Consider the following 102,024-nt stretch of genomic DNA (forward strand, 5'->3'; position numbering starts at 1 on the left):
GTAAGCGTTCCATAAACCCCACCGATTTGAAGTGGGCGGCGCAGTCAGCTAGATGACGACGGCGAACAGTTCCATGGCAGTAGGGCCTCGTAATCCTCAACCGAGGACGCTGTTGGCAAGCGCTCAAGCGCGTGGCGCAGCCACGCATAAGGCTCTTGGCCGTTGGCTTTGGCTGTCTCGACCAAGCTATAAAGCTGAGCGCTGGCCTTCGCGCCTCTAGGCGTGTCGCTAAAAAGCCAGTTCTTTCTTCCGATCACGAAGGGGCGGATGGCTCGTTCGGCCCCGTTGTTGTCGATAGGCAGGTAGCCTTCCTCGACATACCGTTCAAGCTTGTCCCAGTTGTTTGCCAGGTAGGTAACTGCTTTGCCAAGTGCATTCTGCGTAGTCACATAGGGCAGCGTTTTGTGCAGCCACTCTCTGAGTTGTCCCATTACGTGGCAGCTCAAGTCCTGGCGAGCTTTTTTGCGCGCCTCATCGCTTTTCTCTTTGTAAGCGATTTCGATACCGTACAGTTTGCTGATCAGTTTCAACGCGACATCTGCCCGTCCCGTCTTGCCTTTGGGTTGCACTTTTTGTGCCTCAACGAACTTGCGACGAGCATGGGCCCAGCATCCCAGGCGCTCAATGCCAGGTTGAGCACCTAGCGCGTTGTAACCGGCGTAATCATCGGTCATGAGATAGCCACGATAGCCATCAAGCAGACGTGCAGGTACATCCTGCGCTCGGCTGGTGGAGTAGTCGAAAAGAATCACAGGCTTATCGGGCGGGCCGCCGGTTTGAACCCACATCCATGACTGGCTGCTCGGCTCTCGGTCAGGCTCTTTCAGCACCTGCACACGAGTTTCATCGCAGTGGATGACACGGCTGGCCAACAGGTTGTCGCGCATTAAATTCAGGAGTGGCTGGAAGTGCTCGCCGCACTGGATAACCCAGCGTGCCAAGGTCTGACGAGGGATATCGATGCCATGGCGACCCAGTACATTTTCAAAGCGGTGAAGTGGCAAGCCGTCCACGTATTTGGTGGTCAGCAGCATCGCCAGAACGCTTGGACTGGCCATGCTTTTTTCAATCAACTGGGCTGGTTTATCCGCAGTGACCGGCGCCGTTTCGCAGTCGCGACAGCCGTAGACTTTACGAACGTGTTTGATGACCCGAATCTGCATCGGCACGATTTCAAGTTGCTCGCTGACTTCTTCGCCAATCGCGTGTTTACGGCAGCCGCAGACGCAGCTCAGTTCATGCTCGGGAAGTTCGTGGATGACTTCGATACGTGGCAGGTCAGCAGGCAGCGGCTTGCGTTTACCCCGACGTTTGATGGGTGAGACGACCTCTTCATCAGCATCTTCGCCGGCAGGTTCGGCAACGCTTTCCGCTTCGTTGAAAAAGGCCATCTGTGGCGTAGCAGGGTCGGCCGCTTGCTCGGACTTGCGGCCAAACAAACGCTGACGTAGCAGCGCATTTTCCTCCTCCAACAAACCGACCCGCGACTGCATCTGCGCAAGCATTTGCTTGAGCAATTGGGGATCGTCGGGGAGGTTTTCGGGCATGGAGTGCATGCCCTGGATTATACCGAATCAGGCCACAAATCGCGGCGTCAAAACCTGATGAGGGCGGTTACGCCAGAGGTCAAAGCCGTCGAGCATCCAGTTGAGTTCCTGAACAGTCAGGACAATCGCCGCGTCGGTGGCATCTGGCGAAGTTTTGAATCGCTCGGACTCCAAGCGTTTTAGCCAAAGGCAGAAGCCGTTGCGCTCCCAGTACAAAATTTTCACTCGATTACGTGGCTTATTGAGGAAGACGAAGAGCACCGGGTCGAAAACGGCGACCTTGATGTCCAGCTCAACCAAGGCAGCCAGGCCGTCGATGGATTTTCGGAAGTCGACCGGCTTGGGGTACAGATACACTTTTTCGACTTTGGCGTCGGGTCGCATCATGGCGAACGGGCTCCTGAGAGAATCGGGAGCACAGCATCCGACATCAGCTTAGCGCTTTGAATGTGGGGTTCATGGAGCGCTTACATACGAAGAGCATGGCGGGGATGGTTTCAACGATGTTGGGGGTTTCGTTAAGAAAAGAATACAGTCGCCCCTTTGGGTGACGAATATAAAAAACAAAACTGGGAATCCAATGCAAAGCCTAAATGCACATTAGCATGCTGATTCAGCGCAACTCGAGACACCTTTCCTTGAAGAGATAGAACATTCATACTGACGACCACAAAGCACATTCAATACAAAAAACCAGGAACGTTCATGTCACAATCCTCCGAGCTTAGGGGTGGCGCTGGCTTCAGCTACGAAGGGCTTGTAGCCTCAACCTTTTTAGCTGCGCTATTGACCAGGGCGGGACAACGACCGCTGAATATAAGCATTAACACCGTTAAGCTTCAACAATCACCTTTTGGCTCACCGCTTGACGACATAATCATTGTTTACGACGAACCCAACGCAACGGAAATGCACATCCAAGTGAAACGCTCCTTAAGAATTAGTGCGGCAAAAACCAACAAGGACTTTCGCGAGATCATAGTAAACTCTTGGAAAACCTTTAAAGCACCAAGCAACCGAGATGGACATGACCACTACGGCGGCGCAACTGATACCATCTCAAGATCAAGTATAAGAAAATTAAGAAAAGTAACTCAAGCGGCACAACACAGCCATGACGAAGCAGTGTTTTTCTCCAGAAACAAAGAAAATGACACTGCCAGCAAAGACTTCGACGCAACAATAAAAATCATAACAACCATACTAAGCGAAGCCAAAATAAAACACACAAATCTTGAATTATTTACATTTTTGAAAAAGCTAGTCATCTTGGAATTCGATGTAATGGTTCCAGAATCGAATATCCCGTCAAATACTATAAATGAGCTCCGCCACGTTCTACAGTCCCCCGATCGCGCCCCCGACCTATGGCACCATCTAAACAGCATAGCCCGAGCCGGTGGAGGGCAATCTGCAACCTATAGCCAGGCATCTCTTAAAGCACTCCTGCATCCCTTGTTCACGTTTAAAGATCTCTCCCCCGCCGCCGCATTGGCAACGAGTAACTCTCTGGTACAAAACTTGGCGCCAGACCTAAAACCTACAACTTGCGACATCGCCATCTCATATACAAAGACACAGCACACAAGAGTAGCATTAATCGCACTAATTACTACTAATGATCCGACCGGCCTCGCACAAGAAATAAAATCTTGGAAATACAAAATAGAGAGAAGTCCATTTCTTAACTCGCAACAGAAAGCGTCAACAAAGGCTATGTCTTTGACGCAACTATTCGAAAGGCCAGAGTTAGCCAATATCGTCCTCCACGATCTCGCTACAACCAGCTTCTCCGCATACATCTATTATGGAAAAGTTTCGGAGGGAACCGAGTCGGAACCCGACATACTTAAGAACAAACTTCTGGCCACATCCTTACTTCATAGACTCAGTAAAAAAAGCGAGACGACTGAACTCATCCATTCGGAGATAGAGCGCATCCACTCATTAGTGGAGACTGCTAAAAATGACATCCAGAAAAAATATCATCGAGCACTTGACGCGCAAATTTCGAAAAACCACAACATAAATCGAAAAGAGTTAATTGAACTTGCTGACTTAACGGCCAGCATAGTCGCCGACCATCTCAACAATGAAGACCCAACATCCCCCCAAGGGTACATAGGATATATCAAATCAAGAATCCGATACGGGGAAAATATAATATCCGGAGAGAAGCATAAAAGAGATAGAAACCCTCTCGCTTAAGCCTAATTAATCATAGACCAAATTTTCTTGGCAAACTGAGGCTCAATTGAATAAGCGTAAGCCACGAGCCCTTCTAGCTGAGTTCTCGTTGGCGCTATAGAGCTACTATCCGCAGAGAATTCAAAATGCTCGTCTCCGTATTTTTTTACAAAATGAGCGATAAGTCTGAGTTTTTTCTTCATCTGCTTTGGGAGCCTTGGCCTTTCATCATCCACTACTGAAAGGCCGGTCACGAATTGGCGAGCCCCGCGATGCTGTGTATAGCAGCCTTTACCTTGCAATTCAAAACCACAACCTTTCACTACCGCTTCTATATTAGACGAGCTCGGAGGCTTATCACCGGAAAAAGTTATATTATCAGCATATCTAGTATAAACAGAGGAAGTTACGCGAGCCACCTCTAACATCTGTAGATCTAAATTTCTACACACGATATTGGATACAGCAGGACTGCATCTTGTACCTTGTAATAGACGGCCATCTATTGTCGAAACTCTAGCCAATATATGAGCCACAGAAGAATGCCCCCCTATGGTCAAGAACGCCTGCTCTACCTGGCTCTCAGTTATCGCATTAAAAAAATTCTTAATATCAGCATGAACAATAATTTTTTTTAAAAGATGGTATTGTGCGTTAGTCAAGGTCGAGCGACCATACACGAACCCCTGAACATGTTGTCCGTGCTGTACGCTATTGGCAATAATCATCGCTATAGACCGATGAAGTTGAGCAAGCCAAAACTCTTTCGCCTTATATACCTCTCGGTACTCCCCCCTTCGTCCTTTTCCTCGTTTTGCTATCCTGATGATCTGATAGTAATCAGCTTGGCAAGGCGCGTGCACATACTGCTGAATAAGCTGAGCCTTCACCCCAACGACAAGTGAAAGGTCATCCAAGGTGTGAATATCATCAATTTTGGTAGCTGTCATAAGATGGGATACATAAGATGGTGGCTGGATGGAATATGTAAGACTTCAAGTGTCGAGTACGGACTCGTACCCACGGACATTAACCGCAGTCAGTCATCCAGCCACCACTTAGAAAAATACCACGAGCAAAGCGCAAAGGGGAAGATAGTATTCGGACGATTGCTGAGGAAATTTTGCTGTCTTAGCGTTCTGTAAGACAGACGACGAATCCGACTCGTCGTTGTTTTGATACCCGAACCAGCTACGAAAACCTGCACAGAGTATCCCTCTCAGCGTTGAGCAGATCTAATGACCCAAGTCGCAATGTAATACAGATTTGAGACGGGGGCACCTGCAACAACCCAGCTGGAGAGATTCTCTCTCAGGCGAAAAATCCGAAGCGAAGCAATGCAAAGCGAGGATCCAGGTGCTCCATCGCATCTACAGGAGTTAGTGATCAACACATCCAGTCTGAACTGGAGATCGTTCAGTTGGACTTACAGCAGCCATGGGGCGCTAGATCTGCAAATTGATTCAGTCCAGCTCGTAAGCCTTTGTAGGCTGCTCAGATGCCCTAAAAATGCCCTAAACCAAACGCCAAAACGACTAAGCCCCTGAAATGTTCAACCATTTCAGGGGCTTAGTCGTATTCAATAATGGCGGAGAGATAGGGATTTGAACCCTAGGTACTGTCGCCAGTACAACGGATTTCGAATCCGTCCCGTTCGGCCACTCCGGCATCTCTCCAGTGGCGCGCATCATACCAGCACATTTGCCGGAAGCGAACCCCCGAGCGAAATTTTTTCCGTGCTATCAGATGCTTGCGTCGATTACAGCGGTACACCCAGGCGCTGAGCGACTTCTTCGTAGGCTTCGATGACGTCACCGAGGCCCTGGCGGAAGCGGTCCTTGTCCATCTTCTTCTTGGTGTCCTTGTCCCACAGGCGGCAGCCGTCCGGGCTGAATTCGTCGCCCAGGACGATGGAGCCGTCGCTGAACACGCCGAACTCAAGCTTGAAGTCCACCAGCAACAGGCCGGCGTCGTCGAACAGCTTGGTCAGCACGTCATTGACCTTGAGGGACAATTCCTTCATGCGGGCCAGTTGCTCGGCGGTGCCCCAACCGAATGCCACGACGTGGGATTCGTTGATGAACGGGTCGCCCTTGGCGTCATCCTTCAGGAACAGCTCGAAGGTGTAGGGGTTGAGCTTCATGCCCTCTTCCACGCCCAGGCGCTTGACCAGGCTGCCGGCGGCGTAGTTACGCACGACGCATTCGACCGGGATCATGTCCAGCTTCTTGACCAGGCATTCGTTGTCGCCCAGCAGCTTGTCGAACTGGGTCGGCACGCCGGCGGCTTCGAGTTTTTGCATGATGAAGGCGTTGAACTTGTTGTTCACCATGCCCTTGCGGTCCAGCTGTTCGATGCGCTTGCCGTCGAACGCCGAAGTGTCGTTGCGAAACAGCAGGATCAAGCGGTCAGCGTCGTCGGTCTTGTAAACCGATTTGGCTTTGCCGCGGTAGAGTTCTTCACGTTTTTCCATGATGGGCTCCGCTTGCTAAGTAGTGGGCTAGGCGATATGTCGCCAGTCGAGCCCTGAATCTTGATCGGCCAGTTGCAGCCAGTCCGGGTCGCACCCGAGGGTGTCGACGAAACATTGCCGGGCCAGCTGCGGCAGGTTGTTCTTGCTGCTCAGATGGGCCAGGACCAGATGTTGCAGGCCTTGCCAGCCCAACTCGGCCACCAGGAACGCTGCCTGGTGGTTGTTCAAATGTCCGTGTTCCCCGCCAACCCGCTGCTTGAGGAAGTACGGGTAGTAACCACGGGCCAGCATGTCACGGCAGTGGTTGGACTCGATCATCAACGCATCGAGGTCCCGGTAACTGTCCATCACCCTGTCGCAATACGACCCCAGGTCGGTGAGCAGCCCGAAGCGCCGCTCGCCGTCGCTGAACACATATTGCGTCGGTTCCCGGGCATCGTGCGCCACGCTGACCACACTGATGTCCAGGCTACCGATACGCAGTGGCTCGCCACCGACCACGAAGCCGGCTGGCTCGATGGGTTTGCGCAGGCCAGCCAGTGTCCCACGACTCAGGTACACCGGCAGATTGTAGCGCCGAGACAGCAAACCCACGCCATGCACGTGATCGGCATGTTCGTGGGTTACGAGTATCGCGCTCAGTTGCGCCGGGTGCACACCCAGGCGCAACAGGCGCTTCTCGGTTTCCCGCAGGGAGAAACCACAATCGACCAACACGTACGTGCCAGCGCTGGCGACCAGCGTGCCGTTGCCCTGGCTACCGCTGCCGAGAACGGCGAAACGCATCGGATCAGCCCAGGTTATCCTGAATCACGCTCAATACCTTGCGGGCCACATCGGCCGGCGCCACGGTGTTGATGTTCTTCTCGACGGTGACCTGGACGCTTTCGCCGACCTTGCTCAGGCGAACCTGGTAACGCTCGGCGCGGGCTTCGATCTCTTCCTTGTCCGGCTTGCTGCCGAACAGGCCGCTGAAGAAGCCAGGCTTGTCGTCTTTCTTCTCGGCCTTCTCGGCGAGGTTGATGTAGTACAGGCCCAGGCTGCGGTTGATGTCCTCAACGCGCCACTCACCCTGTTCCAACGCACGACCAACACTCGACCAGGCACGGTCCAGGTCGGAGCCGACGTTGAGCACCGGGTTGCCGCTGCCGTCTTCGCTCAGGCTGACGCGGCTCGGCGCATCGAATTCCTTGGACGCCAGCATCGAGACCGAACCACCCTGCTCTGCCGTACGGCTCATGCTGGCGAGCATGTCGTCCACCAGCGCAGCGTCGAGGCCGGTGTTGACCGAACGGTTGGTGAAGGCCACGTCGGCGGTGCTGCCGGCAGGACGCTCGGCGCTGACCACATAGATTTCACTGGTGTTGCGCTGCACGCCCGGCTCGATACGCACCCGCACGCGGGTTTCGCTGTCAGCCGCGACACCGGCGGCGCTCAAGCGCTTGGCCATGGCGGCAGACAGTTCATCGGAACGCTGCCAGGTGGTGGTGAACTCGCCGGTCTGCGGGCGCTGTTCGTCCAGGCGGAAACCGTTGTCCTGGAAGAACTGGATCGCCACCGGCCAGACTTCGGCTGGCGGATGCTGGCCCATGACCCAGCTGGAATCGCCACTCTTCTGCAGGGTGTAGTCGCTGGCGTCGGCCACGGCCGACAGCGGCTGTGGACGAGGGACGACGTATTCGCCCTTGACGCTGTCGTCCGCGACGTTGCGCGGAATCGGCAGCAGCGGATCCAGGCGCTTGGCGACGTTGACGTCTTGCGGCAGTTGCATCGGTGCAGTCTGTTGCGCTTGCAGGTAATCGCTACCACGATCGCGGAAGTAACCTTCCGGCCCCCAGATCCATCCGCAGCCGCTGGTGCTGGAGATAATCAAGGCAAGTGCGGAAAGTCCGGCCATTCGCTTCATGCGTTGTACTTCCTCAATTAAACCAGGACGCCGGACTGGCGCAGGGCCTGCCGCAGCGGTTCGTGACAGGGAGTGCTCAGCCAGGTCAGTGGCAGGCGGATACCTTCGTGCATCAGGCCCATTTCGACCAAGGCCCATTTCACCGGAATCGGGTTGGCCTCGATGAACAGGTCCTTGTGCAGCGGCATCAGTTTTTCGTTGATGGCCCGAGCGGTCTCGGCGTCGCCCTTGAGCGCGGCCTCGCACAGGTCGGCCATTTCGCGCGGGGCAACGTTGGCGGTGACGGAGATGTTGCCCTTGCCACCCAGCAGGATCAGCTCGACCGCTGTCGGATCATCCCCGGACAGCACGATGAAGTCCTTGCTCACGCCATCGAGGATGGCCTTGGCGCGCTTCATGTCGCCGGTGGCTTCCTTGATGCCGATGATGTTCGGCACGGTGGACAGGCGGATCACGGTCTCGGCCTGCATGTCGCAGGAGGTGCGGCCGGGAACGTTGTAGAGAATCTGCGGGATGTCGACGGCTTCGGCGATGTGCTTGAAGTGCTGGTACAAGCCTTCCTGGGTTGGCTTGTTGTAGTACGGGACGACCAGCAGGCAGGCGTCGGCACCGGCTTCCTTGGCGTTGCGGGTCAGCTCGACGGCTTCGCGAGTCGAGTTGGCGCCAGTACCGGCGATGACGGGGATGCGACCGTTGACCTGCTTGACCACGGCGCGGATGACTTCGATGTGCTCATTGACGTCGAGGGTTGCCGACTCGCCGGTGGTACCGACGGCGACAATGGCATGGGTGCCGTTCTCAAGGTGGAAGTCCACGAGTTTGCTGAGGCTGGCCCAGTCAAGATGCCCTTGTGCATCCATGGGTGTGACCAGTGCCACCATACTGCCCGCAATCATGAAACCGCTCCTGCCGGAAAAAGAGAGCGGTAATGGTACTGGCGCCAAGATGCTTGTACAAGCGAACTACCATTCCCCTGGGCGATGGTTTTCGCTACCCTTCAGGCTTTGATCGGTACCGACAAGCTCATACGCCGGTTTCCAGCCTCCGTTTTCGACGCCACAAGCCCCGATCCCGGGTTTGTCCTGGTGCATTCCCGCTGTCGCGGAATGCAGCGCAACCCCGGGCACAAGGCTTGAGCCGTTCGTTTTCCCGGGCCGGGCGCTGTGTCGAGCGGCAAAGGTACCGACCGCTCATCGCTTTAGGAATGCTGCATGTCCACCCCCACAGTCCGCGAACAATTCCTTGTTATCAGTGCCCTTGGCGCCAACCCCATGGAGCTGACTAACGTCCTGTGCCGCGCCAGCCATGAAAATCGCTGCGCCGTCGTAACCTCACGCCTGACCCGCCATGGCGAATGCAGTGCACTCGTGCTCGAGATCTCCGGCAGCTGGGACGCCCTGGCGCGCCTGGAAGGCAGCCTGCCGGTACTGGCCAAGAAGCATGCCTTTACCGTCAACGTCGTGCGCAGCGCCGCCCTGGAGAACCGTCCCCAGGCCCTGCCCTATGTGGCCTACGTGAGCTCGGCCTACCGTCCGGACATCATCAATGAGCTGTGCCAGTTCTTCATGGACCACCACGTCGAGCTGGAGAACCTGACCTGCGACACCTATCAGGCCCCACAGACCGGCGGCACCATGCTCAACGCCACGTTCACCGTGACCCTGCCCGCCGGCACCCAGATCAGTTGGCTGCGCGATCAGTTCCTGGACTTCGCCGATGCGATGAACCTGGATGCGCTGATCGAACCGTGGCGCCCACAAAACCCAATGTAAGGAAGCATTCATGGCCGTTGCCGTCGACCAGCCGGTTACCGATTTCCAGGCGCCCGCCACCAGCGGACAGACCATCAGCCTCGCCGCCCTCAAGGGCAAGCAGGTGGTGATCTATTTCTACCCCAAGGACAGCACGCCCGGCTGCACCACCGAAGGCCAGGGCTTTCGCGATCAGTACGCGCAATTCCAGGCCGCCAACACCGAAGTGTTCGGCGTCTCCCGGGACAGCCTCAAGTCCCACGAGAATTTCAAGTGCAAGCAGGAGTTCCCGTTCGAACTGATCAGCGACAAGGACGAGGCGGTCTGCCAGCTGTTCGACGTGATCAAGCTGAAAAAGCTCTACGGCAAGGAATACCTGGGCGTTGACCGCAGCACCTTCCTGATCGACAAGAACGGCGTGCTGCGCCAGGAATGGCGTGGCGTGAAGGTGCCGGGGCATGTGGATGCGGTGTTGGCGGCGGCCCAGGCCCTCAACAAGGGCTGAAACTGTCGCTGGCTGTACTGGCGCTATCGCGAGCAAGCTCGCTCCCACAGCGGATTGGTGGTGTTAATCAATCCCGTGTGGGAGCGAGCTTGCTCGCGATGAGGCCATCCGCCTCACCCCATCGGTCAAAGCTACAACAACGGCGCGACAACCGGCTCCTTGCTCGGCCACGCATCCAGCACCGCCTTGAACAGCGTCGCCAGCGGAATCGCAAAGAACACCCCCCAGAATCCCCACAGCCCGCCAAACAGCAACACCGCACAGATGATCGCCACCGGATGCAGGTTCACCGCCTCGGAGAACAGCAGCGGCACCAGCACGTTGCCGTCCAGGGTCTGGATGATCCCGTAGACCGCCATCAGGTAAATGAACTGATCGCTCCAGCCCCACTGGAACAGCGCAATCAAGGCCACCGGCACGGTCACCACCACGGTACCGACGTAAGGCACCACCACCGAAATGCCCACCAGCAGCGCCAGCAGGGCGGCGTAATTGAGCCCCATGGTCACGAAACCGATATAGGTCACGCCGCCGCAGATGAAAATCTCAATGACTTTTCCGCGAATGTAATTGGCGATCTGCCGATTCATCTCCTGGGCCACTCGGGTGATCAGCGCCCGCTCACGAGGCAGGTAGCCACGCACCCAACGCCCGATCATTTCCCGGTCCTTGAGAAAGAAGAACACCAGGATCGGTACCAGCACCAGGTAGATCATGATGTTGACCAGAAGCGGCAGGCTGGACAGCGAGAACGTCAGCGCCCATTGGCCGAACTTGCCGATCTCGCCGCGCACCACTTCGATGGTCTGCAACACCTGCTCATCGGACACCAGGTGTGGATAACGCTCAGGCAGCAGCAATAGCAGGGACTGCCACTTGGCGAGCATCCCCGGCAACTCGTTGAACAAGGTCACCAACTGGTGCCAGAGCAACGGCACGATTACCACGATAAACACCACCAGCACGCCCATGAACAGGGCAAACACCAGCCCGACTGCCGCAGTGCCGGGCAGCCGCAAGCGCTCCAGCGTCGTGACCAGCCCCTGCATGAGATACGCCAGCACCATGCCCGCCAGCACCGGCGCCAGCATGCCGCCCAGGGTCAGCACGGCGGTAAACGCCAGGAACAACAGCACTGCCAGAACCACCGCCTCTTCATCGGAGAAGTAACGCTGAATCCAATCGCGTAACACTTTGAACATTAAAAATCCTTAAGAGACGCTATCGGTTTTTTCAGGCCTTTTTCAGCCAGTAACGGTAGACGCCATTTTCGTCTTCTTCACGCAGCAGCGTATGACCGGCCAATCGGGCGAAGGTGCGAAAGTCACGTTGCGAGCCTGCATCCGTGGCGATCACCTTGAGCACACTGCCGCTGGCCAGGCGATTGAGTTCCAGCTTGGCCTTGAGCAACGGCAACGGACAATTCAGGCCGCTGGCGTCCAGTTCGGCATCGTGGGCTACAGCATCAGTCATGGGTTCGCTCCGCGGCAGATCGTTGAGCGGCCTAGAATATCTGGTCCCGGGCCTGGTGTCCGGCTACAGTAGGGTCTTTGTCAACTAAGGCTTCGTGCATGACATTTCTGCGCCCCACCCTGCTGACGCTCGCTTGCCTGCTTGCCTCACCGGGCTTCGCCGACGACTTGCCGTCACTTGGCGATGCCAGTTCTGCCATCGTCTCGCCAGAACAGGAGCACCAACTGGGCCGCGCCTGGCTGGCCCTGCTGCGCAGCCAGGTTTCACAGCTCAACGATCCACAGCTCAAGGACTACGTCGAAACCAGCGTCTACAAGCTGGTGGAAACCAGCCAGGTCAACGACCGGCGCCTGGAGTTCATCCTGATCAACAGCCCGCAGCTCAACGCCTTCGCCGCACCGGGCGGGATCGTCGGGGTCAACGGCGGCCTGTTCCTCAACGCACAGACCGAAGGCGAATACGCCTCCGTCATGGCCCACGAACTGGCGCACTTGTCGCAGCGCCACTTCGCCCGCGGCGTCGAAGCCCAGCAACGCATGCAGGTACCGATGATGGCGGCGCTGCTGGCTGGCATCGTGATTGCCGCCGCCGGTGGCGGTGACGCCGGGATCGCGGCCATCGCCGGGACCCAGGCTGCCGCCATCCAGGAACAACGGCGCTTCTCGCGCCAGAACGAACAGGAAGCCGATCGCATCGGCATCCAGAACCTCGAGAAGGCCGGCTACGACCCGCGGTCCATGCCGACCATGTTCGAGCGCCTGATGCGCCAGTATCGGTTCGACGCCAGGCCGCCGGAATTCCTGCTGACTCACCCGGTGACCGAATCGCGGATCGCCGACACCCGCAACCGCGCCGAACAGGCCAAGCCCGGCGGCATCGAAGACAGCGTTCGCTATCAATTGATTCGCGCGCGAGTCCAGTTGATCTACGAAGAAACCCCGGGCCTGGGCGCCAAACGCTTCCGGGCGCAGCTGGATGAGAATCCGAAGAACGACGTGGCCCGCTATGGCCTGGCGATCGCGCAGATCAAGGGCGGGCAGTTGAATGACGCACGGGAGAATCTCAAGCCGTTGCTGGCCAAATCGCCCAACGAGATCATCTACAACCTCGCCCAGGTGGACCTGGACATCACCGGCAACAAACTGGCCGACGCTCAATCCCGCGTCGACCGGATGCTGAGCCAGTACCCGGGCAACTATCCGCTGAACCAGGTACGCGTCGACCTGCTGCTCAAGCAGAACCGCCCCGCCGATGCCGAGAAAGCCCTGGAAACCTTGCTCAAGTCGCGCCCGGACGATCCGGACGTCTGGTACATGGTGGCCGAGACCCGCGGGCTGTCAGGCAACATCATTGGCCTGCATCAGGCCCGTGCCGAGTACTTCGCCCTGGTGGGCGACTACCGTCAGGCCATCCAGCAACTGGACTTCGCCAAACGGCGCGCCGGCACCAATTTCCCCCTGTCGTCGCGCATCGATGCCCGCCAGCGGGAACTCATGGAGCAGGAACGCATGGTCAAGGACATGATGGGCTGAGCATTCGCCAGGCATAAAAAAACCGCCTCTTTCGAGGCGGTTTTTTTCAGCGGCTAACCGATCATTCGGCCAGCTTGAAGGTGATGAAGCTCGCACGCCCCTGACGCAGGACCCGCATCGACACCGAACGATTCTTCGGCAATGCCTTGGCAATGTCGGTGAATTCCTTGGCCGAACCGATGGCCTGGTTGTTCAGGTGCGTGATGATGTCGCCCGGCTGCAGACCGATCAACGCGGCAGGACCGTCCTGCACTTCCTTGATCACCACACCGCCCTGGAGCTCCAGGGTGCGCTTCTGCTCTTCGGTCAGCTCGGCCACGGCCACGCCCAGGCGGTTGCTGCTGCGCTCGACGCCGGACTTGGGCAGCGAATCCAGCTCCTTGCCCTCTTCAGGAATGGCCCCGACGGTCAACTCTACATTCTTGCGCTTGCCCTCGCGAATCACTTCCAGATTGGCCTTGGCGCCAGCCTTGAGGGCCCCCACCAAGTGTGGCAGGTCGGCGGACATGACGATCGGCTGACCATTCATGCTCAGGATCACGTCACCCACTTGCAGACCGCCCTTGGCAGCCGGGCCACCTTCCTGGATCTGCGCCACCAGCGCACCGGCGGGTTTATCCAGCCCGAACGACTCGGCCAGGTCCTTGTTCACTTCCTGGATCACCACGCCCAACCAGCCACGGCTGACCTTGCCTTCGCTCTTCAGTTGGTTGGAGACGTCCATGGCAACGTCGATCGGAATCGCGAAGGACACGCCCATGAAGCCGCCCGAACGGGTGTAGATCTGGGAATTGATGCCAACCACTTCACCGTTGAGGTTGAACAACGGGCCACCGGAGTTACCCGGGTTGATCGGCACGTCGGTCTGGATGAACGGCACGTAGTTTTCGTTCGGCAGGCTGCGACCGATGGCGCTGACAATACCCTGGGTCACGGTGTGGTCGAAGCCGAACGGCGAACCGATAGCCACGACCCATTGGCCGGCTTTCAGATCCTGGGATTTGCCCAGCTTGAGCACCGGCAGGTCCTTGCCTTCGATTTTCAACAGCGCCACGTCGGAACGTGGGTCGGTGCCGATCAGCTTGGCCTTGAGCTCGCTGCGGTCGGCCAGGCGTACCAGGATTTCGTCGGCATCGGCGATCACATGGTTGTTGGTCAGGATGTAGCCATCAGGTGAAATGATGAAGCCCGACCCCAGGGATTGGGCTTCACGCTGACGGCCACCGCCGGGCGAACGGGGCTGTTGTGGCATGCCACGTTCAAAGAACTCCCGCAGCATCGGCGGCAGGCCTTCCAGGTCCGGCATCTGCTGGTCCGATACACGGCGATCCGGCAGCTTCTGGGTCGTGCTGATGTTCACCACGGCGGGTGAAGCCTGCTCGACCAGTTGCGTGAAATCAGGCAATTCGACCGCCACGGCAGGAACGGCCTGGCCGAGCACAAGCACGGTGGCAAAAATGGAGAGATAGGTTTTCAAGCGTGGTATCGACATACGGCTCCCGTTACGACGAGCATGGTTAAGCGATATGGAGCAAGGAATACCAGGGAAAGATACGCCGGTATTTTTGTTCCGGGAACAGACAAGGCCAGAGCCGAGCGGCTCTGACCTATAGAAAAAAAGCTGATTTTTTGCAAATGAAAATGCTGACAGGAAGTTTCGGCATTTCGATCAAGCCCTGGCATCATCAGCCTCTCGCGCAATCGAACCACCCGCGCCGTCAGCCGGCTATTGAGTCGCGGTGACGTCGGAGCGCATGGAAAGCGCGATCCGTTCCGCCGTACCGATAGGAATCTCACCGACCACCGTGACCATCATTTCGCCCTGGGGCGTCGTGAGCCTGCGAGAGACGGCAGCCGTCGGACCGAGTTGAGTACGGGTATCGGTGGCGTTGGCACCGTTCAACGGCTCCAGGAACACCGAGAAGCGCGCCAGGCCATCGTCGTACATCAAGCTGCTGACCTGGACCTGGGTGTCCGGGTCCTTGCGCATGACACTGCTGGTCAGTTCAAAGCCGGGCGGTAACCAATCCGAGTGCCAGGCGGCTTTCACCGCAACGGCCTTGCCGGGATCCTGCGCGACAGCCTTGCATTCGGCGCTGGCTTGCAGGTCGCCGTCCGTGGGAGCGGCGACGTTCAAGCGGGTGAACTGGAAACGTTCGAGCAACTGGCCCTTGTCATTGAGCAACAAGGACTTGAGCGGCAGGCCGGTCTCTTTGTCCAGGTGCAGCTCGAAGCCATAACGATGCTGGTCCTTGGGCGTCAACGCCACGATGACCGCTTGACGGCCGGCCACGCGCGACTTGCCTATGACAGCAAGGTCATACCAATTCTTGAGTTTTTGCGGATCAAGCGCACGTGAAGTGCCGTCCGGCGTATTGCCCAACCCCGCGATCAAGGAGCCGCTGACGCATTGAGTATGCCCATCAATGCGCAGGACTTCCTGTGCCGAGCCGTCGAGCTGAAGTAACCGCTCGCGGACTTTGCCATCCTGGACGCGATGCCAGATGTTATGGGTAGAAAAACTACCGTTGCGCTCGTAAACGAAAGTGCCCTGGAAGCTCTGCTGTTGCTCGGCTTGACTCAGGCGGTTCAACCAGTCCTGAGCCTCATCGGCATGGGCTGGAATCGCACACCAGCCACCAAGCAGAAGCGTGAATAGAGGTATGGCGCGCAATGGTTTTCCTTATTAACGGTTTTCCAGGCTGGCGGCACGGGCGTAAGGCAGCGCGCTTTCGGTACCTTTGAGCGCAGCTTGCTGGGCATGCTGACGCAGGTAGTTGGGCAGACGCTGATCATGCCAGCCGGGCTGGCCTTGCAGAACACCGTTGACCATGGGGCCTGCGGTTTCCGAACCTTCGCTGTAACCGGCCAATACCGCTGGGCCCTTGACCTGTGGAGCGGCCAAGCCAGGCTGGTTGGACTGCTGCGCCATTTGCACGCCGGCAATCTCATCCTGGTTGTACAGGCGCACACCGGCCAGTACGGCAACGGTGACCGACGCGGCTACCGCCAGGCGACCCAGGCTGCGCCATGGTCCGCGTGAAGCTTTTGCCGGTACGGCTTCGTCAGCCAATGCAGCAGAAACGGCCGCGGCGATGTCCAGGCGTGGAAGCAGCAAATCCTTGTGCATGACAGCCCGGGCGATCTGGTAACGAGCCCAGGTCTCACGTGTTTCAACATCGTCGAAGGCATTCAATACCCGACGCAATTCAAGTTCGTCCGCTTCGTTGTCCATAACTGCGGACAGCGATTCCTGCAGGGCTTCACGACTCATGGCGTTCCTCTCTTGGCTGTCGCCGCTGTCTCTAGTTTTCCTGCAACAAAGGTTGCAGGGCTTTATCGATGGCCTCCCGAGCGCGGAAAATCCGGGAGCGCACGGTGCCCACAGGACATTGCATGACGCTCGCAATGTCTTCGTAACTCAGACCGTCGAACTCACGTAAAGTTAAAGCCGTACGCAAATCTTCAGGCAGTTGCTGGATGGTTCGATGGACGGTGCCTTCAATCTCATCCCGCAGCAACGCACGTTCCGGTGATTCGAGATCCTTGAGGCCATGATCGCCATCATAGAACTCGGCATCCTCAGAACTTACATCACTATCCGGCGGCCGGCGGCCGCGTGAAACCAGATAGTTTTTCGCCGTGTTGATGGCGATGCGGTAAAGCCACGTATAAAACGCGCTGTCCCCGCGGAAATTACCAAGTGCGCGGTAGGCCTTGATGAAGGCTTCCTGAGCGACATCCTGCGCTTCATGGGTGTCGTGCACGAAACGCACGATCAACCCGAGAATTTTGTGCTGGTATTTCAGCACTAGCAGATCGAAAGCTCGCTTGTCGCCGCGTTGGACCCGCTCGACCAGCTGCTGATCCTCTTCCTGGGTTAGCATGAACACTCCTCGATAAGCTCGAAGGAGGCTTGCATTACTAATTGACCGGGCTTGCAAACATAGACTCGGGCTTTTCGCAAAAGTTCTCCCCCTTCCAAGCAAGTTTCCGGCGCGCTCTGATCTCGGCACGCACGAAAAACGCAGCAGGAGATGCCCCGGCTGCGCGAATAATCTGTCATCGGGTCTGTCGGCAGCGATTTCAATCGAAATCTGGCACCAACCCGACGCTGCTCCCTTTTGCAGACAACCGTCTATTGAACGTAGGCGCTTGGCAAAAGTTCCCGCTATTTACATCGCCATCAACTGAATATCAGGCAACCATGACGTGATAAACAGCGTTCTGTCCTCGAAACGGACGCCTTTGTCGACTCAAAGCCAAGCGGATGATCCGACGAAGCGTGTCGCTTTTCTGTCACGCTGGTTTCACATTGCCATGAATGCCCGGCTATTGTGCCGATCCCCCCCTCTATATACTAGTGGGCTGCGTGGCTGCCCGACCCGTTGAAGCGGTGTCTGGCGCCAACCCCGACCCGGGTCGCCTTGAGCGGAAACCATTCGAATGAGCCAACAGTTTCAACACGATGTTCTGGTAATCGGCAGCGGAGCCGCCGGATTGAGCCTGGCGCTGACCTTGCCTGCGCATTTGCGCATCGCAGTGCTGAGCAAGGGCGACCTGGCCAACGGTTCGACCTTCTGGGCCCAGGGCGGTGTCGCCGCCGTGCTGGACGATACCGACACCATTGAATCCCATGTCGACGACACCCTCAACGCCGGCGGTGGCCTTTGCGATCCGCAAGCGGTGCGCTTCACCGTCGAGCACAGCCGGGAAGCCATCCAGTGGCTGATCGACCAGGGCGTGCCGTTTACCCGTGACGAACAATCGGGCACCGAAGACGGCGGTTTCGAGTTCCATCTGACCCGCGAAGGCGGCCATAGCCATCGGCGCATCATCCACGCGGCCGACGCCACGGGCGCGGCGATCTTCAAGACCCTGCTCGCCCAGGCGCGATTACGGCCGAACATCGAATTGCTGGAACAGCGCGTCGCGGTCGACCTGATCACCGAAAAACGCCTGGGCCTGGACGGTGACCGCTGCCTCGGCGCCTACGTGCTCAATCGCGGCACCGGCGAAGTCGACACCTACGGCGCGCGCTTCATCGTCCTGGCGTCCGGTGGCGCGGCGAAAGTCTACCTGTATACCAGCAACCCCGACGGCGCCTGCGGCGACGGCATCGCCATGGCCTGGCGTTCGGGTTGCCGGGTGGCGAACCTGGAGTTCAACCAGTTCCACCCTACCTGTCTCTATCACCCACAGGCCAAGAGCTTCCTGGTGACCGAGGCCCTGCGTGGCGAAGGAGCCCATTTGAAGCTCCCCAACGGCGAACGCTTCATGCAACGCTTCGATCCGCGTGCCGAACTGGCGCCCCGTGACATCGTCGCCCGGGCTATCGACCACGAAATGAAGCGCCTGGGTATCGATTGCGTCTACCTGGACATCAGCCACAAGCCCGAAGCGTTCATCAAGAGCCACTTCCCGACGGTGTACGAGCGCTGCCTGGAATTTTCCATAGACATCACCAAACAACCGATCCCGGTGGTGCCGGCGGCGCACTATACCTGCGGTGGCGTGATGGTCGACCAACACGGCCGCACCGACGTGCCGGGCCTGTATGCCATTGGCGAAACCAGCTTCACCGGCCTGCACGGCGCCAATCGCATGGCCAGCAATTCGCTGCTGGAATGTTTCGTCTACGCCCGCTCGGCGGCGGCTGACATTCTCGAGCAATTGCCGCAGATCGCCATTCCAACCGCCCTGCCCTCATGGGACGCCAGCCAGGTCACCGACTCGGACGAAGACGTGATCATTGCCCACAACTGGGATGAACTGCGGCGCTTCATGTGGGACTACGTGGGCATCGTGCGCACCAACAAGCGCCTGCAACGGGCACAGCACCGGGTGCGCTTGCTGCTGGATGAGATCGACGAGTTCTACAGCAACTACAAAGTCAGCCGCGACCTGATCGAGCTGCGCAACCTGGCCCAGGTGGCGGAACTGATGATTCGCTCGGCCATGGAGCGCAAGGAAAGCCGGGGGCTGCATTACACCCTCGACTACCCGAACCTGCTGCCCGAGGCGCTGGACACTATCCTGGTGCCGCCCACCTACGCCGACTGAACCTGAGCCGCACCCGCAGGCGCCGATGGACATCCGGCGCCAGCGCGTCGCGGAGCACGCACAGCGACCGGATACGCCGTTCACCCTGCAATCGGAAACGCAGCACGATGATCAGCGGCAGCGCCAGGCTATCGGGGCGCAACTGCACAGCCCGCCAGCCATCGGCCCGGCTCCAGAGCTGCCAGCCAGCGGCATTGCGACGCAGCCCCCAAAAGGCCTGGCGATGGGTCAGCACGACATGTCGAGGGATCACCCAGGCGCCATGGGCCAGGCACACGATAACGCCAAGCGCGGCACACCAGGACGCGATGGACAGCAGCAACAACGAACCCAGGGCGAACACCTGGGCCAGCAGATAGGCCGCCAGCAGTTGCCCAGAGGCCTGCCAGCGGCATTCGAAGTCATTACTTGGGTTGGACACGGTCCAGGATCATCCGGACCATGCGCTGCAACTCGGGGTCTTCGGATTCGCTACGCTCCATGAACCAGCCGAACATGTCCTGATCCTCGCATTCGAGCAGGCGGACGTAACACGCACGGTCCACTTCATTGAGATGGGGGTAAACCTCTTTCACGAACGGCACCAGCAACACGTCCAGCTCAAGCATGCCGCGGCGGCTGTGCCAGTAGAGGCGATTCAGTTCAACATCTTCGACCATGGAGCGCTCCTCAAATAGACCGCAAGTATACAGGCCTCGCCACAGCGCAACAGACGGCTTTGGTCAGGCACCACCGATCCTTTGTGAACTACCCATTTCAAGGGCGTCCCCTTATGATGTCCACCAGACTTTTTACCCTGCGATGACCCATGGCTGATTTCGCTTTTTTCTGCACCCTGTCCCACGAAGGCGTCCTTGCGGTCCGCGGCGTGGATGCCAGCAAATTCCTGCAAGGCCAATTGACCTGCAACCTCAATTACCTCAGCGACAACCGGGCCAGCCTCGGTGCCCGCTGCACGCAGAAAGGCCGGATGCAATCGAGCTTCCGCATCCTGCTCGAAGGCGACGGTGTGTTGATGGCCATGGCCACCGAACTGCTCGAACCGCAATTGGCGGACCTGAAAAAATACGCCGTGTTCTCCAAATCCAAGCTCACCGACGAAAGCGCCGCCTGGGTTCGCTTCGGCCTGGAAAATGCCGACAATGCCCTGGCTGGCCTGGGACTCGAACTGCCGAGCGACACCGACAGCGTGGTGCGCCATGAAGCCTTGATCGCCATCCGCGTTTCTCCCGGCCGCGCCGAGTTGTGGGCGCCCGCCGAACAGGCACAGGCACTGCGAACCCGCCTGGGCGCAGAACTGGCCGAGGCAGACCTGAACCCCTGGCTGCTGGGCCAGGTACGTGCCGGGATCGGCCAGGTCATGCCGACCACCCGCGAACTGTTCATCCCACAGATGCTCAACCTGCAAGCGGTCGGCGGTGTCAGCTTCAAGAAAGGCTGCTACACCGGCCAGGAAATCGTCGCCCGCATGCAATACCTGGGCAAGCTCAAGCGGCGCCTGTATCGCCTGCAACTGGACGCCAGCGAACTGCCGGAACCCGGCACGGCGCTGTTCTCCCCCACTCACGGCAGTTCCATCGGCGAAGTGGTGATTGCCGCCCGCGGCGAAGGAAACATTGAACTGCTGGCGGTATTACAGGCCGAAGCTGCAGAAGATGACAATCTGCACCTCGGTGCCTTGGAAGGCCCTCGCCTTCAATTGTTGGACCTGCCTTACGAACTGGACCGCGACCGCGAAATCCAGCGCTGATCGCAGCATTTGTGTCGCAATACCCTAGAGAACCGAAATGAGCGATTTGGCGGATAAGGTCCAACGGGATTTGGTGCAGGCCATCGATAACGATGACCTGGTTCTGCCAACATTACCGGAAGTGGCCATGCAGATTCGCCGGGCCGCCGAAGACCCGGAAATCAGCGTCAGCAACCTGAGCAAAGTGATCGGCCGCGACACGGCCCTTTCGGCACGCCTGATAAAAGTGGTCAACAGCCCGCTGCTGCGCGCCACCCAGGAAGTCACTGACCTGCACACGGCCATCACTCGACTGGGCGTCAACTACAGCAGCAACTTGGCCATTGGCCTGGTGATGGAGCAGATTTTCCACGCCCGTTCCGAGGTGGTGGAACTGAAGATGCGCGAAGTCTGGCGCAAAAGCCTGGAGATCGCCGGCGTCAGCTATGCGTTGTGTCGCGGCTACACCCAACTCAAGCCCGACCAGGCCGCATTGGGTGGGCTGGTGCATCAGATCGGCGTGCTGCCGATCCTTACCTATGCACAGGACAATAATGAACTGCTGTCGGACCCGGTCAGCCTCAACCATGTCATCGAAACGATTCACCCGGTGCTGGGGGACAAATTGCTCAGTGTCTGGGAATTTCCGGAGCGGTTGGTGAAGCTGCCGGGGCTGTACCTGGATTTCAACCGCGACTCCAAGCAAATCGATTATGTCGACCTGGTGCAGGTCGCTGCGCTGTATTGCTACAAGGACACCAACCATCCCCTGAGCAAGATTGATGTATTCGGCGTCCCAGCCTTCAAGAAACTGGGCATCGACCCGGAGAACAAGGCCCGGTGTGCGGATATCGAAGAAGCGCGGTCGATGTTCTATTAAGTCCCAGGCTGACAACCACGAAACCTGGATCTGACGCTGACCTGTGGCGAGGGGATTTATCCCCGCTGGGGCGCGAAGCGCCCCTCGCAGTCTGTTTGAACAGGCCGCAATCGCCAGTTGGGGCCGCTTCGCAGCCCAGCGGGGATAAATCCCCTCGCCACAATAGCGGGCTTAATCTGAACCAGGAATAAAGCTCACCCGCACCTTCAGCCCGCGTTCCTGCCCGTCATGCAAGGTGATCTGCGCCAGATGCGCACGGCAGATTTCGCCGACGATCGCCAACCCAAGTCCCGAGCCGGCCACTTGCTGGTTGCGCCGATAGAAGCGCTCGAACACCCGGTCCCGCTCATGCAGGGGAATACCTGGCCCATCGTCCTCGACTTCCAGGACCGCCGGTGCGGTGACCCGCAGGATCACGTTGCCGCCGGACGGCGTGTGGGCCAAGGCGTTGTCCACCAGATTGCTCAACAGCTCGTTCAACAAGGTCGGCTCGCCCCGCAGCCATACCGGCTCGTCGGCTTCCAGGGCCAACGCCACGCCTCGGGCATGGGCCAGCGGGGCCATGGCCATGCCCAGCTCACGGGCCAACTGGCTGAGATCGAGCAACTGTGCGCCGCCCTCGGCAATGGCCCGGGCGCCATTTTCCACTCGCGCCAGGGACAGCAACTGGTTGGCCAGGTGGGTCAATCGATCGGTCCCCTGAGCCGCGGTCTCCAGGGTTTCACGCCAGGTCGCCGGCTCACTGGCGCGCAACCCCAGCTCCAGGCGCGCCTTGAGCGCGGCCAGCGGCGTACGCAGTTCATGGGCGGCATCGGCGATGAACTGAGCCTGACGTTCGAACTGTCCGCGCAGGCGTTCGGTGAAATGGTTGAGGGCCCGCACCAGCGGCCATAATTCGTGCTGCACCTCCACCAACGGCAACGGCCGCAGATCGTCCGGCTGGCGCTCCTCCACTGCCGTGCGCAAGCGCTCCAATGGGCGCAACGCCGCACTGACCGCAAACCACACCAACAGCAGCGCGCCCACGGCCAGCATGCCCAGGCGCAACAGCGTGTCGGCCATCAGGCCACGGGCCATACTGACCCGCGCCTCTTCGGTCTCGGCCACACGAATTTCCGCCATGCCATTCATGTTCGGCTCGCTCACCGCCTTGAGCAGGCTCACCACCCGCACGCTCTGCCCCTGGTATTGGGCGTTATAGAAGCGCGCCAGGGCCGGGTAATCGTCCGTGCGGGGTGTTCCGGGCGGCGGACCGGGAAGGTTTTCGTAGCCGGAGATCAACTTCTTGTCGATGTCATTGACTTGGTAATAAATGCGCCCGGCACTGTCGTAGGCAAAGGTGTCCAGGGCCACGTAGGGCACATCCGCGCTGAGGCTGCCGTCGCGCTGGGACAGGCCCGCGGCGATGGTCCGGGCCGAGGCCAGAAGAGTCCGGTCATAGGCGGTGTCCGCCGCTTCGCGGCCGTTCCAGTAGGCGCTCAGGCCGCTGGCGAGCATCAGCACCACCAACAGCAACGCCAGGTTCCAGAGCAGCCGCCAGCGCAGGCTGTCGGGCTTATGCATTGCGGTTTTCCAGCAGGTAGCCCAAGCCGCGGAACGTTACGATCGCGACCGCATGGCCGTCGAGTTTCTTGCGCAGGCGATGGACGTAGATTTCGATGGCGTCCGGGCTGGCTTCTTCGTCCAGGCCGAACACCTGGGACGCCAGTTGCTCCTTGCTCATCACCCGCCCCGGCCGGGCAATCAACGCTTCCAGCACCGCTTGCTCACGGGATGTCAGGGTCAGCAATTCATCGTCGAGGGTAAAACGGCGGGTGTCCAGGTCATAGACCAGCCCGCCGCAGCGCTGCTGGCGTTCGCCGCCCAGTACGCTGCGGCGCAACAGGGCCTTGACCCGGGCCTCCAGTTCAGTGAGCTCGAATGGCTTGGCCAGGTAGTCGTCGGCACCGAGGTTGAGGCCGTGGACGCGGTCCTTGACGTCGCTGCGGGCGGTCAACATCAGCACTGGCAAAGTCTTGCCGCGAGCCCGCAGGCGCGCCAGCACCTCGAAACCGTCCATGCGCGGCAGCCCGACATCGAGCACCGCCACGGCGTATTCCTCACTGCTCAAGGCCAGGTCGGCCGCGACGCCGTCGTGCAGCACGTCCACGGTCAAACCGGTGCTCTTGAGCGCCTGGGCAACGCTTTCGGCGAGCTGCAGATGGTCTTCGACGAGCAGAACACGCATGGGTTATTCCTCGATTCAGGGATGGTCGACGCCATTCTTTGGCGCGGAGTTTACAGCCGCATCCGCCACTGTGAAGCCAAAAACACGTTGAAAGCTTTTGAAAGGTTAGCGAAAGGTTGGGCCGCTAGAGTCCTCCCACGGATGGTTTCGACTGACCGTCGCGACGCACATCGCGAACGAAAAACGCCTCGAAGCGTTTTCGCCAAATAAGAACAATAAAAGCGGAGTATTCACCATGCTGTCCCTACAGCTCCAGGCCACAATGCCTGCTCACCCTTCCCGCTTCAATCAGACCTGCGTGGCCGATGCCGCCGCTCTTCGGTCCAGCGTCTTCCTACGCCTTCAATCCCGAACTCCCTGGCAACAACCTGCGTCCGCTATCAGCGACGACCAGGCCGGGAACCCATCGACACCAAATTTGCACCACACACAACAACAACTCCTGTGGAGATAACGATGAACCTATCACTGCGTAAAGTAGCCTTGGCCGCCGGATGCCTGATGTTCGCCGGGCAGTTGCTCGCCGCTGATCCGTCCAAAGAACCCAAGCGCCCCGAATGCATCGCCCCGGCTTCCCCTGGCGGCGGCTTCGACCTGACGTGCAAGCTGGTGCAAAGCGCGCTGGTCAACCAGAAACTGCTGACCAAGCCAATGCGCGTCACCTACATGCCCGGCGGCGTCGGCGCGGTAGCCTACAACGCAGTGGTCGCCCAGCGTCCGGCCGACGCCGGCACATTAGTGGCCTGGTCCAGCGGCTCGTTGCTGAACCTGGCCCAGGGCAAGTTCGGTCGTTTCGATGAAAGCGCCGTGCGTTGGTTGGCCGCCGTCGGCACCAGCTATGGCGCCATCGCGGTGAAAAGCGATTCGCCCTACAAGAACCTCGACGATCTGGTACAGGCTCTGAAGAAAGATCCGGGCTCGGTGGTCATCGGTTCCGGCGGCACCGTCGGCAGCCAGGACTGGATGCAGACCGCCCTGATCGCCAAGGCCGCCGGCATCAACCCCCGCGACCTGCGTTACGTAGCCCTCGAAGGCGGCGGCGAGATCGCCACCGCGCTGCTCGGCGGCCACATCCAGGTCGGCAGTACCGACATTTCCGACTCCATGCCCCACATCCAGAGCGGCGACATGCGCCTGCTGGCGGTGTTTGCCGAGAAGCGCATCGACGAGCCGGAGATGAAAAACATCCCCACCGCCCGCGAGCAAGGCTATGACATTGTCTGGCCGGTGGTCCGCGGCTTCTACCTCGGGCCAAAAGTCAGCGATGAAGACTACGCCTGGTGGAAAGATGCATTCGACAAGCTGCTGGCTTCCGAAGAGTTCGCCAAGCTGCGCGACCAGCGTGAGCTGTTCCCGTTTGCCATGACCGGCCCGGAGCTGGACACCTACGTCAAGAAGCAAGTGGCTGATTACAAGGTGCTGGCCAAAGAGTTCGGCCTGATCCAGTAACCGTCTCTGTTCGCGTGGCGGCGCTGGCATCACCGGCGCCGCCCAGGAGTTAGTCATGCTCACCATCCAACGTATTTTTGCCGCGGTGCTGCTGCTGGTTTGCATCGGCCTCGCGCTGATGGCCTGGCCTTATCAGGCCGCCTTTTCCTACGAACCGGTCGGTCCGCGCGCCTTTCCCTTGCTGATGCTGGGGCTGATGGGCCTGGCGCTGTTGTACATGCTGTTTCGTCCGACCCCCATCGTGCACAGCGATGAAGACCCGCAACTGGACCGTGAAACCCTGCAGAAGATCGGCATCTGTGTGGCGCTGTTGCTGGTATTCGCCGGGACCTTCGAACCCCTGGGCTTCATTGTCGCCAGCATCCTGATCGGCGTGCCGATGGCGCGCCTGTATGGCGGGCGCTGGGTGCCGAGCGTGGTGATCATCAGCCTGATGGCCATCGGTCTTTATCTGTTGTTCGACAAGCTGATGGACGTGCCGCTGCCCCTGGGCCTGCTCGACGTCCTGGAGAATTGATATGGATACCCTGAATTATCTCGGCCAGGGTTTTGGCGTTGCACTGACCCCCTACAACCTCGTCACCGCCTTGACCGGTACGCTGATCGGCACGGTGGTCGGCCTGCTGCCGGGCCTGGGCCCGATCAACGGTGTAGCGCTGCTGATCCCGATCGCCTTCGCCCTGGGCCTGCCGCCGGAGTCGGCGCTGATCCTGTTGGCGGCGGTGTACCTGGGTTGCGAATACGGCGGGCGCATCAGCTCGATCCTGCTCAACATCCCGGGGGAAGCCTCCACCGTGATGACCACCCTCGACGGCTACCCGATGGCTCGCCAGGGCCTGGCCGGGGTGGCGTTATCGCTGTCGGCGTGGAGTTCGTTCATCGGCGCGTTCATCGCCACCTGCGGCATGGTGCTGTTCGCGCCGCTACTGGCCAAATGGGCAATTGCGTTCGGACCGGCGGAATATTTCGTCCTGATGGTGTTCGCCATTGTCTGCCTCGGCGGCATGGCCGGCGACCGACCGCTCAAGACGTTCATTGCGGCGCTGATCGGTCTGTTCCTGTCCAGTGTCGGGATCGATGCCAACAGCGGCGTCTACCGCTTCACCGGTGACAACATCCACCTGACCGACGGCATCCAGTTCGTCGTGCTGGTGCTGGGGTTGTTCTCCATCAGCGAAATCCTGTTGCTGCTGGAGAAAACCCATCGCGGCCAGGAAGCGGTGGAAGCCACTGGGCGGATGATGTTCAACTTCAAGGAAGCGGCGTCGGTCTTCGTCGTGAACCTGCGTTGCGGCGTGCTCGGCTTCATCATGGGCGTGTTGCCGGGTGCCGGGGCGACCCTGGCCAGTGCCGTGGCCTACATGACCGAGAAGCGCATCGCCGGTGCCAGTGGCAAGTTCGGCCAGGGTGACAAACGCGGCCTCGCTGCTCCGGAAACCGCCATTGGCGGCGCAGCCTGCGGGGCGCTGGTGCCGATGCTGACCCTCGGTGTTCCCGGCTCGGGCACCACGGCGGTGATGATCGGCGCACTGTCGCTGTACAACATCACGCCGGGGCCGCTGCTGTTCCAGCAACAGCCGGACATTGTCTGGGGCCTGATCGCCTCGTTGTTCGTCGCCAATATCATGTTGGTGATCCTCAATATCCCGATGATCCGCATCTTCACCCGCATCCTGGCCGTGCCGAACTGGGCATTGGTACCGGTCATCGCGATCATCACCGGCATCGGCGTCTATGCGGTGCATGCGACGACGTTCGACCTGTTCCTGATGATCGGCATTGGTATCTTCGGCTACATCCTGCGCAAGCTGGATTTCCCGCTGTCGCCGGTCCTGCTGGGCTTCATCCTCGGCGGCCTGATGGAGCAGAACCTGCGTCGTGCGCTGTCGATCTCCAACGGTGCGCTGGAAATCCTCTGGTCGAGCCCGATCACCTTCGGCTGCTGGATCCTGACGGCGATCATGCTGTTCATGCCATTGCTGCGGATCTGGCGTCGCCGCGCCGCACAACGTCGCGCCCTGGCCAATGTCTGAAGCGACTTTCAAACAATGGTGGGGAACACCGCTGGTCGGTCTGGCCGGCGGTTACCTGGCCAGCCTGATCGGCTGGCCTTTGCCCTGGATGGTCGGCTCGTTGCTGGCGATCATCCTGGTGCGCTGCCTGACGCCGTGGCAATTGGCGGAAATCCCCGGCGGCCGCAAATGCGGCCAATGGGTGGTGGGCATCGGAATCGGCCTGCACTTCACCCCTGTGGTGATGGAACAGGTCCTGAGCCACTTCGGACTGATTTTCTTCGGCGCGCTGATCACCAGCGTGTCCAGCGTGGTAAGTGTCTGGCTGATGCGTCGCACCGGCGAGGACCGTGCTACCGCGTTTTTCTCGAGCATGCCCGGCGGCTCCGGTGAAATGGTCAACCTCGGTGCCCGCAACGGCGCGGACCTGAGCCGTGTCGCCGCGGGCCAGAGCTTGCGGGTGCTGGTGGTGGTGCTGTGCGTGCCGGCGGCCTTCAAGTATCTGCTGGGCGAAGCCCCCCCGGCGCAGCATGCCACCACGGTGGACTGGCTGTGGCTGGCGCTCCTGTTTCCGGCGGGCGCCCTGCTCGCCTGGGTCTGGGAGCGCTTGCGCCAACCCAATCCCTGGTTGTTCGGGCCGTTACTGGTGAGCGCGGCGGTGAGCGTCGGTTGGGACCTGCACATCGGCCTGCCCAACGGCGCCAGCCAGGTCGGCCAATGGCTGATCGGCAGCGGGCTGGGTTGTCATTTCAACCGGCAGTTCTTTCGTCGAGCACCGTCGTTCATGGGCCGCACGTTGGTTGGCACGGTGTTGACGATGCTGATCGCCACGCTTGCAGCCCTAGGCTTGAGCACCTTGACCCATCTGGATCTGCGTTCGTTGACGCTGGGCATGATGCCCGGCGGCATCGCGGAAATGAGCCTGACGGCGGAGACATTGCAACTGTCGGTGCCATTGGTGACAGCGTTGCAGGTGATGCGGTTGCTGTTCGTGCTGTTTCTGGCGGAGCCGTTGTTCAGGTATTGGATGCGACGGCCATAACCCTGTAGGAGCTGCCGAAGGCTGCGACCCTTTGATCTTTCATTTGAGATTCAACTGGCAGTGAAAAGATCGCAGGCTGCGCCAGCTCCTACATGGGTCACCGGCCATTAAAGCGGCGGCAACCGCCAATCGATCGGCGTCTCGCCCTGCTGCTGGAGAAACTTGTTGGTCCGGCTGAAGTGCCCGCAGCCGATGAAACCTCGGTGGGCAGACAGCGGTGACGGGTGGACCGAAGTCAGCACCAAATGCTTGGTCGCATCGATCAGCTTCTGCTTGCTCTGGGCATGAGCCCCCCACAACAGGAACACCAAGTGCGGCTGGTGTTCGCTGACGACTTCAATGATCCTGTCGGTAAAGTGCTGCCAACCTTTTTTGGCGTGGGCGTTGGCGTTGGCGCGCTCCACGGTCAGGGTCGTGTTGAGCAGCAATACGCCCTGGTCGGCCCAGCTTTGCAGGTAGCCGTGATTCGGGATGTCGATGTTCAGGTCGCGCTTCAATTCCTTGTAGATGTTCACCAGGGACGGCGGTGTCGGCACGCCCGGCTGAACCGAGAAGCACAAGCCATGGGCCTGGCCTGGACCGTGGTAAGGATCCTGGCCGAGAATCACCACCTTGACCTTATCCAGCGGCGTGGAATTGAGGGCGTTGAAAATCAGTGGGGCCGGCGGATAGATCTCCTTGCCAGCGGCGTATTCACTGCGTAGGAACTCACGCAACTCCGCCATGTAGGGCTGGTCGAACTCGGCACGCAGTGCCTGCTTCCAGCTCGGTTCGAGTTTGATACGGTCGTCAGCAGTCATGGTTGCATCCGGTAAAAACAATGGGCGCACCCTAGGAAAGCCTACAGGGCTTGTCAATTGATCTGACGCAGAACCGGCACTTTCCTACATAGCGGTCATACTGAACATTCAAATTTCTGATCGAGGTCACGATGAATTTGCACTTCGAAGAGCTCACCGGCATCGACGGTGCCCGCATCGGCATCGCCACCCTGGATGCCGAAAAATCCCTGAACGCCCTGTCCTTGCCGATGATCAACGCGTTGCGTGATCGCCTCGATGCCTGGGCTCGGGAACCGCAGGTCGTTTGTGTGCTGTTGCGTGGCAATGGCGCCAAGGCCTTCTGCGCTGGCGGTGAAGTGCGCAGCCTGGTGGAGGCCTGCCGCGCTCATCCCGGCGAAGTACCGCCGTTGGCGGCACAATTCTTCGCGGCGGAATACCGCTTGGACTTCAACCTGCACACCTACCCCAAACCCTTGCTGTGCTGGGGCCACGGTTATGTACTGGGCGGCGGCATGGGGCTGCTGCAAGGCGCCAGTACCCGCATCGTCACGCCAAGCAGCCGCCTGGCCATGCCGGAAATCAGCATCGGCCTGTACCCGGATGTCGGCGCCAGTTGGTTCTTGTCACGCTTGCCCGGCAAGCTCGGGCTGTTTCTCGGCCTGACCGGCGCTCACATGAATGCCCGGGACGCCATCGACCTGGGCCTGGCCGACCGCTTCTTGCTGGATGAACAACAGGACGACCTGATCGAAGGCCTGCTGCAACTCAACTGGCAGGAGCAGACCGAAATGCAACTCAACAGCCTGCTCAAGGCCTTGCAGCAGGAAGCCGTCGCACAACTGCCCGAAGCCCAATGGCTGCCGCGGCGGCCGAAAATCGATGAGTGGCTGGATGTCAGCGATGTGCGCTGCGCCTGGAAAGCCCTCAGCCTGTTGGTGGAGCACCCTGATCCCCTGATCGCCCGGGCCGCCAAGACCATGACCGAAGGCTCGCCGTTGACCGCTCATCTGGTCTGGGAGCAGATCGCCCGGGCTCGGCATTTGTCCCTGGCCGGCGTGTTCCGGATGGAATACACCTTGAGCCTCAACTGCTGCCGTCATCCGGAATTCAGCGAAGGCGTGCGGGCGCGATTGATCGACAAGGATCACAAGCCGCGCTGGCATTGGCCGGACATCAACCATGTGCCTGAAGCGGCGGTCGAGGCGCACTTTCACAAGGCGTGGGAAGGGCGGCATCCGTTGGCGGATTTGTCCAACGAGTGAATGGCCTGAATGATCTCCTGTGGGAGCGGGCTTGCTCGCGAAAGCAATGGAGCAGCTTGCATCAATGTTGAATGTGCCGCCGCCTTCGCGGGCAAGCCCGCTCCCACAGGTCGTTTTATGGCAGGCACAAAAAAGCGGCGCTTTATGCGCCGCTTTCTGTTGCCTGGAATCAGCGGTGACCGCCCCTTCCGTCATGACCACCGCGTCCCCGATGGTCACGCCCGCCTCGACCCCGTCGGTCATCATTCCAACCGCCCCGGTCACGGCCGTCCCAGCCACCCCGATGTGGATAAGGCCGATACGCCGCTCGTGGTGGCGAGTAATAGCGTGGGCCTTGCTGGTAGTAGCGCGGCGGCGAGTAATAGCGTGGCGCCGGTTGGTAATACCGCGGGGCGTAATAACCACGCGGTGCCGAATAGTAGCTCCCGCCACCGTAGTAGACCGGTGCCGGTGAGGTGTAGACCTCGGAACGGTAGTAGCTCGAGTCTCCGTCGTAATAAGGCACGCATGCCGAAAGAGTCAAACCGAGAAACGCAATGAGGAGCAGTCGTCGATACATGGCGGCCTCCTGGACCGCGAATGAGCCACATCAGCGACGCTGAGGGGCGGCAGTCATCTATTGGGTGACTGACGATTAATCTGACAGCGAAATCGGAATCTGGTGCGACCTAGCAATAACTAGAAACATGTAGCGCTTTGCCCCCTTACAGTGCGCCGCGGCACCACAACCTGGCATAAATCCATACTCTCTCATCCCTTTCCACCCCCCGCCCTCTCTGGCCCGGGCCTTCAGCGGACTTGGCACGGCTCTCGCTTTAACAAACTCCGTGCAGGAGTCATCACAGGTTCGCGGCACCACAATTTGCAATGGCTGACTAGGGTTCCGGCTCGCTTCTGGCGAGTGGCTGGTCCGAGAGTTGGCGACCTCCAGTTGAGGTTACACGGCGGGACAAAAGCCCGGGAGACAAGCCACCGTTCGCGGTGCCGCGTTGCTCCTGTCCGCCCTTGATCAACTGGAGAACCACCATGCTCAAGCTTCGTCTGTCCGCCCTGATCCTCGCCGCCCTCTCGGCCCTCGTGAGCTTTTCATCCGCCGCCGCACAAAAAGACCACTTCAGCGTCTGCTGGACCATTTACGCCGGCTGGATGCCCTGGGAATACGCCGGCAGCCAAGGCATCGTCGACAAATGGGCGAAAAAATACGGCATCAAGATCGATATCGTGCAGCTCAACGATTACGTTGAATCCATCAATCAGTACACCGCCGGTCAGTTCGACGGCTGCACCATGACCAACATGGACGCCCTGACCATTCCCGCCGCCGGTGGCGTGGACAGCACCGCGCTGATCGTCAGCGATTTCTCCAACGGCAACGACGGCATCGTCCTCAAGGGTGAAGGCAAGAAAGTGGCCGACCTCAAGGGCATGGACGTCAATCTGGTGGAACTGTCGGTGTCCCATTACCTGCTGGCCCGCGCCCTGGATTCGGTAGGCCTCGCCGAAAAAGACCTGAAAGTCGTCAACACCTCCGACGCCGACATCTCCGCCGCGTTCAACACCGATCAGGTCAAGGCCGTCACCACGTGGAACCCGATGCTCTCGGACATCAAGGCCCAGCCCGGCGTGAGCGAAGTGTTCAACTCCAGCCAGGTCCCTGGCGAGATCATGGACATGATGGTGGTCAACACCCAGACCCTGCAGGACAACCCGGCCCTAGGCAAAGCGTTGACCGGCGCCTGGTTCGAAGTGGTGGCGCTGATGAATGCGAAAAACCCAGCCAGCCAGGCCGCGTTGGAACACATGGCCAAAGCCTCGGGCACCGACCTCAAAGGTTTCCAGTCGCAACTGGACACCACCAAGTTGTTCGCCACGCCCAAAGAAGCTCTCGGTTTCGCCACCAGCGAACAACTGCCCGCCACCATGGGCAAGGTGGCCGAATTCTCGTTCCAGCACGGCTTGCTGGGCGAAGGCGCCAAGGACGCCGACGCAGTCGGCATGGCCTTCGCCAATGGCGTGACCCGCGGCGACAAGGCCAATCTCAAGCTGCGCTTTGACCCGACCTACGTACAGCTGGCCGCCGACGCCAAGCTGTAAACCGGAGGACCTGGCATGCGCCTGATCAACCGCTACCCGGATCGTCCCAGCCGCTTGTTGCTGGTGATCCTGCCCTTCGCGCTGGTGTTGTTCGCCTACTTCATGGGCTCGGCCGAACGGTTGACGGACAACCCCAACGACAAGCTGCTGCCCAGCGCCGTGCAGATGGCCGATGCGGTCAAGCGCCTGGCCTTCACCGCTGACGCCCGCAGCGGTGAATACCTGCTCTGGCAGGACACCGCCTCAAGCCTGCGCCGGTTGGCCATCGGCCTGGGCATCAGCGCCCTGGCCGGACTGTGCCTGGGCATTGCCGCCGGCACGTTGCCGCTGTTGGGTGCGCCGTTATCGCCGCTGCTCACCGTGGTGTCGATGGTGCCACCGCTGGCTATCCTGCCGATCCTGTTCATTGTCTTCGGCCTGGGAGAGTTGTCGAAAGTGATGCTGATCGTCATCGGCATCACACCGTGCCTGGCCCGGGACCTGGAACAGCGCGCCCGGGAAATTCCGCCCGAGCTGCTGATCAAGGCCCAGACCCTCGGCGCTTCGACCTGGACCCTGATGCTGCGGGTGGTGCTGCCGCAACTGCTGCCGCGCCTGTTGATTTCCCTGCGACTGATGCTCGGTTCGGCCTGGCTGTTTCTGATCGCCGCCGAAGCCATCGCCTCTACCGATGGGCTGGGCTATCGGATTTTCCTGGTGCGCCGTTACCTGGCGATGGACGTGATCTTGCCGTACGTGGTGTGGATCACCCTGCTCGCCTGGCTGATGGACTGGGGCCTCAAGCGCCTGACCCGGCAAGCGTTCCCCTGGTATGAGGGAGCAAAGGCATGAGCTTCATTACTGTGAACAACGTCTGGCAGCAGTACGCCGATCAGGTGGTGCTTGAGCGCTTGAACCTGGAGGTCGCCGAGGGTGAGTTCTGCACCCTGGTGGGGGCGTCGGGTTGCGGCAAGTCGACCTTCCTGCGCTTGCTGCTGGGCCAGGAGCGCGCCAGTCGCGGACAGATTCTCCTGGACGGCGAACCCTTGGCCGGCGAGCCGGATGCCAGCCGGGGCGTGGTGTTCCAGCGTTACTCGGTGTTCCCGCACCTGACCGTGCTGGACAACGTGGCCCTGGGCCTGGAACTGCCGCGCTCGCCGCTGCTGGGCCGCCTGTTCGGCGGCGCCAAGCGCCAGGCCCGGGAAGAAGCCGCGCAACTGCTGGACAAGGTCGGCCTGGGCCATGCGCTGGATAAATACCCGGCGCAACTGTCCGGGGGTATGCAGCAGCGACTGGCCATCGCCCAGGCACTGATCATGAAGCCGCGGGTCCTGCTGCTGGACGAACCCTTCGGCGCCCTCGACCCGGGCATTCGAAAAGACATGCACGCCTTGTTGCTGGCGTTGTGGCGCGAAACCCGCCTGACGGTGTTCATGGTCACCCATGACCTGTCCGAAGGTTTCAGCCTCGGCACGCGCCTGCTGGTGTTCGACAAAGTCCGTGTCGATCCCCACGCCCCTGGCGCCTATGGCGCACGCATCACCTACGACATTCCATTGAACAGCGACCGCCGCACCGTCCGTGCCGCCGTCGACGCCCTGCCCGCCGAACTGGCCGGCACATTGCGTATCGCTTGAAAGGAGTTTTTCCATGCCCGACTCGACCCGCTTGTTTGCGCCCTTCGCCGAAGAACTGCTGCCCGGCGGCGGCCACCGCTCGTTCGTGCTCAAGCGCGGCCAGCTGCTGCGCCTGACCGATCTGCGCGGCGGGGCCAACGTGAGCCTGACGCTACTCAATGCCAACGAGAAAACCGAACGCCTGAACCTGCCTGATAGCCTCAAATGCCAACACACCGCCAAGCTCACCGCCGGCCACTGCCTCTACTCGGACATGGGCCGGGTGCTGGCGGCCATCACCGCCGACACCTGTGGCTGGAGCGACAGCCTGGGCGGCGTGCTCTGCGCCGAGGAAGTCGCGCAAAAATACGGTCAGGGCCGCTACCAGGAACTGCGCAACGGCTTCTTTCGCAACGGCACCGACAACCTGTTGGTGGAACTGGGCAAATGGGGCCTGGGCCTGTCCGACCTGCTGATGACCCTCAACCTGTTCAGCCGGGTCGATGTCGATGAGGCGGGAAGCTTTCACTTCGTGGAGGGCAATTCCCTGACCGGCGACTACATCGAGCTGTACGCGCCGATGGACACCCTGGTGGTGCTGACCGCGCTGCAACACCCGATGGACCCGAACCCGCAATACGCCCCGCAACCGATCAAGCTCAGCTGGATGAATGCCGACGCCAGCGTCGCCGAGCACTGCCGCCTTTCGCGCCCGGAAAACCAGCGCGGCTTTATCAACACCGACCGCCTGTTCGCCTGAGGATCGCTGCCATGTCACTCGCCATCGCCACCGCACACAAGCAACCCGATACCGCCGTCTACCGTGCCACGATTCCCGCCGGGGAACCCTGGCTGGTGGAGGTCAAGGCGGGCCAGACCTTGCGCATCCTCGACCTGGAAGGCAACCAGGCGGTCGATACGCTGTTCTACAGCCTGGCCAACCCCAAGGAACGCTACGACGTACAGCGCACACTGCGTCGGCAAAACAGCGTTTATTTGAGCACCGGCAGCGTGCTCTATTCGAACCTCGGCCACCCGATGCTGACCATCGTCGAAGACACCTGTGGACGCCACGACACCCTCGGCGGCGCCTGCGCCCAGGAAAGCAACACCGTGCGCTACGCCCTGGAAAAACGCTACATGCACAGCTGCCGTGACAATTACCTGCGGGCCTGCGCCCACGATGGTCGCCTGGGCAAGGGCGATATCGGGCCGAACATCAACTTCTTCATGAACGTGCCGGTCACCGCCGACGGCGGCCTGACCTTCGAAGACGGGATCTCGGCGCCAGGCAAATACGTCGACCTGCGGGCCGAGATGGACGTGATCGTGCTGATCTCCAACTGCCCGCAACTGAATAACCCCTGCAACGCCTATAACCCCACGCCTGCGGAGCTTTTGATATGGAACTGAAACTCATCCGCTTGCGTCGCTGGCTGTTTGCGTTGTGCCAGAGCCGGTCGGGGCAGTGCATCAAATAAACACAGATTCATGAACACCCTCAATGCCCTGTGGGAGCGGGCTTGCTCGCGAAAGCGGTGGGTCAGTTGGCGGCGATGTCGGATGTGCCGATGTCTTCGCGAGCAAGCCCGCTCCCACAGGTATCAATGGTGCTTTTGAACTTGATTATTTCGCCGCCTGGGACGACCCCGGCGGCCATCGAAAACTGCGGGACGGCCCGCATCCCAGTTCAGGCAGCACTCATGCCTGAGGGGGCAATGCCATGTTCGAAAAAATCCTCATCGCCAACCGTGGCGCCATCGCTTGCCGCATCCTGCGGACCTTGGGCGAACTGAAGGTCCACGGCGTGGCGGTGTATTCCCAAGCCGACGCCGCCAGCCTGCATATCCTGCAGGCCGACGAAGCCCACAGCCTGGGCGAAGGCGCGGCGGCCAATACGTATCTGGCGGTGGACAAGCTCCTGGCGATTGCCAAAAGCAGCGGCGCGACGGCGATTCATCCCGGCTACGGTTTTCTCTCGGAAAACGCAGCCTTCGCCGAAGCCTGCGAAGCGGCCGGGATCGCCTTCATTGGTCCGACGCCACAACAACTGCGCGTGTTCGGTCTCAAGCACACCGCCCGAGACTTGGCGCGCCGGCACGGCGTGCCCCTGCTCGAAGGCACCGAACTGCTCGACAGCCTCGACACCGCACTGTTGGCCGGAGCCCGGATTGGCTATCCGGTGATGCTCAAAAGCACAGCCGGCGGTGGCGGCATCGGCATGCGTGTGTGTCGCAGCGCCGCCGAGCTGAGCGAATCCTTCGAAGCGGTCAAGCGCCTGGGTCAGAACAACTTCAGCGACGCCGGCGTATTCATCGAGAAGTACATCGAACGCGCGCGGCATCTGGAGGTGCAGGTGTTCGGCGATGGCCAGGGCCAGGTGATCGCCCTGGGCGTGCGCGACTGCTCGGTGCAACGGCGCAACCAGAAAGTCATCGAGGAAACGCCGGCCCCCAACCTGCCCGAGGGCATGGCCGACGAACTCTGCGCAGCGGCGATCCAACTGGCCCGGGCGGTGAACTACCGCAGCGCCGGCACCGTGGAATTCGTGTTCGACAGCGACGCCGGGCGCTTCTATTTCCTGGAAGTGAACACCCGCCTGCAAGTGGAGCACGGTGTCACCGAACAGGTGTGGGGCGTGGACCTGGTGCGCTGGATGGTGCAACTGGCCGCAGGAGAACTGCCGCCACTGAACGAATTGAGCGAGGGTTTAAAAGCCGAGGGGCACGCGATCCAGGCCCGCTTGTATGCCGAGGATCCAGGCCGGGACTTCCAGCCAAGCCCTGGGCTTTTGACCGCCGTGAAATTCCCCGAGGCCGACGGCAAACAGTTGCGCATCGACACCTGGGTCGAGGCCGGTTGCCAGATCCCGCCCTACTTCGACCCGATGATCGCCAAGGTCATTCGCTGGGCGCCAACCCGCGAGCAGGCCCGCCTGGGCTTGCACCAAGCGCTGGACGAAAGCCTGCTGTACGGCGTCGAAACCAATCGCGACTACCTGCAACAGATTCTCCTCGATGCACCGTTTGCCAACGGCCAGCCCTGGACCCGCTGCCTGGACGCGTTGGTCTACCGTGCCCACACCGTTGAAGTGCTCAGCCCCGGCACCCAGACCAGTGTCCAGGACTATCCCGGCCGCCTCGGTTATTGGGCGGTGGGGGTGCCGCCGTCAGGACCGATGGACAGCCGTTCGTTGCGCCTGGGCAATCGCCTGCTGGGCAATGAAGAAGGTGCGGCGGCATTGGAGATCACCATGAACGGGCCGCTGCTGCGTTTCAACTGCGATGCCCGGGTGGCGGTGACCGGTGCGGTGATTGCCCTCACGCTCGACGGTGAAGCCGTACCGATGAACACCCCGTTGTCGATCGCTGCCGGCGCCACCCTCGCCATCGGCAATATTTCCGGTGCCGGGGCGCGCAGCTACCTGTGCCTGCAGGGTGGCGTACAAGTACCGGATTACCTGGGCAGCAAAAGCACGTTTACCCTCGGTCAGTTCGGCGGCCATGGCGGACGGGCATTGTGTACCGGCGACGTGTTGCATCTGGTGCCGCTGGATGAGCACACGACGCTGCCGCCAACGAGCGCACCGATCCTGGAACTGCCGAGCGTGCGCCTGATCCGCGTGATCTACGGCCCCCACGGCGCGCCCGAATACTTCACCGAGCGCTACATCCAGACGTTCTTCGACACCGCCTGGGAAGTGCACTTCAACTCCAGCCGCACCGGCGTCCGACTGATCGGGCCGAAACCTGAATGGGTTCGCGCCGACGGTGGCGAGGCCGGGCTGCATCCTTCCAACATCCATGACAACCCCTACGCCATCGGCGCCGTGGACTTCACCGGCGACATGCCCGTCATCCTCGGCCCCGACGGCCCGAGCCTGGGCGGTTTCGTCTGCCCGGTGACGGTGATCGAAGCGGATCTCTGGCAGTTGGGGCAACTCAAGGCTGGGGACAAGGTGCGGTTTGTGCCGGTGGACCTGAAGACAGCCCGCTCACTTGCCTTGGAATACGCTAACTGTGGGAGCGGGCTTGCTCGCGAAAGCGGTCTGTCTGATACATCAATGCTGAATGTGCCATCGCTTTCGCGAGCAAGCCCGCTCCCACAGGGGATGGTGTCGCCTGTGGTATTGGATATCGGCCAGGACGATACCCGGATGGTGGCGAGATTAGCCGGCGACACCCACCTGCTGCTGGAAATCGGCGCCCCCGAACTGGACTTGGTGCTGCGCTTTCGCGCCCATGCCTTGATGCAGGCTTTGGAACACAAACAATTGCACGGTGTGATCGACCTGACGCCGGGCATTCGCTCGCTGCAAGTGCACTATCAACCCGAACAACTGCCCCTGGCCGATCTACTGAGCATCGTCGCCGGCGAGTGGGACGCCGTGTGCGCCGCCCAGGACCTGCAAGTACCGTCGCGCATCGTCCACCTGCCGCTGTCCTGGGATGACCCGGCCTGTCAGCTGGCCATTGAAAAATACATGACCACCGTGCGCAAGGACGCGCCCTGGTGCCCGAGCAACCTGGAGTTCATTCGACGCATCAACGACCTGCCCAACCTCGACGAGGTGCAACGCACGGTGTTTGACGCCAGCTACCTGGTCATGGGCCTGGGGGACGTCTACCTCGGCGCGCCGGTCGCCACACCGCTCGACCCTCGCCATCGACTGGTGACCACCAAATACAACCCGGCCCGGACCTGGACCGCGGAAAACTCGGTGGGCATCGGCGGCGCCTACATGTGCGTGTACGGCATGGAAGGGCCTGGCGGCTATCAGTTCGTCGGGCGCACATTGCAGATGTGGAACCGTTATCGGGAGGTCGCCGCATTCGACGGCAAACCCTGGTTGCTGCGGTTCTTCGATCAGATCCGCTTCTACCCGGTCAGCGCCGATGAGTTGCTGCACATCCGCCGCGAATTCCCCCTGGGCCGCTTCGACCTGGAGATCGAGCATAGCCAGCTCAACCTCGCTGACTACCAGCGTTTCCTGGTGCAGGAAGCGAACAGCATCGCCGCGTTCCGCCGCCAGCAACAAAGTGCCTTCGAGGCCGAGCGCGAGCGTTGGATCGCCAGTGGCCAGGCACATTTCGACAGTGAAGAACCGGCCATCGCGCCGAGCGAAGATTCGCTGCTGACCGAAGGTCAACTGAGCGTCGACAGCCACATCGCTGGCAACCTCTGGCAAGTCCAGGTCGACGTTGGCACGCGGGTGGCCGCCGGTGATGTGCTGGTCATCCTGGAGTCGATGAAGATGGAAATTCCGCTGCTGGCACCCGTGGCCGGCGTGGTGCGCGAGGTGCGCGTCCAGGCCGGTTCGGCGGTGCGCGCCGGACAACGCGTCGTGGTGCTGGAACGTGACTGAACTCAATCAAAGGATTAACACCATGAACCTTTCGCTTCGCTTGGACGACCTGCGCAATGCCTACCGCAGCGGCGAACTGACGCCTCGGACATTGCTGTTGGAGCTGCGGGAAAAAGCCGCGGCGCTGAACCCGGACTATCACCTGTTCATCCACCTGCTGACGGTCGAGGAACTGGAGCCCTACCTGGCCGCGTTGGAAGGCCGCGACCTGGAGAGCCTCCCCTTGTACGGCGTACCTTTCGCCATCAAGGACAACATCGACCTGGCCGGCATTCCGACCACTGCAGCCTGCCCGGCGTTTGCCTATGTGCCGCCACGCTCGGCGACCATCGTCGAGCAGTTGCTGGCACTGGGCGCGATCCCCCTGGGCAAGACCAACCTCGACCAGTTCGCCACCGGGCTCAATGGCACTCGCTCGCCCTACGGCGCCTGCCGCAACAGCGTGTTGCCGGACTATCCGGCAGGCGGTTCGAGCGCCGGCTCGTCGCTGGCCGTGGCCTTGGGCGTGGCGAGTTTTGCCTTGGGCACCGATACCGCCGGATCCGGCCGGGTGCCCGCTGCACTGAATAATCTGGTGGGCATGAAGGCCACCCTGGGGTTGATCTCCACGGCAGGCGTGGTCCCGGCCTGTCGCACGCTGGACTGCGTCACGACCTTCACGGCGACGGCCAAGGAAGCCAGCCAGCTATTGGCGCTGACGGCCCGTCCAGACCCTCGTGACGACTACAGCCGCCACAACCCGCAGTGGAACGACGGCTCTGCGTTCGGCGCGCCTCGGCGCTTTCGCTTCGGCGTACCGCGCCAGCAGGACCTGGCGTTTTTCGGTTGTCCTGAAGGTCCGCACCTGTTTCTGGATGCCATCGAGCGACTCGAACGTCTGGGCGGCGAAGCCGTGGAACTGGACCTGTCGCCGTTCCTGGAAGCCGCACGACTGCTTTATGAGGGCCCTTGGGTGGCTGAACGCTACAGCGTTGCCGGCCCATTGATGGAGCGCGAGCCCGACGCCGTCCTACCCGTCATCCGCGCCGTATTGGCGAAAGCGCCTACGGTAGATGGCGTACAAACCTTCCGCGCCCGCTACCGTTTGCAAGCGCTCAAAGCTCAATGCGACCGGGCCATGGACGCGCTTGACTGCGTACTCACACCGACCATCGGCCGGCCAGTGACCCTCGCCGAACTGGCCGCCGAACCGGTGCTACGCAACTCGGAACTGGGTTACTACACCAATTTCATGAACCTGCTGGACTACGCCGCCGTCGCCGTTCCCAGCGCGCTCATGACCAACGGCTTGCCCTGGGGCGTGACGCTGTTCGGTCGAGCCTTCACCGATCAATACCTCTTGAGCCTGGCCGATGCCTTGCAGCGTCAACAGGACAAGACCTTGCCCGTGCCCGCCCACCCGGCGCGCCACGACCGAGCGCGGCTGGTCGTGTGCGGCGCACACCTGGACGGGTTGGCACTGAACTGGCAGCTCAAGCAACGCGGCGCCCGGCTGATCGAGGCCACCCAAAGCTCGCCGGACTACCGCCTCCACGCCTTGGCCGGCGGCCCACCCTTGCGACCCGGCATGGTTCGGGTTCGTGAAGGCGGCGTGGCGATCGAGGTCGAAGTCTGGGAGCTGCCGAGCAGTGAACTGGGCTCATTCCTGACGGGCATTCCCGCACCGTTGGGGCTGGGCAAGGTGCAACTGGCCGATGGGCGCTGGGAGAGCGGATTCATCTGTGATTCGTATGGTTTGGAGGGCGCTCAGGACATCAGCCATCTGGGAGGATGGCGGGCTTATCTAATTACCCTTGAGTAAACAGTACCTGTGGCGAGGGGATTTATCCCCGCTGGCTGCACAGCAGCCCCAAAACCTGTCAGCGTGGTGTATCAGACAGAGTGCATTGGGGCCGCTTCGCGGCCCAACGGGGATAAATCCCCTCGCCACAATCTTGCAAACCTGCAAATTCGACTGTCTTTTCCCACAAGGCCACTAAACTGACTCCATTGGGTCCTAGCCAAGGGAATCGCCATGTCGCTTCGTTCGCCGTTGTATTCCCAGCGCAAGCCGCTGCTGGTCGTGGTGGCGTTGCTTGGTACAAGCTTCCTGATCATTTCATTGTTGGGCTATTACGCCGCCCATACCTCGATACGCGATCACATTCTCAAGACGCTGTACGTGAACCTGCTGGTCGGCCTGCTCGTGACGCTGGCGGTCCTGGCCATTCTTTGTCGGCTGATCAACAACTACCAGCAACGCATCGACGCCCAGGCCACCCTCGACAGCCTGACCGAATTGCCGAACCGCCGTGGCTTCGACCTGCTGGCCGTGCAAGCCCTTCACGAAGCCCAGCGCGAGCCCAGACCCTTGACGGCGCTGCTGGTGGAACTGGACGACTTCAAGCGGCTGGACACCACCCACGGTCATATCGCCACCGATCAACTGTTGACCGGGTTCGCCCGCAGCCTGACTGAGAGCCTGCGGCATTCGGACATCGTCTGTCGCTGGAGCGCCGAAGCCTTTGTCGTCCTGCTCAAGGACACCGACGGCCAGACCGGTCTGAAAATCGCGGAGAAAATTCGTCAGCACATCGAAAAGCAGCGCTATTTCTGCAGCGGTAAACAATTGCTGGTCACCGTCAGCCTCGGCCTCACCACCTTGCAGGACGAAGATACCTTGCACAGCTTGCTGTCGCGGACCGATCATGCGTTGCAACGCGCCCGGCAGACCGGGGGCAACCGAACCTGCGTGGACATGCCTCACTCCAGTTATGAATAAACCCGACCTTTGCCCGGCCTGCGGCGGCACCAACGACTGCACCCTGGCCGACCCACGAACCGCCGACCGGGCCTGCTGGTGTTATGGCGTGAGCATCGACCCGGCCGTGCTTGAAGCATTGCCGGCCGAACTGCGTGATCAGTCCTGCCTGTGCCCACGCTGCGCCCAGGTCCAAGCCCAGTTGCGCGCCAAGCCCCAACCGATCGCGTAAGATACCCACCCTCCGCTGCCCTGCCTGAACTGCCCATGCGCGTCGACCGTTTCCTCAGTAATCTGCCGCGATTCAATCGCCAACAAGTGCGCCTGTTGCTGGTGGAGCGTCGGGTGCGAATCGACGGCCAGACCGTCAACGATCCCCATGCACCGGTACGAGAATTCAGTCGCGTCGAAGTCGACGACGAAGTGCTGCAAACCGGCCGACCGGCGCGCTACTTCATGCTGCACAAGCCGCCCGGCTGCGTCAGTGCCACTCGCGATCCGCAACACCCCACCGTCCTCGACTGGCTGGACGAACCGGACAAGGACGACCTGCACATCGCCGGGCGCCTGGATTTCAACACCACCGGGCTGATGCTGATCACCAATGACGGCAGCTGGTCGCGGCGCCTGACCCAACCGCAGACCAAGCTGCCCAAGGTCTACTACGTCGAAACCGAGCGAACCATCACGGCCGAATATGCCGACACCTTCGCCCGAGGCCTGTATTTCGCCTTCGAAGACCTCACCACCCAGCCGGCAGAACTGACGCTGCTGGGGGAAAAATCGGCGCGCTTGAGCATCGTTGAAGGGCGCTACCACCAGGTCAAACGCATGTTCGGCCACTTCGACAACAAGGTGCTGCGCCTGCACCGTGAATGCATGGGGCCACTGCTGCTGGACGCCAACCTTGAGCCCGGTCAGTACCGCGCCTTGACGCCTGAGGAGGTCAGCCTGATCTGAGTCGATGACCGTCGGGCAGAAGTGTCGAACAATTTTCCGACAGGTACTTGCGCAACGGTCGCCCCCCTGCTTGAATCAAACCGTCGGCCGAAATGTGACCGATGAGTCACCACATACTTCCAAGAAACTTTTTGCCGGCGGGAACCCTCAGGTTCCGCCTTGTCCGCCCGGCAAACTGCCCGCCTATAACAACACCCGTCGACCGTCTTCCTTGGATCGACATGGGCCTTATATTCCAGGCGTATGCCTACCTGTCACATTGCCCGTGCAATCTCATTGCGCGCATACCCGCTTGCCAGGAGTCTTATGACATGAGGCCAGAAATCGCTGTGCTGGATATACAGGGTCAGTATCGGGTTTACACGGAGTTCTATCGCGCAGACGCCGCACAAAAGACCATCATCCTGGTCAACGGCTCAATGGCCACCACTGCGTCGTTTGCTCAGACCGCCAAAAACCTCTACCCGCAATTCAATGTCGTGCTGTACGACCAGCCCTATGCGGGCAAGTCCAAGGCCCACAATCGCCACGAGAAAATGCTGACGAAGGAGATCGAAGGGCAGATCCTCCTGGAGCTGATCGACCATTTCGCCGCCGAGCACGTGCTGTCGTTTTCCTGGGGCGGCGCCGCCACGCTGAGCGCCCTGGCCCATCGGCCAAGGCGCATCGAAAAAGCAGTGATCAGCTCGTTCTCACCGGTGCTCAATGCGCCGATGCGCGACTACCTGGAACGCGGCGTGGATTACCTGGGCAGCCTGGACGGCGACCGTGTCGGGCACTTGGTCAACAGCACCATCGGCAAGCATCTGCCGCCGCTGTTCAAGCGCTTCAACTATCGCCATGTCAGCAGTTTGGCCGAGCATGAGTACGGGCAGATGCACTTCCACATCACCGACGTGCTCCACAGCGACCAGCAGTGCTACGTCAATGCGGCTAGGAAAATCAACGTGCCGGTACTGTTCCTGAATGGCGAATGGGACGAATACACCTCGGCCGTCGACGCCAGGCTGTTCGCCAACCACGTCGAGCACAGCACCTTCAGCACGCTGCAAGCCACCGGGCACTTCCTGGACATGGAACACAAAGCCGCCTGCCGCGACAGCCGCAACGCCTTGCTGGGTTTCCTCACACCGGAACACCACGAAAGCCGACCGCGCTACAGCTACGTGCAGGACTACCATGCACTGGCTATCTGAAACCGAGTCCTGGCGAGCAAGCCCCTTCCCCCATCAGCACAGGGGCTTGCCCGCCAACGACCGCTCTGGTTTGAGCCTTGCGTAGACGAGTGACCTCGCCGCACGTAAAGAAAAACTTCAAATCCGTGGCCACATCTGGTACAAAGTCAGCCGCTCTGAGCGGGTGTCGTATAATGGCATTACTCCAGCTTCCCAAGCTGATAACGAGGGTTCGATTCCCTTCACCCGCTCCAATCGAATTCTGGTCCCCCTGTCGTATGTTTTTTGACGGGGGGATTAAAAAACCGGCCCATGGTGGCCGGTTTTTTTATGGCTGATATTCGGGAAAGTGTGAGGTGATCTCCGAGCGTAGATAGATGGCTTCCCGTCTACGTCATACGTCAAAAATAAATACGTCCCCATTTCCACGGACATAGTAATGAGAAAAATGAGTCCCGTGGCGAGGGAGCTTGCTCCCGCTTGAGTGCGAAGCGCTCATGAGAGGGGGGCTGCTGCGCAGCCCAGCGGGAGCAAGCTCCCTCGCCACATATCGCATGGCCCGGAAGATTTGTAGGCAGAATCCGAAAACTGTGTAGGGGGTGCGCTTACCTTACTTTTCGGCGAGTTTTCGCCTTGTTGCCCTTGCCCTTCGATGGCTACTCTCCCAGACGTCGCTGCAAATTCAGCGACCGGGCCTAGGAACCCGTTGAATTCAAGGCGCACAGCGCCCCATAAAAATTGCAGGCGCTTTTTGTGTTTGCGATGATGTTTTATGGCGGCTGTGCGTGGGACACCCTCGGGTGTGCCGGGTGCCTTGATTCCCGGTTCCTAGCCCACGTACGGCCGCCACCCGAATCTAGGAAAGGATGGCGGCGGTTTCTCAAGTCAAGGAGTGAATCTATGCGAAACGTAATTCCATCCTATTTCCGCGCTTACCAAACCAAGCTTCAGCTTCGGGCCAACGACCTCCCAATCTTCGGAGGCAGGCCATGAACGAAGATACGACGCTCAAAACCATCGGCTACACCCCCTTCAACTATTCCGCTGATCGAGCACTGTTCCGTGTCAACGGCGGCGTTCCCATCCAAGAAGCATTGGAACGAGCATCGGATCTTTTGCATCTGGCTCACCGGCCTGCCGAAGACGCGGCGTTTGAGAAGAGCACCGACCGCTACGCCTGGGCTGCGCATTTTTTGTTGGAGATGAGCAAGGCGGTGATCGATGACGTTGTGAAAGTCATTACGCCTAGATCGGAAGTTGAAGTTAGAAAAAAAGCCGAGAAACAATAGATAGACCGTACGTTTGAGAATGGGAGCCGCAGACTCCCACCTAACGACAAACCAAAAAGCCCCGGCGTTTTTCGCAGCGGGGCTTTTTGTATCTTGGCTACCTACTTGTGTCGTTCATTGCTCAGCCGCCAGGCAAATGCCCCAACGGCAACGCCCCCGGCGTCTTCACCGTATGAATCGCAAAGTTGCTCCGGATGTCACTCACCCCCGGCAACTTCAGCAAGCGCCCGGTGAGGAATCGGTCGTAGGCCCGCAGATCCGGCACCACCACTTGCAACAGGAAATCCGATTCGCCTGAGACCAGGAACGCCGAGATCACCTCCGGCAATGCCGTGACCGCCTGGCGAAACGCTTCGGCTTGTTCGTCGTTATGCCGTTCAACCTTGACCCCGACAAAAATCGTCAGCCCAAGGCCCACTTCGTCGCGGTCGAGGACGGCTTGATAGCCGCGAATCACTCCGGCTTCTTCAAGCATCCGCACGCGGCGCAGGCATGGGGAGGCGGACAGGCCGATTTCTTCGGCCAGTTGCACGTTGCTCAGGCGACCATCGCGCTGCAGCGCGGCGAGGATTTTGCGGTCGAAGGCATCCAGTTTCATGAATTGGCATTTCCCGATGGAATGACGCGATTACATGGCAGGTTATGCCAATTTCAAAAGCTTTAGAAGCTGACTTCGCAACCACCTGCCCTGCCCCTCGGCCCTAGACTGACGCTACCGAATCGTCGATGAAGGGGGATGTGGCATGGCAGAGCTCTGGTTGTTCCTGATGGCCTTGATGGTGGTGTATGTGCTGCCTGGGCCGGACATGATCCTGCTGCTGCAAACCGGTGCCCGTCAGGGCAAGGGCACGGCACTGGCGACGGCGGTGGGCCTGGGCGTCGCCCGGGGATGTCATGTCGCGCTGGCCGCATTGGGGCTTTCGGCATTGTTCAAGACTGCGCCCTGGACCTTTGACGCGGTACGCCTGGCCGGGGCTGCCTATCTGTTATGGATCGGGTTTCAATGCCTGAGGACCACGTTGTTGCCGAGTTTTGAAGGAGCCGGTATCGAGGCCGGAAAGCGGCGTTGGTATCAGGCGATTCGGCGTGGGCTGCTGACCAATTTGCTCAACCCGAAGGCATTGCTGTTTTGCTCGGTGTTGTTGCCGCAGTTCATCGATCCACAGGGCGGACCGGTGCTGGAGCAGTTTGCGACCCTGGGCGTGGTGTTGGTCAGCGTGGGTTTGTTGTTTGATAGCGCCTACGCGCTGGTAGGTGTCGCGCTTGGGCGCTGGCTTCAACGCTCGCCTTCGGCCCAGCGTGTTCAGCAATGGTTGTTTGGGAGTCTTTTGATTGGATTTGCGGTGCGACTGACGTTTGTGCAGCAGGCCTAGTGCCTGTGGATAAGCTGGTCGGACGGGACCTGGAGCGAAGCGAACTGGGCTGAAACTTGGGCTGCTACGCAGCCCAGCGGGAGCAAGCTCCCTCTCCACGGTCATATTTTTTACCCTTCCTCACATCCCGAAATAACCCCACTCACCTAGCCGCTCCCCTTGCCGGGCGCGGCTTCTACACTTCTGTCCAATCAGCTCACCTACCCACCAGTGTCGCTCTTGGTGGTTATAGTGTTGATCATTAAAATTCAGTAGGTATAGTACCCACCAAGCACACCACACGGAGGTGTTGTGAATAGCCGATTCTTGATAAGCCAAATCATTGCAGACGGTTGGTATCTGGTGCGGGTTCGGGGCAGTCATCATCACTTCAAGCACCCGACCAAACCGGGATTGGTCACGGTTCCTCATCCGAAGAAGGACCTGCTCAAGAAAACGGCCATCAGTATCTTGCAACAGGCGCTGCTCCAGCCGGCCCGTTGCCCTGCGTTCCCGGAGGACGATGAATATGCTTTACCCGATTGCGATTTCCATGGGCGATGACAAGCACGCCTGGGGTGTTGAAGTGCCTGATATTCCCGGTTGCTTCTCCGCAGGCGACGATCTGGACGACGCCATGGCGATGGCCCGCGAGGCCATTGAGGGGCACTTCGAGATTCTGGCCGAGGACGGTTCGGCAATTCCTCCAGCCAACACCGTCACTCTGCATGCGGCCAATCCAAAATATGCCGGCTGCACTTGGGCACTGGTGGACATTGATGTGACCAAATACCTGGGCAAGGCGCAGAAACTCAACATCACGTTGCCCGGTTATCTGCTCAATCGTATAGATGAATACGTGCTGCACCATCCTGAAGAGAAGAGCCGCTCCGGCTTCCTGGCTTCGGCAGCGCTGAAGGTGTTGCAACAAGGCCGGTGAGAAGCCGCCACCACCGGTGGGAGCGAGCTTGCTCGCGATAGCGCCCTGTCAGCCAACATGGATGCTGCTGATCTGACGCCATCGCGAGCAAGCTCGCTCCCACAGGACTCAGCCAGACGGCTATTTTTTCTCCGCCCCGGACTCCTGCATCTGCACCGAAGACTTGGTGCCGTCGGTGTTGTCCTTGGTCTCGTTATCCGAGTTGTCGAAACAGCCTTGCAGGGCGAACAAGCAGCAGGCAAGGCAAAAAGTGCGGGCGATATTCATGTTGTACTCCGATGCCGAGGGCTTTGAGCAGTGACCTGCGAGAGCGGCAATGGTTGCGACTGTCGTCGTGCCGGACGATGAACGTCGACGGATGCTGGCGACTGAAATGTAAGTAGAATTTTCACCGCCTCGTTGCTGTCACACCAGACAGGTGCATCCAATAAGGAAACACGGCAATGGCGTTCGCAAAAATCGCTCAAAAACTGGCCCTCTGGGCGGGGAGCCCCAAGACATTCCTGGGGGCCATCGTGTTGTTGGCACTGTGGGCAGCCAGCGGACCTTTCTTCGGTTTCAACGACACCTGGCAATTGATCATCAACACCTCGACCACCATCATCACCTTCCTCATGGTGTTCCTGATCCAGAATACGCAGAACCGCGACACGGACATCCTGCATCTCAAGGTCGACGAATTATTGCGGGCGACCAAGGATGCACAGAACGCAATGCTCGGCCTCGAGTCGCTGGACCTCAAGCAACTGGAAGCGCTGAGAAAGCACTACCAGGACATGGGCAAAGACGAGGCCAAGAGCCTTGACGGCTTGGAACAAAAAAACAAGATCGACCTGAACCAGTGCTGATGCCTATGCACGAGTGCTGTCAGGCCTTTTTTCGGCGGGCAAAATCAACCGGGACGCTGGCGCCCCGGTCCTGAATGTAAAAACAGATGCGGCAGGTCAACGGCTGGCCTGCAGCGCCCTGGCCATTTCGAGATGGGTCTGCAACTTGGGCAGGGTTTCGTCAGCGAAGGCCTTGATCTCTGGTACTTCGGTGGTCTGGGCCTGCTGCTGGATTTGCGCGATGGCCTCTTCGGTAGCCTTGACCTGGCTGGCGGCATACGCCGCTTCGAACGACTCGCCTTCATTGACCTGTGGCATCAACGCCTTGGCCTTGTCGGCCACTTCCTCCCGGGGGGCGACAGGCAAGTCGAGCTTCTTGGCAATCTTCGCCAGATGCTGATTGGCGGTGGTACGGTCGTTGATCACCATAATGGTGTAGTCCTTGACCTCCCTGGATTCGGCTTTTCCGTGGGCCATGCGACTTGTCTCGATGTCGGCCATGCCCTTGGCGGAAGCATCATCGATGAATTCGGCAGGCGATTGGGCCCAGGCACTGTTGGCACCCAGGCCCATCAGCACGACGAGACTGGTGGTGCGAAAAAAGCTGGCCATACGGCTCATGGTCACGCCCTCCTCTGATAAAAGTTCTGGTGGGTTATCCACCGTTGAATCAGAACCAGCCATGAATATTCAACGAGACGTCCGATCCGGCTTTCGACGGGCTTCTATCGACGATCGTGATGGTGGTTCTCCCACCTTTGCGACCTGCTTCGGACACCTTCGTTCGATCATGAGCAATGTTTGTCGGATAAACATTGCTTGAACCAGGCATGGTTCAGGCCTCCGTATTCGTGAATGCCAGGCACGCAGGCCCCGTCTTGTATTGGAATGGGATACGCGCTGAAGGTTTGAGAAAGGTGCTGGCGCCACGACGAACGGTGACGTGCTATCAAATACCAAACGCCCGGTGATTGTGGCGTTTGGCGGCGTACATCGCCTCGTCGGCGTGACGGAACAGCGCGACATCTTCAGTGCCATGGTCGGGGAAACAGGCCACGCCGATGCTCGGCTCGATGCTCAGGCAGTGCCCGTCCAGGCGCAGCGGCTGGACCAGTGCGTGGTGGATTTTTTCCTGCACGCTGCGGGCATCCTCCAAGGCCTGGATGCTGTGCAGCAGGACCACGAACTCGTCTCCGCCGATGCGCGCCACGGTGTCGGTGTCGCGGATACAGCCCTTGATACGATTGGCCACCGCCTGTAGCAGCATGTCGCCCACTCCGTGGCCATAGGTGTCGTTGACCTGTTTGAAGCGGTCCAGGTCGATATACAGCAAAGCCATGCGCCCGGATGCCGCGCGGGCGCTCGCCAGTGCGCACTTGAAACGTTCACGGAGCAATTCGCGGTTAGGCACCTGGGTCAACTGATCGTACTGAGCCATGTGCTGCAACCGGGCATGCAACTGCTTGCGCTCGATGGCAATGGTGATCTGTGCGCAGACGTATTGCAGGAGTTCCTTGTCCTGTTCGGTGTAGCGCTCGTTGTCCGGCGCACTCTTGACGATCAATGCGCCAATCGTGCCGTTCTGCGAATTCAGCGGCACGCCCAGCCAACACGGCGCGTCCGGCTGCGCCACCAGGTCGTCGAACCCCGCTGGCAAAGAGCTGCCACCGGGCGTCAGCAGGATCGGCTGGCCGCTGCGAATCACTTCGGCGCACAAACGCCCGGTGACCGTGCCCGGCAACTCAGGCTGCCCTTCCCGATCATCGACGTGATAGGGGAAGTTCAGCTGCGAACATTGTTCGTCATACAGCGCCACCGAGAAATTCAGCGCCGGCAGCCACTCACCGATAATCAGGTGGACGCGCTTGAACAGCGCCAGCAAGTCAGCCGCGGCATGGGCCGCCTCGGAAATCGCATACAACGCCGCCTGCCGGGACTCGGCCTGCTTGCGTTCAGTGATGTCCCGGGCCACGGCAATGCGCAGTTGGTCCAACGGCGACCAGCGTGCCGACCACAGGATGTGTACCACCCGCCCATCCTTGCGCAGGTAGCGATTCTCGAAATTGAGCTTGGGCTCACCCTCCATGATCTCCCGCGCCGCCTCGAGGGTCCGCTGGCGGTCGGCAGGATGCACCAGATCGATCATCGGCTGGCCGATCAGCTCCTGCGGGGTGTAGCCGAAAATACGCTCACAGGCGGCACTGACAAACACGAAACGCCCTTGACCGTCGACGGCACACACGGCGTCCAGCAGAAGGTCGATGTAGCTGGCCAGCGGCGCGGAACTTGAAGTGTCCATGGGGCTGGAAGTCATCCGGATAATGCAACGGTGAGCGAAGCGGGCGATGGTCGGTTCGTGACGCTGTACAACCAGCGAGACCGACGCGTCCAATACCGATGAGGATAGCGCAGGCGATCAGACTTAAGGGGATGAAACGCTTGGCAGGCGCTGCCACTCAACTCGACACAGCCCATTACGGCTCCGCAAAAAACACCATGCCGGCATACGGAGCCTGCCGACAGGCCTTCAGCCGCGACGCCAGGTCGCCCACATGGGCTTCCAGCTTGTACCCGTCCGGGTCGAGAAAGTAGAACGAATCACCCTCGCTGCGGTTGTCTCGCCACGACGATACCTGGGCCGCGTGCAGCCGCGCCACCAGCACGGGAAAATGCTCGGCGCTGATGCTGAATGCGTAATGGGTGTAGTCCGCGGTCGGCTCGGGCCTGCGCAATGGGTCGAGAGACAGGCATAACCACAAACCCGGCAGCGACAAATACGCCCCGCTGTTCCACCTGGCCTCAAGACGCAGCTGCAAGAGCTCGCCATAAAAAACCACACTGCGATCCAGGTCGGTGACGGCAAGGGTCAGATGATTGAGGCCTGAGAACATCAGCAAGCAACCTTCAGAAAAGAGTGATAACCCAGCGGGCTTGGGGCAAATCCGTGGTGTCCCCAAGCTCCGACAGTGCCGATGGATTCCCCGGCCAGGGTCCTAGGCAAAGTCCTACGTTGAACTCTCCAGTGACACTCAAACACGCCGGAAACAGCCGATTCAAAGCCCTGCCCAACAATCTGTAAAGTCTGGAAACACACCACTATCGCAACACACCACGGACAGCTCCATCAACCAAGGAATGTAATCGCGCCATGGACCAGACTGCTCAACCACCTCATTACTTCACCAACTACCGCAAGCTCATTTCCCTCGCAGACCAGGATTGGCAAGGCACCGAGGCCGGAAAAATCTCAGGGCTGAATGTCGAGGTCAAGACCCCCAATGTGCTGGTCGACCAATACGGCCGGACCTTTCATCACTTCTGTACCACGTCTTACCTGGGCCTGGACTATCACCCCGCGTTGCTGGACGGCGCCATGACCGCCCTGTGGGAAGCCGGGACCCTGCGGGTCGCCAACTCAAGGAATCGCTGCAAGCTGGCGATCCTGGACCAGTACGAAAGCCAATTGTCGGAGCTGTTCGGCGCCAGTTGCCTCAGTGCCCTGTCCTGCAGTGCGGCAAGCGCCGGAATCCTGCCGTTGCTGGCCAGCGGCGCATTCACCCACCATCGCGCGCCCGTCATGGTGTTCGACAAACAGGCCCATTATTCGATGAACCACAGCAAGGCTGCCTGTGCCGACGAAACCCAGGTCATCACCTGCCCGCACAATGACATGGATTTCATCGAAGACGTGTGCAAACGCCAGCGCGACGTGGCGTATGTGGCCGACGGTGCCTACAGCATGGGCGGGATGGCGGACCTGGACAGCCTGATGTATCTCAAGCAGCGCTATGGCTTGTTTCTTTACCTGGACGACTCCCACGCCCTGTCTGCCGTCGGGGAATCCGGCGCCGGCCTGGTCCGTTCGCGCATCCCGGCGGTGGACGAGCGCACCCTGATCGTTGCCTCCCTGGCCAAGTCATTCGGCGCCAGTGGCGGGCTGGTCATGTTTGGCTGTGAACGGTACAAGGCGCTGGTGCAGCGCTACGGTGGGCCGAGCAATTGGTCCCAGAGCCTGAACGCCGCGGCCATCGGTGCCGGCATGGCGTCGATCCGCCTGCACCGCAGCCGCGAATTCAGTGCCTTGCAGGAGCGTTTGCAGGCTAATATCCGCCTCTTCGACAGCCTCGTGCGGACCGGACAGCGCGGCACACCCATGGCGATCCGTATGGTGCCTTGCGGTGAAGCGGCCCTGGCCAACAGCCTGGCGGTCGAACTGGCCGAACGGGGGTATTTCACCTCGGCGGTATTTTTTCCCGTGGTGCCCCAAGGCAAGGCTGCCATTCGCATTACCCTGCGCGCCGACATGGAGCCGGACGTGATTCGCTCGTTTTGTGAAACGATCACCGAACTGCTGCTGACCCACGGGCGTGACCTCCGCCCTTGAGACAAGACGCTCGATGAAAAACCGTACAACCCTGATCCTTACCTGCACCACCGTTTTCCTGGCACAACTGGGCATGAGCATCTACTTGCCGGCCCTGCCCGCCATCGCCCGGGACCTGGGGGCCGATGCGTCCCTGGTTTCCTGGGGCCTGTCGGTGTACCTGATCGGCATGGCCCTGCCCATGTTGCTGTGGGGCAGCCTGAGCCAGCGCCTGGGGCGCAAGCCGGTCTTGCTGGCGGCACTGGGGCTGTACGGCCTGGGCAACCTGGCCCTGCCGCTAGGCACAACCGTGGAGGCGTTCCTGGCGCTCAGGTTGATTCAGGGCATCGGTGCCAGCGGTATTTCGGTGATGGCGCGGGTCTTGATTCGCGACAGTTTCAGCGGCGACCTGCTGGCCAAGGCCCTGTCCTGGATATCGATCGCCTTTGTGATTGCCCTCGGTATCGGCCAGTACCTGGGCTCGCTGATCCAGGCCGCTTTCGGCTGGGAGGCGATTTTCCAGGGTTTGGGCGCCGTCAGCCTGGCCATGGCAGCGGCGGTGTCCCGGGCCAGGTTCCCGACGTTGGTGCACGCCAGCAATGGGCAATCGGCATGGGGGATCTACGGGCAGATATTCCGGCAACGCGCGTTCCTGCTGCCGGCCTTGGCCGGTGGGCTGGGTTACGGCGTAATCGTCGCCTTCAATACCGCCGCGCCGCTGATCCTGCAGGAAAGCTTCCACTGGTCGGCCATCGAGTACGGCCTGCTGGGCTGGCCGATCAGTGCCGCGTATCTGCTCGGGGCGCTGGCGGTGAACGCGTTTGTGCTGCGCACCGGTCAACGGCGAATGATGGGCTGGGGCATCGTGCTGGTGCTGGGCGGCAGCATGACCATGCTGGCAGGCAGCCTCACCCTGAGCAGCATCGCGCTGCTCTTCTGGCTGCCGTATTGCTTCGCGGTGTTTGGTCAATCGTTGATCTACCCCATCAGCCTGTCCCTGGCCAACGAAGGCTCACCGGTGGCCGGCGCTTATGCCATGGCGTTGAGCGGGTTCCTGCATCAACTGATGGCCTCGGTGATCGGCGCCATGGCCAGCCTGTTGTTGAGCCAACAGGCCTGGCCGTTGGCGGCGTTGTGCGCGCTGCTGGGGGCGGCGGCGATGCTCTGTGTGAGGTTCGTGCCGCCCCGGGTCGCTTAGAACGCGCTGCGGAAAATTTCTTCGATCTGCCGCTGGTCCGCCGCCCGTGGGTTGGTCAGGCCACACGCGTCTTTCAAGGCGTTGGCGGCCAGCAACGGTACATCGTTGAGGCGCACGCCCAAGTCACGCAAACCGGCCGGAATTTCCACGTCATGGGCCAGGCTGCGGATCATCGCAATAGCTTCCCGGGCCCCCTCTTCCGGGCTGAAGCCACGTGTATCGGCGCCCATGGCATGGGCCACATCGCTCAGGCGAGCGGCGCACACCGAGGCGTTGAAGCTCTGTACATGGGGCAACAACACCGCGTTGCACACGCCGTGAGGCAAGTCGTAAAAACCACCCAGTTGATGGGCCATGGCGTGCACGAAACCCAACGACGCATTGTTGAACGCCATTCCCGCAAGAAACTGCGCGTAGGCCATGTTTTCCCGCGCCACCAGATCGTTGCCGTCGCGCACGGCCAGGCGCAGGTTGCTACTGATCAGGGTTATGGCCTTCAGGGCACAGGCATCGGTAATCGGATTGGCGGCGGTGGACACATAAGCCTCGATCGCATGGGTCAGCGCATCCATGCCGGTGGCGGCCGTCAGGCCCTTGGGCATCGCCACCATCAGCGCCGGGTCGTTCACCGACATCAGCGGGGTCACATTGCGATCGACAATCGCCATTTTCACGTGGCGTGTCTCGTCGGTGATGATGCAAAAGCGGGTCATTTCGCTGGCGGTGCCGGCCGTGGTGTTGATGGCGATCAGCGGCAATTGCGGCTTGCTCGAACGATCGACGCCTTCATAGTCACTGATCTGCCCGCCGTTGGTGGCACACAACGCAATGCCCTTGGCGCAGTCGTGGGGGGAACCGCCGCCCAGGGACACCACGAAATCGCATCGGCTCTCCATCAACAAACCCAGGCCGAGCTCGACATTGGCGATGCTCGGGTTGGGCTTGGCACCGTCGAAAATCACCGAATCGATGTCCTGCAACGCCAGCAGTTCGGCCACCTTGCTGGCGACGCCGGCCTTCGCCAGCCCCACGTCGGTGACGATCAGCGCCTTGCGAAAGCCGTAGTTGCGGATGGCGGTCATCGCTTCATCCAGGCAACCCAGCCCCATGATGTTCACGGCGGGAATGAAAAAAGTACTGCTCATGGGGTCACACTCCTGGTAGAGGCCGGATCGGCAGGACCTACAGAATGACCCAGTAGTCACGACGCATCTTGATCTGGCTCAAGACTGGGGCGTGATAAAGTCGCGGCCTGCCTTTGCCACGTTTTGAGATGATCCTTGCGATGACCGATTTCCAGGAATACGACACCCGGCTCGAAGACTGGGAGGCCGTGCGCGCCGATACCGCCTTCAGCGGCCTGCTGGTGGGCAATGGAGCCAGCCGCGCGGTGTGGGACGATTTCGGCTATGACTCGCTGTTCGAAAACGCCCGCACCGTCGAGGAGAAACCCTTGAGCCCGTCGGAACTGAGCGTATTCGACGCGATGCAGACCCGCAGTTTCGAACAGGTGCTCGGGGCGCTGAAAACCACCAGTCGGGTCAACAAGGCCCTGGCCGTCAGCTCCGCCGCCCCGCGTAACCGCTATTACGCGATCAAGGAAGCGCTGATCAACACCGTGCACGCGGTACACATCCCGTGGCGGCTGGTGCAACCGTCGACCCTGGCAACGCTCAACCAGGAGCTGAGCCGCTACCGCACGGTGTTCACCACCAACTACGACCTGCTCAACTACTGGGCGATCCAGCATGGGGTCGAGACCATCAGCGACCTGTTCTGCGGCGATGACCACAGTTTCGACCTGAGCCAGGTGGCCACGGACAAACCGCGCCTGCTGTACCTGCACGGCGGCCTGCACCTGGTGCGCAACCAGGACGGCACGGCGCGCAAGCTCACGTCCACCGAAGGCACCTTGCTGGGCAGTTTCGCCATCAACAACACGATCAAGACCCTCGACGACGTGCCGCTGTTCGTCAATGAAGGCTCCAGCGCCGATAAGCTCAAGACCATCCGCAGCAGCGATTACCTGTCGTTCTGCTACGACCAGTTGCTGCGCCATGGCGACAATCTGTGCCTGTTCGGCCATGCCTTGGGCGAGCAGGACCGGCACATTGTCCACGCCCTGCGCCTGGCCGCACCGAAAACCGTGGCGATTTCGATCTACCCGCGCAGCCAGGCGTTCATCCAGCACCAGAAACGACATTACGCCAAGGTCTTCCAGGGGCTGGAGGTGCAATTGCGCTTCTTCGATGCCAAGAGCCATCCGCTGGGCGATCCGGAGCTGTCGGTGCCGGTGGAGGTCTAGGGTAAGTCAGCATTGGGCATGACTATTTGGATCGGAAACAGGGTGGACTTGTGGCGAGGGGATTTATCCCCGTTGGGGTGCGCAGCAGCCCTCATACATGACAACTCGGTATGTCAGGTAGACCGGGGCTTTCGCCTTTGGGGGCGCTGCGCACCCAACGGGGATGAATCCCCTCGCCACAAAGACCTCGCTACTGCATCTGTCGGTTTGCCGTCAGAGCGCAGCCACGGTCTTGTCCTTGATGACCGTCGTCGGTCCGTTGGCCTTGACGCTGGCGATGCCTTTGTCCCGGGCAGCGTCCGATGAATACGCCTCACTGCTGCCAATCACTTCATGGTTGCCAGCCTTGAGGTTGAAGTACGGATGGCCGTCCTTGGTGTTCTTGAGTTCATAGCGCTCGGCCAACGGGCTGTTTTTCTGCACCGCAGCAATGCCACCGTCGACGCCACTGCGGGTGGTGTACAGCTCGCTGGTCAAAATCGTTTCGGCGTTGGCCGCCTTGAGTACAAACCGAAACTGGCCACTGCTGCTTTTGCTGATTTCGTACCATCCGGACATGATTGTTCTCCAGGCAATGAAGGGCATGCCCCGGGAGTAAAGACCCGCTGCGCCTACCTTGCCAGTGCGTTACTACAAAGTGATGGCCGTGCCCAGCAGGGTCAGGAACCCCGCCAGCCAGTTCGGGTGCGCAGGCCAGGCCGGTGCGGTCACCAGGTTGCCCTGGACATGGCCTTCGGTCACCGGAATGTCGATATAGGTCCCGCCCGCCAGGCGTACTTCCGGAGCACACGCCGGGTAGGCGCTGCATTCGCGCCCTTCAAGGATGCCCGCCGCGGCCAGCAATTGCGCACCGTGGCACACCGCGGCAATCGGCTTGCCCGCCAGATCGAAATCACGCACCAGTTGCAGGACCGTTTCGTCCAGGCGCAAGTATTCCGGCGCGCGCCCACCCGGCACCAGCAGGGCGTCATAGTCAACGGCCTGGACACTGGCAAAATCGTGATTGAGGGCAAACAAGTGCCCCGGCTTTTCGCTGTAGGTCTGGTCGCCTTCGAAATCGTGGATCGCCGTGCGCACCGTCTGCCCGGCCTTTTTGCCCGGGCACACGGCGTGTACGGTGTGACCGATCATCTGCAAGGCCTGGAATGGCACCATGACTTCATAATCTTCGACGTAATCGCCGACCAGCATCAGGATTTTCTTCGCGGCCATGGGTTGGGCTCCTTTGGAAATGCGTGAGAGGTGAACGCATTAAAGGTAGTCCGGTAAGGCGGCGGATGAGCGATAACCCGTCATTACCTGACGGGATGCATACCGGGGGATGCTGGATATCATCCTGGGGGGGTGGGTGCTAACAGTGGAACTCAGGCGAGATAACCATCCGCCCGCAGCAGCGTTTCCAGGCAATGCTCGGTGATGTGGTAGAAGGCCTTGAGTGCTTCGATTTTTGCCAGCAGCTCGGTGGGATCCACAGGTTCGGCGCGCTTGACCGCCAGGATCATTTTGTTCTTGTTGGTGTGGTCCAGGGAGATGAACTCGAAGACCTTGGTCTCGTAGCCGCAGGCTTCCAGGAACAACGCCCGCAAGCTGTCGGTGACCATTTCCGCCTGTTGGCCCAGGTGCAGGCCGTATTGCAGCATCGGCTTGAGCAAGGCCGGGCTCTGGATCTGCAGGCGGATCTGCTTGTGGCAGCACGGCGAGCACATGATGATCGAGGCACCCGAGCGAATGCCCATGTGGATCGCGTAGTCGGTGGCGATATCGCAGGCATGCAAGGCAATCATCACATCCACCGCGCTCGGCGCCACGCTGCGCACGTCACCGTGCTGGAAACTCAGGCCCGGGTGCTCCAGCCGCGCGGCGGCTTCGTTGCACAGCTTGACCATGTCTTCGCGCAGCTCGACACCGGTCACCACGCCTTCGGCCTGCAAGGTGTTGCGCAGGTAATCGTGGATGGCGAAGGTCAGGTAGCCCTTGCCCGAACCGAAATCCGAGACCCGCACCGGTTTGTCCAGGGCCAGTGGCGAAGACGTCAGCGCGTGGCTGAAGACCTCGATGAACTTGTTGATCTGCTTCCACTTGCGCGACATCGCCGGAATCAGCTCGTGCTTGTGGTTGGTCACGCCCAGGTCGGCCAAAAACGGCCGGTTCAGGTCGAGGAAGCGGTTCTTCTCGCGGTTGTGCTCGACAGACGGCACTTCCCGCAGTTGCTGGGGCTTGCTCTTGAACAGCGAGCTTTTGCCCTTTTTGCTGTACTCCAACTGCGCCTCGTCGGTGACCGCCAGCAAATGCGCGTTCTTGAACGATGCTGGCAACAACGCAGCGATAGTGTCCACGCCTTCGGCCAGGGGGAAATTCTTGGTGATGTCGCGAGTCTTGTAGCGGTAGACGAAAGACAGGCACGGCTGGTCCTTGACCGTCAGCTGCTTGATGATCAGCCGCTGGAGGTCCGCCTCATCCCCAACGTACTTGGCCAGCACCAGTTTGATGAAAGCGTTTTGTTCAAGGCTGGAGTGCAGCAGGTCGATGAACTGGGCGTGATGATCCGGCGCGGGACGGGCTGGAGTTGCGGTGGCGGACATGGACAAGCGGCCTCGGGGCGGGCGGATCGGGAATGCCGGTATTTTAGGGGGGATGAAGTGCAAGGGCACGGGGAAATTCATGTGGCGAGGGGATTTATCCCCGCTGGTCTGAGCAGCAGACCCAAACCAGGCAATAAGGTATCCCTGCATATACCGATTGTCGGCTTTTTTAGGGGGCCTACGGCCCAACGGGGATAAATCCCCTCGCCACAGATAAATTTCCCTCGCTACAACGGTGTCCGGCAGAAATTTATCTCAGCCCAGCACCACCAACCGATTCGGCAGCTCATTGCGCTCATGAGTCACCGGCACATGCTCCTTGAGCAATTCGCCACAGGCCGCGATGCAAGTCACGAAGCCTTCCAGCGTCTGCCCCTGGCGGACCTGCTGGGTGAACGTTGCGACGATGGCGTCCCAGCATGTGTTGTCCAGGTGTCTGGAAATGCCTTCATCGACAAGGATTTCCACATACCGCTCGGCCTCGCAGACAAAGATCAGCACGCCCGTGCTGCCCACGGTGTGGTGCAGGTTTTGCTCGAGAAATTGCCGACGTGCCAGGTTGGAGGCCCGCCAGTGACGCACGGAACGGGGGATCAGGTGAGTGGTGATCCTTGGAATGCGGAACACCAGGCACAACACGATGAAACTGACCCACTGCACCAGCAACAGGCTGTGCAGGGCCAACCAGCCGGTGAGGTAATGGACCACACCGGGCACCACCAGCGCCAGCAGGCTCGCCCATAGCAGCGGGATGTAAGCGTAGTCGTCGGCGCGGGCGGCCAGCACCGTGACCAGTTCGGCGTCGGTATGCCGCTCGACCCGGGCGATGGCCTCGGCGACCTTGCGTTGTTCGTGTTCAGTCAGTAATGCCATGGTTAAAAGTGCCTGCTCATTATTATTGTCACCAGCCGCCCGACGAACCGCCGCCCCCGAAACTGCCACCGCCACCACTGAAGCCCCCGCCGCCCCCGCCGCCGAAGCCTCCACCGGATCCGCCCGAACGGCTGGAACCACCACCTCCGGCCGGCAGGATACCGAGCATCTGGCAGACCAATATCGTCAAAATAAACAGTATCACCAGGAAGATGAACAGCCCGGGATGGCGCTCGACAAAATCGCCCTGCTCCTGCTGCCCGTCCGCACTGTACGCCGGCGCCGGCTCGTCCAGCGGGCTGCCGCCCAGTACCACCAGCATCGCCGCGACGCCGTCGCTGATGCCTTTGTTGAAGTTGCCGGTCTTGAAAGCCGGGGTGATCACCTGGTTGATGATCACCGAACTCTGGGCGTCGGTCAGGCGATCTTCCAGGCCGTAGCCCACTTCGATGCGCAGTTTACGGTCATCCCGGGCGACGATCAGCAGCGCGCCGTTGTTTTTATCCTTCTGCCCGATGCCCCAGTGGCGCCCCAGCTGATAGCCGAAATCTTCGATGCTGCTGCCCTGCAGGTCGGCCAGGGTCACGACCACCACCTGTTCGCCGGTCGCCTGCTCATGGGCCTTGAGCTGCGTCTCCAGTTGCGCGCGCACCGAAGGGTCAAGCATCTGGGCGGTGTCCACCACGCGTCCGGTCAGTGCCGGAAACTTCAGCTCGGCCTGGGCCGTGAACGCAAAGACCCAGAACAACAGCACCAGGCCAAATTTCAACACTTGCATCGCAACTCCTGTGTGGGAGCGAGCTTGCTCGCGATAGCGGTGGGTCAGCTTGCAGCAATGCTGAATGTGCCGCCGCCATCGCGAGCAAGCTCGCTCCCACAACGCTTCAAACTGCCGAATTGATCAGAACTTCACTTCAGGGGCTTTTTCGGCATCGGGGCTGGTGGCCTCGAACGTTTCGCGCAGCGGCAGGTCGCTGTACATCACGCTGTGCCACAGACGGCCCGGGAACGTGCGGATCTCGGTGTTGTACTTCTGCACCGCCAGGATGAAGTCGCGGCGTGCCACGGCGATACGGTTCTCGGTGCCTTCGAGCTGCGATTGCAGCGCCAGGAAATTCTGGTTGGCCTTGAGATCCGGATAACGCTCGGACACCACCATCAGCCGACTCAACGCGCCGGTCAACTGGTCCTGGGCCTGTTGGAACTGCTTGAGTTTTTCCGGGTTGTCCAAGGTGCTGGCGTCCACCTGGATCGATGTGGCCTTGGCCCGCGCCTCGATCACCGCGGTCAGGGTTTCCTGCTCGTGCTGGGCGTAGCCCTTGACGGTTTCCACCAGGTTGGGAATCAGGTCGGCGCGACGCTGGTACTGGTTCTGCACCTGGCCCCAGGCGGCCTTGGCCTGTTCGTCCAGGGTCGGGATGTTATTGATGCCGCAACCGGCCAGTAGCGTAGTAAGCAGCATCAAGGCCAGCATCGGCAGGCTGCGAAGGTGATTCACTCGTGGATTCATTGGATAAAGCGCTCCCTGGCATGACATTGGAAAAACCCGGCCACCTATCTCACTGGCGTCTGGGGCATAATCTGCCGCCGCACTGGATTGAAACGGGTCGATGGGCTAAAAGATGCGCGGTGCGAAACTAAGTTCAGCCCCCTGGGCTCGAAAGTGTGCTGTATTTGACCGAACAACAATAGCCGCTCCTCACATTTTGGCTGACCGGCGTGTCCTGATTACCGCCCTTTAGGCTTTGCGAGAAAACTATTCATGAAGAAGCTGTGTTTGCTGGGCCTGTTTGTCAGTCTGGCCAGTCACTCCGTATTTGCCGACAACCTGCCCGCCCCCATAGAGAACAAGGACGCCTTCATCAGCAACCTGATGAAGCAGATGACCCTCGAAGAGAAGATCGGCCAATTGCGCCTGATCAGCATCGGCCCGGAAATGCCCCGGGAGATGATTCGCAAGGAAATCGCCGCCGGCAACATCGGCGGCACGTTCAACTCCATCACTCGCGATGAGAACCGTCCGATGCAGGACGCGGCCATGCGCAGCCGGTTGAAGATCCCGATGTTCTTCGCCTATGACGTGATCCACGGCCACCGCACGATTTTCCCGATCCCCCTGGCCCTGGCCTCGAGCTGGGACATGGACGCCATTTACCACTCCGGACGCATCGCCGCCCAGGAAGCCGCGGCCGACAGCCTGGACATCACCTTCGCGCCGATGGTCGACATTTCCCGCGACCCACGTTGGGGCCGAACCTCCGAAGGTTTCGGCGAGGACACCTACCTGGTGTCGCGCATCGCCGGGGTGATGGTCAAGGCATTCCAGGGCAACGGCGCCAACGCGGCCGACAGCATCATGGCCAGCGTCAAGCACTTCGCCCTCTACGGCGCGGTGGAAGGCGGCCGGGACTACAACACCGTGGACATGAGTCCGCTGAAAATGTACCAGGACTACCTGCCGCCCTACCGCGCCGCCATCGACGCCGGAGCCGGCGGGGTGATGGTCGCGCTGAACTCCATCAACGGCGTGCCGGCCACCGCCAACACCTGGCTGATGAACGACCTGCTGCGCAAGGAATGGGGCTTCAAGGGCCTGGCGGTCAGTGACCACGGCGCCATCTTCGAACTGATCAAGCACGGCGTCGCCAAGGACGGTCGCGAAGCGGCGAAGCTGGCGATCAAGGCCGGCATCGACATGAGCATGAACGACTCGCTCTACGGCAAGGAACTGCCAGGGCTGCTCAAGGCCGGCGAGATCGAACAGAGCGACATCGACAACGCCGTGCGCGAAGTGCTCGCGGCCAAATACGACATGGGCCTGTTCAAGGATCCGTACCTGCGCATCGGCAAGGCCGAGGACGACCCGGCCGACACCTACGCCGAAAGCCGACTGCACCGCGCCGATGCCCGTGACGTAGCACGCCGCAGCCTGGTCCTGCTGGAAAACCGCAACCAGACCCTGCCCCTGAAGAAGACCGCAAAGATCGCCCTGGTCGGCCCGCTGGCCAAGGCACCGATCGACATGATGGGCAGTTGGGCCGCGGCCGGACGCCCTGCGCAATCGGTCACCCTGTTCGACGGCATGACCCGCGCCCTGGGCGCCGAGTCGAAGCTGATCTACGCCCGTGGGGCCAACATCACCGGCGACAAGAAGGTGCTCGACTACCTGAACTTCCTCAACTTCGACGCCCCGGAAGTGGTGGACGACCCGCGCCCGGCCCAGGTTTTGATCGACGAAGCGGTGCAAGCCGCCAAGGATGCCGATGTGGTGGTGGCCGCCGTGGGTGAGTCCCGTGGCATGTCCCATGAGTCGTCGAGCCGTACCGAACTGAACATCCCGGCCAGCCAACGCGAGCTGATCAAGGCCCTGAAGGCCACCGGCAAGCCGCTGGTGCTGGTGCTGATGAATGGCCGTCCGCTGTCGTTGCTGGAAGAAAAGCAGCAGGCCGATGCGATCCTGGAAACCTGGTTCAGCGGCACCGAAGGTGGCAACGCCATCGCGGACGTGCTGTTCGGCGACTACAACCCGTCGGGCAAGCTGCCGATCACCTTCCCACGCTCGGTGGGGCAGATTCCGACCTACTACAACCACCTGAGCATTGGCCGGCCGTTCACGCCGGGCAAGCCGGGCAACTACACCTCGCAGTACTTCGATGACACCACCGGCCCGCTCTACCCGTTCGGCTACGGCCTGAGCTACACCGAGTTCAGCCTGTCGGACATGGCCTTGTCGTCGACCACGCTGAACAAGACCGGCAAGCTCGACGCCAGCGTGACCCTGGAAAACACCGGCAAGCGTGACGGCGAAACCGTGGTGCAGTTGTACATCCAGGACGTGACCGGCTCGATCATTCGCCCGGTGAAAGAGCTGAAGAACTTCCGCAAGGTGATGCTCAAGGCTGGCGAGAAGAAAGTCATCCACTTCACCATCACCGAAGACGACCTGAAGTTCTACAACGCTCAACTCAAGTACGGGGCTGAACCGGGCAAGTTCAACGTGCAGATCGGCCTGGATTCCCAGGACGTTAAGCAGCAGAGTTTTGAGTTGCTCTGACCTTCAGGCCCTGCAAATCCCATGTGGGAGCGGGCTTGCTCGCGAAAGCGGTTTAACAACCAACCAAGATGTTGACTGTTATGCCCCCTTCGCGAGCAAGCCCGCTCCCACAAGGGCTTGCAGTGAGCCTAGCCCCGCCGATCCAGCAGATTCACCACCACCCGATCCACCAACCCCCACACCCGCTGCTTGAATCGCTTCCACAACGGTCGGCGCTGCCAGGCGTCGAGGCTGACTTGCAGGCTCTGGGCGAAATCCCGCTCGAAACTGGCCGCCACGGCGCTGCTGAGCCTGGAATCCAGGGCTTCCAGATTGGCTTCCAGATTGAAACGCAGGTTCCAGTGATCGAAATTGCAGGAGCCGATACTGACCCAATCATCCACCAGCACCATCTTCAGGTGCAGGAAACACGGCTGGTACTCGAAAATCTGCACACCGGCCCTGAGCAATCGCGGGTAGTAACGGTGCCCGGCGTAGCGCACGGACGGGTGATCGGTGCGCGGGCCGGTCAGCAGCAGGCGCACGTCGATACCCCGGGCGGCGGCCTTGCGCAAGGAGCGGCGCACGTTCCAGGTCGGCAGGAAATATGGCGTCGCCATCCAGATGCGTTTCTGGCCGCTGTTCAATGCCCGGGACAATGATTGCAGGATATCGCGATGCTGACGGGCGTCGGCATACGCCACCCGGCCCATGCCCTCGCCCACCGGCGGAACGCGCGGCAGGCGCGGCAAGCCGAAATTGGAGGCTGGCTTCCAGGCCCGCCGATGACGGTTGGCGAGCCACTGGCGGTCGAACAGCAACTGCCAGTCGAGCACCAACGGGCCGACGATTTCCACCATCACTTCGTGCCACTCACTGCGGTCGTCGAGGGGGTTCCAGAATTCATCGGTCACCCCGGTGCCACCGACCACGGCCAGGCGTTGGTCCACCAAGAGCAGCTTGCGGTGATCCCGATAAAGGTTGCGCACCCAGCGGCGCCAGCTCAGGCGATTGTAGAAACGCAACTCCACCCCAGCCTCGGTCAGGCGCTTGCGCAGGGCCAGGGTAAACGCCAGGCTGCCGTAGTCATCGAACAGACAGCGCACACGAACGCCCCGCTCGGCGGCCTGGACCAGTGACTGGACCATCGCCTCGGCGCAAGCCCCCGCCTCCACCAGGTACAGCTCCAGTTCGACCTGCTCCTGGGCACGGGCGATTTCCACCAGCATGCGTGGGAAGAACTGTGGGCCGTCGATCAACAGCTCGAAGCGATTGCCGTCACGCCAGGGAAAGACCGGGCCGCTCATGTCAACGCGCCGTGAAAATCAGCACCGCATTCACCGGCACCGACAGGCTGATGGCCGACAACCCGGCCAGGTTGCGGAGCTTTTCCAGGCCCGGCGCCAGATCGAAATCCGCCGCGTTGAGCACCACCGGCTCCAAGGTCACTACTTGGAAGCGGCGTTCATCCAGGCGTGTCGCCAGCAGTTCAACGGGGTACTCATGCTGCTTGCCGTGCAGGTTCACCGTCAGCGGCAGGCGCAACTCCAACTGCGCGCCGTTGGCCAGGTCCTGGATCGGCGCCAGGTCGATCTTGGCGGTAACGGTGGCTTCGGCGAATTGCTTGATCTGGAACAACTCGGCGCGCATGCGCTCGTCCCGCAGGGGAATGCCGCTGTTGATGGATTCCAGCTCCACTTCCAGGCGCGCCAAGCCGTCGGGCTGGACTTGGCCGTGCAGCACCAGGAAACGCTGGACCTCGGAAACGTTGCCGTTTTTGCTGCTGATAAACGACAACCGCGACGACTCGCCGTCCAGGTACCAGTCGGCCTGGGCCGGCAACGCTGCGCAGGCCAGCAGCAGGCTGACGACCGCGTGAGGGAAAAACCGCTTGAACATACACACTCGGGGGGCAGATAAACCTGTGGCGAACCTTAACCGGGCCGAGGGCGCTTGCAAACAGTCTGTTTCAACAACGGTCAGAAACACACAAGACCCTGTGGCGAGGGGATTTATCCCCGTTGGGTTGCGCAGCAGCCCCAAAGCAGGCGATTCAATCCACCTGAAAACCTCAATCACAGCTATAGGGCCGTTGCGCGGCCCAACGGGGATAAATCCCCTCGCCACAAGGTTCGCGCCATTCTTGAGTTACTCCAACCGACACCCCTGCCGCTCTCCCAACCATTGCGCACTGTTGCTGCGCCCCAACCCGCTGACGGTGACGCGCTTGGCTTCAACGGTCTCGAGAAAATCGCGGGTGGGCACTGCCTGCTTCACATAACCCCGACAATACTCGGCCGGTTGCTGCATCACATAGCGGCATGAGCAGTATTCCTTGGCGGTGTAGGCACTGATAATGTCGGGGAAGGCCCGCAATGCCACCCGCTCCAGCCAGACCCAACTGAACAGGGCGATAAGTAGCACCGACAACAAGGTCAGCAAGATTTTGCGCTTCATGGCTGCCCCTTCCCGGCGAACGCCGCCATGGCGCGCTTGAGCAGTTCGTTATGGCGATAGCTGCCGTCGCGGTCGTCGCCGTAGCGCACGATCACCAGTCTGGCGCTGGGGATGACGTACAGCGCCTGGCCCCAATGGCCCAGCGCGGCGAAGGTATCCGCCGGCGCAGCGGGCCAGGGGTGGAGCGTCGGATCGGCGCCGCGGTTGAGCCACCAGTGCCCGCCCGGCACGGCTTCGTCCTGGCCGGCCTGGAAGTGCACGAACGGTTCACGGCTGAACGCGACCCAATCCTTGGGGATCAGTTGCCGTTCGCCCCAGCGGCCGTCCCGTAGCATCAACAACCCGACACGCGCCAGGTCCCGCGCCGTGAGGTAGGCATAGGACGATCCCACGAACGTGCCGCTGGCGTCGGTTTCCCAAGTCGCGTGGCGGATGCCCAGGGGCTCGAACAGCGCCGTCCAGGGATAATCGGGATAACGTGCCGCACCGACGATGTTTTTCAGGGCCGCCGCCAACAGGTTGCTGTCACCGCTGGAATAACGAAACGCCTGCCCCGGGGGGCTGAAGCTTTCATGCCGCGCGGTAAACGCCGCCATGTCATGACGCCCGCGGGTATAGAGCATCGCCACCACCGAGGACTTGAGCGGCGCGTATTCGTAGTCCTCCTGCCAGTCCAGGCCAGACGCCCAGTGGAAAAGATCGGCCAGGGTCAGGCCCGGATGCCGGTTCAAGGGTGGGTAGTACTTGGCTGCCGGATCGTCCAGGGCAAAGCGCTGTTCACCGTAGGCCACGCCGAACACCGTCGCCAGCAGGCTTTTGCTGATGGACCAGGTCAGGTGCGGGGTCTGGGAGGTGGTCGGTCCGGCGTAGCGTTCATAGACCAGCCGACCGTCCTGGATCACCAGCAGCGCATCGGTGCGGATGCCCTCACGGCTGGCATCGTCCCGGGGTGGGAAGGCGTAGTGTTCCAAGGCTTCGATGGCCGGCCCGCTCGGGGTCGGGCCGCTTGGCCATTGCTCGCCGGGCCAGTCTTCGGCCTGGACGCTCAGGTTGAGTATCAGCAACGGGATCAGGAACCAGCCTTTGGACATGCTTGGGGCTCGCAAGGTTTAACCTTTAGAGCCTATGCAGACTTGATGACAATTTGAGTGTGTGCCCCCTGTGCGAGCTTGCTCGCGATAGCGCCGGATCAGCAGCAATGACGTTGGCTGACACTCCACCATCGCGAGCAAGCTCGCTCCCACAAGGGTTGGTCGTTTGGAGGCTTATCCCAACGCCTTGGCCAACCGCTTGGCCCGGGCCCCCGCCGCAAGGTCCATTACACCTTTATCCCGCGTCCACATCTCGCGCCAGTCCGCAGGCCCGGCGGCCAGGGCAGCGTCGAGTTCGCCGTCGAGCCCTTGGAACTGGGCGAACAACCCGCCCAGCAGCACATGCCCGGCAGGGCTGGAAGGGTTGTGGCGACTCACCTCCGCGCAGCCGGCCAGCAGCGCCAGCAGGCGCAGTTGCAACACCTGGGGCCAGGCACATTCCTGCCCGACGCCATACAACCAGGCCGTCATCGCACTGAGTACATAAAGGTCTTCCAGGGTGCGGAACGGTTTGACGTAGGCGTCCCAACCATCACCGGCCAGCAACTCGCACAGCGCGCCGTCGAGCAGCACGCGGCCATGGCTGATGTCCGGCATCAGGCCCATGGCGGGTAGTTTTTCCAGGGTCACGCCGGGCTCGCCCGCATAGGCCACTGCCAGGTTCAGCCGTGGCGTTTCGCCGGGCGCTTCGCCGCGAGCGGCAATCAGCAGCCACTCGGCGGCGTCGCCAGCGGTGACGAAATCCTTGCGCCCCCTCAGGCGCAAGTCGTCGAGGCGGGTTTGCATGTCCGCCGGGCGCAGGCTGCGTTGTTCAGTGGCACACAGGGCGCCAAGGCTCTGGGGCGCGCTCGGCCAAAGCACCCGCAGCGCCGCCTGGTACCCCACCAGGAAAGCCAGCCCCGGCGTGGCCATCGAGCGAGCCCCGGCCACGGCCAACTCGAACGGCGTCACCGGCCCCAGGCGTTGCAACAACGCGGCATAACCTTCAGCCAGGTCCGGATAGGTGGGCAGGCGCTCGCCGCGTTCGATCAGGGTGTGCCAGGGCATGAGAGGGCTCCTTGAAGGCTGTCATATAAGCATCACCAAAGCTTCATGGCGATGACACCGGGGCTACATAGCCTGACTTTGCACAACATGGCTGCATAAAGAAAGTCGACAGGCTGCAACTGAACAGCCCGCACGGAGATTCGCTATGACCCAGATCGCCCGCATCAGCGACACCGGCAATGAACGCCGCCTGCAAGCCGAACGCCTGATCGGCACCCACGCCTTGCAAGAAGCCCAGGCCCTGCGCTTCAACGTCTTCAGCGGCGAATTCAACGCCAAGCTCAAAGGCGCGGAAAAGGGTCTGGACATGGATGACTATGATGTTCACTGCGCCCACATCGGCGTACGCGACCTGAACACCGGCCGCCTCGTGGCCACCACGCGCCTGCTCGACCATCAGGCCGCCAGCAGCCTGGGCCGGTTCTACAGCGAAGAAGAATTCAGCCTTCACGGCCTGGTCCATCTCAAGGGCCCGATCCTGGAAATCGGCCGCACCTGCGTCGACCCGGCCTACCGCAACGGCGGCACCATCGCGGTGCTCTGGGGCGAACTGGCCGAAGTCCTGAACGAAGGTGGCTACAGCTACCTGATGGGCTGCGCGAGCATTCCGATGCAGGATGGCGGCATCCAGGCCCAGGCAATCATGCAGCGCCTGCGTGAGCGCTACCTGTGCACCGAACACCTGCAGGCCGTGCCGAAAAAACCGCTGCCGAGCCTGGACGTGCCGTCCAACGTCATCGCCGAAATGCCGCCGCTGCTCAAGGCCTACATGCGCCTGGGCGCGAAGATTTGCGGTGAGCCGTGCTGGGACGAGGACTTCCAGGTGGCCGACGTGTTCATCCTGCTCAAGCGCGACGAACTCTGCCCCCGCTACGCCCGCCACTTCAAGGCAGCCGTGTAATGAGCCGGTTGCGGGTGTACGCGCGTATCGCGCGAGTCTTGCTGGTAGTGACCCTGGGCCTGAGCATGGCCAGCGTGTTCGGCCTGTTCGAACGCCTGGGGGTCGCCAACTCGATGGTCCGTCGCCAGCGCTGGTCGCGGTTCTTCATGGCGCGGCTGAGCCATGCCCTGCCCTTTTCAGTCACTGTCCATGGTCAACTGCCGCAACGGCCGATGCTGTGGGTCAGTAACCATGTGTCCTGGACTGACATCCCGTTGCTGGGCATGCTCACGCCGATGTCATTCCTGTCCAAGGCCGAAGTGCGCACCTGGCCGGTGGCCGGATGGCTGGCCGCCAAGGCCGGCAGCCTGTTTATCCGGCGCGGGTCGGGTGACAGCCAACTGATCCGCAAACAAATGAGCCGCCACCTGGAACAGGCTCATCCGCTGCTGATGTTCCCGGAAGGCACCACCACCGATGGCCGATCCCTGCGTACCTTCCACGGTCGCTTGTTGTCGGCGGCCATCGATGCCGATGTGGCTTTGCAGCCGGTGGCGATCCGTTACCTGCGCGACGGTGAGCCGGATTCGCTGGCACCGTTCATTGGCGATGATGATTTGCTGTCGCACCTGATGCGCCTGTTCGCCAATGATCGGGGCGACGTGCACATCCATCTGCTGGAACCGATTGCCTGCCACGGCCAGGAACGCGCGGCACTGGCGTTCCAGGCGCAACAGGCAGTGCACAAGGCGTTGTTCGGGACGATTCCCGAGAAGCAGCAAGCGCCGATGCGGCCTGCGGCGATTGCGGCCTGACCCGGATCCCTGCGCGGGCCCCCTGTGGGAGCGGGCTTGCTCGCGAAGACGGCAGTACATTCAACACAGATGTTGACTGATCCACCGCCTTCGCGAGCAAGCCCGCTCCCACATTTAGTTATTTGGCGTGACCTGACTCAGCACAAAATCCTGCAACTGCGGGTAGAACAACCGGAAATCCTCGCTCAGCGGCTCATAAAGCTCGATCAACTCCGCCATCGCCCCGGCCAATTCCTCGGGTCGGGACAGGCGGCGGGAAATGCCGCGCAGTACCTGCCCCAGCACGTCGAACTCCTGATAAGACCCCAGCCAGTCATCCGCCGCCATATATGGCGCGATCTGTGCCAGGCGCCCCGGCAGTTGCGGCTCGGTACGCAGTACCTGGTAGACACGGGACGTGAAATCCACCAGCGGCCCTTCGCTGTACAACGCCCAGTCCCGGGCCAGGCAGTGATCGAAAAACACGTCGAGCACAATCCCGGCATAGCGCCGTCGCACCGTGGAAAAACGCGACAGGGCAATGTCCACCAAGGGATGGCGGTCGGTGTACATGTCGATGCGCCGATGCAGGGCAATCGCCGCTTCGATCTGCGGATCGTACTGCCCTTGCAACGGCCCTTTGACGAAGTCGCCGTAGAGGCTGCCGAGCAGTTGTTCCCGGCCGGGGCCGCCGAGGTGCAGGTGCGCGAGATAGTTCATGGCCCGCAGCTTAGCACCCCCGCGCCCATATCGTTATAACCCGATATAGCGATTTGTTCGGTGTTCAGATCAAATCCATATTGGTGTATCGCGAAATAACGATTTAAGGTTCGCTCTATCGCGATATAGCGTTTTACTCACCCCCGAGCTTGCCACCCATGACCCTCGACCTCGACGAAATAATAAAAGCCCTGGCGCACCCAGTACGGCGAGACATCCTCAACTGGCTCAAAGACCCCAAGGTCCAGTTCCCCGACCAGTTGCACAACCACGAGTTCGGCATTTGCGCCGGGCAGATCGACCAGCGTTGCGGCCTGTCGCAATCCACGGTGTCTGCGCACTTGGCGGTGTTGCAACGGGCGGGGCTGATCACCAGCCAGAAGGTCGGTCAATGGCACTTCTTCAAACGCAACGAGGAAGTGATCCAGCAGTTCCTCAAGCAAATGAGCCAAGAGCTCTGACCCGACAAGGACCCATCATGCCCCTCTCACTCCTGATCCTGGCCCTGAGCGCCTTTGCCATCGGCACCACCGAGTTCGTCATCATGGGCCTGTTGCCCGACGTGGCGGCCGACCTGGGCGTGTCGATTCCCGGCGCCGGCTGGCTGGTGACCGGCTACGCCCTGGGCGTGGCCATCGGTGCACCGTTCATGGCCCTGGCCACCGCCCGGCTGCCGCGCAAGGCCGCCCTGGTGGCGTTGATGGGGATTTTCATCGTCGGCAACCTGCTCTGCGCGATCGCCAGCGACTACAACGTGCTGATGTTCGCCCGGGTCGTCACCGCCCTGTGCCACGGCGCGTTCTTCGGCATCGGTTCGGTGGTGGCCGCCGGCCTGGTGGCGCCCAACAAACGCGCCTCGGCCGTGGCCCTGATGTTCACCGGCCTGACCCTGGCCAACGTGCTCGGCGTACCGCTGGGCACCGCACTGGGCCAGGAAGCCGGCTGGCGCTCGACCTTCTGGGCCGTGACCGTCATTGGCGTGGTGGCACTGATCGGCCTGATCCGCTTCCTGCCGGCCAAGCGCGATGAAGAAAAACTCGACATGCGCTCGGAACTGGTAGCGCTCAAAGGCGCCGGCCTTTGGCTGTCCCTGAGCATGACCGCGCTGTTCTCCGCGTCGGTGTTCACCCTGTTCACCTACGTCGCCCCCCTGCTGGGCGAAGTGACCGGCGTGTCGCCCCGTGGCGTGACCTGGACCCTGGTGCTGATCGGCCTGGGCCTGACCCTGGGCAACATCATCGGCGGCAAGCTGGCGGACAAGAGCCTGGCGAACACCCTGATGGGCGTCTTCCTCACCATGGCCGTGGTATCCACCGTACTGAGCTGGACCAGCGTGGCACTGATCCCCAGTGAAATCACCCTGTTCCTCTGGGCCACCGCCTGCTTCGCTGCCGTGCCGGCCCTGCAAGTCAACGTGGTGACCTTTGGCAAAGATGCACCCAACCTGGTGTCCACCCTGAACATCGGCGCCTTCAACATCGGCAACGCCCTGGGCGCCTGGGTCGGCGGCAGCGTCATCGACCATGGCCTGGGCCTGACCTCCGTGCCCCTGGCCGCCGGCGCGCTGGCCGTGCTGGCGCTGCTGGTCACCCTGATCACTTTCCGCCAGGGCGGCAATGCCGAGCTGGCTCCCGCAACTCACTGACTTCAACCACTCCCTGATTCTGAAGAGGTAGCAATTCATGGCGACTATTTTCGATCCGATCACACTCGGCGACATCGAACTGAAGAACCGCATCATCATGGCCCCGCTCACCCGCTGCCGCGCCGACGCAGGCCGCGTGCCCAACGCGCTGATGGCCGAGTACTACGTGCAACGCGCCTCCGCCGGCCTGATCCTCAGCGAAGCGACCTCCGTCACGCCGATGGGCGTCGGCTACCCGGACACGCCGGGCATCTGGTCCAACGACCAGGTGCGCGGCTGGGCCAACATCACCAAGGCGATCCACGGCGCCGGCGGCAAGATCTTCCTGCAACTGTGGCATGTGGGCCGGATCTCCCATCCGTCATACCTCAATGGCGAAGCCCCCGTGGCACCCAGCGCGATCCAGCCCAAGGGCCACGTGAGCCTGGTTCGTCCGCTCGCCGACTACCCGACGCCGCGCGCACTGGAAACCGCTGAAATCGCCGACATTGTCGACGCCTACCGTGTCGGTGCCGAGAATGCCAAGGCCGCTGGTTTCGACGGTGTGGAAATCCATGGCGCCAACGGCTACCTGCTCGACCAGTTCCTGCAAAGCAGCACCAACCAGCGCACCGACCAATACGGCGGTTCCCTGGAAAACCGTGCCCGCCTGTTGCTGGAAGTGACCGACGCAGCCATTGAAGTCTGGGGCGCCGGCCGAGTGGGCGTGCACCTGGCACCACGGGCCGACTCCCATGACATGGGCGACGAAAACCGTCTGGAGACGTTCAGCTACGTGGCCAGTGAGCTGGGCAAACGCGGCATCGCTTTCATTTGCTCCCGTGAGAAAGAAGGCGACGACAGCATCGGTCCGCAACTCAAGCAAGCCTTCGGCGGCCCGTACATCATCAACGAACGTTTCACCAAAGACAGCGCCAACGCCTGGCTGGCGGCTGGCAAGGCTGACGCGGTCGCGTTCGGGGTTCCGTTCATTGCCAACCCGGACTTGCCGGCACGCCTGAAGGCCAATGCACCGTTGAACGAGCCGCATCCTGAAACTTTCTATGGGAAAGGCCCAGTGGGGTACATTGATTACCCCGTGATGTAAGCTCGCACCAGCCGCTTTATTTAAAAGCCCCGACTCGAAAGAGCCGGGGCTTTTTTATACCTGCAGAACTTCAACCACACTCAGTCATTGCGAACAGCAACATTAAATAACAAGGCAACTTTCATCTGACATGGATTCAAACACGCAACGGCGCTAATAATAACGTTCGAACGCACCCCTACTGATACAAAGGATTGAAACTTACACCTCCACCGCACATTAAGAACTTCAACATTCCGGCAACACCAACTAACCAAACACCCTCAGTTTGCAGGCGAACGCCAGCGGACCGTGTACTTATGAGAGATGCCTTACCATGAACATCCTGAAAAACTTCATTTTCGCCCTCCTGCTGGGCCCCACCATGGTTGCCCACAGCCAGGCCAATACCGAAGTGACCGTGGAGATTGCCAACAATACCCGCGGCACAATGAAAATGAACAACCTGTTAACCGACCCACCCCAGGCCGAGGATTTTTCCTTGAGCGCCCACGACATCGATCCGAAATCAAGTTATAGATTCCATATCGAGCACTTCAGGGATTACACCTACCCTGGAGCCGGCTGGCGCCCGACATTAAAAAAAGTCAAACCTGTTGAACTGGTCCTAAATTATGAAATGAGCCATTTCAACTTTGAATGTCAAATGCACACCCGCTTGCAGGTCTCCATCGTGCCTGGCGCTTTGGAACCCAGCTATAAGCCGACGTGGAAAAGCAGGACGACTTACACCGGCAATGGCGAATACACGTGTCGGTCGGAAATTTCCCGGAAGATGCTTGAGCCACCCTTCAACTACACCGTTCGCCTCATGATCGAACCAGGTCGGTAAGCATCCGGCCAGTTCGCCTACAGGTTTCGCCTGGAGCCGGACATGGGTCCTTCATCATTGCCCGGCATGAAGGTGCCATGACGCTGACATGCCCCTGCAAACTTACTCCGTGGGAATCGGGATCCGACGGAGTACCTTCCGGTCACGAACAAATCCCCTACAAAATTTGTTCAAGATTGCCTTTCAACCACGACAGTATTCAGTTTATAAAAGCCATCTTGAAGACTTGACACGAAACAAACCGAAGCAATTACGCATTTTGTTTCATTTGCGCAGGCTAGGGCTCAGGCGCAGCATATCCAGCCCGATATCCACCCAGCGCTCAGCCTCACCGGCCAGGGGGAAGCTATCGGGGGCCAGCAGCCATTGATAAAGAATACCGTCGACATAGGCATGCAGGGCAATCGCCGCCCTTTCCGGTTCCAGGTCCGCCGGTAGCTGGCCGCGATTCATCGCATTGCGCAATGACAAGGCAATACGCACATTACAGTCGAGGCTGACCTGGCGCCGCTGCTGGCGCAGATCGCACATTTCATCGGTGAATTCACACTTATGGAACAGAATCTCATTAATGCGTCGGGTCTTCGGGTCCAGGGCAACTTGTTGAAACAATTGCACCAGCAGCTTGCGCGTACAACCCAGCGGGTCAAGCTCCTCTTCATTCTCACTGGCGCGGGCCAGGTCATCGAGCGGCTCATGCAAGGTATCGAGCATGGCCTGGAGCAGGTCCGCCTTGTTGCTGAAATGCCAATAGATAGCACCCCGCGTCACGCCGGCCAGCGTCGCGATATCCGCCAGAGTGGTGCGGGCCACGCCTCGCTCGAAGAACGCCTTTTCGGCCGCTTCGACTATCTGGCTGCGAGTCTCCTGGGCTTCCTCTTTGGTACGACGGACCATGGCAGTAAACACCTCAATCAGGATTGCGTCAGCAATGCGTAAGAATCAGCAGAACAAAATAGGAGGCGACGTCGCTTGAAGCGCCTCCCTCCGATCTACTCAGGCCCTTTGTCAGGCTTTTGTAAATCCGGATATTACGCAATTTGGCTGTTTACAAACAACCGTGTACGTAAGTATATTTCTTAGCATCCTACTAATTGAATTACTGCTGCTTTTTTACCTTCCACCTTCGAGTGCGCCCATCGCGCGCCTGGACCCGAGGATTTCCATGCAATTCAAGCCAGCTGTTACTGCTCTGGTTACCGCCATCGCCCTGGCATCGCTGCTCAGCGGATGCAAAAAGGAAGAGGCTGCACCTGCAGCGCCCCCTCCTCAGGTCGGCGTCGTAACCCTCAAGACCCAGCCCTTCACCTTGACCTCGGAACTACCGGGCCGCACCAGCGCGTTCCGCGTCGCCGAAGTACGGCCACAGGTCAACGGCATCATTCTCAAGCGCCTGTTCAAGGAAGGCGCCGACGTCAAGGCCGGCCAGCAGCTGTACCAGATCGACCCTGCGGTCTACGAAGCGACCCTAAAGAGCGCCGAGGCCAACCTGCGCTCCACCAAGTCGATTGCCGACCGCTATAAGCAACTGGTGGATGAACAGGCGGTGAGCCGTCAGGAATACGATACCGCCGTGGCCAATCGCCTGGAATCGGAAGCCAATCTGCAGACAGCCCAGATCAACGTGCGCTACACCAAGGTCTATGCACCGATTTCCGGCCGCATCGGCCGCTCCTCGGTCACCGAGGGTGCGCTGGTGAGCAACGGCCAGGCTGATGCCCTGGCAACCATTCAGCAACTGGACCCGATCTACGTCGACGTGACGCAAAGCTCGGTCGAGCTGCTGCAACTGCGCCGCGAACTGGAAAGCGGCCGTTTGCAAAAGGCCGGCGAGAACGCGGCCATGGTCAAGCTGACCCTGGAAGACGGCAGCCAGTATCCCCACGAAGGCAAGTTGGAATTTTCTGAAGTGTCGGTCGACCAGACCACCGGGTCCGTGACCTTGCGCGCCGTGTTCCCCAACCCTGATCACACCCTGCTGCCGGGCATGTTCGTCCACGCTCAATTGCAGGCCGGTGTGAACAGCGCGGCGATCCTGGCACCGCAACAAGGCGTGACCCGCGACCTCAAGGGCGCGCCAACCGCGCTGGTGGTGGGTGCGGACAACAAGGTCGAGCTGCGCCAGCTCAAGGCCAGCCGCACCGTCGGCAGCCAGTGGCTGATCGAAGACGGGCTCAAGGCCGGCGATCGCCTGATCACCGAAGGGTTGCAGTACGTACGGCCAGGCGTGGAAGTCAAAGCCACCGAAGCCACCAACGTTGGCACCAAGAACCCGGCCCCCGCAAAGGCAGCTGATAAAGCCGCCGGCGGCAAAGGGGAGTAAACCATGTCGAAATTTTTTATCGACCGTCCGATTTTCGCCTGGGTAATCGCCCTGGTGATCATGCTGGTCGGGGCCCTTTCGATCCTCAAGTTGCCGATCAACCAGTACCCGAGCATCGCGCCGCCGGCCATTGCGATCCAGGTGACCTACCCGGGTGCGTCCGCGCAAACCGTGCAGGACACCGTGGTGCAGGTCATCGAGCAGCAGCTCAACGGTATCGACAACCTGCGTTATGTGTCCTCGGAAAGTAACTCCGACGGCAGCATGACCATCACCGCGACCTTCGAGCAGGGCACCAACTCCGATACCGCCCAGGTCCAGGTCCAGAACAAACTGAACCTGGCCACCCCATTGCTGCCGCAAGAAGTGCAGCAACAGGGCATCCGCGTCACCAAGTCAGTGAGAAACTTCCTGATGGTGATCGGCGTGGTATCGCGTGACGGCAGCATGACCCGGGAAGACTTGTCCAACTACATCGTGTCCAACATGCAGGACCCGATCTCGCGCACCGCCGGTGTCGGTGACTTCCAGGTCTTCGGCGCCCAGTACGCCATGCGCATCTGGCTCGACCCGGCCAAGTTGAACAACTTCAACCTGACCCCGGTGGATGTGAGCACGGCCATTTCCGCGCAGAACGTCCAGATCGCGTCCGGCCAGCTCGGCGGCCTGCCTGCCATGCCCGGCCAGCAACTGAACGCCACCATCATCGGCAAGACCCGCCTGCAGACCGCCGAGCAGTTCAAGGCCATCTTGCTCAAGGTCAATCCGGACGGCTCGCAAGTGCGTGTCGGCGATGTGGCGGATGTCGCCCTCGGCGGTGAAAACTACAGCATCAACGCCCAGTTCAACGGCCTCCCGGCTTCCGGGCTGGCGGTGAGGCTCGCCACCGGCGCCAACGCCCTCGACACGGCCAAGGCCCTGCGCAAGACCGTCGACGATCTCAAGCCATTCTTCCCGCAAGGCCTGGAAGTGGTGTTCCCGTACGACACCACCCCGGTGGTGAGCGAATCGATCAAAGGCGTGGTCGAGACCCTGGTCGAAGCGGTCGTGCTGGTGTTCCTGGTGATGTTCCTGTTCCTGCAGAACTTCCGCGCCACCATCATCACCACGATGACGGTGCCGGTGGTACTGCTGGGCACCTTCGGGATCCTCGCGGCATTCGGCTTCAGTATCAATACCCTGACCATGTTCGGCATGGTGCTGGCCATCGGCTTGCTGGTGGACGACGCCATCGTCGTGGTGGAAAACGTCGAACGGGTGATGAGCGAAGAAGGCCTGTCGCCCAAGGAAGCCACCAAGAAGTCCATGGGGCAGATCCAGGGGGCCCTGGTGGGTATCGCCCTGGTGCTCTCGGCGGTACTGCTGCCGATGGCGTTCTTCGGCGGGTCCACCGGTGTGATCTACAAGCAGTTCTCCATCACCATCGTCTCGGCCATGGCCCTGTCGGTACTGGTGGCACTGATCTTCACCCCCGCCCTGTGCGCCACCATGCTCAAGGCCATTCCGAAAGGCGAGCACGGCACGCCGAAACGCGGCTTCTTCGGCTGGTTCAACCGCACCTTCGACCGTGGCGTCAGGAGCTACGAACGTGGCGTGGGCAATATGCTCAAGCACAAGGCCCCGTACCTGCTGGTCTACGTGATCATCGTGGTCGGCATGGTCTGGCTGTTCACCCGCATCCCGACGGCGTTCCTGCCCGAAGAAGACCAGGGCGTGTTGTTTGCCCAGGTACAGACACCGGCCGGCTCCAGTGCCGAGCGCACCCAGGTGGTGGTGGACAATATGCGCGAGTTCCTGCTGCGCCCCAGCAAGGACGGCGGCGAAGGCGACGGTGTGGCCTCGGTGTTCACCGTGACCGGCTTCAACTTCGCCGGTCGCGGCCAAAGCTCGGGCCTGGCATTCATCATGCTCAAGCCGTGGGAAGAGCGTAACGCTGACAACACCGTGTTCAAGATCGCTGGCCGCGCCCAGCAACACTTCTTCACCTTCCGCGACGCCATGGTGTTCGCCTTCGCCCCGCCAGCGGTGATGGAACTGGGTAACGCCACCGGTTTCGACGTGTTCCTGCAGGACCGTGCCGGCATCGGCCACGACAAGCTGATGGAAGCCCGTAACCAGTTCCTGGGCATGGCGTCCCAGAGCAAGGTGCTGGCCCAGGTCCGTCCGAACGGTCTGAATGATGAACCGCAATACCAGTTGGAAATCGATGACGAGAAGGCCAGCGCGCTGGGCATCACACTCTCGGAGATCAACAACACCCTGTCGATTGCACTGGGCAGTAACTATGTGAACGACTTCATCGACCGCGGTCGGGTGAAGCGGGTGTACGTCCAGGGCCAGCCGAACTCGCGCATGAGCCCCGAGGACCTGAAGAAGTGGTACGTGCGCAACAGCGCCGGGACCATGGTGCCGTTCTCTGCGTTCGCCAAGGGCGAGTGGGTCTATGGCTCGCCGAAACTGGCGCGTTATAACGGTGTGGAAGCGATGGAGATCCTCGGTACCCCGGCACCGGGCTACTCCACCGGTGAAGCCATGGCCGAAGTCGAAGCCATCGCCAAGAAGCTGCCGGCCGGCGTGGGTATTTCCTGGACGGGCCTGTCCTATGAGGAACGTCTGTCGGGTTCCCAGGCGCCAGCGCTGTACGCCCTGTCGCTGCTGATGGTGTTCCTGTGCCTGGCGGCGCTGTATGAAAGTTGGTCGATTCCGATCGCGGTCATGCTCGTGGTGCCACTGGGGATCATCGGCGCCTTGATGGCCACCAGCTTGCGCGGCCTGTCCAACGATGTGTACTTCCAGGTGGGCCTGTTGACAACCATCGGCCTGGCGGCGAAAAACGCCATTCTGATCGTGGAATTCGCCAAGGAACTCCACGAACAAGGGCGAACGCTGGTGGAAGCCGCCATCGAAGCCTGTAGGATGCGTCTGCGGCCGATTATCATGACCTCGCTGGCGTTCGTCCTCGGCGTAGTCCCGCTGGCGATTTCCACCGGCGCCGGCTCGGGCAGCCAGCACGCCATCGGCACCGGTGTAATCGGCGGCATGTTGACCGCCACCATCCTGGCAATCTTCTGGGTGCCCTTGTTCTTCGTGACCGTGTCGTCGATAGGTCGTCGCAAAAATGCGGACCAGGACGATACTCCTGAAACTTCTAAAGAGGCTGGCCAATGAGCAAGTCGCTCCTCTCCCTGACCATCGCCGCCGTCGTGCTCAGCGGTTGCTCGCTGATCCCCGACTATCAGCGGCCCGAAGCACCGGTCGCGGCGCAATACCCGCAAGGGCCGGCCTACGAGGCAGCCAAGGCGCCCGGCCAGGCCGCTGCCGAGCAAGGCTGGAAGCAGTTCTTCCATGACCCGGCGCTGCAACAGCTGATCCAGGTCGCCCTGGAAAACAACCGCGACCTGCGCGTCGCGGCACTGAACATCGATGCCTACGCCGCGCAATACCGCATCCAACGGGCTGACCTGTTCCCGGCGGTCTCGGCCACCGGTTCCGGCAGCCGTCAGCGGGTACCGGCACGGGCTTCGCAAACCGGCGAAGCGGCGATCAGCAGTTCCTATTCGGCCACCCTGGGCATCAGCGCCTATGAACTGGACCTGTTCGGTCGGGTTCGCAGCCTGAGCGAGCAAGCGTTGCAAAGCTACTTCGCCACCGAAGAAGCCCGCCGCAGCACCCAGATCAGCCTGGTGGCCAACGTCGCCAATGCCTACCTGACCTGGCAGGCCGACAAGGAACTGCTCAAGCTGACCCAGGAAACCCTCGGGGCCTACGAGCAAAGCTTCAAGCTGACCTCGCGCAGCGCCGAAGTCGGCGTGGCCTCGGCCCTGGACCTGAGCCAGGCGCGTACCGCGGTGGAAAACGCCCGCGTGCAACTGGCCCGCTACACTCGCCAGGTCGCCCAGGACGAAAACAGCCTGACCCTGCTGCTGGGCACCGGCCTGCCGGCCAACCTGAACTCGCAACCGCTGAGCGATGACCTGCTCAGCAAAGTGCCGGCCGGGCTGCCGTCAGACTTGCTGCAACGTCGTCCGGACATCCTCCAGGCCGAACGCAACCTGCTGGCCGCAAACGCCAACATCGGCGCCGCGCGGGCCGCGTTCTTCCCGAGCATCAGCCTGACGGCCAACGCCGGCACCCTGAGCCCGGACCTGTCCGGCCTGTTCAAGGGTGGTTCGGGCACCTGGACCTTCGCGCCGCAAATCAACCTGCCGATCTTCAACGCCGGCAGCCTGCGGGCAAGCCTGGACTACGCCAAGATCCAGAAAGACATCAACGTCGCGCAGTACGAGAAGTCGATTCAGACAGCGTTCCAGGAAGTCTCCGACGGCCTGGCCGCGCGCCAGACCTACAACGAACAGTTGCAGGCCCAGACCGACTTCGTCGCCGCCAACCAGGACTACTACCGCCTGGCCGAGCGTCGCTACCGCATCGGCGTCGACAGTAACCTGACCTTCCTCGATGCCCAGCGCCAGTTGTTCAGCGCGCAACAGTCGCTGATCACTGACCGCCTTGCGCAACTGACCAGCGAGGTCAATTTGTACAAGGCACTGGGCGGTGGCTGGAATGCCGAGACGGGCAAGAACGAGCCGGTGAAGGAAGAGGCGCCCAAGACCCGGCTGTTCTGATCGTGCTTGAACGCTGAACAAGAAGCCCACCGGAAGGTGGGCTTTTTGTTCACCCAAGGCCTGACGCCAACCTGTGGCGAGGGGATTTATCCCCGTTGGGTTGCGCAGCAACCCCAAAAAAGCCTAATGAACCGAGGCGGCAGGTTAACGCGGATCGACGATATCCAACGCTCGATTGACCAACAGCTCACTCAGTTCATTCATCTGCACCACGCCAAGCACGACATGCCGCCGCGAGCCGTTCAGGTCGAACGTCAGGTCACCGAGCATGGCATTGGCCGAGGCCAGGGTTTCACTGAGGTTCGCCAATAGGCACTCGGTGTCGATGGTATCGATGACGGTGAAAATCTGTGTGGATTTGGATGTGGGCTTTGGTTTGGGATCGGAATTTGTGCCCAGATGGTAATCGAGTGCCCGGTCTGCGGCCTCTTGGAGCTTTTCTGGATCGGGGTCGTTGTAGGGGAAGGTGGATCCAGACGCTGGGGGATTAGGTGTTTCTTTGATCATGGTAGTACTCCTAACGAAAATGAGAGCCGCCAGCATCACTTGCAGATGATAGGTGGCAGCTGTATGCGGGTCTGCAAGACCGAGTCGTTAGGCAACCTCGGCAGACCCGAAGGTCTCCCGCACACAGCCACCATAAAACGATGGCACCCAAAAGTCGCCATGGATTATAGGGGCGCGGCTAGGCGCCTAACAAATTCGGCGGGCTTGCAGTCCCGGTCGCTGGATGCGCAGCGACTACAACAGGCTAAGGATGCGACGTCCTAACGGCAACCCTAAAAGATTGTCGGAAAAATCGGCACGTCTGTCAGACATCCACCGCAAACTTTTCCCTCCCTTAAACGAATTGCTCAAGTAGGGATGAAGAAAAGAACTACAAGAAAAAACCACTGAAGCGTAGGACGTTCTGACAATCACCAAGAATTTTCCGACGAACTTTTAAGGTTGTCCCTCGGAACAAGCAAAACTAATTTATTAAGCCCTACCTCTACTTCAATGCCAGGAAGGCTTATGCAGAACCCCAAAGGACCGCCTCTACAAATTGAACTGCCTCCAACGATCATAAAACCCGAGCTACCATCATCGCACCCGCCTCTGTCCACGCAGTCACCCGGCTATATTTCGAGACCCTTACCATGGAGCGGAACAGTCGTAGAAATTGCAGAAATTCAGAATTTCTTCAAGAAAAAAAATATTAAATCCGAATCCTTGACTATGGCGGTGGTCGTCACCATCGCCACCCAACAAGATCATTTAGAAAAGTCCTACAATTCCTACGTAGGAATTCTGAAAGCAAAACTTGACCATGAAATAGTCACGGCTATCGGAGCAGCCGCGGGAATACACGCTCTTGAAAAAGAGGTTATTGATCAGATCATCGCACGTAAACGAAGCGAGCTGCAGAACAGCTTGGTCACCGCCACCACTTTCTTTGCAAGAGATCCATTCCATAAAAACATCAAGAAAAATGCAGTTGACTTTGTAAACATACTTCAAGGGAGCAGAGAGCCATCAACAGATGTTTACAACAGATGGTTACGGTCCATCACCGCAGCTTACACAGCGAAGGTCCTGACCGAAGAAATCAGAATTCTGAATGAAAAATTACAAGCAATGACCTCTGCCCGTACAACGATTGATGCTGAAAAACGAAAGAATCTTCAGGAGCACATCGATACGTTATCTAACCAACAGGGACTCACGCCTTCTCTTGTCACAGTGCAGCAAAGTCTGATTCCCTCCATAACTACGATCCGACACAAAGACGCTGCCCTGCCTATGGAAATACGGCACGATCTTGAAGAAATATTCAACGAAAATCCGCCTCAACATAAAAGCAACATAGAAGAACGAATCCGGCTCGACCATTTTCCCACCAGAACCCACAACACTAGTCTCCTTGAATCGCCTACCAAACAGCGTATCGATGCTTTGACGGAGGAGATTAACCATCAAGCTCGCGTGCCTGGGTTGCACGCGGGGCGCCTCAACCGCGAACCTGATCTTGCCAAAGCCAATCAGTTCCATATAGCTGGAGCTGTGGCTGCTACCCAGCCGATGATCGTTACATCAGCCGGAACGATTGCAGCGGTTGAAGGCGCAGCTTCAGGTTTGGGCAGAGCTATCCAACTGGCAATTGCATCGTTGGCAGATGTTTTGGCGGGCACCGCGTCTGGTTTTTTTGTAGGGATTGCTGCGCTGGTTTATTCGCCAAAGTTGGCAAACGGCGAGTTACCGGAGCGTTTTGCCTTTAGTACACCCCTTTCAGATTTGGTGCCGTTGCAAGACCGCGATCTGCACGCCCTAGCCGCTGCCGGCAAGACGATTGACTTACCTGTGCGCCTAAGTTCCAGAAACGCAGCAGATGGCCAGTCAGAACTTCTCGTGGTCAAAGCCGACGGCCTATCCAATCTTCCCAAAGTCAGGGTTATGGCGGCTACCTATGATGCCCAGCAAAATATTTACACCGCCACGATTGAAAACGCGCCGTCAACAACCTTGACATGGACCCCTTTTGTTAAACCCGGTGACGTCTCCACGAAACTTCCCACCGAATCACCTTCGCCGCTTATTTATACAGGTGCCTCAGTAACGCCCATCGTGGGAAGAATCGATTCATTTCCTGAGGTCGCCGAAAGCAGTTTTGATGACTATGTTTTTGTTTTCCCAATCGACTCAGGTCTACCGCCTCTGTACGTTATGTTCAGAGATCGGAGAGAAGATCCTGGGGTTTCGTGGGGTGTTGGCGCTCCAGTGTTAGGAGTGTGGCTGGAAGCTGCATCAGAAGGTGAAGGAGCCCCCATTCCATTACAAATCGCGCGTCAGTTGAGAGGAAAAAAATTTAGAAATTTCAAGAATTTTAGAAAGACATTCTGGAAAGCAGTTGCTAACGATCCGATTATTGCTCAACAATTCAGCTCAGCCAACCGTGTAGAGATGAGGAAAGGTAATGCACCTTTTGTTGTACGGACTGAATACGCTGGAGCACGTATCAGGTATGAACTGCATCACAAGAAATATCTGTCTCAAGGCGGCGAGGTGTTTGGCCTGGACAACATCAATATCACCACCCCCAAGCGCCATATAGAAATTCATAGAGAGAAAATGCAATGAGTCGATTACTAACAGACATGACCGAGTCTGAATTTTTAGCTTTTGTTATAAAAATTTTCGAATCGCAGCATGACTCGGAAAATGAGCAGACCGAAGCTGTATTGGAGTTCATAAGAATTACAGAGCACCCCTATAAAGCCGACCTAATCTACTATCCTGAAGCAGGAAAAGATAATCCTGAGGCAGTAGTAAACGAAATTAAAAACTGGCGCGCCGCCAATGGAAAACCGGGATTCAAGCAATCCTGATTTTTACGCGAAAGCCTTCCTTTTATCGCCAGCATCTGCGGTAAAAAGGGCTCAGTCGACACCTTCGTTGGATGTTCTGGTGCTATCGCGAGCAAGCTCATTCCTACAGGAATTTGTGGTGGACGAAAGATCCATGAACGACGCAGAACCGTGTGGGAGCGGGCTTGCCCGCGAAAGCGTCGGACCATTCAATATCGGTGCAAGCTGATCCACCGCTATCGCGAGCAAGCTCGGCTCCCACAGAGAATTATGGTGAGACGAGGATTCAGGAATGTAGCGGCACCTGTGTGAGAGCGAGCTTGCTCGCGATGACGTCAGCCCAGACACCCCAAATCCCGTGGCGAGGGAGCTTGCTCCCGCTCGGCTGCGCAGCAGTCGCAAGACCTGACCCTGCGGTTTGCCTGAAGGAACGCAGGGGCCTGCTTCGCAGGCCAGCGGGAGCAAGCTCCCTCGCCACGCTGGGTTGGTGTGGAGTCGAAAATTGGAGATCGACCACAGTCCTGTGGGAGCGGGCTTGCTCGCGAATGCGTCGGAACATTCAACATTGATGCAAGCTGATTCACTGCTTTCGCGAGCAAGCCCGCTCCCACAGGGGTTCAGCGGTGGATATGAGATTTGTGAATATTCCTTGCCGCAAGTGTTGGGCCATTTGATCAGCCATTTTGCCGTTCGATAATCGCCCAAAACCCGCAATCGCCAATTGAAGCCATCCCGCCCTGCCCTTCACCATCGCTCGCACAAAACCAATAACATCAGGTTCGATGCCATGCCTCTACGCCCCGCCGCGCCCGGCTGATTCTCGATCAGCGCCCCTGTTATCCACCATTCTGTCTGCGACCCGAGGTCGTGGCAACGACTTGCTTCGCCCACAACAATTAGAGAAAACGTTCATGAAGCCCACACAGCACCTGTTTCCCAGCCTCATCGCTGTTGCCCTGGCCGGCTCCGCCCTGCCCGTCCTGGCTGCCGAGTCGGGGTTTGTCGAAGATGCCAAGGCCACGCTGAACCTGCGTAACTTCTATTTCAACCGCAACTTCACCAACCCGAACAACGCCCAGGGCAAGGCCGAGGAATGGACCCAGAGTTTCATCCTCGACGCCAAGTCCGGGTTCACCCAGGGCGTGGTCGGTTTCGGCGTGGACATACTGGGGATGTACTCGGTCAAGCTCGACGGCGGTCGCGGCACGGCGGGTACGCAGTTGCTGCCAGTGCATGACGACGGTCGCCCGGCCGACGACTTCGGCCGTTTGGGCGTGGCCCTGAAGGCCAAGGTGTCGAAGACTGAGTTGAAGGTCGGCGAATGGATGCCAGTGCTGCCAATCCTGCGCTCCGACGACGGTCGCTCCCTGCCCCAGACCTTCCGTGGCGGCCAAGTGACCTCCACCGAAATCAACGGCCTGAGCCTCTACGGCGGCCAGTTCCGTGGCAACAGCCCGCGCAACGACGCAAGCATGGAAGACATGTCCATGAACGGCCGCGGCGCGTTCACCTCCGACCGTTTCAACTTCGGTGGCGGTGAATACGCCTTCAACGAAAAACGCACCCAGGTCGGTGTGTGGTACGCGGAACTGTCCGACATCTACCAACAGCAGTATTTCAACCTGACCCACAGCCAGCCCATCGGCGACTGGACCCTGGGCGCCAACCTCGGCTACTTCATCGGCAAGGAAGACGGCAGCGCACTGGCCGGCGACCTGGACAACAAAACCGCGTTCGCCATGCTCTCGGCCAAATACGGGGGCAACACCTTCTACGTCGGCCTGCAGAAAGTCGGCGGTGATGATGCCTGGATGCGCGTCAACGGCACCAGCGGCGGCACCCTGGCCAACGACAGCTACAACTCCAGCTACGACAACGCCAAGGAAAAATCCTGGCAACTGCGCCACGACTTCAACTTCGCCGCCGTCGGCGTGCCGGGCCTGACCCTGATGAACCGCTACATCAGCGGTGACAACGTGCACACCGCCACGGTCGACGATGGCAAGGAATGGGGTCGGGAAAGTGAGCTGGCCTACATCGTGCAGAGCGGCGCACTGAAGAGCCTGAATGTGAAGTGGCGTAACTCAACGATGCGTCGGGACTACAGCACCAACGAGTTTGATGAGAATCGGTTGATCATCAGCTATCCGATCAGCCTGCTGTAGAAGCCAAACATGGATGGAGGTTGTACCACCGTCATCGCGAGCAAGCTCGCACACAGGGATCAGTGCAGCGCACAAAACTTGTGCTCACTGAAGATCCAGTGTGGGAGCGAGCTTGCTCGCGATGGCGGCGGCACAGTCAGCATCTCGCCGACTGGCCCACCGCTTTCGCGGGCAAGCCCGCTCCCACAGGGAATGAGGTGCCCCCTTAATCCCGCGACTCGACGCCCAGTTCGTCCCACACCGACTCGGCCAGGTGGAAGGTGGCGTTGGCTGCCGGGATGCCACAGTAGATGGCGCTCTGCATGATCACTTCCTTGATCTCGCTGCGGCTCACCCCATTGTTGGCAGCGGCGCGCAGGTGCAGCTTGAGTTCTTCGGCGCGGTTCATGCCGATCAGCATGGCGATGGTGATCAGGCTGCGGGTGTGGCGCGGCAGGCCCGGGCGGGTCCAGATGTCGCCCCAGGCATGGCGGGTGATCATCTCCTGGAATTCGCTGTTGAACTCAGTCAGGGCATCGAGGCTGCGGTCGACGTGGGCATCGCCCAGTACCGCGCGGCGTACTTGCATGCCTTCATCGTAACGTTGTTTCTCGTCCACAAAAAAACTCCTCAGGCGCGGCTGGAATCAAGCAGGAAATCCAGCACCCGCGCGCTGAACGCAGCGCCGGCCTGGACGTTGGACAGGTGCGCGGCATGGAACTCGGCATACTCGGCCCCGCTGACCCGCGCCTGGATGAAATGCCCCCCCGACGGCGGCGTCACCGCGTCTTCGGTACCGGCGATCACCAACAGCGGCACACGGATCAACGACAATTGCTCACGAAAATCGGCATCACGCACGGCCGCACAGTTGGCTGCGTAGCCCTGGGGCGAAGTGGCGGCGAGCATGTCGGTGATTTTCTTCACCTTCGCAGGATGAGCTTCGGCAAAATCCGCGGTAAACCAGCGGGCGATCGAAGCATCGCGCAGCGCCACCATTGCCGCCTTGCCATCGCGCAGCACGGTTTCGATGCGCGGGTTCCACACCGACGGGTCGCCGATCTTGGCGGCGGTGTTGCACACCACCAGTTTGTGCAGGCGCTCGCCAGCATTGATCCCCAACCACTGGCCGATCAACCCGCCCATGGACAATCCACAGAAATGCACCTTGTCGATGCTCAACTGATCGAGCATCGCCAGCACGTCGCGACCCAGCTGTTCGATGCTGTAGGGGCCTTCGGTGACCAGCGATTGACCATGGCCGCGAGTGTCGAAACGCAGCACGCGAAAGTATTCGCTGAAGGCCGCGACCTGCTCGTCCCACATGTGCAAATCAGTGCCCAGTGAGTTGGAGAGCAGCAGTACCGGGGCGTCTGGTGGCCCGTCCAATCGCTGCTCATCAAAACAATAGTTCAGATCGCCCTCGGCGAGTTTGACGAATCCCACAACAATCTCCTTTCAGGCGTTCAAGGCAAGGTGTTCGGCCACGGCTCGAGCGACCCAGGTCTGGGCTTGTCCGAGGTAGTGCGCCGGGTCGAGCAGATGATCAAGTTCGGTCGCCGATAGCTGCGCGGTGACCTGGGGTTCGTCTCCCAGCACCTCGCGCAGATGCCGCTGTTCGGCCACGGCGCGCTTGCAACATTGCTCCAGCAAATGATGGGCGGTATCGCGCCCGACACGCTGGGCCAGGACAATGCTCACCGCTTCGGCCAGCACCAGCCCGTGGGTCAGTTCCAGATTGCGGGCCATGCGCGCCGCATCCACTTCCAGCCCTTCGGCCAGCAGTCGCGCCTGTTGCAAGGCACCGGAGACCAGGCAGCAGATTTCCGGCAAGGTTTCCCACTCGGCGTGCCACAGGCCCAGGCTGCGCTCGTGCTCCTGAGGCATGGCGCTGAACAGCGTCGACAACAAACCCGGTACCCGCGTCGCCGCGCCGATCAATACCGCCGCGCCCACCGGATTGCGCTTGTGCGGCATGGTGGACGAACCGCCCTTGCCCGGGGCGGAGGGTTCGAAGGCTTCTCCGGCCTCGGTTTGCATCAACAGGCTGATGTCGCGGCCCAATTTGCCCAGGCTGCCGGCGATCAGGCCCAGCACTGAACCGAACTCCACCAGGCGATCACGCTGGGTGTGCCACGGCTGCTCCGGCAAGGTCAGTTGCAGTTCGACGGCCAAGGCTTCGGCGACGGGCAAGGCGTGTTCACCCAAGGCGGCGAGGGTTCCGGAAGCACCGCCAAATTGCAGCACCAGCAAGCGTGGTTTGAGCTCTTTCAAGCGTTGGCGACTGCGGGTGATCGCCCCCAGCCAACCGGCGATTTTCATCCCCAGGGTCACCGGCGTGGCGTGTTGCAGCCAGGTGCGCCCGGCCAACGGTGTGGCGGCGTAGCGTTCGGCTTGTCGGGCCAGGATGGCGGCCAGTTGCGCCAACTCGCCCTCGATCAGGCCCAACGCCTGGCGCAGTTGCAGCACCAGCCCGCTGTCCATCACGTCCTGGCTGGTGGCGCCCAGGTGCACGTAGCGCTCGGCTTCGGCATCCTCGGCGGCGATGCGCTTGCCCAACGCCTTGACCAACGGGATCGCCGAATTGCCAGCGCTGGCGATCGCTTCGCTCAGTGCCGAAAAATCGTACAACTGGGCACGACAAGCCTGCTCGATCGACGCCACGGCGCTTTGCGGAATCAACCCGACCCGCGCCTCCGCCCGGGCCAAGGCGGCTTCGACATCCAGCATGGCCTGGACCCGCCCCGCATCGCAGAACACCTCGCGCATGTCGCGGGCGGTGAAGTAGGCATCGAACAGCTGATTGCCCGGTCGTTCGCTCATAAACAGTCCTTGGGAAGGTAAATGTTCCTGTGGCTAGGAGATTGTTGTGGCGAGGGGATTTATCCCCGCTGGGCTGCGCAGCAGCCCCTAAGCAGCAACACAATCTGTCTGACAGACCCAGTTGCTGATATTTAGGGCCGCTTCGCGCCCCAGCGGGGCGGTGCGACGTTTCGCTAAATCCCCTCGCCACAACAATCTCTGGCCACAATGACTCAAACAAGCCTCAAATGATCAGGTGGATTCAAAGGTCGTGGTGCAAATACGCCGGTTGCTTGGGCAGGCGCAGGCTGAACAGGAACGCCACGACCATCATCACCGTGACATACCAATAAAAGGCGTTCTCCATGCCTTGGGCCTTCAGGCTCAAGGCGACGTATTCGGCCGATCCGCCAAAAATCGCATTGGCCACCGCATAGGCCAACCCTACTCCCAGCGCTCGCACTTCAGGTGGAAACATCTCGGCTTTCACCAGGCCACTGATGGAGGTGTAGAAACTGACGATCGCCAGCGCCAGCGTGATCAGGATAAACGCCAGGAACGGGCTGCTGATGCTTTTGAGGGTCAGCAGGATCGGCACTGTGCACAGCGCCCCCAGGGCACCGAACCAGAGCATGGAATTGCGTCGGCCGATCTTGTCCGCCAGCATGCCGAACAACGGCTGCATGCACATGTACAGGAACAGCGCGCCAGTCATGATGTAGCTGGCGGTCTTGGCGTGCAGGCCGGCGGTGTTCACCAGGTATTTCTGCATGTACGTGGTGAAGGTATAGAAAATCAGCGAACCGCCGGCGGTGTAGCCCAGCACGGTGATGAACGCGGCCTTGTGGTCGCGAAACAGCGCCGCGATGCTGCCAGCGTCCTTGTTCTCACGCATTTCCTTGCTACTGGTTTCCTTCAGGGACCGCCGCAGGAAGAGTGAAATCAACGCGGCCACGGCGCCGACCACGAACGGGATCCGCCAGCCGTAGGCACGCAGTTCATCTTCGCTGAGAAACTGTTGCAGGATCACCACCAGCGACACCGCCAGCAGTTGCCCACCGATCAACGTCACGTACTGGAACGAGGCGAAGAAACCGCGCTGGCCCTTGAGGGCGACTTCGCTCATGTAGGTGGCGGTGGTGCCGTATTCGCCGCCCACCGACAGGCCCTGCAGCAAACGCGCGAACAACAGCAGCACCGGCGCCCAGACGCCGATGTCCTTGTAGGTGGGCAGGCAGGCGATGAGCAACGAGCCGAAGCACATCATCAGCACCGAGATCATCATCGAATTCTTGCGCCCGTGACGGTCCGCCACCCGGCCAAAAATCCAGCCGCCGATGGGCCGCATCAGGAACCCGGCGGCGAATACACCGGCCGTGTTGACCAGTTGCACCGTGGGGTTGTCGGACGGGAAGAACGCCGGCGCGAAATAGATCGCGCAGAACGCATAGACGTAGAAGTCGAACCATTCGACCAGGTTGCCGGATGAAGCACCGACGATGGCAAAGATGCGCTTGCTGCGTTCTTCGCCGGTGTAGTGGCTGATGATTGGGGTGGCCATGGATTATTCACTCGTTGGGGAATGGACAAAGTCTAGACACACTTCGTAACAGACCCGTTCCACAAACAGTCTTTCAAGCAGTAGCGCCTGTAGCGCCGCCATCGCGAGCAAGCTCGCTCCCACAAGGGCGATGATCGTTCCCACGCTCCGCGTGGGAACGCCTCAACGGACGCTCTGCGTTCGGCTCTGGATGTGACGCAGAGCGTCACGGGCAGCATTCCCACGCGGAGCGTGGGAGCGATCATCGCCTGTCAACATTCAGTAATCGAAGAACACCGTCTCGGCATCTGTGCCCTGCAGGATCACGTTCCATTGATACACACCCGACGCATCGGGCTTGCTCACGATCGTGGCGCGACGCTCCTCGGGTACGCAGGCCAGCAGCGGGTCGGTTTCGTTGGCCTGTTCGCCATCGAAGTAGATACGCGTCAGCAAATGCTTGACCAGCCCGCGAGCGAACACCAGCACCACCAGATGCGGTGCCTGGGTCGTACCGTTCAACCCTGGCACAGTGCCCGGCTTGATGGTGGTGAATCGGAAGCGCCCTTCAGCATCCACCGGCACCCGGCCAAAGCCTTCGAAGTGCGGGTCCAGGGGTTTGTCCTGGTCGTCTTCCGGATGGGCGTATTTACCGGCGGCGTTGGCCTGCCAGACTTCCAGCATCGCGTCGTTGACGAACTGGCCGTTGCCATCGACCACCTGCCCGGTGATCGCCACGCGTTGGCCGAGGGTTTCGGCGACGGTCAGGTCTTCGCGGTTCAGCCAGGTCAGGCCGATGTGGTAGTACGGGCCAACGGTGTGGGACGTGGTGGCGGTGAGCGTCATCTTATTTCTCCATCGGCGTGGCATCGCGGCCGCGCAAGACGATGTCCCAGCGGTAACCGAGGGCGTAGTGAGGGACGGTTTTTTCCAGGTCGAAACGGGCGATCAGGCGTTCCTTGGCACTTGTGTCTGGCACGCAGTTGTAGATCGGGTCGTATTCGAGCAACGGATCGCCAGGAAAGTACATCTGCGTCACCAGGCGCGTCAGGATGCTCGGCCCGAACAGGGAGAAATGGATATGCGCCGGGCGCCAGGCGTTGTGGTGGTTGCCCCATGGATAAGCGCCGGGCTTGATGGTCTGGAACTGATACCAGCCGTCGGCGTCGGTGACGGTGCGACCGGTGCCGGTGAAATTCGGGTCCAGCGGCGCGTCATGGTTGTCACGGTCATGGTTGTAGCGACCGGCGGCGTTGGCCTGCCAGATTTCCACCAGGATGCCTGGCACCGGCTGGCCGTGCTCATCCAGCACGCGCCCGTGAATGATGATCCGTTCACCCAGTGGCTCGCCGGCATGCTGGGCGGTCAGGTCATGATCCTTTTCCTGCACGCGGTCGGCGCCGACAATCGGGCCGGTGATTTCCGACAACGAATGCGGCAGGAACACCAATGGCTTGGACGGCGAGCGCAGGTTGGTGGACTGGTACGGCGGGTGCAGATACTCCGGCTGGGTGCCCGCTTGGGGGCGACGATAACCAGGCTTGTCAGTCATGAAGCATTCCTCGGTTTCTTATTAGTAGAGCGACGCGTCAGACGCGTTCAATGGCCAATGCCAGACCCTGGCCGACGCCGACACACATGGTCGCCAGGCCTTTCTTGCCGCCGGTCTTTTCCAGATGGTGCAACGCCGTCATCACCAAACGCGCCCCACTCATGCCCAGGGGATGGCCAAGGGCGATGGCGCCGCCGTTCGGGTTGACCTGCGGCGCATCGTCCGCCAGCCCCAGATCACGCAACACCGCCAGGCCCTGGCTGGCAAACGCTTCATTGAGTTCGATCACGTCGAAATCGGCGACCGCCAGGCCCAGGCGCTCAGTGAGTTTGCGCACCGCCGGTACCGGGCCGATGCCCATCACCCGTGGCGCGACGCCGGCACTGGCCATGCCCAGCACTTTGCCGCGAGGCGTCAGGCCATGTTTTTTCACCGCTTCGGCCGAGGCCAGGATCAGCGCCGCTGCGCCGTCGTTCACGCCTGATGCGTTGCCGGCGGTGACGGTTTTGTCCGGCCCGTTTACCGGTTTGAGTTTGCCCAAGGTCTCCAGCGTGGTGTCGGCGCGAGGATGCTCGTCCTGCTCGACCACGGTTTCGCCTTTCTTATGGGCGATGCGCACCGGCACGATTTCTTCGGCGAAAAAACCCGCCGCCTGGGCCGCCGCCGTGCGCTGTTGGCTGCGCAAGGCGAAAGCGTCCTGGTCGGCGCGGGACACGGCGTAGTCATCAGCCACGTTATCGGCGGTCTGCGGCATCGCGTCCACACCGTACTGGGCTTTCATCAACGGGTTGATGAAGCGCCAGCCGATGGTGGTGTCTTCCAGCTTCATGTTGCGGGAGAACGCGGTGTCAGCCTTGCCCATCACGAACGGCGCACGGGACATCGACTCCACACCGCCCGCGATCGCCAGTTCCATTTCGCCGCTGGCGATGGCGCGGAATGCGGTGCCGATGGCGTCCATGCCCGAGGCGCAAAGACGATTGAGAGTCACACCGGGAATGCTCTGCGGCAGGCCCGCCAACAGCAGCGCCATGCGCGCCACGTTGCGGTTGTCTTCGCCAGCCTGGTTGGCGCAACCGAGAAACACCTCGTCCAACGCGTTCCAGTTCACCGATGGGTTGCGTTCCATCAGTGCCTTGATCGGCACAGCCGCCAGGTCATCGGCGCGGACCGCGGACAAACCGCCGCCAAATCGACCGATGGGGGTTCGAATCGCATCACAGATATAAACGTCGCGCATCAGGCTTCTCCCGGTGCCTGGCCGTGGGCCGCCGCGGTGCGAGCTTCAAGGTCGCGCAGTGCACGCAGCTCCACCTCGGTCGGTTCGGCGGTGGTCTGCAGCTGGTCGGCGAAGCGGATCGCCCAGCCAGTGGCAGCAATGACTTGCTCGCGGGTCACGCCGGGGTGCAGCGCAGTGACCACGAATTCATGGGTGCCGGCTTCCGGCTCCATGATGCACAAGTCGGTGATGATACCCACGGGCCCTGCGCCCGGCAGACCGAGACGCTTGCGCGAATCGCCACCTTCACCATGGCCGACCGAAGTGATGAAATCCAGCTTGTCGACAAACGAACGCGCCGACTGCTTGAGGATGATCAACACGCTCTTGGCCGAGCCAGCGATTTCCGGTGCGCCACCGGCACCCGGCAGGCGGACTTTCGGCTGATGGTAGTCGCCCACCACCGTGGTGTTGATGTTGCCGAAACGGTCGACCTGGGCCGCGCCAAGGAAACCGACGTCGATACGCCCGCCCTGCAGCCAGTAGCGGAAAATCTCACCGGTCGGTACGACGGTATCGGCGGTTTCCGCCAGTTCACCGTCGCCGATGGACAGCGGCAGCACGCTGGGCTTGGCACCGATCGGGCCGGACTCGTAGATCAGCACGACGTCTGGCGACGAGGTCAGCCGCGCCAGGTTCGCCGCTTTCGACGGCAGGCCGATGCCAACGAAGCACACGGCATTGTTTTTCAAGCGACGCGCCGCGGCGACGGTCATCATTTCGTTGGTGGAGTAGGTCATGGTTTCACCTGCGAAGCGGCTGCCAGTTTGGCCTGGAATTCACTGAAATCCCGAGTGCCGTGGATGTATTCGTTGATCCATGCAGTAAACGTCTCACGGTCCCGAGCGATCGGATCCCACGCTTGATAAAAACGATTGTCACGTTCGGTGTAGCCGTGGGCGTAGGACGGATGGGCACCGCCCGGTACGTGGCACACCGCGCTCAACGCCCAGGTCGGCAGTACGCAGGCGTTCATCGGCGCATTCAGGTCGTCGACAATTTCTTCCACGGTGACGATGCAACGCTTGGCGGCCAGGGCGGCTTCTTTCTGCACACCGAGAATGCCCCACAGCAGCACGTTGCCCTTGCGGTCGGCTTTCTGGGCGTGGATCACCGTGATATCAGGGCGCACCGAAGGCACGGCGGCCAATACTTCACCGGTGAAGGGACAGGTTACGCTCTTGAGCAGCGGGTTGACCTTCGGCAGGTCAGAGCCGGCGTAGGCCCGCAACACCGCGAATGGCAGGCCGGAGGCGCCGGCGACGTAGGCGTTGGCCAGGTCGGCGTGGCTGTGTTCCTCGATCTCCAGCGGATGCGGCCATTGTTTCTCCACGGCATCGCGCAAACGGTGCAACGACCCGACACCAGGGTTGCCGCCCCAGGAGAAAATCAATTTGCGAGCACAACCGGCGCCGATCAACTGGTCGTAGATCAAGTCAGGTGTCATGCGCACCAGGGTCAGATCTTTCTTGCCCTGGCGAATGATTTCATGACCCGCCGCCGTAGGAATCAGATGAGTGAAGCCTTCGAGCGCGACGGTATCGCCGTCGTTGACGAATTGCTTCACCGCGTCGTGCAGCGAAAGGATTTCAGCCATGGGGCAGGCTCCCGTTTTCCAGTAGACCGACATGAAGAAAAAGGCGCGAGGTTAAGCGCCGGAGTGACTGGAAGATTAAGCTTCGGGAAAAGGCCAAACAATCCGATAATCGACTGAGTGTTCGTTTATCGAACAGATTGTTGTTTGGCTATCGATTTATCCAAGTACACAGAGATCCCTGTGGGAGCGGGCTTGCTCGCGAATGCAGTGGGTCAGACAAAGTAGTACCGCCTGACAAACCTCATTCGCGAGCAAGCCCGCTCCCACAGGGGAAATATCACCAACTCATGTCGCATCCGCATGACTGACCATGCCTTTGATCACCACCGCCGTGGTCGCCAGGGCCGCCGGAATGACCAGGGCGGTCAGGACCTGTTCGAAGTTCCAGCCCAGGCCCAGCAGGGTCGCGCCCATCCAGGCCCCGAGGATCGCGCCGAAGCGACCGATGCCCAGCATCCACGAGACACCGGTGGCCCGGCCCTGGGTCGGGTAGAAACGCGCCGCCAGGGAAGGCATCGCCGATTGCGCACCGTTGACACACATGCCGGCCACCAACACCAGGGTGGCGAGCAAGGTGATGTTGCCCAGGCTCTGCCCCACCGCGTAGGCAAACAACCCGGCCATCAGGTAGAAAAGGCCGATGACCTTGTGCGGATTGAACCGGTCCATTGCCCAACCAACGAAGACGGCGCTCAACACACCCCCGAATTGAAACAACGCGCCGATAAACGCGGCCTGTTCCATGCTCGCGCCGCTGTCGCGCATCAAGGTCGGCAGCCAACTCGTCAGCAGGTAGACGATCACCAGGCCCATGAAATAGGTCAGCCACAGCAGCAAGGTGCCGGCGCTGTAGGTGCCGGAGAAAATCACCGCCAGCACGTTGCGGGCTTTCACGGTTTTCTGTTCCGGCACGCTGAAGCTCGTCGCTTGGGCAACCGTGTGTGGCTCGATCGGCGCCAGGGTCTTGCGCACTTTGTCGGTACCGCGATTGCGCACCACCAGGTAACGCGCCGACTCCGGCAGCCAGAACAGCAACACCACCGCCAGGATCAACGGCAGGATCCCGCCAATCAGCAGCAGGCTGTGCCAACCAAACGCCGGTATCAGCTTGGCGGAGATGAACCCGCCGCCGGCCATGCCCAGGTTGAAGCCGCAGAACATGCTGGTCACCAGCAGGGACTTCTTGCGTTCCGGAGTGTATTCCGAAAGCAAGGTAGTGGCGTTCGGCATGCCGGCGCCCAAGCCCAGGCCGGTCAGGAAACGCAATACCAGCAATTGATCGACGTTGGTGCTGTAGGCCGACGCCAGGCTGAACGCGCCAAACAGCAGGACCGCGCCCACCAGTACGACTTTCCGCCCGAAGCGATCAGCCAGCGGCCCGGAGCCCAGTGCGCCAAACACCATGCCGATCAGCGCGGCGCTCATCACCGGGCCGAGGCTGGCGCGATCGATGCCCCAGTCCTGGGACAAGGCCGGGGCGATGAACCCCATGGCCGCAGTATCGAGGCCGTCGAGAAATACAATCAGGAAACAGAGGATCACCACCCGCCACTGATAGCGCGAAATGGGTTGGGCATTGATGAAGGACTGCACATCGAGGCAGTGACCTACGGAGGTCTGGGGCTGGTTCATTTTATTTTTATTCCACGCAAGAAACGCAGGCGAACGAATCAGAGACCGGCGAAACACGCCGGATGACGCTGCGCGACATTAATGAGGCCAGGCAAATACCGTCAATTCATCGCCGCCGACTGTGTGCGTTTATCGAACAGCTTAAGTGAACAGTTGCGCGCTCAGGTTGCGACTGGCCCCCAGCAGGCCTGGCAGGAAGCGCTGTTCCAGCTCATTGCGACTGACCCGCCCGGCATGGGTACTGACGTTGAGCGCGGCCACCACTTGACCGGAAGCGTCGTACACCGGCACGGCAATCGAACGCAGGCCCTGTTCCAGTTCCTGGTCGACGATGCACCAGCCCTGCTGCCGCACCTGTTGCAGACACTCGAGCAACGCTTCGGGTGTATGCAAAGTGCGGCTGGTCTTGGCTTGCAGGTCGGCGTGGTCGAGGTAATCGCGCAGCGACGCATCATCCAGGGCCGCCAGGAGGATCCTGCCCATCGAAGTGCAATAGGCTGGCAGGCGCCCGCCTACTGAAAGGTCCACCGAAATCAGGCGCTGGGTGGTGGCGGAACGGGCGATGTAGAGAATGTCGTCGCCTTCGAGCGTGGCCATGTTGCAGGCTTCGTGCAGTTGCTCGCTCATGCGGTCCAGGTACGGCTGGGCAGAAACGGCCAGGGGTGTGGAGGACAGATAGGCGTGACCGAGGGTCAGCACTTTGGGCAGCAGCGAATAGGTCCGCCCATCCGTAGTGGCGTAGCCAAGCTTGATCAAGGTATGCAGGCAACGTCTGACGGCGGCGCGGGGAATTTCCGTGCGGTGGCTGATCTGGGCGATGGTCAGGTGCCGCTTGCGCTCCTGGAAGGCCTGGACCACCGCCAACCCGCGGGCCAGGGACGTCATGAAATCGGGATCACCGGTCAGGGCCTGGATCCGTTTGGCCGGCGAGGCGACGATCGGTGGCGCTACGGACGTGAAGGCATTGCGCAATTGGTCGTTCATGTCTGATCCTTCCCCGGGAGTGACGGCTATTCAAACGGCTGCCCAATGGGCAAGCAAGGGCCGCCGGCCAAGATCGTTCGATTATCGAACCGCCGACCGATAATCGCAATCAGACCAGGCGCCAAATAGCGGCCTGCCGCGGACGCAGTCGATAGTAAGTTTGCGGGAAACAGTGAGACACGGTTTGACGCGACAACGTTAGCAATATTGAACTTGTCGGCGGGAACGGTTTCTGGATAACGGCACTAGCCGGGATCTTCTGCGAGCGGCTGTACAAGTTGCACATACAAACATGAGTTCACACAACAACAACACCTTTTACTTTTTCCCGATAGTGTTATTCGGCTGGGCCGCTATAATGCCAAACAGCGACGGTACGGCCAATCGACCGTTCCCGTACGCAGGCATCGTGGTCGAGACCCTGGTGCCCGAAGCACCTTCATGGTCGCTTCCCCTGTTTGGCAACAACGCGAAGCCTGATGCTACGTCAGCTGTCAGCTCTGGTGCCGTGGCCGTCTGCATGCCCTCATGCAGTGCGTATCACCAGATTCAACTTCATTTAATTTAGGTAGAACTGTGACGAAAGACGAACTGCGCGCGGAACTTGAGCGCCAGGAACAACGTTACAAGGAAGTTTACGGCGGAGAAGTCACCACCTACGCCGCGCAACCTGAACCGGAACGCAAACCCTGGCGTAAGCGCGCCACCGTTCAGGACCAGGCTTTCACCCAGGAACTTCAGAAAATGGAAAAAGAACTCAAAGCCGAAGAGCAGTGACGCTCCGGGCCCGATGTTCTTGTGAAGAGGTCTCCGACCGCCACCCTGGCCGGAGGCCATAGCGCACGCCCGCCATGAGCGGGCCGCCATCCGCCACCCGTCAGACAATCGGGAAGGCCCTGGCCGACCTCCTTTTCAGATATTTCATACAATTCCTTGAGGCGTCCTACAGCTGGCGGAGATCCAGCTCGGATGCGCTTTGCGCCCCTGAATCAAGGGGTTACGCACCCCGCGGAAAACCTCGCGCTTGAGGCTTTCCTACAAAATATTTCGTTGAAGAATGTTACCGATGAGCAGGCAGTGCATCGATTACCGAGGTTTTCTGGCATAATCGCGCCCCCTTACGACCGGGTCAGAAAACCTTCATGATCGATTTATTCAGCGGACTGGATGCTTGGGTGCTTGTGAGCCTCTTGCTCGCCCTGGCTTTTGTCCTCGCCTTCGAGTTCATCAACGGCTTTCATGACACCGCTAACGCGGTTGCCACTGTTATCTACACCAAAGCCATGCCGCCTCACCTGGCGGTGTTCTTTTCCGGTGTGTTCAATTTCCTCGGTGTGCTGCTGGGCGGCGTGGGGGTGGCGTACGCCATCGTTCACCTGCTGCCCGTGGAGCTGCTGATCAATGTGAACACCGGACACGGGCTGGCCATGGTGTTTTCGCTGCTCGCAGCGGCCATCACCTGGAACCTGGGCACCTGGTACTTCGGTATCCCGGCGTCCAGTTCCCACACGTTGATCGGTTCGATCCTCGGCGTGGGCCTGGCCAATGCGCTGATCAACGATATCCCGTTGGCCGACGGGGTGAACTGGCAGAAGGCGATCGATATCGGCGCCTCCCTGGTGTTCTCGCCCATGGCCGGTTTCCTGATCGCCGCCCTGGTGCTGATCGGCCTGAAATGGTGGCGCCCGCTGTCGAAGATGCACAAGACGCCGGAACAGCGCCGCCAGATCGACGACAAGAAGCACCCGCCGTTCTGGAATCGCCTGGTACTGGTGATCTCGGCCATGGCCGTCAGCTTTGTTCACGGTTCCAACGATGGCCAGAAAGGTATCGGCCTGATCATGCTGGTGCTGATCGGTATCGTGCCGGCGCAGTTCGTACTCGACCTGGGCAGCACCACCTACCAGATCGAACGGACCCGAGACGCGACGCTGCACTTGAGCCAGTTCTATCAACGCAACAACGAGTCCCTGGGTGAATTCCTGGCGCTGGGCAAAAGCGTGGAAGGCGATCTGCCGGAGAAATTCCGCTGCAACCCGCAACAGACCGAACCGACCATCAATGCCCTGCTCGACACGCTCAAAGGCGTGGCGGACTACCATTCGCTGCCGTCTGAACGACGCATCGAGGTTCGTCGCTACCTGCTTTGCCTGGACGACACGGCGAAGAAGGTCGGCAAGTTGCCGGGCCTGGCCGCTCGTGAGAAAGACGACCTGAACAAACTGCGCAAGGACCTGACCGCCACCACCGAGTACGCTCCGTTCTGGGTGATCCTGGCGGTCGCCCTGGCGCTGGGCCTGGGCACCATGATCGGCTGGAAGCGTGTAGTGCTGACCATCGGCGAGAAGATCGGCAAGCAAGGCATGACCTACGCCCAGGGCATGTCGGCGCAGATCACCACGGCGTGCATGATCGGCGCGGCGAACATCTTCAGCCTGCCGGTTTCCACCACCCACGTCCTGTCCTCGGGCGTGGCCGGCACCATGGTCGCCAACAAGAGCGGCCTGCAAGGTGGCACCGTGCGCAACATCCTGCTGGCCTGGGTGTTGACCCTGCCGGCGACGGTGGCCCTGTCGGCCGGGCTGTTCTGGCTGGCGTCCAAGGCCCTGGGCAGCTGATTCCAGCGGCTGACAAAAAAGGTGCGACCCCTTGCGGTTCGCACCTTTTTTATGCCCAAAACCAATGTGGGAGCGGGCTTGCTCGCGAAGGCGGTGTGTCAGTCAATGTATGAGTAACTGACACAACGCCTTCGCGAGCAAGCCCGCTCCCACATTTTGATTTGTATATACCGGAAATCGGCAAAAAAAAAGGTTCTTCACGGATTACCGGGAAAGACGCTCTTGATCTTCATGAAAAAGAATTCGCTATCCCGGTAACCGTACGCCATCCGCTTGATGACCTTTATTCGATTGTTTATTCCTTCCAACTGACCGGTGTGCATCGGCCAGCGAACCCGGCTCACGATGCCCCGCCAGTAACCCTTTAGCCGTTTGGCGAACTGGATCAGAGCTGGTATTTCGCTTTCATGCGCATGGCGCAGCCATTGCTTCCAGGCCGATCGCCAACCCCAGGCAGTACTCGGGGTCCAGAGTGTTTTGAGTTCAGCCTTCATCAAGTAGACCGTCATCAACGCTTGGTTGG

At 60.5% G+C, this 102,024-nt stretch carries 95 protein-coding genes, 2 tRNA genes, 2 pseudogenes and 1 riboswitch; of the genes and pseudogenes, 47 read left to right on the forward strand and 52 right to left on the reverse strand.

Going from position 1 to position 102,024, the window contains the following annotated elements:
- Window positions 1-44: 44 nt before the first annotated feature.
- Window positions 45-1,556 carry an IS66 family transposase gene (locus BLP82_RS20955; RefSeq protein WP_092172509.1) on the reverse strand — a complete coding sequence of 504 codons (1,512 nt, stop codon included), beginning with the start codon at window positions 1,554-1,556 and terminating at the stop codon, window positions 45-47.
- Between the two features lie 18 nt (window positions 1,557-1,574).
- Window positions 1,575-1,934, reverse strand: coding sequence for an IS66 family insertion sequence element accessory protein TnpB (gene tnpB, locus BLP82_RS20960; protein ID WP_256576650.1), 360 nt, complete (start codon window positions 1,932-1,934; stop codon window positions 1,575-1,577).
- A gap of 318 nt (window positions 1,935-2,252) precedes the next feature.
- Here tnpB and BLP82_RS20965 point away from each other — a divergent pair, with 318 nt between their 5' ends.
- A complete protein-coding gene (locus tag BLP82_RS20965) occupies window positions 2,253-3,755 on the forward strand; it encodes a hypothetical protein (protein ID WP_092172512.1) in 1,503 nt (500 codons plus the stop codon).
- Between the two features lie 2 nt (window positions 3,756-3,757).
- On the opposite strand, the gene BLP82_RS20970 is transcribed toward BLP82_RS20965, so the two are convergent.
- From BLP82_RS20970 to dapA, 6 genes are all read right to left on the reverse strand, one after another.
- On the reverse strand, window positions 3,758-4,684 hold the full coding sequence (locus tag BLP82_RS20970) for a reverse transcriptase family protein (protein ID WP_092172515.1): 927 nt from the start codon (window positions 4,682-4,684) through the stop codon (window positions 3,758-3,760).
- Window positions 4,685-5,320: 636 nt separating this feature from the next.
- A tRNA-Ser gene (locus BLP82_RS20975) sits at window positions 5,321-5,410 on the reverse strand.
- A gap of 83 nt (window positions 5,411-5,493) precedes the next feature.
- On the reverse strand, window positions 5,494-6,207 hold the full coding sequence (gene purC, locus BLP82_RS20980; RefSeq protein ID WP_030141208.1) for a phosphoribosylaminoimidazolesuccinocarboxamide synthase: 714 nt from the start codon (window positions 6,205-6,207) through the stop codon (window positions 5,494-5,496).
- 27 nt (window positions 6,208-6,234) lie between these two features.
- Entirely contained in the window at window positions 6,235-6,993 is a 759-nt protein-coding gene (locus BLP82_RS20985) for an MBL fold metallo-hydrolase (protein ID WP_072409899.1), read from the reverse strand.
- A 4-nt stretch (window positions 6,994-6,997) separates the two neighbouring features.
- The gene (bamC, locus tag BLP82_RS20990; RefSeq protein WP_092172518.1) at window positions 6,998-8,113 is read right to left on the reverse strand and encodes an outer membrane protein assembly factor BamC; all 1,116 of its coding nucleotides are present in this window, start codon (window positions 8,111-8,113) and stop codon (window positions 6,998-7,000) included.
- A gap of 17 nt (window positions 8,114-8,130) precedes the next feature.
- Window positions 8,131-9,009, reverse strand: a complete 879-nt coding sequence (dapA, locus tag BLP82_RS20995) for a 4-hydroxy-tetrahydrodipicolinate synthase (protein ID WP_060738759.1) — start codon at window positions 9,007-9,009, stop codon at window positions 8,131-8,133.
- 315 nt (window positions 9,010-9,324) lie between these two features.
- Here dapA and BLP82_RS21000 point away from each other — a divergent pair, with 315 nt between their 5' ends.
- Together BLP82_RS21000 and BLP82_RS21005 are read left to right on the forward strand one after the other, a co-directional pair.
- Window positions 9,325-9,885 (forward strand): glycine cleavage system transcriptional repressor, encoded by a 561-nt coding sequence (locus BLP82_RS21000; protein ID WP_003184325.1) that lies wholly within the window; start codon window positions 9,325-9,327, stop codon window positions 9,883-9,885.
- A gap of 10 nt (window positions 9,886-9,895) precedes the next feature.
- Window positions 9,896-10,369 carry a peroxiredoxin gene (locus BLP82_RS21005; protein WP_024616115.1) on the forward strand — a complete coding sequence of 158 codons (474 nt, stop codon included), beginning with the start codon at window positions 9,896-9,898 and terminating at the stop codon, window positions 10,367-10,369.
- A 131-nt stretch (window positions 10,370-10,500) separates the two neighbouring features.
- Here BLP82_RS21005 and BLP82_RS21010 read toward each other — a convergent pair whose 3' ends face one another.
- Both BLP82_RS21010 and BLP82_RS21015 read right to left on the reverse strand, forming a co-directional pair.
- Window positions 10,501-11,571: an AI-2E family transporter gene (locus BLP82_RS21010; RefSeq protein WP_060738761.1), complete on the reverse strand. Its 1,071-nt coding sequence runs from the start codon at window positions 11,569-11,571 to the stop codon at window positions 10,501-10,503.
- Window positions 11,572-11,602: 31 nt separating this feature from the next.
- On the reverse strand, window positions 11,603-11,842 hold the full coding sequence (locus tag BLP82_RS21015; protein WP_053120054.1) for a sulfurtransferase TusA family protein: 240 nt from the start codon (window positions 11,840-11,842) through the stop codon (window positions 11,603-11,605).
- 98 nt (window positions 11,843-11,940) lie between these two features.
- Here BLP82_RS21015 and BLP82_RS21020 point away from each other — a divergent pair, with 98 nt between their 5' ends.
- Window positions 11,941-13,374 carry a M48 family metalloprotease gene (locus tag BLP82_RS21020; protein ID WP_092172521.1) on the forward strand — a complete coding sequence of 478 codons (1,434 nt, stop codon included), beginning with the start codon at window positions 11,941-11,943 and terminating at the stop codon, window positions 13,372-13,374.
- A gap of 61 nt (window positions 13,375-13,435) precedes the next feature.
- On the opposite strand, the gene BLP82_RS21025 is transcribed toward BLP82_RS21020, so the two are convergent.
- The 4 genes from BLP82_RS21025 to rpoE form a co-directional block, all read right to left on the reverse strand.
- Entirely contained in the window at window positions 13,436-14,866 is a 1,431-nt protein-coding gene (locus BLP82_RS21025) for a DegQ family serine endoprotease (protein WP_060738763.1), read from the reverse strand.
- 234 nt (window positions 14,867-15,100) lie between these two features.
- A complete protein-coding gene (locus BLP82_RS21030; RefSeq protein ID WP_092172524.1) occupies window positions 15,101-16,048 on the reverse strand; it encodes a MucB/RseB C-terminal domain-containing protein in 948 nt (315 codons plus the stop codon).
- A 12-nt stretch (window positions 16,049-16,060) separates the two neighbouring features.
- The gene (locus BLP82_RS21035) at window positions 16,061-16,648 is read right to left on the reverse strand and encodes a sigma-E factor negative regulatory protein (protein WP_014337028.1); all 588 of its coding nucleotides are present in this window, start codon (window positions 16,646-16,648) and stop codon (window positions 16,061-16,063) included.
- Window positions 16,649-16,679: 31 nt separating this feature from the next.
- Window positions 16,680-17,261 (reverse strand): RNA polymerase sigma factor RpoE/AlgU, encoded by a 582-nt coding sequence (gene rpoE / locus BLP82_RS21040; protein WP_003172477.1) that lies wholly within the window; start codon window positions 17,259-17,261, stop codon window positions 16,680-16,682.
- 559 nt (window positions 17,262-17,820) lie between these two features.
- On the opposite strand from rpoE, the gene nadB reads away from it, so the two are divergent.
- Window positions 17,821-19,437, forward strand: a complete 1,617-nt coding sequence (gene nadB / locus BLP82_RS21045) for an L-aspartate oxidase (protein WP_092172527.1) — start codon at window positions 17,821-17,823, stop codon at window positions 19,435-19,437.
- Here nadB and BLP82_RS21050 read toward each other — a convergent pair.
- Window positions 19,406-19,858: a protein YgfX gene (locus BLP82_RS21050; RefSeq protein WP_092172529.1), complete on the reverse strand. Its 453-nt coding sequence runs from the start codon at window positions 19,856-19,858 to the stop codon at window positions 19,406-19,408. The genes nadB and BLP82_RS21050 overlap by 32 nt on opposite strands.
- A complete protein-coding gene (locus BLP82_RS21055) occupies window positions 19,842-20,096 on the reverse strand; it encodes an FAD assembly factor SdhE (protein ID WP_003184348.1) in 255 nt (84 codons plus the stop codon). The genes BLP82_RS21050 and BLP82_RS21055 overlap by 17 nt, the downstream gene beginning before the upstream one ends.
- Before the next feature lie 149 nt (window positions 20,097-20,245).
- On the opposite strand from BLP82_RS21055, the gene BLP82_RS21060 reads away from it, so the two are divergent.
- Window positions 20,246-21,187, forward strand: a complete 942-nt coding sequence (locus BLP82_RS21060; protein ID WP_092172531.1) for a CAF17-like 4Fe-4S cluster assembly/insertion protein YgfZ — start codon at window positions 20,246-20,248, stop codon at window positions 21,185-21,187.
- 37 nt (window positions 21,188-21,224) lie between these two features.
- A complete protein-coding gene (locus tag BLP82_RS21065) occupies window positions 21,225-22,046 on the forward strand; it encodes an HDOD domain-containing protein (RefSeq protein ID WP_092172534.1) in 822 nt (273 codons plus the stop codon).
- 171 nt (window positions 22,047-22,217) lie between these two features.
- Here BLP82_RS21065 and BLP82_RS21070 read toward each other — a convergent pair whose 3' ends face one another.
- Together BLP82_RS21070 and BLP82_RS21075 are read right to left on the reverse strand one after the other, a co-directional pair.
- The gene (locus tag BLP82_RS21070; RefSeq protein ID WP_092172537.1) at window positions 22,218-23,609 is read right to left on the reverse strand and encodes a sensor histidine kinase; all 1,392 of its coding nucleotides are present in this window, start codon (window positions 23,607-23,609) and stop codon (window positions 22,218-22,220) included.
- Entirely contained in the window at window positions 23,602-24,273 is a 672-nt protein-coding gene (locus BLP82_RS21075; RefSeq protein WP_092172540.1) for a response regulator, read from the reverse strand. Before BLP82_RS21075 ends, BLP82_RS21070 begins: the two co-directional genes overlap by 8 nt.
- A 450-nt stretch (window positions 24,274-24,723) precedes the next feature.
- On the opposite strand from BLP82_RS21075, the gene BLP82_RS21080 reads away from it, so the two are divergent.
- From BLP82_RS21080 to BLP82_RS21095, 4 genes are read left to right on the forward strand one after another with little or no spacing between them, the layout of a single operon-like run.
- Entirely contained in the window at window positions 24,724-25,722 is a 999-nt protein-coding gene (locus tag BLP82_RS21080) for a Bug family tripartite tricarboxylate transporter substrate binding protein (RefSeq protein ID WP_170842357.1), read from the forward strand.
- Window positions 25,723-25,777: 55 nt separating this feature from the next.
- Window positions 25,778-26,239: a tripartite tricarboxylate transporter TctB family protein gene (locus BLP82_RS21085; RefSeq protein WP_060738771.1), complete on the forward strand. Its 462-nt coding sequence runs from the start codon at window positions 25,778-25,780 to the stop codon at window positions 26,237-26,239.
- A 1-nt stretch (window position 26,240) separates the two neighbouring features.
- Entirely contained in the window at window positions 26,241-27,755 is a 1,515-nt protein-coding gene (locus BLP82_RS21090) for a tripartite tricarboxylate transporter permease (RefSeq protein WP_060738772.1), read from the forward strand.
- Entirely contained in the window at window positions 27,748-28,776 is a 1,029-nt protein-coding gene (locus BLP82_RS21095) for an AbrB family transcriptional regulator (RefSeq protein WP_092172546.1), read from the forward strand. The genes BLP82_RS21090 and BLP82_RS21095 overlap by 8 nt, the downstream gene beginning before the upstream one ends.
- A 107-nt stretch (window positions 28,777-28,883) precedes the next feature.
- Here the strand turns inward: BLP82_RS21095 and ung are convergent, their stop codons facing one another.
- Window positions 28,884-29,576 (reverse strand): uracil-DNA glycosylase, encoded by a 693-nt coding sequence (gene ung, locus BLP82_RS21100; RefSeq protein WP_092172549.1) that lies wholly within the window; start codon window positions 29,574-29,576, stop codon window positions 28,884-28,886.
- Window positions 29,577-29,707: 131 nt separating this feature from the next.
- On the opposite strand from ung, the gene BLP82_RS21105 reads away from it, so the two are divergent.
- Window positions 29,708-30,820 (forward strand): enoyl-CoA hydratase/isomerase family protein, encoded by a 1,113-nt coding sequence (locus tag BLP82_RS21105; protein ID WP_092172552.1) that lies wholly within the window; start codon window positions 29,708-29,710, stop codon window positions 30,818-30,820.
- 169 nt (window positions 30,821-30,989) lie between these two features.
- On the opposite strand, the gene BLP82_RS21110 is transcribed toward BLP82_RS21105, so the two are convergent.
- A complete protein-coding gene (locus BLP82_RS21110) occupies window positions 30,990-31,379 on the reverse strand; it encodes a hypothetical protein (protein ID WP_092172555.1) in 390 nt (129 codons plus the stop codon).
- 305 nt (window positions 31,380-31,684) lie between these two features.
- Window positions 31,685-31,786: riboswitch (guanidine-I (ykkC/yxkD leader) on the forward strand.
- A gap of 60 nt (window positions 31,787-31,846) precedes the next feature.
- Here BLP82_RS21110 and BLP82_RS21115 point away from each other — a divergent pair.
- The 13 genes and pseudogenes from BLP82_RS21115 to BLP82_RS21180 all read left to right on the forward strand — a co-directional run bounded on the left by BLP82_RS21115 (window position 31,847) and on the right by BLP82_RS21180 (window position 46,038).
- Window positions 31,847-32,914 (forward strand): putative urea ABC transporter substrate-binding protein, encoded by a 1,068-nt coding sequence (locus tag BLP82_RS21115; RefSeq protein WP_092172558.1) that lies wholly within the window; start codon window positions 31,847-31,849, stop codon window positions 32,912-32,914.
- A 15-nt stretch (window positions 32,915-32,929) separates the two neighbouring features.
- Complete coding sequence (locus BLP82_RS21120; protein WP_060738777.1) at window positions 32,930-33,745, forward strand: ABC transporter permease; 816 nt, start codon at window positions 32,930-32,932, stop codon at window positions 33,743-33,745.
- Window positions 33,742-34,530, forward strand: coding sequence for an ABC transporter ATP-binding protein (locus BLP82_RS21125; protein ID WP_092172561.1), 789 nt, complete (start codon window positions 33,742-33,744; stop codon window positions 34,528-34,530). The genes BLP82_RS21120 and BLP82_RS21125 overlap by 4 nt, the downstream gene beginning before the upstream one ends.
- 13 nt (window positions 34,531-34,543) lie before the next feature.
- Window positions 34,544-35,269: an urea amidolyase associated protein UAAP1 gene (locus BLP82_RS21130; protein WP_092172564.1), complete on the forward strand. Its 726-nt coding sequence runs from the start codon at window positions 34,544-34,546 to the stop codon at window positions 35,267-35,269.
- 11 nt (window positions 35,270-35,280) lie between these two features.
- Window positions 35,281-35,922 carry an urea amidolyase associated protein UAAP2 gene (locus BLP82_RS21135; protein WP_042732480.1) on the forward strand — a complete coding sequence of 214 codons (642 nt, stop codon included), beginning with the start codon at window positions 35,281-35,283 and terminating at the stop codon, window positions 35,920-35,922.
- 310 nt (window positions 35,923-36,232) lie between these two features.
- Complete coding sequence (gene uca, locus BLP82_RS21145; RefSeq protein ID WP_092172570.1) at window positions 36,233-39,874, forward strand: urea carboxylase; 3,642 nt, start codon at window positions 36,233-36,235, stop codon at window positions 39,872-39,874.
- Between the two features lie 22 nt (window positions 39,875-39,896).
- Window positions 39,897-41,675 carry an allophanate hydrolase gene (atzF, locus tag BLP82_RS21150; protein WP_092172573.1) on the forward strand — a complete coding sequence of 593 codons (1,779 nt, stop codon included), beginning with the start codon at window positions 39,897-39,899 and terminating at the stop codon, window positions 41,673-41,675.
- A 342-nt stretch (window positions 41,676-42,017) separates the two neighbouring features.
- Window positions 42,018-42,635 (forward strand): annotated as a pseudogene (locus tag BLP82_RS21155) (GGDEF domain-containing protein); the annotation flags it as partial.
- Window positions 42,628-42,846 carry a cysteine-rich CWC family protein gene (locus tag BLP82_RS21160; protein WP_060738783.1) on the forward strand — a complete coding sequence of 73 codons (219 nt, stop codon included), beginning with the start codon at window positions 42,628-42,630 and terminating at the stop codon, window positions 42,844-42,846. The pseudogene BLP82_RS21155 and the gene BLP82_RS21160, both read left to right, overlap by 8 nt.
- A 35-nt stretch (window positions 42,847-42,881) precedes the next feature.
- Complete coding sequence (locus BLP82_RS21165) at window positions 42,882-43,574, forward strand: pseudouridine synthase (RefSeq protein ID WP_092172579.1); 693 nt, start codon at window positions 42,882-42,884, stop codon at window positions 43,572-43,574.
- Between the two features lie 311 nt (window positions 43,575-43,885).
- A complete protein-coding gene (locus BLP82_RS21170) occupies window positions 43,886-44,770 on the forward strand; it encodes an alpha/beta fold hydrolase (protein WP_092172582.1) in 885 nt (294 codons plus the stop codon).
- A gap of 159 nt (window positions 44,771-44,929) precedes the next feature.
- Window positions 44,930-45,003: transfer RNA gene (locus BLP82_RS21175), tRNA-Gly, on the forward strand.
- Between the two features lie 735 nt (window positions 45,004-45,738).
- Window positions 45,739-46,038 carry a DUF3077 domain-containing protein gene (locus BLP82_RS21180; RefSeq protein WP_092172585.1) on the forward strand — a complete coding sequence of 100 codons (300 nt, stop codon included), beginning with the start codon at window positions 45,739-45,741 and terminating at the stop codon, window positions 46,036-46,038.
- A gap of 121 nt (window positions 46,039-46,159) precedes the next feature.
- Here BLP82_RS21180 and BLP82_RS21185 read toward each other — a convergent pair whose 3' ends face one another.
- Window positions 46,160-46,636, reverse strand: a complete 477-nt coding sequence (locus tag BLP82_RS21185) for an Lrp/AsnC family transcriptional regulator (protein ID WP_092172588.1) — start codon at window positions 46,634-46,636, stop codon at window positions 46,160-46,162.
- Between the two features lie 145 nt (window positions 46,637-46,781).
- Between BLP82_RS21185 and BLP82_RS21190 the strand changes: the two genes are divergently transcribed.
- The 3 genes and pseudogenes from BLP82_RS21190 to BLP82_RS21200 all read left to right on the forward strand — a co-directional run bounded on the left by BLP82_RS21190 (window position 46,782) and on the right by BLP82_RS21200 (window position 48,330).
- Window positions 46,782-47,411 (forward strand): LysE family translocator, encoded by a 630-nt coding sequence (locus tag BLP82_RS21190; RefSeq protein ID WP_092172591.1) that lies wholly within the window; start codon window positions 46,782-46,784, stop codon window positions 47,409-47,411.
- 291 nt (window positions 47,412-47,702) lie between these two features.
- Window positions 47,703-47,879 (forward strand): annotated as a pseudogene (locus BLP82_RS21195) (type II toxin-antitoxin system HicA family toxin); the annotation flags it as partial.
- A gap of 40 nt (window positions 47,880-47,919) precedes the next feature.
- Window positions 47,920-48,330, forward strand: coding sequence for a type II toxin-antitoxin system HicB family antitoxin (locus BLP82_RS21200; RefSeq protein WP_025212335.1), 411 nt, complete (start codon window positions 47,920-47,922; stop codon window positions 48,328-48,330).
- Between the two features lie 120 nt (window positions 48,331-48,450).
- Here BLP82_RS21200 and BLP82_RS31225 read toward each other — a convergent pair whose 3' ends face one another.
- On the reverse strand, window positions 48,451-48,597 hold the full coding sequence (locus BLP82_RS31225) for a hypothetical protein (protein WP_170842355.1): 147 nt from the start codon (window positions 48,595-48,597) through the stop codon (window positions 48,451-48,453).
- A 176-nt stretch (window positions 48,598-48,773) separates the two neighbouring features.
- Between BLP82_RS31225 and BLP82_RS21205 the strand changes: the two genes are divergently transcribed.
- A complete protein-coding gene (locus BLP82_RS21205) occupies window positions 48,774-49,178 on the forward strand; it encodes a low affinity iron permease family protein (protein ID WP_060738790.1) in 405 nt (134 codons plus the stop codon).
- Window positions 49,179-49,274: 96 nt separating this feature from the next.
- Here the strand turns inward: BLP82_RS21205 and BLP82_RS21210 are convergent, their stop codons facing one another.
- From BLP82_RS21210 to fos, 3 genes are all read right to left on the reverse strand, one after another.
- A complete protein-coding gene (locus BLP82_RS21210; protein WP_092172594.1) occupies window positions 49,275-49,778 on the reverse strand; it encodes a DUF4142 domain-containing protein in 504 nt (167 codons plus the stop codon).
- A 328-nt stretch (window positions 49,779-50,106) separates the two neighbouring features.
- Window positions 50,107-51,456, reverse strand: coding sequence for a sensor domain-containing protein (locus tag BLP82_RS21215; RefSeq protein WP_092172597.1), 1,350 nt, complete (start codon window positions 51,454-51,456; stop codon window positions 50,107-50,109).
- A gap of 175 nt (window positions 51,457-51,631) precedes the next feature.
- Entirely contained in the window at window positions 51,632-52,048 is a 417-nt protein-coding gene (gene fos / locus BLP82_RS21220; protein WP_092172600.1) for a fosfomycin resistance glutathione transferase, read from the reverse strand.
- A 257-nt stretch (window positions 52,049-52,305) separates the two neighbouring features.
- On the opposite strand from fos, the gene BLP82_RS21225 reads away from it, so the two are divergent.
- Together BLP82_RS21225 and BLP82_RS21230 are read left to right on the forward strand one after the other, a co-directional pair.
- Entirely contained in the window at window positions 52,306-53,541 is a 1,236-nt protein-coding gene (locus BLP82_RS21225; RefSeq protein ID WP_092172603.1) for an aminotransferase class I/II-fold pyridoxal phosphate-dependent enzyme, read from the forward strand.
- Window positions 53,542-53,554: 13 nt separating this feature from the next.
- Window positions 53,555-54,718 carry an MFS transporter gene (locus BLP82_RS21230; RefSeq protein WP_092172605.1) on the forward strand — a complete coding sequence of 388 codons (1,164 nt, stop codon included), beginning with the start codon at window positions 53,555-53,557 and terminating at the stop codon, window positions 54,716-54,718.
- Here BLP82_RS21230 and yiaY read toward each other — a convergent pair.
- A complete protein-coding gene (gene yiaY / locus BLP82_RS21235; protein ID WP_092172608.1) occupies window positions 54,715-55,863 on the reverse strand; it encodes an L-threonine dehydrogenase in 1,149 nt (382 codons plus the stop codon). The genes BLP82_RS21230 and yiaY overlap by 4 nt on opposite strands.
- Window positions 55,864-56,003: 140 nt before the next feature.
- Here yiaY and BLP82_RS21240 point away from each other — a divergent pair, with 140 nt between their 5' ends.
- Window positions 56,004-57,023 carry a DUF4917 family protein gene (locus tag BLP82_RS21240; RefSeq protein ID WP_092172611.1) on the forward strand — a complete coding sequence of 340 codons (1,020 nt, stop codon included), beginning with the start codon at window positions 56,004-56,006 and terminating at the stop codon, window positions 57,021-57,023.
- Between the two features lie 213 nt (window positions 57,024-57,236).
- Here BLP82_RS21240 and BLP82_RS21245 read toward each other — a convergent pair whose 3' ends face one another.
- The 6 genes from BLP82_RS21245 to BLP82_RS21270 form a co-directional block, all read right to left on the reverse strand.
- Complete coding sequence (locus BLP82_RS21245) at window positions 57,237-57,581, reverse strand: YegP family protein (protein ID WP_092172614.1); 345 nt, start codon at window positions 57,579-57,581, stop codon at window positions 57,237-57,239.
- A 72-nt stretch (window positions 57,582-57,653) separates the two neighbouring features.
- Window positions 57,654-58,235, reverse strand: a complete 582-nt coding sequence (locus tag BLP82_RS21250; RefSeq protein ID WP_092172617.1) for a DJ-1/PfpI family protein — start codon at window positions 58,233-58,235, stop codon at window positions 57,654-57,656.
- Between the two features lie 152 nt (window positions 58,236-58,387).
- Window positions 58,388-59,605: a class I SAM-dependent methyltransferase gene (locus BLP82_RS21255; RefSeq protein ID WP_092172620.1), complete on the reverse strand. Its 1,218-nt coding sequence runs from the start codon at window positions 59,603-59,605 to the stop codon at window positions 58,388-58,390.
- A gap of 255 nt (window positions 59,606-59,860) precedes the next feature.
- The gene (locus tag BLP82_RS21260) at window positions 59,861-60,478 is read right to left on the reverse strand and encodes a TPM domain-containing protein (RefSeq protein ID WP_092172623.1); all 618 of its coding nucleotides are present in this window, start codon (window positions 60,476-60,478) and stop codon (window positions 59,861-59,863) included.
- 28 nt (window positions 60,479-60,506) lie between these two features.
- Window positions 60,507-61,256 carry a TPM domain-containing protein gene (locus tag BLP82_RS21265; RefSeq protein WP_092172626.1) on the reverse strand — a complete coding sequence of 250 codons (750 nt, stop codon included), beginning with the start codon at window positions 61,254-61,256 and terminating at the stop codon, window positions 60,507-60,509.
- Between the two features lie 123 nt (window positions 61,257-61,379).
- Entirely contained in the window at window positions 61,380-61,988 is a 609-nt protein-coding gene (locus BLP82_RS21270) for a LemA family protein (protein WP_092172629.1), read from the reverse strand.
- Between the two features lie 252 nt (window positions 61,989-62,240).
- Here BLP82_RS21270 and bglX point away from each other — a divergent pair, with 252 nt between their 5' ends.
- Window positions 62,241-64,532, forward strand: coding sequence for a beta-glucosidase BglX (gene bglX / locus BLP82_RS21275; RefSeq protein WP_092172632.1), 2,292 nt, complete (start codon window positions 62,241-62,243; stop codon window positions 64,530-64,532).
- 128 nt (window positions 64,533-64,660) lie between these two features.
- Here bglX and BLP82_RS21280 read toward each other — a convergent pair whose 3' ends face one another.
- The 5 genes from BLP82_RS21280 to BLP82_RS21300 all read right to left on the reverse strand — a co-directional run bounded on the left by BLP82_RS21280 (window position 64,661) and on the right by BLP82_RS21300 (window position 69,106).
- On the reverse strand, window positions 64,661-65,818 hold the full coding sequence (locus BLP82_RS21280; protein WP_092172635.1) for a phospholipase D-like domain-containing protein: 1,158 nt from the start codon (window positions 65,816-65,818) through the stop codon (window positions 64,661-64,663).
- Between the two features lies 1 nt (window position 65,819).
- Window positions 65,820-66,410, reverse strand: coding sequence for a YceI family protein (locus tag BLP82_RS21285; protein WP_092172637.1), 591 nt, complete (start codon window positions 66,408-66,410; stop codon window positions 65,820-65,822).
- A gap of 249 nt (window positions 66,411-66,659) precedes the next feature.
- Window positions 66,660-66,968: an amidase gene (locus BLP82_RS21290; protein WP_092172640.1), complete on the reverse strand. Its 309-nt coding sequence runs from the start codon at window positions 66,966-66,968 to the stop codon at window positions 66,660-66,662.
- Window positions 66,965-68,059 carry a serine hydrolase domain-containing protein gene (locus BLP82_RS21295; protein WP_092172643.1) on the reverse strand — a complete coding sequence of 365 codons (1,095 nt, stop codon included), beginning with the start codon at window positions 68,057-68,059 and terminating at the stop codon, window positions 66,965-66,967. Before BLP82_RS21295 ends, BLP82_RS21290 begins: the two co-directional genes overlap by 4 nt.
- A gap of 174 nt (window positions 68,060-68,233) precedes the next feature.
- Window positions 68,234-69,106 carry an acyl-CoA dehydrogenase family protein gene (locus tag BLP82_RS21300; protein ID WP_092172645.1) on the reverse strand — a complete coding sequence of 291 codons (873 nt, stop codon included), beginning with the start codon at window positions 69,104-69,106 and terminating at the stop codon, window positions 68,234-68,236.
- A gap of 145 nt (window positions 69,107-69,251) precedes the next feature.
- On the opposite strand from BLP82_RS21300, the gene olsB reads away from it, so the two are divergent.
- Entirely contained in the window at window positions 69,252-70,007 is a 756-nt protein-coding gene (olsB, locus tag BLP82_RS21305) for an L-ornithine N(alpha)-acyltransferase (protein ID WP_092172648.1), read from the forward strand.
- The gene (locus BLP82_RS21310; protein ID WP_092172651.1) at window positions 70,007-70,801 is read left to right on the forward strand and encodes a lysophospholipid acyltransferase family protein; all 795 of its coding nucleotides are present in this window, start codon (window positions 70,007-70,009) and stop codon (window positions 70,799-70,801) included. Before olsB ends, BLP82_RS21310 begins: the two co-directional genes overlap by 1 nt.
- Window positions 70,802-70,915: 114 nt before the next feature.
- On the opposite strand, the gene BLP82_RS21315 is transcribed toward BLP82_RS21310, so the two are convergent.
- Entirely contained in the window at window positions 70,916-71,500 is a 585-nt protein-coding gene (locus tag BLP82_RS21315) for an acyl carrier protein phosphodiesterase (RefSeq protein ID WP_092172654.1), read from the reverse strand.
- Between the two features lie 158 nt (window positions 71,501-71,658).
- Between BLP82_RS21315 and BLP82_RS21320 the strand changes: the two genes are divergently transcribed.
- The 4 genes from BLP82_RS21320 to BLP82_RS21335 all read left to right on the forward strand — a co-directional run bounded on the left by BLP82_RS21320 (window position 71,659) and on the right by BLP82_RS21335 (window position 75,064).
- Window positions 71,659-71,961 (forward strand): ArsR/SmtB family transcription factor, encoded by a 303-nt coding sequence (locus BLP82_RS21320; protein ID WP_053119236.1) that lies wholly within the window; start codon window positions 71,659-71,661, stop codon window positions 71,959-71,961.
- A 17-nt stretch (window positions 71,962-71,978) separates the two neighbouring features.
- Window positions 71,979-73,145, forward strand: a complete 1,167-nt coding sequence (locus BLP82_RS21325) for an MFS transporter (protein WP_092172657.1) — start codon at window positions 71,979-71,981, stop codon at window positions 73,143-73,145.
- Between the two features lie 37 nt (window positions 73,146-73,182).
- Window positions 73,183-74,232 (forward strand): alkene reductase, encoded by a 1,050-nt coding sequence (locus BLP82_RS21330; RefSeq protein WP_092172659.1) that lies wholly within the window; start codon window positions 73,183-73,185, stop codon window positions 74,230-74,232.
- Between the two features lie 316 nt (window positions 74,233-74,548).
- Window positions 74,549-75,064 carry a hypothetical protein gene (locus BLP82_RS21335; protein ID WP_092172662.1) on the forward strand — a complete coding sequence of 172 codons (516 nt, stop codon included), beginning with the start codon at window positions 74,549-74,551 and terminating at the stop codon, window positions 75,062-75,064.
- Between the two features lie 264 nt (window positions 75,065-75,328).
- Here BLP82_RS21335 and BLP82_RS21340 read toward each other — a convergent pair whose 3' ends face one another.
- Window positions 75,329-75,961: a TetR family transcriptional regulator gene (locus BLP82_RS21340; protein ID WP_060738814.1), complete on the reverse strand. Its 633-nt coding sequence runs from the start codon at window positions 75,959-75,961 to the stop codon at window positions 75,329-75,331.
- Window positions 75,962-76,229: 268 nt separating this feature from the next.
- On the opposite strand from BLP82_RS21340, the gene BLP82_RS21345 reads away from it, so the two are divergent.
- From BLP82_RS21345 to adeC, 3 genes are read left to right on the forward strand one after another with little or no spacing between them, the layout of a single operon-like run.
- Entirely contained in the window at window positions 76,230-77,387 is a 1,158-nt protein-coding gene (locus BLP82_RS21345) for an efflux RND transporter periplasmic adaptor subunit (RefSeq protein ID WP_139197907.1), read from the forward strand.
- A gap of 3 nt (window positions 77,388-77,390) precedes the next feature.
- Window positions 77,391-80,555, forward strand: coding sequence for an efflux RND transporter permease subunit EmhB (emhB, locus tag BLP82_RS21350; protein ID WP_092172668.1), 3,165 nt, complete (start codon window positions 77,391-77,393; stop codon window positions 80,553-80,555).
- Entirely contained in the window at window positions 80,552-82,009 is a 1,458-nt protein-coding gene (adeC, locus tag BLP82_RS21355) for an AdeC/AdeK/OprM family multidrug efflux complex outer membrane factor (protein WP_092172671.1), read from the forward strand. Before emhB ends, adeC begins: the two co-directional genes overlap by 4 nt.
- A gap of 144 nt (window positions 82,010-82,153) precedes the next feature.
- On the opposite strand, the gene BLP82_RS21360 is transcribed toward adeC, so the two are convergent.
- The gene (locus BLP82_RS21360; protein WP_092172674.1) at window positions 82,154-82,516 is read right to left on the reverse strand and encodes a DUF6124 family protein; all 363 of its coding nucleotides are present in this window, start codon (window positions 82,514-82,516) and stop codon (window positions 82,154-82,156) included.
- Between the two features lie 507 nt (window positions 82,517-83,023).
- On the opposite strand from BLP82_RS21360, the gene BLP82_RS21365 reads away from it, so the two are divergent.
- The 3 genes from BLP82_RS21365 (at window position 83,024) to BLP82_RS21380 (ending at window position 87,518) form a co-directional block, all read left to right on the forward strand.
- Window positions 83,024-85,126 carry an S-type pyocin domain-containing protein gene (locus BLP82_RS21365; RefSeq protein WP_170842356.1) on the forward strand — a complete coding sequence of 701 codons (2,103 nt, stop codon included), beginning with the start codon at window positions 83,024-83,026 and terminating at the stop codon, window positions 85,124-85,126.
- Between the two features lie 17 nt (window positions 85,127-85,143).
- On the forward strand, window positions 85,144-85,374 hold the full coding sequence (locus BLP82_RS21370) for a bacteriocin immunity protein (RefSeq protein ID WP_256573476.1): 231 nt from the start codon (window positions 85,144-85,146) through the stop codon (window positions 85,372-85,374).
- Between the two features lie 890 nt (window positions 85,375-86,264).
- Complete coding sequence (locus tag BLP82_RS21380) at window positions 86,265-87,518, forward strand: OprD family porin (protein ID WP_092172686.1); 1,254 nt, start codon at window positions 86,265-86,267, stop codon at window positions 87,516-87,518.
- A gap of 205 nt (window positions 87,519-87,723) precedes the next feature.
- Here the strand turns inward: BLP82_RS21380 and pcaC are convergent, their stop codons facing one another.
- From pcaC to pcaR, 11 genes are all read right to left on the reverse strand, one after another.
- Window positions 87,724-88,116: a 4-carboxymuconolactone decarboxylase gene (gene pcaC, locus BLP82_RS21385; RefSeq protein WP_092172689.1), complete on the reverse strand. Its 393-nt coding sequence runs from the start codon at window positions 88,114-88,116 to the stop codon at window positions 87,724-87,726.
- An 11-nt stretch (window positions 88,117-88,127) separates the two neighbouring features.
- Complete coding sequence (gene pcaD / locus BLP82_RS21390) at window positions 88,128-88,943, reverse strand: 3-oxoadipate enol-lactonase (protein ID WP_092172692.1); 816 nt, start codon at window positions 88,941-88,943, stop codon at window positions 88,128-88,130.
- 12 nt (window positions 88,944-88,955) lie between these two features.
- The gene (locus BLP82_RS21395; RefSeq protein WP_092172695.1) at window positions 88,956-90,320 is read right to left on the reverse strand and encodes a 3-carboxy-cis,cis-muconate cycloisomerase; all 1,365 of its coding nucleotides are present in this window, start codon (window positions 90,318-90,320) and stop codon (window positions 88,956-88,958) included.
- 241 nt (window positions 90,321-90,561) lie between these two features.
- Entirely contained in the window at window positions 90,562-91,860 is a 1,299-nt protein-coding gene (locus BLP82_RS21400) for an MFS family transporter (protein ID WP_092172698.1), read from the reverse strand.
- A gap of 258 nt (window positions 91,861-92,118) precedes the next feature.
- Window positions 92,119-92,685: a protocatechuate 3,4-dioxygenase subunit alpha gene (gene pcaG / locus BLP82_RS21405; protein WP_092172700.1), complete on the reverse strand. Its 567-nt coding sequence runs from the start codon at window positions 92,683-92,685 to the stop codon at window positions 92,119-92,121.
- A 1-nt stretch (window position 92,686) separates the two neighbouring features.
- On the reverse strand, window positions 92,687-93,391 hold the full coding sequence (pcaH, locus tag BLP82_RS21410; RefSeq protein ID WP_092172703.1) for a protocatechuate 3,4-dioxygenase subunit beta: 705 nt from the start codon (window positions 93,389-93,391) through the stop codon (window positions 92,687-92,689).
- 37 nt (window positions 93,392-93,428) lie between these two features.
- A complete protein-coding gene (gene pcaF / locus BLP82_RS21415; RefSeq protein WP_170842358.1) occupies window positions 93,429-94,634 on the reverse strand; it encodes a 3-oxoadipyl-CoA thiolase in 1,206 nt (401 codons plus the stop codon).
- A complete protein-coding gene (locus BLP82_RS21420) occupies window positions 94,631-95,410 on the reverse strand; it encodes a CoA-transferase subunit beta (RefSeq protein WP_092172709.1) in 780 nt (259 codons plus the stop codon). The genes pcaF and BLP82_RS21420 overlap by 4 nt, the downstream gene beginning before the upstream one ends.
- Window positions 95,407-96,267: a CoA transferase subunit A gene (locus BLP82_RS21425; protein WP_092172712.1), complete on the reverse strand. Its 861-nt coding sequence runs from the start codon at window positions 96,265-96,267 to the stop codon at window positions 95,407-95,409. Before BLP82_RS21425 ends, BLP82_RS21420 begins: the two co-directional genes overlap by 4 nt.
- A 285-nt stretch (window positions 96,268-96,552) precedes the next feature.
- A complete protein-coding gene (locus BLP82_RS21430; protein WP_072409758.1) occupies window positions 96,553-97,899 on the reverse strand; it encodes a 4-hydroxybenzoate transporter PcaK in 1,347 nt (448 codons plus the stop codon).
- A 141-nt stretch (window positions 97,900-98,040) separates the two neighbouring features.
- A complete protein-coding gene (pcaR, locus tag BLP82_RS21435) occupies window positions 98,041-98,883 on the reverse strand; it encodes a pca regulon transcriptional regulator PcaR (protein WP_092172715.1) in 843 nt (280 codons plus the stop codon).
- A gap of 576 nt (window positions 98,884-99,459) precedes the next feature.
- Between pcaR and BLP82_RS21440 the strand changes: the two genes are divergently transcribed.
- Window positions 99,460-99,660, forward strand: a complete 201-nt coding sequence (locus BLP82_RS21440) for a hypothetical protein (RefSeq protein ID WP_003184509.1) — start codon at window positions 99,460-99,462, stop codon at window positions 99,658-99,660.
- Window positions 99,661-100,025: 365 nt separating this feature from the next.
- Complete coding sequence (locus BLP82_RS21445) at window positions 100,026-101,501, forward strand: inorganic phosphate transporter (RefSeq protein ID WP_060738827.1); 1,476 nt, start codon at window positions 100,026-100,028, stop codon at window positions 101,499-101,501.
- A 197-nt stretch (window positions 101,502-101,698) separates the two neighbouring features.
- On the opposite strand, the gene BLP82_RS21450 is transcribed toward BLP82_RS21445, so the two are convergent.
- Window positions 101,699-102,024, reverse strand: a 326-nt coding sequence (locus BLP82_RS21450) for a transposase (protein WP_139197840.1), incomplete at its 5' end; no start/stop codon positions are given.

The organism is Pseudomonas sp. NFACC37-1, from assembly GCF_900101575.1.
GTDB lineage: Bacteria > Pseudomonadota > Gammaproteobacteria > Pseudomonadales > Pseudomonadaceae > Aquipseudomonas > Aquipseudomonas fluorescens_AA.

Bases quoted from the DNA above. Each gene is read 5' to 3' on its own strand.
- BLP82_RS21260 (WP_092172623.1), bottom strand. From the start codon at position 60,478: ATGGCATTACTGACTGAACACGAACAACGCAAGGTCGCCGAGGCCATC.
- ung (WP_092172549.1), bottom strand. From the start codon at position 29,576: ATGACTGCTGACGACCGTATCAAACTCGAACCGAGCTGGAAGCAGGCA.
- BLP82_RS21330 (WP_092172659.1), top strand. From the start codon at position 73,183: ATGGCGACTATTTTCGATCCGATCACACTCGGCGACATCGAACTGAAG.
- BLP82_RS21110 (WP_092172555.1), bottom strand. From the start codon at position 31,379: ATGTATCGACGACTGCTCCTCATTGCGTTTCTCGGTTTGACTCTTTCG.
- bglX (WP_092172632.1), top strand. From the start codon at position 62,241: ATGAAGAAGCTGTGTTTGCTGGGCCTGTTTGTCAGTCTGGCCAGTCAC.
- BLP82_RS21090 (WP_060738772.1), top strand. From the start codon at position 26,241: ATGGATACCCTGAATTATCTCGGCCAGGGTTTTGGCGTTGCACTGACC.
- BLP82_RS21125 (WP_092172561.1), top strand. From the start codon at position 33,742: ATGAGCTTCATTACTGTGAACAACGTCTGGCAGCAGTACGCCGATCAG.
- BLP82_RS21295 (WP_092172643.1), bottom strand. From the start codon at position 68,059: ATGTCCAAAGGCTGGTTCCTGATCCCGTTGCTGATACTCAACCTGAGC.
- BLP82_RS21135 (WP_042732480.1), top strand. From the start codon at position 35,281: ATGTCACTCGCCATCGCCACCGCACACAAGCAACCCGATACCGCCGTC.
- BLP82_RS21300 (WP_092172645.1), bottom strand. From the start codon at position 69,106: ATGCCCTGGCACACCCTGATCGAACGCGGCGAGCGCCTGCCCACCTAT.
- BLP82_RS21005 (WP_024616115.1), top strand. From the start codon at position 9,896: ATGGCCGTTGCCGTCGACCAGCCGGTTACCGATTTCCAGGCGCCCGCC.
- BLP82_RS21070 (WP_092172537.1), bottom strand. From the start codon at position 23,609: ATGCATAAGCCCGACAGCCTGCGCTGGCGGCTGCTCTGGAACCTGGCG.
- BLP82_RS21345 (WP_139197907.1), top strand. From the start codon at position 76,230: ATGCAATTCAAGCCAGCTGTTACTGCTCTGGTTACCGCCATCGCCCTG.
- BLP82_RS21215 (WP_092172597.1), bottom strand. From the start codon at position 51,456: ATGGACACTTCAAGTTCCGCGCCGCTGGCCAGCTACATCGACCTTCTG.
- pcaG (WP_092172700.1), bottom strand. From the start codon at position 92,685: ATGACGCTCACCGCCACCACGTCCCACACCGTTGGCCCGTACTACCAC.
- olsB (WP_092172648.1), top strand. From the start codon at position 69,252: ATGACCCAGATCGCCCGCATCAGCGACACCGGCAATGAACGCCGCCTG.
- BLP82_RS21115 (WP_092172558.1), top strand. From the start codon at position 31,847: ATGCTCAAGCTTCGTCTGTCCGCCCTGATCCTCGCCGCCCTCTCGGCC.
- BLP82_RS21370 (WP_256573476.1), top strand. From the start codon at position 85,144: ATGACCGAGTCTGAATTTTTAGCTTTTGTTATAAAAATTTTCGAATCG.
- BLP82_RS21095 (WP_092172546.1), top strand. From the start codon at position 27,748: ATGTCTGAAGCGACTTTCAAACAATGGTGGGGAACACCGCTGGTCGGT.
- BLP82_RS21185 (WP_092172588.1), bottom strand. From the start codon at position 46,636: ATGAAACTGGATGCCTTCGACCGCAAAATCCTCGCCGCGCTGCAGCGC.
- BLP82_RS21270 (WP_092172629.1), bottom strand. From the start codon at position 61,988: ATGAATCCACGAGTGAATCACCTTCGCAGCCTGCCGATGCTGGCCTTG.
- BLP82_RS21205 (WP_060738790.1), top strand. From the start codon at position 48,774: ATGGCGTTCGCAAAAATCGCTCAAAAACTGGCCCTCTGGGCGGGGAGC.
- BLP82_RS21400 (WP_092172698.1), bottom strand. From the start codon at position 91,860: ATGGCCACCCCAATCATCAGCCACTACACCGGCGAAGAACGCAGCAAG.
- BLP82_RS21190 (WP_092172591.1), top strand. From the start codon at position 46,782: ATGGCAGAGCTCTGGTTGTTCCTGATGGCCTTGATGGTGGTGTATGTG.
- emhB (WP_092172668.1), top strand. From the start codon at position 77,391: ATGTCGAAATTTTTTATCGACCGTCCGATTTTCGCCTGGGTAATCGCC.
- BLP82_RS20965 (WP_092172512.1), top strand. From the start codon at position 2,253: ATGTCACAATCCTCCGAGCTTAGGGGTGGCGCTGGCTTCAGCTACGAA.
- BLP82_RS31225 (WP_170842355.1), bottom strand. From the start codon at position 48,597: ATGAATATCGCCCGCACTTTTTGCCTTGCCTGCTGCTTGTTCGCCCTG.
- BLP82_RS21320 (WP_053119236.1), top strand. From the start codon at position 71,659: ATGACCCTCGACCTCGACGAAATAATAAAAGCCCTGGCGCACCCAGTA.
- yiaY (WP_092172608.1), bottom strand. From the start codon at position 55,863: ATGAGCAGTACTTTTTTCATTCCCGCCGTGAACATCATGGGGCTGGGT.
- BLP82_RS21020 (WP_092172521.1), top strand. From the start codon at position 11,941: ATGACATTTCTGCGCCCCACCCTGCTGACGCTCGCTTGCCTGCTTGCC.
- atzF (WP_092172573.1), top strand. From the start codon at position 39,897: ATGAACCTTTCGCTTCGCTTGGACGACCTGCGCAATGCCTACCGCAGC.
- BLP82_RS21010 (WP_060738761.1), bottom strand. From the start codon at position 11,571: ATGTTCAAAGTGTTACGCGATTGGATTCAGCGTTACTTCTCCGATGAA.
- BLP82_RS20970 (WP_092172515.1), bottom strand. From the start codon at position 4,684: ATGACAGCTACCAAAATTGATGATATTCACACCTTGGATGACCTTTCA.
- BLP82_RS21160 (WP_060738783.1), top strand. From the start codon at position 42,628: ATGAATAAACCCGACCTTTGCCCGGCCTGCGGCGGCACCAACGACTGC.
- BLP82_RS21170 (WP_092172582.1), top strand. From the start codon at position 43,886: ATGAGGCCAGAAATCGCTGTGCTGGATATACAGGGTCAGTATCGGGTT.
- BLP82_RS21180 (WP_092172585.1), top strand. From the start codon at position 45,739: ATGAACGAAGATACGACGCTCAAAACCATCGGCTACACCCCCTTCAAC.
- BLP82_RS21315 (WP_092172654.1), bottom strand. From the start codon at position 71,500: ATGAACTATCTCGCGCACCTGCACCTCGGCGGCCCCGGCCGGGAACAA.
- pcaH (WP_092172703.1), bottom strand. From the start codon at position 93,391: ATGACTGACAAGCCTGGTTATCGTCGCCCCCAAGCGGGCACCCAGCCG.
- dapA (WP_060738759.1), bottom strand. From the start codon at position 9,009: ATGATTGCGGGCAGTATGGTGGCACTGGTCACACCCATGGATGCACAA.
- BLP82_RS21065 (WP_092172534.1), top strand. From the start codon at position 21,225: ATGAGCGATTTGGCGGATAAGGTCCAACGGGATTTGGTGCAGGCCATC.
- bamC (WP_092172518.1), bottom strand. From the start codon at position 8,113: ATGAAGCGAATGGCCGGACTTTCCGCACTTGCCTTGATTATCTCCAGC.
- BLP82_RS21075 (WP_092172540.1), bottom strand. From the start codon at position 24,273: ATGCGTGTTCTGCTCGTCGAAGACCATCTGCAGCTCGCCGAAAGCGTT.
- BLP82_RS21200 (WP_025212335.1), top strand. From the start codon at position 47,920: ATGCTTTACCCGATTGCGATTTCCATGGGCGATGACAAGCACGCCTGG.
- BLP82_RS21060 (WP_092172531.1), top strand. From the start codon at position 20,246: ATGGCTGATTTCGCTTTTTTCTGCACCCTGTCCCACGAAGGCGTCCTT.
- BLP82_RS21285 (WP_092172637.1), bottom strand. From the start codon at position 66,410: ATGTTCAAGCGGTTTTTCCCTCACGCGGTCGTCAGCCTGCTGCTGGCC.
- BLP82_RS21015 (WP_053120054.1), bottom strand. From the start codon at position 11,842: ATGACTGATGCTGTAGCCCACGATGCCGAACTGGACGCCAGCGGCCTG.
- BLP82_RS21255 (WP_092172620.1), bottom strand. From the start codon at position 59,605: ATGTCCGCCACCGCAACTCCAGCCCGTCCCGCGCCGGATCATCACGCC.
- purC (WP_030141208.1), bottom strand. From the start codon at position 6,207: ATGGAAAAACGTGAAGAACTCTACCGCGGCAAAGCCAAATCGGTTTAC.
- uca (WP_092172570.1), top strand. From the start codon at position 36,233: ATGTTCGAAAAAATCCTCATCGCCAACCGTGGCGCCATCGCTTGCCGC.
- BLP82_RS21035 (WP_014337028.1), bottom strand. From the start codon at position 16,648: ATGAGTCGTGAAGCCCTGCAGGAATCGCTGTCCGCAGTTATGGACAAC.
- BLP82_RS21130 (WP_092172564.1), top strand. From the start codon at position 34,544: ATGCCCGACTCGACCCGCTTGTTTGCGCCCTTCGCCGAAGAACTGCTG.
- BLP82_RS21240 (WP_092172611.1), top strand. From the start codon at position 56,004: ATGACCGATTTCCAGGAATACGACACCCGGCTCGAAGACTGGGAGGCC.
- BLP82_RS21325 (WP_092172657.1), top strand. From the start codon at position 71,979: ATGCCCCTCTCACTCCTGATCCTGGCCCTGAGCGCCTTTGCCATCGGC.
- BLP82_RS21265 (WP_092172626.1), bottom strand. From the start codon at position 61,256: ATGCAAGTGTTGAAATTTGGCCTGGTGCTGTTGTTCTGGGTCTTTGCG.
- BLP82_RS21000 (WP_003184325.1), top strand. From the start codon at position 9,325: ATGTCCACCCCCACAGTCCGCGAACAATTCCTTGTTATCAGTGCCCTT.
- BLP82_RS21420 (WP_092172709.1), bottom strand. From the start codon at position 95,410: ATGACCTACTCCACCAACGAAATGATGACCGTCGCCGCGGCGCGTCGC.
- BLP82_RS21335 (WP_092172662.1), top strand. From the start codon at position 74,549: ATGAACATCCTGAAAAACTTCATTTTCGCCCTCCTGCTGGGCCCCACC.
- BLP82_RS21165 (WP_092172579.1), top strand. From the start codon at position 42,882: ATGCGCGTCGACCGTTTCCTCAGTAATCTGCCGCGATTCAATCGCCAA.
- nadB (WP_092172527.1), top strand. From the start codon at position 17,821: ATGAGCCAACAGTTTCAACACGATGTTCTGGTAATCGGCAGCGGAGCC.
- BLP82_RS21280 (WP_092172635.1), bottom strand. From the start codon at position 65,818: ATGAGCGGCCCGGTCTTTCCCTGGCGTGACGGCAATCGCTTCGAGCTG.
- fos (WP_092172600.1), bottom strand. From the start codon at position 52,048: ATGTTCTCAGGCCTCAATCATCTGACCCTTGCCGTCACCGACCTGGAT.
- BLP82_RS21340 (WP_060738814.1), bottom strand. From the start codon at position 75,961: ATGGTCCGTCGTACCAAAGAGGAAGCCCAGGAGACTCGCAGCCAGATA.
- tnpB (WP_256576650.1), bottom strand. From the start codon at position 1,934: ATGATGCGACCCGACGCCAAAGTCGAAAAAGTGTATCTGTACCCCAAG.
- BLP82_RS21380 (WP_092172686.1), top strand. From the start codon at position 86,265: ATGAAGCCCACACAGCACCTGTTTCCCAGCCTCATCGCTGTTGCCCTG.
- pcaR (WP_092172715.1), bottom strand. From the start codon at position 98,883: ATGAACGACCAATTGCGCAATGCCTTCACGTCCGTAGCGCCACCGATC.
- BLP82_RS21430 (WP_072409758.1), bottom strand. From the start codon at position 97,899: ATGAACCAGCCCCAGACCTCCGTAGGTCACTGCCTCGATGTGCAGTCC.
- BLP82_RS20985 (WP_072409899.1), bottom strand. From the start codon at position 6,993: ATGCGTTTCGCCGTTCTCGGCAGCGGTAGCCAGGGCAACGGCACGCTG.
- BLP82_RS21225 (WP_092172603.1), top strand. From the start codon at position 52,306: ATGGACCAGACTGCTCAACCACCTCATTACTTCACCAACTACCGCAAG.
- BLP82_RS21210 (WP_092172594.1), bottom strand. From the start codon at position 49,778: ATGAGCCGTATGGCCAGCTTTTTTCGCACCACCAGTCTCGTCGTGCTG.
- BLP82_RS21120 (WP_060738777.1), top strand. From the start codon at position 32,930: ATGCGCCTGATCAACCGCTACCCGGATCGTCCCAGCCGCTTGTTGCTG.
- BLP82_RS21360 (WP_092172674.1), bottom strand. From the start codon at position 82,516: ATGATCAAAGAAACACCTAATCCCCCAGCGTCTGGATCCACCTTCCCC.
- BLP82_RS21290 (WP_092172640.1), bottom strand. From the start codon at position 66,968: ATGAAGCGCAAAATCTTGCTGACCTTGTTGTCGGTGCTACTTATCGCC.
- BLP82_RS20955 (WP_092172509.1), bottom strand. From the start codon at position 1,556: ATGCACTCCATGCCCGAAAACCTCCCCGACGATCCCCAATTGCTCAAG.
- BLP82_RS21395 (WP_092172695.1), bottom strand. From the start codon at position 90,320: ATGAGCGAACGACCGGGCAATCAGCTGTTCGATGCCTACTTCACCGCC.
- BLP82_RS21425 (WP_092172712.1), bottom strand. From the start codon at position 96,267: ATGGCTGAAATCCTTTCGCTGCACGACGCGGTGAAGCAATTCGTCAAC.
- BLP82_RS21055 (WP_003184348.1), bottom strand. From the start codon at position 20,096: ATGGTCGAAGATGTTGAACTGAATCGCCTCTACTGGCACAGCCGCCGC.
- BLP82_RS21310 (WP_092172651.1), top strand. From the start codon at position 70,007: ATGAGCCGGTTGCGGGTGTACGCGCGTATCGCGCGAGTCTTGCTGGTA.
- rpoE (WP_003172477.1), bottom strand. From the start codon at position 17,261: ATGCTAACCCAGGAAGAGGATCAGCAGCTGGTCGAGCGGGTCCAACGC.
- BLP82_RS21105 (WP_092172552.1), top strand. From the start codon at position 29,708: ATGAATTTGCACTTCGAAGAGCTCACCGGCATCGACGGTGCCCGCATC.
- BLP82_RS21230 (WP_092172605.1), top strand. From the start codon at position 53,555: ATGAAAAACCGTACAACCCTGATCCTTACCTGCACCACCGTTTTCCTG.
- BLP82_RS21250 (WP_092172617.1), bottom strand. From the start codon at position 58,235: ATGGCCGCGAAGAAAATCCTGATGCTGGTCGGCGATTACGTCGAAGAT.
- BLP82_RS21445 (WP_060738827.1), top strand. From the start codon at position 100,026: ATGATCGATTTATTCAGCGGACTGGATGCTTGGGTGCTTGTGAGCCTC.
- BLP82_RS21025 (WP_060738763.1), bottom strand. From the start codon at position 14,866: ATGTCGATACCACGCTTGAAAACCTATCTCTCCATTTTTGCCACCGTG.
- BLP82_RS21085 (WP_060738771.1), top strand. From the start codon at position 25,778: ATGCTCACCATCCAACGTATTTTTGCCGCGGTGCTGCTGCTGGTTTGC.
- adeC (WP_092172671.1), top strand. From the start codon at position 80,552: ATGAGCAAGTCGCTCCTCTCCCTGACCATCGCCGCCGTCGTGCTCAGC.
- BLP82_RS21245 (WP_092172614.1), bottom strand. From the start codon at position 57,581: ATGTCCGGATGGTACGAAATCAGCAAAAGCAGCAGTGGCCAGTTTCGG.
- BLP82_RS21365 (WP_170842356.1), top strand. From the start codon at position 83,024: ATGCAGAACCCCAAAGGACCGCCTCTACAAATTGAACTGCCTCCAACG.